105 protein-coding genes, 3 pseudogenes and 1 riboswitch (2 of these 109 cut by a window edge) are annotated in these 113031 nt (G+C 70.7%); of the genes and pseudogenes, 40 read left to right on the top strand and 68 right to left on the bottom strand.

From position 1 onward, the window contains the following. The 3 genes from JHW41_RS19315 to JHW41_RS19305 form a co-directional block, all read right to left on the bottom strand. Positions 1-613, bottom strand: the beginning of a protein-coding gene (locus JHW41_RS19315) for a TonB-dependent receptor (protein WP_250444783.1). It extends 2231 nt beyond the left edge of the window; 613 of the gene's 2844 nt are visible here — the first part of the coding sequence; the start codon lies at positions 611-613; its stop codon lies off the left edge, out of view. Positions 614-1058: 445 nt separating this feature from the next. Further along, complete coding sequence (locus JHW41_RS19310) at positions 1059-1901, bottom strand: hypothetical protein (protein WP_057946530.1); 843 nt, start codon at positions 1899-1901, stop codon at positions 1059-1061. A 182-nt stretch (positions 1902-2083) separates the two neighbouring features. Next, the gene (locus JHW41_RS19305) at positions 2084-3007 is read right to left on the bottom strand and encodes an Hsp33 family molecular chaperone HslO (protein WP_250444781.1); all 924 of its coding nucleotides are present in this window, start codon (positions 3005-3007) and stop codon (positions 2084-2086) included. Positions 3008-3216: 209 nt separating this feature from the next. On the opposite strand from JHW41_RS19305, the gene mtgA reads away from it, so the two are divergent. From mtgA to JHW41_RS19285, 4 genes are all read left to right on the top strand, one after another. Beyond that, complete coding sequence (gene mtgA, locus JHW41_RS19300; protein WP_250444779.1) at positions 3217-3975, top strand: monofunctional biosynthetic peptidoglycan transglycosylase; 759 nt, start codon at positions 3217-3219, stop codon at positions 3973-3975. A gap of 242 nt (positions 3976-4217) precedes the next feature. Beyond that, the gene (locus JHW41_RS19295) at positions 4218-5261 is read left to right on the top strand and encodes a glycosyltransferase family 2 protein (RefSeq protein ID WP_078995988.1); all 1044 of its coding nucleotides are present in this window, start codon (positions 4218-4220) and stop codon (positions 5259-5261) included. Then, the gene (locus tag JHW41_RS19290; protein WP_057949983.1) at positions 5221-5649 is read left to right on the top strand and encodes a CBS domain-containing protein; all 429 of its coding nucleotides are present in this window, start codon (positions 5221-5223) and stop codon (positions 5647-5649) included. Before JHW41_RS19295 ends, JHW41_RS19290 begins: the two co-directional genes overlap by 41 nt. Positions 5650-5974: 325 nt before the next feature. Beyond that, positions 5975-6523, top strand: a complete 549-nt coding sequence (locus JHW41_RS19285; protein ID WP_250444777.1) for a hypothetical protein — start codon at positions 5975-5977, stop codon at positions 6521-6523. A gap of 110 nt (positions 6524-6633) precedes the next feature. On the opposite strand, the gene JHW41_RS19280 is transcribed toward JHW41_RS19285, so the two are convergent. The 7 genes from JHW41_RS19280 to JHW41_RS19250 form a co-directional block, all read right to left on the bottom strand. Further along, on the bottom strand, positions 6634-8628 hold the full coding sequence (locus JHW41_RS19280; protein ID WP_250444776.1) for an AsmA family protein: 1995 nt from the start codon (positions 8626-8628) through the stop codon (positions 6634-6636). 180 nt (positions 8629-8808) lie between these two features. Continuing rightward, complete coding sequence (trhA, locus tag JHW41_RS19275) at positions 8809-9486, bottom strand: PAQR family membrane homeostasis protein TrhA (protein WP_057946534.1); 678 nt, start codon at positions 9484-9486, stop codon at positions 8809-8811. Between the two features lie 138 nt (positions 9487-9624). After that, on the bottom strand, positions 9625-9873 hold the full coding sequence (locus JHW41_RS19270) for a hypothetical protein (RefSeq protein ID WP_057946535.1): 249 nt from the start codon (positions 9871-9873) through the stop codon (positions 9625-9627). 298 nt (positions 9874-10171) lie between these two features. Beyond that, positions 10172-10660: a hypothetical protein gene (locus tag JHW41_RS19265; RefSeq protein ID WP_057946536.1), complete on the bottom strand. Its 489-nt coding sequence runs from the start codon at positions 10658-10660 to the stop codon at positions 10172-10174. Positions 10661-10663: 3 nt separating this feature from the next. Beyond that, complete coding sequence (locus JHW41_RS19260; protein WP_250444774.1) at positions 10664-12268, bottom strand: peptide chain release factor 3; 1605 nt, start codon at positions 12266-12268, stop codon at positions 10664-10666. 197 nt (positions 12269-12465) lie between these two features. Further along, entirely contained in the window at positions 12466-13410 is a 945-nt protein-coding gene (locus JHW41_RS19255) for a peptidoglycan DD-metalloendopeptidase family protein (RefSeq protein WP_250444772.1), read from the bottom strand. Between the two features lie 45 nt (positions 13411-13455). Beyond that, the gene (locus JHW41_RS19250) at positions 13456-14556 is read right to left on the bottom strand and encodes a phytase (protein WP_250444770.1); all 1101 of its coding nucleotides are present in this window, start codon (positions 14554-14556) and stop codon (positions 13456-13458) included. Between the two features lie 162 nt (positions 14557-14718). Further along, positions 14719-14853: riboswitch (SAM riboswitch) on the top strand. A gap of 69 nt (positions 14854-14922) precedes the next feature. Here JHW41_RS19250 and metX point away from each other — a divergent pair. The 5 genes from metX to JHW41_RS27410 all read left to right on the top strand — a co-directional run bounded on the left by metX (position 14923) and on the right by JHW41_RS27410 (position 19884). Then, a complete protein-coding gene (gene metX / locus JHW41_RS19245) occupies positions 14923-15990 on the top strand; it encodes a homoserine O-succinyltransferase MetX (RefSeq protein WP_250444767.1) in 1068 nt (355 codons plus the stop codon). Positions 15991-16017: 27 nt separating this feature from the next. After that, positions 16018-17229 carry an O-succinylhomoserine (thiol)-lyase gene (locus tag JHW41_RS19240; RefSeq protein WP_250444765.1) on the top strand — a complete coding sequence of 404 codons (1212 nt, stop codon included), beginning with the start codon at positions 16018-16020 and terminating at the stop codon, positions 17227-17229. Further along, positions 17226-18371 carry a homoserine dehydrogenase gene (locus JHW41_RS19235; RefSeq protein ID WP_250444762.1) on the top strand — a complete coding sequence of 382 codons (1146 nt, stop codon included), beginning with the start codon at positions 17226-17228 and terminating at the stop codon, positions 18369-18371. Before JHW41_RS19240 ends, JHW41_RS19235 begins: the two co-directional genes overlap by 4 nt. Before the next feature lie 248 nt (positions 18372-18619). After that, the gene (locus JHW41_RS19230; protein ID WP_250444760.1) at positions 18620-19804 is read left to right on the top strand and encodes a DUF3089 domain-containing protein; all 1185 of its coding nucleotides are present in this window, start codon (positions 18620-18622) and stop codon (positions 19802-19804) included. A 35-nt stretch (positions 19805-19839) separates the two neighbouring features. Then, positions 19840-19884, top strand: a complete 45-nt coding sequence (locus JHW41_RS27410; RefSeq protein ID WP_428995576.1) for a hypothetical protein — start codon at positions 19840-19842, stop codon at positions 19882-19884. Between the two features lie 5 nt (positions 19885-19889). Here the strand turns inward: JHW41_RS27410 and JHW41_RS27405 are convergent, their stop codons facing one another. The 3 genes from JHW41_RS27405 to JHW41_RS26075 all read right to left on the bottom strand — a co-directional run bounded on the left by JHW41_RS27405 (position 19890) and on the right by JHW41_RS26075 (position 22420). Further along, positions 19890-20003 (bottom strand): DUF6053 domain-containing protein, encoded by a 114-nt coding sequence (locus JHW41_RS27405; RefSeq protein ID WP_428995575.1) that lies wholly within the window; start codon positions 20001-20003, stop codon positions 19890-19892. Positions 20004-20035: 32 nt separating this feature from the next. After that, positions 20036-20095, bottom strand: a complete 60-nt coding sequence (locus JHW41_RS27400; protein WP_428995574.1) for a DUF6053 domain-containing protein — start codon at positions 20093-20095, stop codon at positions 20036-20038. 312 nt (positions 20096-20407) lie between these two features. After that, positions 20408-22420 (bottom strand): glycosyl hydrolase family 18 protein, encoded by a 2013-nt coding sequence (locus JHW41_RS26075; RefSeq protein ID WP_343226620.1) that lies wholly within the window; start codon positions 22418-22420, stop codon positions 20408-20410. Positions 22421-23045: 625 nt separating this feature from the next. On the opposite strand from JHW41_RS26075, the pseudogene JHW41_RS27395 reads away from it, so the two are divergent. Beyond that, a pseudogene (locus JHW41_RS27395) lies at positions 23046-23258 on the top strand (hypothetical protein); the annotation flags it as partial. 77 nt (positions 23259-23335) lie between these two features. Here JHW41_RS27395 and JHW41_RS19215 read toward each other — a convergent pair. The 7 genes from JHW41_RS19215 to JHW41_RS19185 all read right to left on the bottom strand — a co-directional run bounded on the left by JHW41_RS19215 (position 23336) and on the right by JHW41_RS19185 (position 32383). Then, positions 23336-24340 (bottom strand): alpha/beta fold hydrolase, encoded by a 1005-nt coding sequence (locus tag JHW41_RS19215; protein ID WP_428995573.1) that lies wholly within the window; start codon positions 24338-24340, stop codon positions 23336-23338. A 178-nt stretch (positions 24341-24518) separates the two neighbouring features. After that, entirely contained in the window at positions 24519-25808 is a 1290-nt protein-coding gene (locus JHW41_RS19210) for a cytochrome c (protein ID WP_250444756.1), read from the bottom strand. Then, positions 25805-26386, bottom strand: coding sequence for a (2Fe-2S)-binding protein (locus JHW41_RS19205; protein ID WP_250444754.1), 582 nt, complete (start codon positions 26384-26386; stop codon positions 25805-25807). The genes JHW41_RS19210 and JHW41_RS19205 overlap by 4 nt, the downstream gene beginning before the upstream one ends. Further along, the gene (locus JHW41_RS19200) at positions 26383-29241 is read right to left on the bottom strand and encodes a xanthine dehydrogenase family protein molybdopterin-binding subunit (RefSeq protein ID WP_250444752.1); all 2859 of its coding nucleotides are present in this window, start codon (positions 29239-29241) and stop codon (positions 26383-26385) included. The genes JHW41_RS19205 and JHW41_RS19200 overlap by 4 nt, the downstream gene beginning before the upstream one ends. 242 nt (positions 29242-29483) lie before the next feature. Then, positions 29484-30215: an alpha/beta fold hydrolase gene (locus JHW41_RS19195; protein ID WP_250444749.1), complete on the bottom strand. Its 732-nt coding sequence runs from the start codon at positions 30213-30215 to the stop codon at positions 29484-29486. Between the two features lies 1 nt (position 30216). Continuing rightward, positions 30217-30966: a hypothetical protein gene (locus JHW41_RS19190; protein WP_250444747.1), complete on the bottom strand. Its 750-nt coding sequence runs from the start codon at positions 30964-30966 to the stop codon at positions 30217-30219. Between the two features lie 13 nt (positions 30967-30979). Continuing rightward, complete coding sequence (locus JHW41_RS19185; protein ID WP_057946547.1) at positions 30980-32383, bottom strand: L-serine ammonia-lyase; 1404 nt, start codon at positions 32381-32383, stop codon at positions 30980-30982. 214 nt (positions 32384-32597) lie between these two features. On the opposite strand from JHW41_RS19185, the gene JHW41_RS19180 reads away from it, so the two are divergent. Then, on the top strand, positions 32598-32828 hold the full coding sequence (locus JHW41_RS19180; RefSeq protein ID WP_057946548.1) for a glutaredoxin family protein: 231 nt from the start codon (positions 32598-32600) through the stop codon (positions 32826-32828). Positions 32829-33079: 251 nt separating this feature from the next. Here the strand turns inward: JHW41_RS19180 and JHW41_RS19175 are convergent, their stop codons facing one another. The 3 genes and pseudogenes from JHW41_RS19175 to JHW41_RS19165 form a co-directional block, all read right to left on the bottom strand. Beyond that, positions 33080-33634: a YceI family protein gene (locus JHW41_RS19175; RefSeq protein WP_250444745.1), complete on the bottom strand. Its 555-nt coding sequence runs from the start codon at positions 33632-33634 to the stop codon at positions 33080-33082. A 127-nt stretch (positions 33635-33761) separates the two neighbouring features. After that, positions 33762-34304: pseudogene (locus tag JHW41_RS19170) on the bottom strand (cytochrome b); the annotation flags it as partial. After that, positions 34301-35041 (bottom strand): YceI family protein, encoded by a 741-nt coding sequence (locus tag JHW41_RS19165; RefSeq protein WP_250451107.1) that lies wholly within the window; start codon positions 35039-35041, stop codon positions 34301-34303. The pseudogene JHW41_RS19170 and the gene JHW41_RS19165, both read right to left, overlap by 4 nt. A gap of 505 nt (positions 35042-35546) precedes the next feature. On the opposite strand from JHW41_RS19165, the gene JHW41_RS19160 reads away from it, so the two are divergent. The 4 genes from JHW41_RS19160 (at position 35547) to JHW41_RS19145 (ending at position 47357) form a co-directional block, all read left to right on the top strand. Next, positions 35547-39116: a hybrid sensor histidine kinase/response regulator gene (locus JHW41_RS19160; protein WP_250444742.1), complete on the top strand. Its 3570-nt coding sequence runs from the start codon at positions 35547-35549 to the stop codon at positions 39114-39116. Positions 39117-39412: 296 nt separating this feature from the next. After that, positions 39413-42979 carry a hybrid sensor histidine kinase/response regulator gene (locus JHW41_RS19155; RefSeq protein ID WP_250444741.1) on the top strand — a complete coding sequence of 1189 codons (3567 nt, stop codon included), beginning with the start codon at positions 39413-39415 and terminating at the stop codon, positions 42977-42979. Beyond that, positions 42976-46638: a hybrid sensor histidine kinase/response regulator gene (locus tag JHW41_RS19150; RefSeq protein WP_250444739.1), complete on the top strand. Its 3663-nt coding sequence runs from the start codon at positions 42976-42978 to the stop codon at positions 46636-46638. Before JHW41_RS19155 ends, JHW41_RS19150 begins: the two co-directional genes overlap by 4 nt. Positions 46639-47051: 413 nt before the next feature. Next, positions 47052-47357 (top strand): cupin domain-containing protein, encoded by a 306-nt coding sequence (locus tag JHW41_RS19145; protein WP_078997824.1) that lies wholly within the window; start codon positions 47052-47054, stop codon positions 47355-47357. Between the two features lie 234 nt (positions 47358-47591). Here the strand turns inward: JHW41_RS19145 and hemE are convergent, their stop codons facing one another. The 6 genes from hemE to JHW41_RS19115 all read right to left on the bottom strand — a co-directional run bounded on the left by hemE (position 47592) and on the right by JHW41_RS19115 (position 52273). Beyond that, positions 47592-48668, bottom strand: a complete 1077-nt coding sequence (gene hemE, locus JHW41_RS19140) for a uroporphyrinogen decarboxylase (protein WP_057946552.1) — start codon at positions 48666-48668, stop codon at positions 47592-47594. A gap of 205 nt (positions 48669-48873) precedes the next feature. Further along, on the bottom strand, positions 48874-49128 hold the full coding sequence (locus JHW41_RS19135; protein WP_057946553.1) for a WGR domain-containing protein: 255 nt from the start codon (positions 49126-49128) through the stop codon (positions 48874-48876). Between the two features lie 178 nt (positions 49129-49306). After that, positions 49307-49876, bottom strand: coding sequence for a hypothetical protein (locus JHW41_RS19130; RefSeq protein ID WP_250444737.1), 570 nt, complete (start codon positions 49874-49876; stop codon positions 49307-49309). 303 nt (positions 49877-50179) lie between these two features. Beyond that, entirely contained in the window at positions 50180-50440 is a 261-nt protein-coding gene (locus tag JHW41_RS19125) for a hypothetical protein (protein WP_250444735.1), read from the bottom strand. 163 nt (positions 50441-50603) lie between these two features. Beyond that, positions 50604-51710 carry a 3-dehydroquinate synthase gene (gene aroB / locus JHW41_RS19120; RefSeq protein WP_250444734.1) on the bottom strand — a complete coding sequence of 369 codons (1107 nt, stop codon included), beginning with the start codon at positions 51708-51710 and terminating at the stop codon, positions 50604-50606. Beyond that, positions 51707-52273: a shikimate kinase gene (locus JHW41_RS19115; protein WP_057946556.1), complete on the bottom strand. Its 567-nt coding sequence runs from the start codon at positions 52271-52273 to the stop codon at positions 51707-51709. Before JHW41_RS19115 ends, aroB begins: the two co-directional genes overlap by 4 nt. A 155-nt stretch (positions 52274-52428) precedes the next feature. Here JHW41_RS19115 and JHW41_RS19110 point away from each other — a divergent pair, with 155 nt between their 5' ends. Next, entirely contained in the window at positions 52429-52632 is a 204-nt protein-coding gene (locus tag JHW41_RS19110) for a dodecin family protein (RefSeq protein ID WP_057946557.1), read from the top strand. A gap of 140 nt (positions 52633-52772) precedes the next feature. On the opposite strand, the gene JHW41_RS19105 is transcribed toward JHW41_RS19110, so the two are convergent. Continuing rightward, a complete protein-coding gene (locus JHW41_RS19105) occupies positions 52773-53651 on the bottom strand; it encodes a kinase (RefSeq protein WP_250444732.1) in 879 nt (292 codons plus the stop codon). Between the two features lie 17 nt (positions 53652-53668). Between JHW41_RS19105 and pdxH the strand changes: the two genes are divergently transcribed. After that, entirely contained in the window at positions 53669-54274 is a 606-nt protein-coding gene (gene pdxH / locus JHW41_RS19100; RefSeq protein WP_057946558.1) for a pyridoxamine 5'-phosphate oxidase, read from the top strand. Between the two features lie 10 nt (positions 54275-54284). Next, complete coding sequence (gene aac(6') / locus JHW41_RS19095; protein WP_250444729.1) at positions 54285-54743, top strand: aminoglycoside 6'-N-acetyltransferase; 459 nt, start codon at positions 54285-54287, stop codon at positions 54741-54743. 40 nt (positions 54744-54783) lie between these two features. Here the strand turns inward: aac(6') and JHW41_RS27390 are convergent, their stop codons facing one another. Next, positions 54784-54843 (bottom strand): DUF6053 domain-containing protein, encoded by a 60-nt coding sequence (locus JHW41_RS27390; RefSeq protein WP_428995572.1) that lies wholly within the window; start codon positions 54841-54843, stop codon positions 54784-54786. Positions 54844-54897: 54 nt separating this feature from the next. Continuing rightward, a complete protein-coding gene (locus JHW41_RS19090; protein WP_250444727.1) occupies positions 54898-55695 on the bottom strand; it encodes a cobalamin-binding protein in 798 nt (265 codons plus the stop codon). A 338-nt stretch (positions 55696-56033) separates the two neighbouring features. Between JHW41_RS19090 and JHW41_RS19085 the strand changes: the two genes are divergently transcribed. The 3 genes from JHW41_RS19085 to JHW41_RS27385 all read left to right on the top strand — a co-directional run bounded on the left by JHW41_RS19085 (position 56034) and on the right by JHW41_RS27385 (position 58390). Then, on the top strand, positions 56034-56978 hold the full coding sequence (locus JHW41_RS19085) for a lipase family alpha/beta hydrolase (RefSeq protein WP_250444725.1): 945 nt from the start codon (positions 56034-56036) through the stop codon (positions 56976-56978). A 2-nt stretch (positions 56979-56980) separates the two neighbouring features. Further along, the gene (locus tag JHW41_RS19080; protein WP_250444723.1) at positions 56981-58015 is read left to right on the top strand and encodes a lipase secretion chaperone; all 1035 of its coding nucleotides are present in this window, start codon (positions 56981-56983) and stop codon (positions 58013-58015) included. Between the two features lie 177 nt (positions 58016-58192). Then, positions 58193-58390, top strand: coding sequence for a DUF6053 domain-containing protein (locus JHW41_RS27385; protein WP_428995571.1), 198 nt, complete (start codon positions 58193-58195; stop codon positions 58388-58390). Here the strand turns inward: JHW41_RS27385 and JHW41_RS19075 are convergent. Further along, complete coding sequence (locus JHW41_RS19075) at positions 58357-58818, bottom strand: DUF4426 domain-containing protein (protein ID WP_138884742.1); 462 nt, start codon at positions 58816-58818, stop codon at positions 58357-58359. The two genes, JHW41_RS27385 and JHW41_RS19075, sit on opposite strands and share 34 nt — an antisense overlap. After that, positions 58815-59651, bottom strand: a complete 837-nt coding sequence (proC, locus tag JHW41_RS19070; protein ID WP_250444721.1) for a pyrroline-5-carboxylate reductase — start codon at positions 59649-59651, stop codon at positions 58815-58817. The genes JHW41_RS19075 and proC overlap by 4 nt, the downstream gene beginning before the upstream one ends. 119 nt (positions 59652-59770) lie before the next feature. Between proC and JHW41_RS19065 the strand changes: the two genes are divergently transcribed. Beyond that, the gene (locus JHW41_RS19065) at positions 59771-60400 is read left to right on the top strand and encodes an HAD family hydrolase (protein WP_250444719.1); all 630 of its coding nucleotides are present in this window, start codon (positions 59771-59773) and stop codon (positions 60398-60400) included. A 30-nt stretch (positions 60401-60430) separates the two neighbouring features. On the opposite strand, the gene JHW41_RS19060 is transcribed toward JHW41_RS19065, so the two are convergent. Continuing rightward, positions 60431-61123 carry a YggS family pyridoxal phosphate-dependent enzyme gene (locus JHW41_RS19060; RefSeq protein ID WP_250444718.1) on the bottom strand — a complete coding sequence of 231 codons (693 nt, stop codon included), beginning with the start codon at positions 61121-61123 and terminating at the stop codon, positions 60431-60433. A 178-nt stretch (positions 61124-61301) separates the two neighbouring features. Between JHW41_RS19060 and JHW41_RS19055 the strand changes: the two genes are divergently transcribed. From JHW41_RS19055 to JHW41_RS19045, 3 genes are all read left to right on the top strand, one after another. After that, entirely contained in the window at positions 61302-62339 is a 1038-nt protein-coding gene (locus tag JHW41_RS19055; protein WP_057946565.1) for a type IV pilus twitching motility protein PilT, read from the top strand. Between the two features lie 113 nt (positions 62340-62452). Beyond that, positions 62453-63619 carry a PilT/PilU family type 4a pilus ATPase gene (locus JHW41_RS19050; protein ID WP_057946566.1) on the top strand — a complete coding sequence of 389 codons (1167 nt, stop codon included), beginning with the start codon at positions 62453-62455 and terminating at the stop codon, positions 63617-63619. Between the two features lie 186 nt (positions 63620-63805). Further along, on the top strand, positions 63806-64288 hold the full coding sequence (locus JHW41_RS19045; RefSeq protein ID WP_250444716.1) for a hypothetical protein: 483 nt from the start codon (positions 63806-63808) through the stop codon (positions 64286-64288). Positions 64289-64412: 124 nt separating this feature from the next. Here the strand turns inward: JHW41_RS19045 and JHW41_RS19040 are convergent, their stop codons facing one another. Next, positions 64413-65318: a hypothetical protein gene (locus tag JHW41_RS19040; RefSeq protein ID WP_250444714.1), complete on the bottom strand. Its 906-nt coding sequence runs from the start codon at positions 65316-65318 to the stop codon at positions 64413-64415. 406 nt (positions 65319-65724) lie between these two features. Between JHW41_RS19040 and JHW41_RS19035 the strand changes: the two genes are divergently transcribed. The 3 genes from JHW41_RS19035 to JHW41_RS19025 are packed head-to-tail and all read left to right on the top strand — an operon-like array spanning position 65725 to position 69067. After that, a complete protein-coding gene (locus JHW41_RS19035) occupies positions 65725-66885 on the top strand; it encodes an ATP-grasp domain-containing protein (protein WP_250444712.1) in 1161 nt (386 codons plus the stop codon). Further along, on the top strand, positions 66882-67997 hold the full coding sequence (locus tag JHW41_RS19030) for a hypothetical protein (RefSeq protein WP_250444710.1): 1116 nt from the start codon (positions 66882-66884) through the stop codon (positions 67995-67997). The genes JHW41_RS19035 and JHW41_RS19030 overlap by 4 nt, the downstream gene beginning before the upstream one ends. Next, entirely contained in the window at positions 67994-69067 is a 1074-nt protein-coding gene (locus tag JHW41_RS19025; protein ID WP_250444708.1) for a Rieske 2Fe-2S domain-containing protein, read from the top strand. Before JHW41_RS19030 ends, JHW41_RS19025 begins: the two co-directional genes overlap by 4 nt. Before the next feature lie 166 nt (positions 69068-69233). Here JHW41_RS19025 and JHW41_RS19020 read toward each other — a convergent pair whose 3' ends face one another. Together JHW41_RS19020 and JHW41_RS19015 are read right to left on the bottom strand one after the other, a co-directional pair. Further along, positions 69234-71057, bottom strand: a complete 1824-nt coding sequence (locus JHW41_RS19020; RefSeq protein ID WP_250444706.1) for a DUF4153 domain-containing protein — start codon at positions 71055-71057, stop codon at positions 69234-69236. A gap of 665 nt (positions 71058-71722) precedes the next feature. Then, positions 71723-72227, bottom strand: a pseudogene (locus tag JHW41_RS19015) (DNA-3-methyladenine glycosylase I); the annotation flags it as partial. A gap of 180 nt (positions 72228-72407) precedes the next feature. On the opposite strand from JHW41_RS19015, the gene JHW41_RS19010 reads away from it, so the two are divergent. From JHW41_RS19010 to JHW41_RS18990, 5 genes are all read left to right on the top strand, one after another. Beyond that, the gene (locus tag JHW41_RS19010; RefSeq protein ID WP_057946572.1) at positions 72408-72974 is read left to right on the top strand and encodes a YqgE/AlgH family protein; all 567 of its coding nucleotides are present in this window, start codon (positions 72408-72410) and stop codon (positions 72972-72974) included. Continuing rightward, the gene (ruvX, locus tag JHW41_RS19005; protein ID WP_057946573.1) at positions 72971-73459 is read left to right on the top strand and encodes a Holliday junction resolvase RuvX; all 489 of its coding nucleotides are present in this window, start codon (positions 72971-72973) and stop codon (positions 73457-73459) included. Before JHW41_RS19010 ends, ruvX begins: the two co-directional genes overlap by 4 nt. 76 nt (positions 73460-73535) lie before the next feature. Next, entirely contained in the window at positions 73536-74471 is a 936-nt protein-coding gene (locus JHW41_RS19000; RefSeq protein ID WP_250444704.1) for an aspartate carbamoyltransferase catalytic subunit, read from the top strand. A gap of 117 nt (positions 74472-74588) precedes the next feature. After that, complete coding sequence (locus JHW41_RS18995; protein ID WP_250444702.1) at positions 74589-75152, top strand: hypothetical protein; 564 nt, start codon at positions 74589-74591, stop codon at positions 75150-75152. Beyond that, positions 75149-76288, top strand: coding sequence for an XVIPCD domain-containing protein (locus JHW41_RS18990; protein ID WP_250444700.1), 1140 nt, complete (start codon positions 75149-75151; stop codon positions 76286-76288). Before JHW41_RS18995 ends, JHW41_RS18990 begins: the two co-directional genes overlap by 4 nt. A 55-nt stretch (positions 76289-76343) precedes the next feature. Here JHW41_RS18990 and mgtE read toward each other — a convergent pair whose 3' ends face one another. The 16 genes from mgtE to JHW41_RS18910 form a co-directional block, all read right to left on the bottom strand. Next, positions 76344-77705: a magnesium transporter gene (mgtE, locus tag JHW41_RS18985; protein ID WP_057946577.1), complete on the bottom strand. Its 1362-nt coding sequence runs from the start codon at positions 77703-77705 to the stop codon at positions 76344-76346. 261 nt (positions 77706-77966) lie between these two features. Further along, entirely contained in the window at positions 77967-79676 is a 1710-nt protein-coding gene (gene ptsP / locus JHW41_RS18980; RefSeq protein WP_250444698.1) for a phosphoenolpyruvate--protein phosphotransferase, read from the bottom strand. 13 nt (positions 79677-79689) lie between these two features. Next, positions 79690-79959, bottom strand: coding sequence for an HPr family phosphocarrier protein (locus JHW41_RS18975; protein ID WP_057946579.1), 270 nt, complete (start codon positions 79957-79959; stop codon positions 79690-79692). 122 nt (positions 79960-80081) lie between these two features. Further along, on the bottom strand, positions 80082-80474 hold the full coding sequence (locus tag JHW41_RS18970; RefSeq protein ID WP_057946580.1) for a PTS sugar transporter subunit IIA: 393 nt from the start codon (positions 80472-80474) through the stop codon (positions 80082-80084). Positions 80475-80898: 424 nt separating this feature from the next. Further along, positions 80899-81207, bottom strand: a complete 309-nt coding sequence (locus JHW41_RS18965; RefSeq protein WP_057946581.1) for a hypothetical protein — start codon at positions 81205-81207, stop codon at positions 80899-80901. Positions 81208-81274: 67 nt separating this feature from the next. Then, a complete protein-coding gene (locus JHW41_RS18960; protein ID WP_078997844.1) occupies positions 81275-81673 on the bottom strand; it encodes a hypothetical protein in 399 nt (132 codons plus the stop codon). A gap of 631 nt (positions 81674-82304) precedes the next feature. Continuing rightward, positions 82305-83144: an RNase adapter RapZ gene (gene rapZ, locus JHW41_RS18955; RefSeq protein WP_083382409.1), complete on the bottom strand. Its 840-nt coding sequence runs from the start codon at positions 83142-83144 to the stop codon at positions 82305-82307. Between the two features lie 77 nt (positions 83145-83221). After that, positions 83222-84172, bottom strand: coding sequence for an HPr(Ser) kinase/phosphatase (hprK, locus tag JHW41_RS18950; protein WP_057946583.1), 951 nt, complete (start codon positions 84170-84172; stop codon positions 83222-83224). 152 nt (positions 84173-84324) lie between these two features. Further along, positions 84325-84789 carry a PTS sugar transporter subunit IIA gene (locus JHW41_RS18945; RefSeq protein WP_057946584.1) on the bottom strand — a complete coding sequence of 155 codons (465 nt, stop codon included), beginning with the start codon at positions 84787-84789 and terminating at the stop codon, positions 84325-84327. Positions 84790-84843: 54 nt separating this feature from the next. Then, positions 84844-85179, bottom strand: a complete 336-nt coding sequence (hpf, locus tag JHW41_RS18940) for a ribosome hibernation-promoting factor, HPF/YfiA family (protein ID WP_057946585.1) — start codon at positions 85177-85179, stop codon at positions 84844-84846. A gap of 324 nt (positions 85180-85503) precedes the next feature. Beyond that, on the bottom strand, positions 85504-86952 hold the full coding sequence (locus tag JHW41_RS18935; protein WP_250444696.1) for an RNA polymerase factor sigma-54: 1449 nt from the start codon (positions 86950-86952) through the stop codon (positions 85504-85506). 100 nt (positions 86953-87052) lie between these two features. Next, on the bottom strand, positions 87053-87772 hold the full coding sequence (gene lptB, locus JHW41_RS18930; protein ID WP_057946587.1) for an LPS export ABC transporter ATP-binding protein: 720 nt from the start codon (positions 87770-87772) through the stop codon (positions 87053-87055). Then, a complete protein-coding gene (gene lptA, locus JHW41_RS18925) occupies positions 87772-88365 on the bottom strand; it encodes a lipopolysaccharide transport periplasmic protein LptA (protein ID WP_250444694.1) in 594 nt (197 codons plus the stop codon). The genes lptB and lptA overlap by 1 nt, the downstream gene beginning before the upstream one ends. Further along, positions 88346-88912 carry an LPS export ABC transporter periplasmic protein LptC gene (gene lptC, locus JHW41_RS18920; RefSeq protein WP_057946589.1) on the bottom strand — a complete coding sequence of 189 codons (567 nt, stop codon included), beginning with the start codon at positions 88910-88912 and terminating at the stop codon, positions 88346-88348. The genes lptA and lptC overlap by 20 nt, the downstream gene beginning before the upstream one ends. Next, positions 88909-89457: a KdsC family phosphatase gene (locus JHW41_RS18915; protein ID WP_250444692.1), complete on the bottom strand. Its 549-nt coding sequence runs from the start codon at positions 89455-89457 to the stop codon at positions 88909-88911. Before JHW41_RS18915 ends, lptC begins: the two co-directional genes overlap by 4 nt. Before the next feature lie 148 nt (positions 89458-89605). Next, positions 89606-90628, bottom strand: coding sequence for a KpsF/GutQ family sugar-phosphate isomerase (locus JHW41_RS18910; protein WP_057946591.1), 1023 nt, complete (start codon positions 90626-90628; stop codon positions 89606-89608). 358 nt (positions 90629-90986) lie between these two features. Here JHW41_RS18910 and JHW41_RS18905 point away from each other — a divergent pair, with 358 nt between their 5' ends. Next, a complete protein-coding gene (locus JHW41_RS18905) occupies positions 90987-91223 on the top strand; it encodes a BolA family protein (RefSeq protein WP_057946592.1) in 237 nt (78 codons plus the stop codon). A 294-nt stretch (positions 91224-91517) separates the two neighbouring features. Then, complete coding sequence (murA, locus tag JHW41_RS18900; RefSeq protein ID WP_250444689.1) at positions 91518-92774, top strand: UDP-N-acetylglucosamine 1-carboxyvinyltransferase; 1257 nt, start codon at positions 91518-91520, stop codon at positions 92772-92774. A 175-nt stretch (positions 92775-92949) separates the two neighbouring features. Here the strand turns inward: murA and JHW41_RS18895 are convergent, their stop codons facing one another. The 4 genes from JHW41_RS18895 to JHW41_RS18880 all read right to left on the bottom strand — a co-directional run bounded on the left by JHW41_RS18895 (position 92950) and on the right by JHW41_RS18880 (position 97691). Then, positions 92950-93642 (bottom strand): DUF3108 domain-containing protein, encoded by a 693-nt coding sequence (locus tag JHW41_RS18895; protein ID WP_250444688.1) that lies wholly within the window; start codon positions 93640-93642, stop codon positions 92950-92952. Beyond that, positions 93639-94361 carry a DUF3108 domain-containing protein gene (locus JHW41_RS18890; protein ID WP_250444686.1) on the bottom strand — a complete coding sequence of 241 codons (723 nt, stop codon included), beginning with the start codon at positions 94359-94361 and terminating at the stop codon, positions 93639-93641. The genes JHW41_RS18895 and JHW41_RS18890 overlap by 4 nt, the downstream gene beginning before the upstream one ends. A 117-nt stretch (positions 94362-94478) precedes the next feature. Beyond that, a complete protein-coding gene (gene purN, locus JHW41_RS18885; RefSeq protein ID WP_250444684.1) occupies positions 94479-95162 on the bottom strand; it encodes a phosphoribosylglycinamide formyltransferase in 684 nt (227 codons plus the stop codon). 270 nt (positions 95163-95432) lie between these two features. Continuing rightward, positions 95433-97691 (bottom strand): TonB-dependent receptor, encoded by a 2259-nt coding sequence (locus JHW41_RS18880; protein WP_250444682.1) that lies wholly within the window; start codon positions 97689-97691, stop codon positions 95433-95435. Between the two features lie 425 nt (positions 97692-98116). On the opposite strand from JHW41_RS18880, the gene JHW41_RS18875 reads away from it, so the two are divergent. Continuing rightward, the gene (locus JHW41_RS18875) at positions 98117-99199 is read left to right on the top strand and encodes an IS30 family transposase (RefSeq protein WP_250444680.1); all 1083 of its coding nucleotides are present in this window, start codon (positions 98117-98119) and stop codon (positions 99197-99199) included. 698 nt (positions 99200-99897) lie between these two features. Here JHW41_RS18875 and JHW41_RS18870 read toward each other — a convergent pair. Then, entirely contained in the window at positions 99898-101040 is a 1143-nt protein-coding gene (locus tag JHW41_RS18870; protein ID WP_250444678.1) for an alpha-D-ribose 1-methylphosphonate 5-triphosphate diphosphatase, read from the bottom strand. Positions 101041-101157: 117 nt separating this feature from the next. Here JHW41_RS18870 and phnF point away from each other — a divergent pair, with 117 nt between their 5' ends. Together phnF and JHW41_RS18860 are read left to right on the top strand one after the other, a co-directional pair. Then, a complete protein-coding gene (phnF, locus tag JHW41_RS18865) occupies positions 101158-101988 on the top strand; it encodes a phosphonate metabolism transcriptional regulator PhnF (RefSeq protein ID WP_250444676.1) in 831 nt (276 codons plus the stop codon). Between the two features lie 316 nt (positions 101989-102304). Then, on the top strand, positions 102305-104470 hold the full coding sequence (locus JHW41_RS18860; protein WP_250444674.1) for a tetratricopeptide repeat protein: 2166 nt from the start codon (positions 102305-102307) through the stop codon (positions 104468-104470). 21 nt (positions 104471-104491) lie between these two features. Here JHW41_RS18860 and JHW41_RS18855 read toward each other — a convergent pair whose 3' ends face one another. After that, positions 104492-104983 (bottom strand): hypothetical protein, encoded by a 492-nt coding sequence (locus JHW41_RS18855; protein ID WP_250444672.1) that lies wholly within the window; start codon positions 104981-104983, stop codon positions 104492-104494. A gap of 357 nt (positions 104984-105340) precedes the next feature. Between JHW41_RS18855 and JHW41_RS18850 the strand changes: the two genes are divergently transcribed. Continuing rightward, the gene (locus JHW41_RS18850) at positions 105341-105865 is read left to right on the top strand and encodes a hypothetical protein (protein ID WP_250444670.1); all 525 of its coding nucleotides are present in this window, start codon (positions 105341-105343) and stop codon (positions 105863-105865) included. 296 nt (positions 105866-106161) lie between these two features. On the opposite strand, the gene JHW41_RS18845 is transcribed toward JHW41_RS18850, so the two are convergent. From JHW41_RS18845 to JHW41_RS18815, 7 genes are all read right to left on the bottom strand, one after another. After that, the gene (locus tag JHW41_RS18845; RefSeq protein ID WP_250444668.1) at positions 106162-107319 is read right to left on the bottom strand and encodes a TIGR03364 family FAD-dependent oxidoreductase; all 1158 of its coding nucleotides are present in this window, start codon (positions 107317-107319) and stop codon (positions 106162-106164) included. Positions 107320-107396: 77 nt separating this feature from the next. Then, positions 107397-108686: a DUF5690 family protein gene (locus JHW41_RS18840; RefSeq protein WP_250444666.1), complete on the bottom strand. Its 1290-nt coding sequence runs from the start codon at positions 108684-108686 to the stop codon at positions 107397-107399. Then, positions 108683-109372 carry an HAD family hydrolase gene (locus JHW41_RS18835; RefSeq protein ID WP_250444664.1) on the bottom strand — a complete coding sequence of 230 codons (690 nt, stop codon included), beginning with the start codon at positions 109370-109372 and terminating at the stop codon, positions 108683-108685. The genes JHW41_RS18840 and JHW41_RS18835 overlap by 4 nt, the downstream gene beginning before the upstream one ends. Positions 109373-109596: 224 nt before the next feature. Then, positions 109597-110019: a DUF4259 domain-containing protein gene (locus tag JHW41_RS18830; protein WP_250444663.1), complete on the bottom strand. Its 423-nt coding sequence runs from the start codon at positions 110017-110019 to the stop codon at positions 109597-109599. A 29-nt stretch (positions 110020-110048) separates the two neighbouring features. Further along, positions 110049-110471, bottom strand: a complete 423-nt coding sequence (locus tag JHW41_RS18825; RefSeq protein ID WP_250444661.1) for a hypothetical protein — start codon at positions 110469-110471, stop codon at positions 110049-110051. Positions 110472-110504: 33 nt separating this feature from the next. Then, positions 110505-110969 (bottom strand): hypothetical protein, encoded by a 465-nt coding sequence (locus JHW41_RS18820; RefSeq protein ID WP_057946606.1) that lies wholly within the window; start codon positions 110967-110969, stop codon positions 110505-110507. A 56-nt stretch (positions 110970-111025) separates the two neighbouring features. Next, the gene (locus JHW41_RS18815; RefSeq protein WP_057946607.1) at positions 111026-111631 is read right to left on the bottom strand and encodes a DUF2238 domain-containing protein; all 606 of its coding nucleotides are present in this window, start codon (positions 111629-111631) and stop codon (positions 111026-111028) included. Between the two features lie 425 nt (positions 111632-112056). Here JHW41_RS18815 and JHW41_RS18810 point away from each other — a divergent pair, with 425 nt between their 5' ends. Further along, positions 112057-112545, top strand: coding sequence for a hypothetical protein (locus JHW41_RS18810; RefSeq protein WP_250444660.1), 489 nt, complete (start codon positions 112057-112059; stop codon positions 112543-112545). A gap of 121 nt (positions 112546-112666) precedes the next feature. On the opposite strand, the gene purM is transcribed toward JHW41_RS18810, so the two are convergent. Beyond that, a protein-coding gene (gene purM / locus JHW41_RS18805) for a phosphoribosylformylglycinamidine cyclo-ligase (protein ID WP_175429129.1) crosses the window boundary here: on the bottom strand, positions 112667-113031 show its final stretch. 700 nt of this gene lie beyond the right edge of the window; 365 of the gene's 1065 nt are visible here — the last part of the coding sequence; the start codon falls outside the window, past its right edge; the stop codon is at positions 112667-112669.

Below are 113031 nucleotides of genomic sequence, written 5' to 3'. Positions count from 1 at the left end.
TGGAGCCGATGGTGAAGTCGTAGGCCTGACGTGTGCCGTCGCCCTTGTCGAACTGGCCGATGTAGGCGTTGGCTTCGGCGCCGTCGAAATTGCGGCGCAGGATGATGTTGACCACGCCGGCGATGGCGTCGGAGCCGTAGATCGTCGAGGCGCCGTCCTTCAGGACTTCGATGCGCTCGACCGCGGCGGTCGGGATGGTGTTCAGATCGACCGCGCCGCCCAGGCCGGTGCCGCCGACCCAACGACGGCCGTTGACCAGCACCAGGGTGCGGTCGGCGCCGAGGTTGCGCAGGTCGACGCGGGTCTCGCCGTTGCCGCCGTTGTTGTAGGTGCTGTTGAGCGCAGAACCGTTGGTGGAGATGTTCTGCAGGATGTCGCCGACCGAGGTCAGGCCCTGCTGCTCGATCTGCACGCGGGACATCGAGAAGACCGGCTGCGAGGTCTCGATGTCGGCGCGCTTGATGCGCGAGCCGGTGACTTCGACGCGGTCCAGCGTCGTCGCTTCCTTCTCGGCGTCCTGGGCGTACGCGACGCCGGTGCCGATCAAAGCGGTGCTACCCACTGCGAGCGCGAAGGTAATCGCGTCGCGGAGCTGGGTGGTCTTGAAGGTCATTTCTCTCTCTCCGAGTCTTGTCTGATGTACCCAGGGGCCTCGCCGGTGATGTCAAAAAAGACGCCAAATCCAGCAAGTTGTCCGGATCGTACCCGCACACTGGAGAAAATTAAAGTGTTGTTAATTGCCCCCGCGCGTTCATTTGTGACAGATCCGGGGGGCGGCGATCTCCCGACCAATCCGTTCCCGGGCGTATGTTCGAGAGGCAGAAATCCAACCGCAGCTTGCAGTTACGGGCGTAACCATGTGCGCCAGACGGCGCCGAGTGCGATGGAATGCCGCGCGAAGGCCAAACGCACTTCATTGTAGAAATGCGATTTTTGTCACAAAAATTTGGTAGTCAGGCCTGGGAAGCGCGCGCGGCCATGCGCCGGAGACGGCGGCAAGCGGCAGGGCGGGAGGGAATGCGGCGGGGATGCGACACGCGCGCGGCCGCGCGCGACGATCAGAGGTCTTGTTCGTAGCGGACGTAAGGCACGGTGCCTTCGTCCTTGTCGCCGTTGCCCGGCGCGAACGGGTTCTTGCCGCGGGTGACCACGTTCTCGGCGCCGACGGTGAGCTGGCCGCTCCACGGGGTGCGCCAGGTCAGGCCGACGCCCAGGCCTTCCCACTGGCCCGGCTGGCCGGGCGTGTCGACCACGCGGCCGATGATGTTGGCGCCGAAATTGCCGTAGGCGGCGCCGACGGTGATGCTCTTGCTGTTCCAGTGGTCGGCCAGGTTGGGCATCTCGCCGGCCGGAATCAGCTTGGCGCGGGCCCAGGTGCCGCCGATGGAGACCATCGCCTCGCGGCCGATGTTCTTCTGGCCGTAGACGGTGAGGGTGTTCTGGTCGACCCGGCTGGGCCGGTTGTTCGGGCTCATCCAGGCCGGCAGGGTCTCGCGGCCGTTGCCGAGGGCGACGCCGACCCGCCCGCCCGGACGGCTGAGGCTGGCCCCGGCCGAGAACTGGCGGTTGTTGCTGTGGTCGTCGTCGTCGAGCGCGGCCAGCAGGCAGTGGTTGGCGAGGTTGCCGATCGCTCCGGCCAGGCCGGACTTGCGGTCGCAGACCAGGCCCAGGCCGTCGTTGGCGTCGAGGCCGACGGTGGCGTCGAAGGTGTTGGCGCCGCTCTTCCAGCGCGCGCCGGCGCGATCGGCCGGCTCGAGCTGCAGCAGGTACTCCAGCTTGCCGTTGTTCTGGTTCCACACCGGCAAGTAAGTGGTGTCGCGCTTGGCCTGCGCATGCGCGCCCGCCGCCACGCCTAGGGCGAGGGTCAGGGCAAGCGGCAAATGGCGCAGGAGCTTGGACATCGCTGAGAAGTGTGCGGCGCGGACCGTCGTTGACCGTCGTTAAGACCGAATGAAGCCGGTCGAGTTCCCCGGAATTACGAATCGACTATAGAGGGTTTATGTTTATTTAACAATCAGAAAACGGTCCCAGATCGGTGCGGCCGGGACCGTTCAGGCGACCGCCGGTCGGGTGGCCGGGCGGGTCATTGGACCCGCTGCGGCGCCTCCAGTTCGGCCGCGGCGGCGGCGAACAGGCCGGCCACCTGGTCGGGGTCGAAACGGTAGCTCTGGCCGCAGAACTCGCAGCGGATCTGCGCTTCGCCGCCGGCCGCCTCGACCGCGGCCTCGGCTTCCTCGCGGCCCAGCGAGACCAGCATCGCCTCGACCCGCTCGCGCGAGCACGAGCAGGCGAACGACAGCGACTTGCCGCCGAGCGACTGCACGCCGTCTTCGTGGAACAGCCGGTGCAGCAGCGCGTCGGCGGGCAGTTCCAGCAGTTCGGCCTGGCCCAGGGTGTCGAACAAGGCGCCGACCCGGGTCCAGCCGTCCTCGTCGCCGCCGTCGCCGGGCAGCTTCTGCAGCATCAATCCGGCGGCGCGGTCGCCGTCGGCGGCCAGCAGCAGCCGCGTGGGCAGCTGTTCGGACTGGCGGAAATAGCCTTCGAAGGCGCCGGCCAGGGAGTCGGATTCCAGCGCCACCAGGCCCTGGTAGCGGATCGGGTCGCGGCCGCCGGCGCTGGGGTTCTCGATGGTGATCGCCAGCACCGCGTTGGCGCCGAGCTGGCGCAGGTCGCGCGAGACTTCGCCGCCTTCCTCGGCCAGTTGGACGATGCCACGCAGGGTGCCGGCGGCGGTGCATTCGGCGAACAGGGTGCGCAGCGCGCCTTCGCCGCGCAGCTGCACCGACAGCCGGCCGTCGACCTTGGCGTGGCCGGTGAACAAGGCCGCCGCCGCGGCGGCTTCGCCGAGCAGTTCGGCGGCGGCCTGCGGGTAGTGCGCGCGTTCGCGGATCTGCTGCCAGGCCTGGTCCAGGCGCACGTGCACGCCGCGCACGCCGGCGTCCTCGATCAGGAAGCGGGTGAGGCGGTCGTGGCCGTCGGGCCGGGCGGTGGAGGCGGAGTCGGTCATCGTCGTCGTACTCTGTGAAAGGCATGCGGCGCACGCCGCGAGCGCCGCGCCGGGGATGCGCCGGGCGCGGCTTGGCGGATAATGCGCACGTTCCTGTGAACGGGGGGATGCAAGGCAATGCGGTTGCGACCGGTGCGAGCGAGGCCGACACGGGCAGACCGTCCTGCGCCAAGAGTGGGGACGCGGATGCGCCGGTGCAAGGTTTGAACATGAAGGCTGCCGGCCCGGCCGCCGCCGCGTCGCCGTCCGCGGCCGTACCGCCGCCCCGGCGCGCGCGGCGCTGGCTGCGCTGGCTGATCGCGCTGCCGTTCCTGTTCGTGCTGGCCTCGGCGCTGCAGGTGGCGGTGCTGCGCTTCGTCGATCCGCCGTTCTCGGCGTTCATGCTGATCCGCCAGGGCCAGGCCTGGGGCGGCGGCGATTTCGGCTTCCGCCTGGCCTACGACTGGCGCGACCTGGACGAGATCTCGCCGAACCTGCCGGTGGCGGTGGTGGCCTCGGAGGACCAGCGCTTCGCCGAGCACTTCGGCTTCGACCTGCGCGCGATCGAGAAGGCGCGCAAGAACAACGAGCGCGGGCGCCGGGTCCGCGGCGGCAGCACGGTCAGCCAGCAGACCGCCAAGAACCTGTTCCTGTGGGCCGGACGCAGCTGGGTGCGCAAGGGCCTGGAGGCCTGGTACACGCTGCTGATCGAGACGATGTGGTCGAAGCGCCGGATCATCGAGGTCTACGTCAACGTCGCCGAATTCGGCGACGGCGTGTACGGCGCGCAGGCCGCGGCGCGCACCTACTACCGCAAGGACGCCGCCCGGCTCGCGCCGGCCGAGGCCGCGCGCATGGTCGCGGTGCTGCCCAATCCCAAGCGCTACAGCATCGTCAAGCCGGGGCCTTACGTGCAGCGGCGCACCAACGCGATCCAGCGGCAGATGCGCAACATCGGCGGCAGCGGCTACCTCAAGCAGATCGAATGAGCGCGGCGGCGCGAGTGCGCGCCGGCGAATCGAACGAACGGGAAACCGACGGGTCCGGCCTCGGGCGACTGCGTAATCCGGTGGCCGACTCGGGCCGACGACACCGGCCGATGCGAGCAGACACGGGGCGACACGGGCCGATGCGGGCCGACATGGCCTGAGGCGGGCCGACATGGCCTGAGGCGGGCCGACACGCGCCGGCGCCCGTGCCCGCGCCGGCCGCCGTCGTTACTATGCGCGGCATGAACCGCGAACGCGTCACCGTCGTCCTGGCCGCCTTCGACGAAGCGCAGAGCCTGCCCCTGCTGCAGCCGCGCATCGCCGCCGCGCTCGACGCGCTGGCCGCCGACGGCGTCGACGGCCAGGTGCTGTACGTCGACGACGGCAGCCGCGATGCCACCTGGGCGATCCTGCAGGGCTTCGCCGCGGCCGATCCGCGCGTGGGCCTGCTGCGGCTGTCGCGCAATTTCGGCAAGGAAGCGGCGCTGACCGCCGGGCTGGACCTGGTCGAGACCGGCGCGGCGCTGATCCTGGACGCCGACGGCCAGGACCCGCCGGAGTTGATCCCGCAGTTCGTGGCCAAGTGGCGCGAAGGCTACGACGACGTCTACGGCACCCGCCTGGAGCGCGAAGGCGAGGGCTGGTTCAAGCGCTCCAGCGCGCACGCTTTCTACCGGGTGATCGGGCGGCTCTCGCGCACCCCGATCCCGGCCGACACCGGCGACTTCCGCCTGCTCTCGCCGCGCGCGCTGGCGGCGCTGCGGCAGTTGCGCGAGCGCCATCGGTTCATGAAGGGCCTGTTCGGCTGGGTCGGCTACAACCGGATCGGCTTGCCGTATCACCGCGGCGCGCGCGCGGCCGGGCGCAGCAAGTTCAATTTCTGGCGGTTGTGGAACCTGGCCCTGGAGGGCATCACCAGCTTTTCCACCGCGCCGTTGCGGCTGGCGACCTACCTGGGCCTGGCCACGGCGGCGCTGGCGTTCGCCTTCGCGCTCAAGGTGGTGCTCAAGGCGCTGTTGTTCGGCGATCCGGTGCAGGGCTGGCCGACGATGATGGCGGTGATCCTGTTCCTGGGCGGGGTGCAGCTGATCGCGCTGGGGCTGATCGGCGAATACCTGGGGCGGCTGTACGAGGAATCCAAGCAGCGGCCTTTATATCTTGTCGACACCTTCCGGCCGGCTGCGGGAGTATCCTCGGGCCAGACCCCGCTTTCTACGTTCCCCACGCTCGCGCAAGGAGACGGCCGTGCGCACAGTAAGGCAGCTGTTGGAGACGAAAGCCCCTGAGGTCATCGCGATCGGCCCGGACGCGCCGGTGATCGACGCGATCCGGCTGATGGCGGAAAAACGCATCGGCGCGGTGCTGGTGATGGACGGCGCGCGGCTGGCCGGGATCCTGTCCGAGCGCGACTACGCGCGCAAGATCGTGCTGCAGGGACGCTCGTCGGCGGACACGCCGGTGCGCGACATCATGACCGCGCAGGTCATCAGCGTCGGGCTCGGCGACACCGCCGAGCGCTGCATGCAGTTGGTCACCGACAAGCGCATCCGCCACCTGCCGGTGCTGGAAGACGGCCAGGTGGTCGGCGTGGTGTCGATCGGCGATCTGGTCAAGGCGGTGATCGAGGACCAGCGGGTCGAGCTGGATCAGTTGCAGCGCTATATCGCCAGCTGATCGGCGTTGCCGGCAATGCCGCGCGCCGCCCGGCGCGGAATCGCGCGCGGCCGGGCGAGTTGATGGCGGTTCGCGTGGCGTGCGCGTCGATGCCGCGGGCGTCGGTGTCGCGTCTGGCGCATTGGACGATTCGACATCGCAGGTTCGACATCGCACGCGCCGATGAAGCCGGCGCGCTGGGCCGTCGTGCGGGCTGGGCGCACCGAATTTCCCGTGCCGGCCGCACGGCTGTTATCGTCGGGCCTCTTTCGTAGGGATACGCAGCTCGATGAATGGATTCCGTTCGCTCCGTCCGCATGGCGCCGTGGTTGCAGGCGCGCTGGCCTTGACGCTTTCGCTGGCCGCCTGCGACCGCGCCGCGCCGCCCGCCGAGGAAACAGCGCCCGTCGCCGCGGCGCCGGCCGCGCCGCCGGACCTGACCCAGGGCCCGGCCACGGCCACGATTTCGGCCGACGGCCGCACGCTCTCGGTCGGCGTTCCCGAGCGCAGCCTCGAGGAGACCGCAGCCAAATTCTTCAACCAGCGCGCGGACCGGTTCGACAGCGTCGCGATCCTCGCCCAGGGCAAGCGCGACGACGTCTACCAGGTGTTGGTGCGCGCCGAGGCGGCGAGCGATCCCAAGCGCGACGGCGGGCGTTGCCGCGACGGCCGCGAGGTGAAGCTGCGGCACCTGGAATTCGATCTGAGTTCGATGTCGATGACCTCCAGCCAGGACCTCGAATCCTGCCTGCGTCGGCTGCGCGTGGTCGCGCAGCGGCGCTTGGCCGACGGCGGTTTCGAGTACGACCTGGAAGAGGTCGACGCCGACGGCGATCCCAGTTCGATGTATCTGCGCTACGACGGCAAGGATTACGGCCGCCCCGCCGCGCACTGAGCGAACAGCGGCCGTTGCGCGCTCGCGGCGCGCTCGGTCGCGTCCGGCCTGTCGCATCGATCAGGGCGCGGTTCGCGGCCGCGCCTCCGCGTTTGGTTCGCGCCCCGCGCTCAATTCACCACGTGCCCGGCGCAGCCGGTGTCCTTGCCCGGGCCCAATTCCAGCGTCGCCAGCAGCGCCGCCGGCGGCGCGATCGCGCCGAGCGCCAGCGCGGCCGCGCCGCGCAGGCCCAGGCGCTTGTAGTCGGGCCGCGCGTTGGGATTCTTGAACGAGCCGGTCACCAGCAGCGGCGTGCGCAGCGCCAGCAGGCTGCGGTCCTTGGGGCGCGGGCGGATCGTCAGATCGAGCTTTTCCTGGTTCAGATCGATGGTGCCGCTGCCGACCAGCACGGTGTCGCTGGTGTCGAAGGCCAGCGACTTGGCCGTCATCACCCCGTCCTTGACCGCGAAGTCGCCGAAGCCGCAGCGGATCGGGATCTTGTGGTCGCCGGTGAGCTTGAACTTGAGGATCTCGGCCACGTCGATGCCGGTGAACTCCATCAGCAGATTGCTGATCTGGCCCTGGCCCATGCCGACGGCGACGCTGCCGTCGCTGCCGCCGAGCATCTTGGCGATCGAGTTGCCGCTGCCGGCCAGGGCGATGCGGCCGCCGACCTTGCCGATCGCGTCCTGGCCCAGCTTGACCCCCGGCATCAGCTTGGCCAAGTCGAGGCGGCGGGCCTGGATGTCGCCGCGGGTGCGCAAGGTGGCCGCGCGCGCGTCCATGGTGATGGTGGAGCGGATGTCGCCGCCGGCGACGCCGAAGTTCAGCGGATCGAGCTTGAGCACACCGTTTTCCAGCAGCAGGTGCGCCTGCATATCGTCGAGCGGCCAGCCCGGCGCTTCGATGCGCGCGGCCTTGAGCTTCACGTCGGCGTCCATCGAACGCAGCTTTTCCAGGTGGTAAGGCGTGTCGGGCAGCAGCCGCGCGCTGGCGTCCTGGCGCGCGTGCTGCGCGGCCAGTTCGGGGTTGGTGCTTTCGCCGCGGCCCTGCTCGGGCGCGGCGCCGACGAAGCCGGCCAGGTCGTCGAAATCCAGGCGCCTGGAGGTCAGGTCGGCGCGCAGATAGGGGCGTTGGCCGGCGGTGTCGACGCTGGCGTTGCCGGCGAGGTCGCTGTCGCCGACCTTGCCGGTGAAGCCGTCGTAGCGCCACAGCGCGCCGGCGCGGCGCAGGCGGCCGTCGAGCGCGTACGGCGGGGTCGGCGGGATCGCCACGCCGATCAGCGGATACAGGTCGGCGAGGTTCTTGCCGCTGAGCGCGAACTGCAGGTCGAAGTCGCGCAGGTGGAAGGGATCGACCAGTTCGCCGCGGGCGTGGGCGCGGGTGGCGCCGGCGGCGGCGCGCAGATTGATGCGGTAGGGATTGACCGTGTCGCGCAGTTCCAGCGGCGATTCGGCGCGGCCTTGCAGGGTGAAGGGATTGCCCTTCCAGCGGCCCTTGCCGGCGACGTCCACCGGCGGCGCGGCGTCTTCGCGCTTGGGTTCGCGGCTGGCGATGTCCAGGCGGATGTCGGTCTTGCCGGCGGGGTCGATGAACTCCAGGCGGCCGTCGTCGATCCAGATGCGGCGGAACTTCGGCAGCTCGCCGCCGCCGCTGCCGAACACCCAGTTGCCGCCGTGCTCGCGGTCGCTCTGCAGGTACACGCGCGGCTGGCTCAGGCGGATGTCGGGGATGCGGATCTCACCCTTGAGCAACGGCCAGAACTCGATCGCCAGTTCCAGCCGCTGGGCGCTGGCCATGCTCGGCGCTTTACCCCAGGGCGCGTTGGCGAAGCTCAGCGCGTCGGCGCGGATCACCGGCACCCGGCCCAGGTCGACGTCGAGATTGCCGCCGATCTGCAGCTTGCGCCCGGTGCGCGCCTCGACCTGGCGTTCGATCGGGCCCTTGAACCAGTTCCAGTCCCATAGCGCGATCAGGATCGCGACGGCCGCGGCCAGCAGGCCGAGCGCGCTGAGCCAGGGATGGCGGCGGGGCCAGGCGCGCGCCGGCGCGGGCGTGCCGGAATGGGGCGGGCCGGCGTCGGCTGCAGCGGTGGATTCGGGCGGTCGGAGGTCGGGAGAGTTCATCGCGGGAAGGCGCGAGCCGGCGGCGATGCAGGTCGGAGCTGGCGCCGCGGCCGGTGTCGGCCGGGTTTCGTCAGTCCGGGAGCCGGCCCATGCGTCGGGGCCTGTTCGCTACGTTGGCCCCACCATCGCCACGGGCCGGTAAAGCGAAGGTGAATGCGCGGTGGACGCGGCGTGCGGCGTTCAGGCCGTCAACGCTTGCGGCGAAGGCACGACCTGCGACAGCACCGCGATGTAGTGGCAGACGCTGCCGGCGACCACGAACAGGTGCCAGATCGCGTGCGAGTACTTCAGCGACGGGCGATGGTAGAACACCGTGCCCAGCGTGTAGCACAGGCCGCCGGCGAGCAGCCAGCCCAGGGCCCAGGCGTCGAGCGCGTCGAGCAGCGGCTTGATCGCCACCAGCACCAGCCAGCCCATGGCGATGTAGATCGCCGTGGACAGCAGCTTGAAGCGGCCGGTGTAGTACAGCTTGAACACGATCCCGGCCGCGGCCAGGCCCCAGATCGCCGCGAACAGGCCCCAGCCCCACGGTCCGCGCAGGCCGATCAGGGTGAACGGGGTGTAGGTGCCGGCGATCAGCAGGTAGATCGCGCAGTGGTCGAAGACCTTGAGCCGGCCCTTGGCCACCGGGTGCTGGATCGCGTGGTAGAGGGTCGAGGCGATGTACAGCAGCAACAGGCTGATGCCGAACACGATCGCGCTGCCCAGTTGCCAGCCGTCGCCGTAAAGCGCGGCCAGGGTGATCATCACCGCCCCGCCGGCCAGCGCGGCGGTGGCGCCGAGACCGTGGGTGAGGGCGTTGGCGAACTCCTCGCGGATCGAGTGGTCGCCGTGTGCGGGGGCGTGGGCGGCGGGCATGGTCCCCGCATCCTAGCGCGGTCCGCGGCAAATGCTAACGCCGGGGGCGAACCGACCGTTGGGGTTAAGTGCGCGGCGTCGCGAATCGGCGCTGCGCCGCGGTTGGGCCGTGCGCGGCCGCGGGGGAGCTGTCCCCAGTCATCCCGCCTCGCGCGTCGGCGCCGCGCCCATGAACACGCCGATCACCGCCAGCGCGAGCCCGGCCAGGTTGAGCAGCGCCGGCGTTCGCGCGCGATCCCAATGCAGGAACGCGAACAGCGCCAGCACCGGTACGAACAGCAGCGAGCCGAGGCCCCATCCCAGGTGTTCCTGGAAGGCCAGCGCCAGCAGCCACAGCGCGCCGACCAGGCCGATCGCGCAGCCGAGGATCGTCAGCGCCGTGCTCATGTCGGGTTTCTCATGCCGGCTCTCTCATGCGTGCTCTCTCATGCGTGCTCTCTCATGATTGTTCTCCGCGAGGCCGGCTGGGCGCCGGATCGGGCATGTTAGCCAGACGCGGGGCGCGACGCGCCGGCGTCAAGCCGGCGAGGCCGGGGCGATGGCGATGTGGGCCGCGGCAACGGCGCGGGTCGCGACCGTGGGGCTGCGGTTTCGGATGGGGCAGCGTCGTGGTTTTGTTGGCGCGGTCGCGGCTTGCGCCGCTCCTACAAGGGGATTGCGTGGCGGTGGGCACGGCGCCGCGCGCTCACTCCAGCGCGTTGAGCTTGCGGATGCGGCGCAGGCGGCGCTGGATCTTGTGCGGCTTGGGGAAGCGGTATTCCTCGACTTCCACCAGCAGTTCGCAGTCTTCGCCGAAGGCCTCGCGCATCGCGTAGAGGCGGCCGTTGCCTTCGAACGCCAGCCAGCGCGCGCCGTCGGCGACCACCTTGATCTGCGAGACGGACGGGATGATTTCGCTGAGCGCGGCCAAGTCGAGCCGGCCGCGCGCGAGCAGTTCCTCGCGCCGCGCGGCCAGCGCCTCGGCGCGGGCGCGGGTGGCCTGCAGCGCCGATTCGCGGTCGATGCGGTGGATCGGCTGCAGCGCGCGCAGCGGCACCAGCGCCTGCGCCTTGTCGCTGCGCAGGCGGTGGATGTCCATGATCACCTTGCCCATGTAGGCGTCCTTGTAGTCGAGCGCGGCGACTTCGCTGCGCTTGCTCAACAAGTACAGCCACCATTGGCGCAGGCGCGACACGGTTCAGTCGACCGCGATCGCGTGGGCGTGTTCGCGCGTGGCCAGGAACTGCACGCCCGGCGCGCGTTCTTGCGCCAGCTGCAGGTTGACCCGGGTCGGGGCGAGGTAGACCAGTTCGCCGGCCGCGTCGATGGCGAGGTTCATCGCGTTCTTCTCGCGGAATTCCTCGAGCTTCTTGGCGTCGTTGCAGCGGATCCAGCGCGCGGTCGCCACGCTGACCTGCTCGAAGCTGGCGTCGACGCCGTACTCGTCCTTCAGCCGGTAGGCGACCACGTCGAACTGCAGCACGCCGACCGCGCCGAGGATCAGGTCGTTGCTCATCAGCGGGCGGAAGAACTGGGTCGCGCCTTCCTCCGACAGCTGGGCCAGGCCCTTCTGCAACTGCTTGAGCTTGAGCGGATCGCGCAGGCGCGCGCGGCGGAACAGTTCCGGGGCGAAGTTGGGGATGCCGGTGAACGACAGGTTCTCTCCTTCGCTGAAGCTGTCGCCGATGGAGATCGTGCCGTGGTTGTGGATGCCGATCACGTCGCCCGGAAACGCGGTTTCGGCGATCTCGCGGTCGGAGGCCATGAAGGTCAGCGCGTTGGCGAGCTTGACCTCCTTGCCGCTGCGCGCCTGGAAGGCCTTCATGCCGGCGCTGAACTTGCCCGAGCAGATGCGCATGAACGCGACCCGGTCGCGGTGCTGCGGGTCCATGTTGGCCTGGATCTTGAAGACGAAGCCGGTCAGCTTGTCCTCGGCCGGCTGCACTTCGCGGCGGGTGGTCTCGCGCGGCTTCGGCGCGGGCGCGTGCTCGACGAAGAAGTCCAGCAGCAGCTGCACGCCGAAGTTGTTGACCGCCGAGCCGAAGAACACCGGGGTCTGTTCGCCGGCCAGGTACTTGGCCTTGTCGAACGGGTGCGAGGCGCCCTCGACCAGTTCGAGTTCCTCGCGCAGCTCGGCCAGCATGTTGTCGCCGATGCGCGCGGCCAGGGCCGGGTCGTCGATCGAGGCGAAGATGGTCGAGTCCTGGCGGGTGAAGTTGCGGCCCTGCTCGTACAGGTGGACCTCGCCGGTGAGCAGGTGGACCACGCCCTTGAGGCGCTGGCCCATGCCGATCGGCCAGGTGATCGGCGCGCACTGGATGCCGAGCACGCTCTCGACTTCGTCGAGCAGGTCGATCGGGTTCTTGCCTTCGCGGTCGAGCTTGTTGATGAAGGTCATGATCGGGGTGTCGCGCAGGCGGCACACCTCCATCAGCTTGATCGTGCGCTCCTCCACGCCCTTGGCCACGTCGATCACCATCAGCGCCGAGTCCACCGCGGTCAGCACGCGGTAGGTGTCCTCGCCGAAGTCGGCGTGGCCGGGAGTGTCGAGCAGGTTGACGATGCGGCCCTCGTAGGGGAACTGCATCACCGAGGACGTCACCGAGATGCCGCGCTCCTTTTCCAGCGCCATCCAGTCGGAGGTCGCATGGCGCGCGGCCTTGCGGCCCTTGACCGAGCCGGCCATCTGGATCGCGCCGCCGAACAGCAGCAGCTTTTCGGTCAGGGTGGTCTTGCCGGCGTCGGGGTGCGAGACGATCGCGAAGGTGCGGCGGCGCAGGGCTTGCTGGGTGACTTCGGACATGGGAACGGCGCGCCCGGGGCGCGTCGGGTAGGCAGGAGAGGGCAGAGATTATACCTGCCGGCCGGGCCGGCGCTCCGGGCGCTCCGGTTGCTTCCTGTAGGAGCGACGCGAGTCGCGACCGCGACCTCCGGCGGCCGGCGCGAGCTTGGAGCCCCGCGGTCGCGACTCGCGTCGCTCCTACAGCGGCCTCGGGCGGCTTAGCGGACGCTGCCGCCCAGCCGCAGCGGCCCCTGCGGGCCGGTCATGCGGAACGGGATCGATTCCAGGCGCATGCCGCGGTTGACCTGCACCGCGAAATGCAGGTGCGGCCCGGTGCTGAAGCCGGTGTTGCCGGACAGGCCGATCTGCTGGCCGGCGCGCACGCGCTGGCCGACCCGGACCATGACCCCGTCGTCGGCCTTGAGGTGGGCGTACAGGGCCATGGTGCCGTCGTCGTGGAGGATGCGCACGAAGTTGGCGCGGTCGCCGAACTTCTCCAGGTTCAGCCCGGCCTTGTCGAAGTCGGACTCGACCTGCATCACCGTGCCGTCGCGCGCGGCCAGCACCGGGGTGCCGATGTCGGCGGCGAAGTCGACCGCGTAGCGGTGCTCGGGTTCGCTGTGGCTGAAGTGGCCGCCGTAGCCCTGGTCGATGCGGAACTGCTGCTGGCGCAGCGGCAGCAGGTAGTCGGCGTTCTGCGGCCGCGCGCGCGGGTCGCCCGGCACGGAGCGCATGCTCAGTTCGAAATCGCCGCCGCGGCTGGGGTCCTGCGCGCTGAGCACGCTGACCACCGCGCTGGCGCGCGGGTCGAGGGTGGCGCTGGCCGGCAGCAGCGGGCTGCCGATGATGTTGTTGCTGTGGTTGAAGTCCAGCCGCACCTCGATCGGCCCGGCCAGGCTGTTGTCGGCCCAGGCCAGGTAGCGGTCGCCGTCCTGTTGCACGCGCAGGCGCGCGATCGATCCGGGCTCGGAGCGGTACGGGATCACCTTGACCTCGGCCGCGCCGATCGCGGTGGCGGCCGCCTCGCTGGGCGCGCGGTCGCCGTAGTGGGTGACGCCGTTGCGGTCGGTCCAGCGATACAGCTTGCCGGCCTGCGCCGCGGGCGCAGCGAGCGTGGCGGCCAGGATCAGGCTGGGGACGATGAGGGAAGTCGGACGCGGCATGGTTCGGCGGCGGCAAGGCCCGTCGGGGCTGGCGGGGAGGCGGGCTTAGTCGAGGCAATCCGATTGCAGTTGCAGCGCGCGGGCGACCTCGCCGAGGTCGAAGGCGGCGACCGAGCGGTCGTCGTCGACCGCGTACAGCGCGCCGTACGGAAACGCGCGGGTGGCGGCCGCGTGCACGGCGATGCCGTCGGTGTGCGCGGTGCGCTCGCCGCGGAAGCTGCCGACCGGGCGCAGGCTGTCGCGCTCGAAGACGTGGAACACGGTCTGCGGATCGAGCTGATCGACCGCGATCCAGTAGCCGCCGCCGCGCGCGCAGTCCCACAGCGCCACGCCCTCGGCCTGGGCGGCGAAGCTGCCGGCGGGCAGGGCGCGGCCGGTGGCGCGGCCGGCCAGGCTGTATTCGCGCAGGGTCGAGCCGTGGCCGAGGTCTTCGTCGGCGATCAGCAGGCGGTCGCCGGCGGCGTCGCCGGCGATGGATTCGACGATGCGCAGTGCGGCCTGCTCGCTGGTGTCGCCGAACGCGCCCAGGTACTCGCTGCCGACCCGGCCGTCGGCGTCGAAGCGCAGGCGGTAGCGGCGCACGCGCTGGTCGAGTTCGTTCAGCGGCGGCACCTGGTCGAACTTGGCGCCGTACATGAAGTTGTCGGTGACGTAGACCTCCAGCTCGTCCGGCGCGGTCTCGTTGAGCCACAGGCCGTACGGGCTGCGCAGCTGGGCCTCGCCGAAGCTGGCCAGCGGCGCGAACTCGGGCAGGCGCAGCACCTGCACGCGGTGGTTGTCGCGCTCGGCCACGAACAGATAGTCGCCGAACACGGCCACGCCGTTGGGGCGCTTGAACTGGCCGAGCGCCTCGCCCTTTTCGCCGAATTCGCGCAGGCGCTGGCCGCTGTCGGCGTCGTACACGGCCAGGCGGTGGGTCGATTTGGCGGTGGCGATCAGCCAGGTCGAGCCGTCGGCGGCGGGCCAGGTCGCCAGCGAGTCCAGTTCGTCGCGCGCCTGCGGCGTGGAGACGAAGCGCTCGGGCAGGCTGCGCGTGCCCGGCGGCGGCTCGGCGTTGCGGCGCGGTTCGGCCGGCCGCGGCGGGGCCGAGGCGCAGGCGGACAGCAGGGCGGTGGCGAGCAGGACGGCGACGAGGCGGCTGTTCATCGGCGCAAGTGTATGCGGCGGCGATGGCGAGCGGGTGTCGACGCGGCCCGCGCGGGCGCGATCCGGGCGGTCGCGCGGGCCGCGGGCCGGTCGGCTAAATAATAAATCGCTATATGCGGATGAAGCGATTGACACGCCTCCATACGCTCGGCAGACTGTGCCCATCCATCGAGACCGGCTGAGGGACAGGCCCTTAGAAGCCGGGGCAACCCAACGCAGCGCAAGCTGCGCGAAGGTGCCAATTCCTGCGGCCCGCCCCGTCATCGAGACGTAGAGGCGTCGGTCGGAAGATGGTTGCGAACACGCGCCCCGCAGCGCGTGCGCGACTTGCAAGCTCGGTGGTCCGTTCACTTCCGGATGCCCGCCATGAGCTTCGCCCCCAGCATCGACAGCCGCAGCGCCGCCAGCGTCGAACGCAGCGATTCCTACGCCTTTTATGCCGCTTCGGCCGCCGCCTTCGAGCGCGCGCCGACGCCGCGCGCCGTTCGCGGCGAGATCGCGGTCGAACTCCAGCTGCGCCACGCCGGCCGCCGCGCGCTGCGCCTGCGTTATGAAATCCAGGGCGACCGCGCGTTGCCGGCGGTGTTCGTCGCCGGCGGCATCTCCGCCCACCGCCACCTCGCGCCGAGCCGCGAATTCGCCGAGGCCGGCTGGTGGGAAAGCCAGGTCGGCGCGGGCCGTTCGCTGGATCCGGCGCAGCACTGCCTGGTCTCGTTCGACTGGGTCGGCGCCGACGGCGCGCTCGACGTCGCGATCGATCCGGCCGACCAGGCCGACGCCGTCGCCGCCTTGCTCGACGCGCTGAAGATCGCCCGCCTGCAGGCCTTCGTCGGCTATTCCTACGGCGCGATGGTCGGCCTGCAGTTCGCCGCGCGCCATCCGCAGCGGATCGAGTCGCTGGTTTCGATCAGCGGCACCCACCGCGCCCATCCCTATGCCGCCGCGTGGCGCGCGCTGCAGCGCCGCGCGGTCGCGCTCGGCGCGCTGCAATGCGACGAGGCCCAGGGCCTGGCGCTGGCGCGCGAACTGGCGGTGCTGAGCTACCGCACCCCGGAAGAGTTCGCCGAGCGTTTCGGCGCTGCGCAAGTGGTCGACGGCCGCGTGCGCGTCGACGCCGAGGACTATCTCGACCATTGCGGCAACAAGTACGTCGCCCGCACCTCGCCGACCGCGTTCCTGCGCCTGTCGGAATCCATCGACCTGCAGCAGGTCGATCCGGCGTCGATCCGCATCCCGGTCACCGTGGTCGCGGTCGGCGAAGACCGGCTGATCCCGCTGGGCGACAACTACGAGCTGGTCGAGCGCCTGCGCGGCGAAACCCGCCTGCGCGTGCTGCGCTCGATCTACGGCCACGACGCCTGCCTGAAAGAACAGTCCCAGATCGACACCATTCTTCGCGAAGCGTTGGCCGACTGTACGTCGGCGGCCGCCTGAGCATTCAACCCTAAAGGAACGGCCGACGTGAGCAACGACACCATCCAGACCCCGACCCGCAACGCCTGTACCGCCGCCGTGCGCGCCGGCATCGACCGCGACGCCGCCTACGGCGCGGTGACCCCGCCGATCGTGCTGTCGTCGAACTTCAGCTTCGCCGGCTTCAACGACAAGCGCCAGTACGACTACACCCGCAGCGGCAACCCGACCCGCGACCTGCTCGGCGAAGCGCTGGCCGAACTCGAGGGCGGCGCCGGCGGCGTGATCACCTCCACCGGCATGTCCGCGATCACCCTGGTGCTGCACGCCTTCCTCAAGCCCGGCGACCGCATCGTGGTGCCGCACGACGGCTACGGCGGCAGCTGGCGCCTGTTCAACGCGCTCGCGGCCAAGGGCGCGTTCGAGCTGATCACCGCCGACCTGACCGACCCGCGTTCGCTGACCGAGGCGCTGGCGACCAACCCGGCCGTGGTCTGGATCGAAACCCCGTCCAACCCGCTGCTGCGCATCACCGACCTGCGCTTCGTGATCGAGGCCGCGCAGGCCAAGGGCGCGCTGACCGTGGTCGACAACACCTTCCTGTCGCCGGCGCTGCAGCGCCCGATCGCGTTCGGCGCCGATCTGGTCGTGCATTCGACCACCAAGTACATCAACGGCCACAGCGACGTGGTCGGCGGCGCGGTCGTCGCCAAGAGCGAGGACCACCACCAGAAGCTGATCTGGTGGGCCAACGCGCTGGGCCTGACCGGCTCGCCGTTCGACGCCTTCCTGACCCTGCGCGGGCTGCGCACGCTCGACGCGCGCCTGCGCGTGCACCAGGAAAACACCCAGGCCATCGCCGAACTGCTCGACGCCCATCCGGCGGTGCGCGTGGTCCATTACCCGGGGCTGGCCTCGCACCCGGGCCACGCCCTGGCCGCGCGCCAGCAGAAGGGCTTCGGCGCGATGCTCAGCGTCGAGATCGACGGCGGCGTCGAGGCGGTGCGCGCGTTCGTCGACGGGCTGAGCTGCTTCACCCTGGCCGAATCGCTCGGCGGCGTGGAGAGCTTGGTCGCGCATCCGGCGACCATGACCCACGCGGCGATGTCGCCGGAAGCGCGCGCCGCCGCCGGCATCGGCGACGGCCTGCTGCGCCTGTCGGTGGGCATCGAGCATGTCGACGACCTCATCGCCGACCTGCAGGCCGCGCTCGACCGCGCCAGCGCGGCGGTGGCCACGGCGGCGCGCGCGAAACGATGAGCGCCGTCGCCGCCAGCGCCCTGCACGGAGCCGAAGCCCTCGCGCAGGCGCCGGCGCTGCGTCCCTCCCCAACGGTCGGCGCGGCGCCTGCGCGTGTGGCTTTGCTCGGCACCGGCACGGTCGGCGGCGCGGTGCTGGCGCGGCTCGGCGGTTGGCGCGGCGGTCCGCTGGACGGGCGGCTGCGCCTGGTGCACGTGGCCAATTCGCGCCGCGCCGCCGCCGATGCCGACGGCATCGTGCCCGAGCACGCCGCCAGCGCCCTGGCCGCGGCCGACCAGCGCAGCTCGCTCGACGACGTGGCCGATGCGCTGGCCGGCGGTTCCGGCGCGCGGGTGGTGATCGACGCCACCGCCAGCGAGGCGGTGGCCGAGCGCCACGCGCAGTGGCTGGCGCAGGGCATCCATGTGGTCACCGCGTGCAAGATCGGCCAGGGCACCACGCTGGCGCGCTGGCGCGCGATCCGCGAGGCCTGCGCGTCCGGCGGCGCCGGCTACGGCGACAGCGCCACGGTCGGCGCGGGCCTGCCGCTGCTGCGTTCGTTGCGCGAATTGCAGGCCGGCGGCGACCGCATCCACGCCGTCGCCGGGGTGTTGTCGGGTTCGCTGGCGTGGCTGTTCAACCACTACGACGGCATGCGTCCGTTCTCGGCGCTGGTGCGGCAGGCGCGCGACGCCGGCTACACCGAGCCGGACCCGCGCGACGACCTGTCCGGCGAGGACGTGCGGCGCAAGCTGCTGATCCTGGCGCGCGCAGCCGGCGTGGCGCTGGAGGCGGGCGAGGTCGAAGTCGCCTCCTTGGTGCCGCCGGAACTGGCGATCCTCAGCCGCGAAGGCGTCGACGCCGCGCTGCCCGCGCTCGACGCGCCGCTGCGCGAGCGCTATGCGCAGGCCTACAAGAACGGCGAGCGCTTGCGCTTCATCGCCCGCCTGGAGCGCGCCGCGGACGGCCGCGTGGTCGCCGAGGTCGGCCTGCAGTCCTTGCCCGGCGACCATCCGCTCGCCGGCGGCGCCGGCACCGACAACAAGGTCGCAATCTGGTCGGACCGCTACCGCGCCCAGCCGCTGGCGATCCAGGGCCCCGGCGCCGGCGCCGAGGTCACCGCCGCGGGCCTGCTCGACGACGTGCTGCGATTGGCAGGCTGAACGACGCCGCGGCGGCGGTGTTGCCGCGCGCATCGGGGCCCTGCGTAGTGGCGGCGCACGCAGCGGAAGCCGCCCACCGTCACCCTTTGTTACAAACCGCGAAAGCCTACGACGCGGCCGCTACATGCCGGCACCACATAATCCGTGCAAACCGGCCGACAAGCGCAGCGCGGCCGTCCTAGAATGCCGCGCGGCGCCGCCGGAATCGTTCCGGCCGCGCCGGCATTCCAGACTACGGGCAGGTGGGCATGAAGAGCGGCGCGGGTTGGCTGGTGGCGGTCGCGTTGGCGTGCAGCGCGGGCTGCGCCCCGATGCAGCGGGTGGTCACGCCGGTAAAGCGGATGGTGCTCGACCCCAAGCGCGAGTTCGACCGCACCCCCGAACCGGCCGCGCCGGACTACCGCGACGCCCGTTTCTGGGCGGCGCTGCCGGAAAAACGCGACGACGCCGACGCCACTCCCATCGGCATGCGCAACCGCCAGGCGGATGCGCCCGTGGACGTGTTCTTCATCCATCCCACCACCTATTTCAGCCGCGCCGGCTGGAACCAGCCGCTCGACGACGAGCAGGCCAACCGCGGCACCGAATTCGCCCTGCGCGCGCAGGCCAGCGCCTTCAACGAGGTCGGCCGGGTGTATGCGCCGCAGTACCGGCAGATGACCCTCAACGGTTACCTCTCGGCCTCCGACGCCGACCGCGACCGGGCCCTGGATCTGGCCTACCGCGACGTGCGCGCGGCGTTCGACACGTTCCTGAGCCAGTGGTCGCACGGGCGCCCCTTCATCATCGCCGCGCACAGCCAGGGCAGCGGCCACGGCTTGCGCCTGGTGTCGGAATTGATGTCCGACCTGTCCGCCGACCCGGCGCTGCGCAAGCGCCTCGTCGCGGCCTACCTGGTCGGCGCGGCGGTGCCCGAGGACGCGCTGCGGCGCACGATCCCGGGCGTGCCGCTGTGCGCGACGCCCGAGCAGACCGGTTGCGCGGTGTTCTTCAACGCGATCGAGGCCGACGCGTTCGAGCCGGGCGAGCGGCCCAAGCGTTTCGAGCAGGTGCGCGCGTGGTATCCCGGCGGTTTTCGCAGCGTCGAGCATCCGCGCCTGCTGTGCGTGAACCCGGTGACCTGGCGCGCGGACGGCGAGTCCAGTCCGCAATCGGCGCACCTGGGCGCGATCCACGCCGAGCGCAACCGCCCACTGCCGGAACCGCAGCCGCGGCGGGTGAGCGCGCGCTGCGACGGCGACGGCTTGCTGCAGACCACGTTGCCGGACGGCGAATGGCGGCAGTGGTGGTTCGGCGGCGACCAGCACGTCAACGACTACCAGCTGTTCTACATGGACATCCGCGCCAACGCGGCGCGGCGCGCGGCGGCGATGCGCGGCGCGACGGCGCCGGCCGCGGCGAAGGCGGCGGCGGGGCGCAAGCGCGGGCATTGAGCGCGGCGGATTGCGCGGCGGACTGAGCGAAAAGCATCGGGCCTGAAGGCCCTCCCACAAGAGCAAAGCGTCGAGCCTGAAGGCCCTACCACAAGAGCAAAGCATCGGGCCTGAAGGTCCTCAGCCACTGCTGCGGCCGGCGAGGCTGTGCTGTCGTGGGAGGGCTTTCAGGCCCGACGCTCTTTTCCCAGACTGCGATGAAGCCTGGCGCATCGCTTTGGCAGCAGCCCCTCAGCGCCGATGCTTCGCTCCTGTGGGAGGGCCTTCAGGCCCGACGCTCTTTTCCCGGATCGCGACGCGGCTTCCTGCATCGCTCGCGCTGGAGAGCAGCCAGCTTCGATGTCTGGCAACCGGACCGCACCTTCACGGCTACCGCAATCCCCAAACCGCAAAAACGAAATCGGAGCGCCGATCGGGGGGATGACCGGCGCTCCGCTGCAGATCGCCGCGACGTATCGCTCGCCGCGGCTTTGCAAAACTTGGACTTCGAAACGCCCCTGAAGCGCTTCAGACGAATACGAGAGGCGATGATGATCCTCGCCCCGACCCCTCTCCCGCGAGCGGGAGAGGGGCTTGCCGCTCGGGCGTCGACTCAGCCCGGACTCACTTCAGCCCGTCGTCGATCGCGGTCGCCAGACTGCCGGTGGCGTCGTCGCCGCTGAACTCCCAGAAGAACGCGCCGCCGAGGTTCTGCGCCTTGACGTACTGCATCTTCTCGTTGATCAGCTGCGGCGTGTCGTAGCTCCAGAAGGTGCTGCCGTCGTACTTCCAGGTGGCGCGGGCGGTGGCGTCGGTGTAGATCGTGCCCGGCTTGTTCTTGAGCACCTTGTAGTCCTCGATGCCGGCCTCGTACGTGCCCGGCGCCGCGGTACCGTTCTGGTACAGGCCGTTGGCGACGTTCTGCACGCCGGTCCAGCCGCGGCCGTAGAAGCCGATGCCGAGGTTGAGCTTGGACGCCGGCACGCCGCGGGTGATGAAGGCCTGGATCGCGTCGTTGGAGTTGTACAGCTTCTGATCGCCCGTGGACGGATCGTTCGGCGAGGCGTACAGCGCCGAGTGATGGCCGGTCTTCGGATCCCACGCGCCGTGGAAGTCGTAGGTCATCACGTTGATGAAGTCCAGGTACTGGTGGTACGCGCCCGGATCGGTCACGCGGATCTTGTCGACGCCGGCGCCGACCGCGACCGTGAGCAGCAGGCCCGGACGCACCGCGTTGAGCTGGCGGCGGAACTCGGCCATCAGCGCGGTGAAGTTGGCGTTGTCTTCCGGCTTGCCGCACTCGATGCCGCAGGCCACCGGGTATTCCCAGTCGATGTCGATGCCGTCGAACACGCCCGCCGCCGCGCCCGGGCCGCCGGCGCCGTCGGTGACCGGCAGGTTGCCCTTGATGTAGGCGTCGATGCACGAGGCGACGAAGGCCTGGCGGTTCTCCGGACGCGCCGCGCTGGAGAAGCCGCGCGACCAGGTCCAGCCGCCCAGCGAGATCAGCACCTTCAGACCCGGATGCTTGGCCTTGAGCTGCTTGAGCTGGTTCCAGTTGCCGCGCAGCGGCTGATCCCAGGTGTCGGCCGCGCCGCTGACGCTCTCGCCGGCCTGGAACGCCTTGCTGTAATCGGCGAACGCGTCGCCGCCGGCGCCGGTGTTCGGATCCGACGGGATGGTGACGCCGACTTCGCAACGGTTGTTGCGCACGTTGCCGAAGGCGTAGTTGATGTGGGTGATCTTCGCCGCCGAACCGGAGGTGTCGATGTTCTTGACCCGGTAATTGCGGCCGTAGATGCCCCACTGGGCGAAGTAGCCGATCTTGTACTTGCTGCCGCCCGGGCCGCCCGGCTTGGTGGTGGCGCTGATCGAGCCGCTCTGCGCCGAGGCGTTGCCGGCGTTGTCGCGCGCGCGCACGGTGAAGCTGTAGCTGGTGCTCGGGCTCAGGCCGGAGACGGTGTAGGTGGTGGTGGTCGGCGAGCCGGCGAGGCTGCCGTTGCGGTACACGTCGTAGCCGGCCACGCCGCTGCCGCCGCTGTTGTCGGTCGAGGCGTTCCAGCTCAGCGACACGCTGTTGGCGGTCTGCGAAGACGAAGCCAGGCCGCCCGGCACGCTCGGCGGGGTGGTGTCGCTGGAGCCGCCGCTGACGGTCACGGCGACCGCGGACGAGGTCGTGGTCGCGTTCTGGTTGTCCTTGGCCACGGCGGTGAAGCTGTGGCTGCCGGCGGTGGCGTTGTTCCAGGTCACGCCGTAGGGCGCGGAGGTGTCGACGCCGAGCGAGGTCGTGCCGCGGAAGAATTCGACGCTGGCGACGGAGCCGTCGCTGTCGGCGGCGTTGGCGCTGACGGCGATGTTGGCGCCGGCGTTGTAGGTGGCGCCGTTGCTCGGCGCGGTCAGGCTCACCGTCGGCGGCTGGTTGCCCGGGCCGGTGCCGCACACGCCCAGGTCGGTGTAGTAGTTGCAGCTCGGACAATGCGTCGGCGGCGTGTTCCAGATCGGGCCGTTGGCCTGATAGAGACGATTCTGGTACGTCAGCTTGTCGCCGGCGGCGTAGATGGTGGAGGCGTTCCAGGCAGGAACGCCGTTGCAGGCGGCTTGCGCCCACGCCGTCGACATCGACGACGCGGCGAGCATGCCCGACAGCAACAGCAGGTTGGCGGACCGTGCGTGTCTCATGGTGCTTCCTCTCTCCCGATGCATAGTCATGACTTCGCCGGCCGCGCGCGGCCGACGGCGATTCCCGCCCGTGTCGAAGGAAGGTCGTCGAACCTTCCAATTGCATGGGAGGCTCGGGCCTCCTCGTCGATCGGCGTCGTTGCGCCGTCGTGTGCGTTGCCGTGTTGCGGCGCACCGCCGCCCGAGGCGGCCGGGCCGGTGCGATAGGCCGGCCGTGCGCGAAATCGATTGCCCTGGCTTGCGACTGCGGCGTTGCCGCGTGGTCCTCCCTGCTGCCGCGGCGACGAACCGGTCGACTCGCCGTTCGGATCGGGAAACTGGCGCCGCGTGACAACGTTGTCAACCAAGCGTCCGAGTCTTTGCGGGCTGGTTCACAGAACCTCGTGACAACGTTTGCCGGAAATGGCGTCGATTGCTGCGGCGCAGCGAGTCGTGGCGCGAGATGATGTTGAAAAACAGTGACTTGGATCGATGTCCAATGGACAGTGAAGGCGGACTTCGAGTCAAACGACGTCACGGAAGTCGTTGGAGTTGAAGCCCCTCCCACAGGAGGAGGTTGGGAGTGGGAGGACCTTCAGGCCCGATGCTTTTGGCTCAGGTCGCTGCGTGGCGAGCGGATCGGAAAGCGTCGGGCCTGAAGGCCCTCCCACGGGCGCGCATAGCGGCGCCTCACTCGCGCAGCGCATCCGGCAAGGCCGCTTCGAACCGCTGCGGCGCTTGCACTTGCGGCGAATGGCCGGGGTCGTCGAACAGGCGCTCTTTGGCAGTGGGAGGGCCTTCAGGCCCGATGCTTTTGGCTCAGGTCGCTGCGTGGCGAGCGGATCGGAAAGCGTCGGGCCTGAAGGCCCTCCCACGGGCGCGCATAGCGGCGCCTCACTCGCGCAGCGCATCCAGCAAGGCCGCTTCGAACCGCTGCGGCGCTTCCACTTGCGGCGAATGGCCGAGATCGTCGAACTCCACCAGCTTCGCCCCGGCGATCGCCTTCGCCGCGGCGCGGCCGAGTTCGGGGTACAGGCCGAGCCTGGCCTTAAGCGCGTCGTCGGCGAGGTCGCGGTTGATCGCGGTGCGGTCGCGCTGGCCGATGAACAAGACGGTCGGCACGCGCAGGCGCGCGAATTCGTGCACGACCGGTTGGGTGAACACCATCTCCGAGGTCAGCGCCTGGTTCCAGGCCACGCGTTCGCGGCCGGGGCCGGCGTAGAGGCCGGCGAGCATGTCGACCCAGCGTTGGTACTCGGGCTTCCACTGGCCGCTGTAGTAGACCTCCTGCTGGTACTTGCGGATGCTCGCGGCGCTGGTCTTGAGTTCGCGCGCGTAGTTGTCGTCGACGCTGCGCCACGGCACGCCGAGCGCTTTCCAGTCTTCCAGGCCGATCGGATTGACCATCGCCAGGCGCGCGGTGGCCTGCGGATACATCAATGCGTAGCGCGCGGCGAGCATGCCGCCCATCGAGTGGCCGACGATGTCGGCGCGCTCGATGCCGAGCGAGGCGAGCAGGGCATGGGTGTTGGCGGCGAGTTCGTGCAGGCTGTACTGGTGGTGGGCGGGCTTGCTGGATTTGCAGAAGCCGAGTTGGTCGGGCGCGATCACCCGGTAGCCGGCGCCGCGCAGTGCGGCGATGGTCGATTCCCAGGTCGCGGTGCAGAAGTTCTTGCCGTGCAGCAGCACCACGGTGCGGCCGTTGGCGCGCTCGGGGCGTACGTCGAGGTAGGCCATCTGCACCGCTTCGCCTTGCGACTGGAAGCGATAGCGCTGCACCGGGTAGGGATAGTCGAAGCCTTCCAGTTCGGCGCCATAGGCGACTGGCTTGGGCGCGGGTTCGGCGTGCAGCGTGGGCGCGAGCAGGGTCAGCAGCGAAGCGAGGGCGAAGGTGCGCATGGCGGAGGCGGTGCGGTGGGGTGTCGGCATCGTACCGCGCCGCGGAAAGCAGGGGCTCCGGCGATCGGAGCGAAGAGCGTCGGGCCTGAAGGCCATCCCACAAAAGCCTGGGACTTGCCCTGCTGTTGTGGGAGGGCCTTCAGGCCCGACGCTTTTCTTTCCGGTCGGACACGCAGCTTCAATGCGAGCCAGCGCTCTCGCGCAATTTCTTCACCCGCTCGGCCGAAACCTGCGAGTTCTGCCCGCCGTACCGCGCGCGCAGCCACTGCGCCAGCTCGGCGACCTCCTGGTCGTTCAGTTGCGCGGCGAAGCCCGGCATGTCTTGCATGCGCTCCAATCCGGGCAGATCGTGCTCGGGCAGGCCGTCGAGGATCGCTACGATCAGGTTGTGCGGGTTCGGATCGCGCACGCCGGTATTGCCGGCCAGGGCCGGCGCCACGTGCGGCACGCCTTGGCCGTCGCGGCCGTGGCAGCCGGCGCACAAGGCGAAGTAGCGCGACTGCGCGGGTACGCCGTCGGCGCCGATGCTCGCACCTGCACCTGCATTCGCACCCGCGAACGCCAGCGGCGCCGGCGGCGCATCGCCGAGCAGGTAGGTCGCGATCGCGCCGACATCGTCCTGGCTCAGCCGGCTGGTCGACAGATTCACCACCTTGAGCATTTCGTCGGACGCGACCGCGTGCGCGGCGACGCCGCGGGCGAGGTAGTCCAGCAGGCCGGCGCGGTCCCAGCCGCGCTGCGCCAGCCCTTGCGGGGTCAGGTCGGGCGCGGCGAAGCGGCCGAGCGCGTCGTTGCCGGCCAGCGGCTTGGAGCGGTCGACCTGGCCGAGCCAACCGCGCGGGCTGTGGCATTCGCCGCAATGGCCGAGCGTTTCGACCAGGTACTCGCCGCGCTTCCACTGCGGCGACTGCCCCTGCGACGCCGGCCGCGCCTGCGCGCCGGCGAACAGCAGGTTCCAGGCGTGGATGCCGGTGCGGATGTTGAACGGAAAGCCGACGCCGTTGGCGCTGTTCTCGCGCTTCACCGCCGGCCGGGTCATCAGGTAGGCGTAGATCGCGTCGCTGTCGGCGCGGGCGATGGTCTTGTACGAGACGTAGGGCATGGCCGGATACAACTGGTGGCCGTCGCGCGCCTCGCCGCGGGTGATGGCGTGGAAGAAATCGTCGGCGCTGTAGCGGCCGATGCCGGTGTCGGCGTCGGGGGTGATGTTGGTGCCGTGGATGACGCCGAACGGCGAGGCCAGCGGCACCCCGCCGGCGAACGGCGCGCCGCCGTCGGCGGTGTGGCAGGCGGCGCAGTCGGCCGCGGCGACCAGATAACGGCCGCGCTCGATCTGCGCCGGCGTGGCGTCGACCCGCACCGCGGGGCCGCGGCGATACCACCAACCCGCCAGCCAATCCAGCGCGAACCACACCAGCGCGACCAACACGGCCCAGGCGATCAGGCGTTTCCAGCGGCGCTTGCTCATCGCGAACCCTCCGCCGGCGTGCGCAGTCGCACCGTCGGCAGCTTGAGCACGAGTTCCTCGACCGCCTGGTAATAGCGCACATAGCCGGTGCAGCGGCACAGGTGCGGATTGAGCGCGTCGAGAATCAGCGCGCGGACCTCATCGCGCTGGTAATCGCGCGCCGCCTGCTTGCCGAGGCGTTCGAGCAACACCGTTGCGGCATTGACGAACCCGGGCGTGCAATAGCCGCACTGGAAGCTGAAATGATCGAGGAAGGCCTGCTGCACCGCCGACAGTTCGAGCAGCGCGCCGTCGTCGCCGCGCTTGGCGTGGCCTTCGACGGTGCGGATCGCCTTGCCTTGGAAATAGTGCGCGCCGGTGATGCAGCTGCGCACCTCGCGCGGCCCCTGCTCGTCGTCGACGATGACCGTGCAGGCGCGGCACACGCCCTGGCCGCAGCCGAAGCGGGTGCCGGTGAGGCCGAGGTATTCGTGCAGCACGTCGACCAGCATCATGTCGTCGGGCACGTCGATGGGGCCGTGGTCGCGGCCGTTGATCCGCAGCGTCAGCGGTATCAGGCGCAGGCTGCCCTGGCTCATGCGCGGGCCTGCTGCGCGCGCGGCGCGGATTCGGCGGCGGCGAGCGCGGCCTGGACTTTGTCGGGCGTGATCGGCAGCTCGCGGAAGCGGTGGCCGATGGCGTGGGCGACCGCGTTGGCGATCGCCGGCACCACCGCGATCATCACCACCTCGGCCATGCCCTTGGGCGCGTCGGACGGCGACAGCGGCGGCAGGATCTCGCCGCTCTGCGCCCACACCGCCACGTCGCGCGCGCGCGGCAGCTGGTAGCGGTTGAAGTTCCAGCTGCCGTCGCCCGGCCCGTCCTCGTACAGCGGCAGGAATTCGTGCAGCGCGTGGCCGATGCCCATCGCCAAGCCGCCCTGCAACTGGCTCGACACCAGCTCGGGAACGATCGGCGTGCCGCATTCGAGGATCGAATGATGGTCGAGCAGTTCGACCTGGCCGGTGGCGGTGTCGACCGCGACCTCGGCGATAGTGCCGATCGCGGCGTAATAGGTGACGCCGGCGTTGTTGCGCTGGGTCGGCGGGTAATGCGCGCGGCTGCGCTCGATCATGCGATAGCCCTCGGCGGTGGGCGTGCCCGCGCCGGCGCCTTGGCCGTCGCCCCAGCGCAGCGCGACGCCGTCCAGCGGCAGCCGCGCGTCGTCGCCGGACAGCGGGAATTCGGCCTCGGCCCATTGCCAGCGGTTGAAGCTGTGCACGGTCGCGGCGGTGGCCAGACCCAGTTCGAACGCTTTGGCGGCGAGCTGTTGCAGCGTCAGCGGCGCCAGGCCGCCGGCGCTGAGCCGGCCCTCGACCCAGCGCGCGTCCTCGCGCCGCACCGACAGCGGCGCCAGCTGGCCGCCGCCGTAGCCCTGGCCCCACAGCGCCAGCGCCGCCGGCCACAGGCCCTGGGTGAACACCAGCCGCGCCGCCTCGCGGGTGGCGTGGCTGAAGAAATAGGCCGAGTTGCTGGCGCTGGACGGGCTGGCGTAGTTCGGCGTCCAGCGCGGATCGCCGACATGCGCGTCCTGGGTCGCCTGCGACATGGTCCAGGTGTCGTCGGTGGCGCGCATCGGCAGCGCGGCCCAGTCGGTTTCGCCGGTCAGCACTTCGTCGGCCGGGCGGCCGAGCCACTTCGCGCACACCGCGGCCTGGCTGGTGGCCATGCCGGTGCCCATCTCGATGCCGATGTGGCGCAGGCGGATGCGGCCTTGCGCGGTCAGCGCGACTTCGGCGAATGCGGCCTCGCCGCCGGTGCCGTAGTCCTTCTGCACGCAGCCGTAGCCGACGCCGTAGCGCTTGCCCGGATGCGCGGCCTCGTACTCGCGCTTGCGCGTTTCGCGCCGGGTCCACAGCGGATGCGCGCGCGACTTGCGCAGCACTTCGTCGGCGCGCTGCGCGCCGGCCGGGATCGCGCCCTGGGTGTTCTTCATGCCGGTGGCGAACACGTTGCGCAGGCGCAGTTCGATCGGATCGAGCCCCAGTTCGGCGGCGATCTCGTCGACCAGCATTTCGGTCGCGCCCATGCTCTGCAGGGTGCCGTAGCCGCGCGCCGAGCCGGCGTCGAGCGCGCGCGAGGCGATCACGGTGCTGCTGAGGTCGCTGCGCGGGAGGTAGTAGATCGACTGCGCCGCGGTCGCCGCGACCAGGCACACCGACGGCGAGAAGTTCATCCGCCCGCCGCCGTCGCCGGTCATGCGGCCTTGGAATATCTCGAACTTGCCGCTGGCGCGGTCGGCCTGCAGCCGGTAGCGCATGCGGAAGCTGTGGCGCTTGAGGCTGGACTGGAACTGCTCGTAGCGGTCGTTGGCCAGCCGCACCGGGCGGCCGCCGCCGTACAGCGCGGCCATCAACGCCACGAACGGGAACGGGTTGTGGTCCTTGGAGCCGTAGCCGACGGTGTAGCACGGGTGCAGCACCAGCCGCTTCACGCCGAAGCCGGTGGCGGCGAGCATGCGCGCGCCGTCTTCGGCGATCTCGTTCGGCGACTGGGTCGCGCTGACCAAATGGACGGTGCCGGTTTCGGCATCGAACCAACCGTTGGCGTTGTCGAGTTCCATCGCCGCGGTGTCGATGGACTGCGAGAAATACTCGCGTTCGATCACCAGCTTGCCCGGCGCCGGCGTATCGAGTTCGGCCGCCATCGCATCGGCATGCGCCACGCCCTGCGCGTCGAGCTTGCCGCCGGCGTCGCCCTGCACCCACTCGGGGTTCTGCTTGCGGTAGCCGGTGGGGAACAGCACCGTGTCCTTGTAGCTGGAATAGACGTCGTCGGCGTAGGCGTCCGTGCCGCCGACGCGGACGTAGCGAAAGGTCGCCCACGGCGGGCGCTCGACCGGGCCGGTCTGCGCGCCCCAGCGGATCAGCTCGGGACGGAACTTGAGCCGGCTCTTGGCCGCGCGGAAGCGGGCGAAGTCGTTCCAGATCAGCAGCGCGACCGCCTGGCCGAGGTAGGCCGGGGTCTTGCCCGGCGGCAGCAGCAGGTCTTCGCCGTAGAACGCGGGGAACGCGACGCGGTCGCGGGCGAGGTCGTCGGCGGTGACGACGCGGTCGGGCCGCAGGTCGGCCGGCAGCGAGGACAGGTCGAAGCCTTGGTAGGCGCGGTCGGCGAGGGTGGTGCGCAGCAGCATCGCGTGGGCTTGTTCGCGCGGCCAGCCGGGCAGGTCGCGCGAGCGCATGTCGAAGCTGAAGATTTTCTCGCCGCTGGCCTTGGCGGTGGCGTCGGTGCGGTAGCGGATGCGGCCGGTCGCCGGGTCCCAGGGTATCGGCCGCAGGCGCTCGCGTTCGAACAGGGCGGCGAGCGCGGCGCTGCCGGGCGCGGCGACGTAGACGCCGATGCCGGCGATGACGCTGCACTTGAGGAAGTCGCGGCGGCTTAGGCGGGCTGGCATGAGCGACGGGCTCCGGCTGGCTTCGGCCCATAGTAAGCGCATGCTGCGCGGCAAAACGCGGTGAAGTCCGCGCGCCTGTGCGTGGTGTGCGCCCGGCGTGGCGGCAGGGATGAAGGAGCGTGAGCGACGGTGCCGGCTGTGTCGCGTCGGAGCGTAGAGCGTCGGGCCTGAAGGCCCTCCCACAAGAGCGCGTCCCGCTGTTGTGGGAGGGCCTTCAGGCCCGATGCCTTCCGTTCCGATCGCTATGAAGCCTCGTCTCGAACCGTATCGCCGTCGCCGCGGCGATCCAGCCAGCCGCCGATCCGCGCCGCAGCTTCTTCGGCGCAGGCCTGCAGCACGAAGTGCGGCGCGTCCAGCGCGATGCATTCGGTCCGCGGCCGCGCGCGGCGGATGTCTTCCCAGCTTTCGCGCGAGACCAGCCGGTCGGCGGTCGCGCGCAGGTACAGCGTGGGCACCGCCACGCCGGCCAGCGCCGCGCGCGCATCGACGCGGGCGATCTCGCCCAGGCGCCGGCGCAGCACCGCCGGATCCAAAGCGTCGAGCGCGACGCGCAAGCGCTGGCGACGCTGCGGCGTCGACCATCGCCCCAAGGCCGCGCGCGCGACGGCGGCGAGCGGCGCGCGCTGCAGCGGCAGGCGGTGGGTCCACGCCGGCAGCGCGGCCAATCCCAGCGGCGACCACGGCGGCCGCGGCGCGCGCACGAACGATGCGCACAGCACCAGCGCCTTGAGCTGCGGCGGCCGCCGCGCGGCGAGCGCGACCGCGACCGGGCCGGAGAAGGACTCGCCGATCAACGCGAACGGTTCGTGCGCGGGCAGCCGCGGCCAGACCCAGTCGATCAGCTCCGCGTAGCCCAGCGCCGGGTCGCCGGGATAGGCCAGCGCATGCGCATCCCGGCGCGGCCGCATCGCGGCGAGGAAGTCGTCGAGCAAGGCGCCGCCGCCGTCGAGTCCGGGCAGGACCAGGCAGCGCATGTCAGCCGCGCCGGCGCCGCGCCACGCGAGCGCGTCGGGCGGCGGCTTCGTCGACGCGTACGCGCGACGCCGCGCGTGGAGGCGTCGCGACGGGCGCATCGGCACCGCCGTCCGCGCCCAATCGCGCTTGCAGACGGTCCAGCGCCTTGAGCATCGCGCCGCGATGCCGCGCCAGTTTCATCCACGCCGGCAGGCGCGAGACCATCGAGGCGTTGCCGGCGCTGCGCAGGCGCTCGCGCTGGGTCGCGGCCACATAGCGGCGCAGTTCGTCCAGGTGCTCGGTGTTGTAGGCCCACAGCAGGCCGTGGCGGGTGGGTTCGAGCAACAGCAGCGGCAGGCCCAGGTGCGGATCGCGCGGTTCATGGCCGCGGTGCGGTGTCGTCTGCACCTCGACTTCGCTCTCTCTCGCGCAGACCCGGCAGCGCACGCTCAGCCGCTGCGGCGGGTGCGCGGGCCGGCCGTCGTGGACCCGGTCGACGCAGATCCACTGGTGACCGCAATAGCCGCACGGCCGCCGGCCGTACAAGCGCACCGGCCCGTACCAGTCGCGCTGCGCCGCATGCAGGCCGCAGCACGAGACCGTCGCCGCGTCGAACCCGCAGCCGGCGCAGGCGAAGCGCACTTCGCCGTCCTGGCCGCGCGGCGCGCGCACCTGCCCGGCGCGCGCGCAACGCGGGCAGCGCACCTCGATCCGCTCGGCGTAGCGCCACAGCCCGCGGCCGTCGTCGATGTGTCGTTGCGGGGCGTCCATGCCGGTGTCGTCCTCAGCACTCGATGACGTTGACCGCGAGACCGCCGCGCGAGGTTTCCTTGTACTTGTCCTGCATGTCGCGGCCGGTGTCGCGCATGGTCTTGATCACCTTGTCCAGGCTGACCTTGTGCTTGCCGTCGCCGCGCATGGCCATGCGGTAGGCGTTGATCGCCTTGACCGCGCCCATCGCGTTGCGCTCGATGCAGGGAATCTGCACCAGCCCGCCGATCGGGTCGCAGGTCAGGCCGAGGTTGTGTTCCATGCCGATCTCGGCCGCGTTCTCGATCTGGCTCGCGCTGCCGCCGAGCGCGCCGACCAGGCCGGCGGCGGCCATCGAACAGGCCACGCCGACCTCGCCCTGGCAGCCGACTTCGGCGCCGCTGATCGAGGCGTTTTCCTTGTACAGGATGCCGACCGCGGCCGCGGTCAGCAGGAAGTTGCGCACGCCCTGCAGGTTGGCGCCGGGGCAGAAACGGTCGTAATAGTGCAGCACCGCAGGGATGATGCCGGCCGCGCCGTTGGTCGGCGCGGTCACCACGCGGCCGCCGGCGGCGTTCTCCTCGTTGACCGCGAGCGCGTACAGGTTGACCCAGTCGAGCACGGTCAGCGGATCGCGCATCGCCGCCTCGGGCTTAGCGGCGAGTTCGGCGTGCAGGCTCGGCGCGCGGCGCGAGACGTGCAGGCCGCCGGGCAGGGTGCCGGTCTCGCGGATGCCGCGGCTCACGCACGACTGCATCGCCGCCCAGATTTCGTCGAGGCCGGCGTTGATCTGCTCGTCGCTGCGCCAGACGCGCTCGTTGGCCATCATCAGCTGGGCGATCGACAGGCCGCTGCGCGCGCACTGCGCCAGCAGCTCGTCGCCGGAGTGGAATGGGTAGGGCAGGTCGGTGGTGTCGGCGACGATGCGGTCTTCGGCCGCCTCGTCCTGGTTGACCACGAAACCGCCGCCGACCGAGTAGTAATCGCGCGTGGCGATGACGTTGCCGTCGGCGTCGAACGCGGTAAAGCGCATGCCGTTGGTGTGGAACGGCAGCTTCTGCCGCTTGTTCATGATCAGATCGTGCTTCTCGTCGAAGCCGATCTCGTGGCGGCCGAACAGGTTGATGCGCTTGGTCTTGCGGATGCGTTCCAGCGCCGCCGGGATGATGTCCGGGTCGATCTGGTTCGGCCAGTGGCCTTCCAGCCCCATCAGCACTGCCTTGTCGGTGCCGTGGCCGCGACCGGTCAGCGCCAGCGAGCCGAACACCTCGGCGCGCACGCGCGCGGTGCGCGCCAGGTCGGCGCCGGGCTCGCCGGCGCCGCAGCCTTCCACCAGCCAGCGCTCGATGAAGCGCGCGGCGGCGCGCATCGGGCCGACGGTGTGCGAGGAACTCGGACCGATGCCGATCTTGAACAGGTCGAAACTACTGACGGCCACGTTTGGCTGCTCCAACTGGGGTCGGACGTTGCTGGCGGCCCGCGCGCGGCGCGTCGCGCCGGCACCGCGCGGGTGTGTATACCGCTTATTCTACGCGCGGCCGCGCGCGCTCCGCGGCGGGTTTTCGCCGCCTTGCGCGCGATTCGGCCATACCTGGGCGCATTGAGCCGCGCCGGCGCGAGCGTGCCGGCGCGCGAGCGATGAGGGAGCGACTGTGCTGACTTTGTTCCAACGCGACGATTGCCACCTGTGCGACCTGGCCCTGGCGGTGCTGGCGCAGGCGCGCGCGCCGGAGTTCGAGAGCGTCTTCATCGACGAGGATGCGGCGCTGGAAGAACGCTACGGTGCGCGGGTGCCGGTGCTGCGCGACGAGGCGCGCGGGGTCGAGCTGGATTGGCCGTTCGATGCCGGGCGGCTGGCGGCGTGGCTGCGGGCGGCGGATTGAAGTAGGAGGGCCTTCAGGCCCGATGCTTTTCGCTCCGGTCGCCATGTCGCGTCGGATCGGAAGGCATCGGGCCTGAAGGCCCTCCCACGAGCCCTGTGCAGGAGCGGCGAGAGCCGCGACCGCGACAACGCAGCTGCGCTGAAACTTGCGTCGTAGCTGTGTTGTCGCGGTCGCGGCTCGCGCCGCTCCTACAGGTGGATCGCGAAGAAAAACGGGGCCGCGAGGGCCCCGTTTCGGTCGCGCGGCAGCGCTCAGCTGCCCGGGGCGAAGGTGACCTTGGTGCTCACCGCCACTTCGTTGGGGATGATCGAAGTGTCGGCCCAGTCGCCGCCGCCGACGTTGAAGTCCAGGCGCTTGACCGTGGCCTTGCCGGCCAGCACCGGCTTGGCGCCCGCGGTCCAGGTGAAGTTCAAGGTCACCGGCTTGCTGACCCCGCGCAGGGTCAGGCTGCCGTCGGCGGCGTAGTTGTTGCCGCCCAGGCTGCGGAACTTGGTCGCGGTGTAGCGCGCCTGCGGGAACTTGGCGATGTCGAAGAATTCGTTGCCCTTGAGGGTGTCGTCGCGTTCGGCGTTCTTGGAATTGGCGCCGGCCAGCGGGATCACCACGTCGAGCTTGGAGCCTTCCAGCTTGGCCGGGTCGAAGCTCAGCCGGGCGGTGAAGCCGGGGAAGCTGCCGGCGAACACCTCGCCCTGGTACTTGGTGGCGAAGGTCAGGGTCGAGCCGGCCTGCTGCACGTAGTCGGCGGCGAAGGCCGGGGCGGCGGCGAGGGTCAGGGCGGCGGCCAGGGCCAGGGACTTAAGGCGCATTGCGGTTCTCCGGGGAAGCGGGGGCGGACGCGGTGGGTGGATGGGTGGGCGGAAGCTGGGATCGGTCGTCGGCGCTGGACGGGCCGTGGCCGTTGGCGGCGTCGGCGAGGGCGTCGTACGTGCGGCGCCCGCCCGGCAGCATCCGGGTCAGGGTGGCGTCGTTCTGGAACAGATGGTGGTAGAACGCGGCCGCCGCGTGCGCCAGCACCAGCGCCAGCAGCACCCAGAAGCCGGTTTCGTGCAGGGTGCGGGTCAGCTGGGCCAGTTCTTCGTTGCGCGCGGCGAGCTTGGGCAGGTTGAACAGGCCGAAGTACTGCAGCGGGTAGCCGGCGGTGGAATTGAACAGCCAGCCCGACAGCGGCAGCGCGAACATCAGCGCGTACAGCGCCCAATGGGTCAGCGAGGCGATGCGTTCCTGCCAGTGCGGGGTGCCGGCCACCGGCCCGGGCGCGCCTGCGTAGACGCGCCACAGCAGGCGCGCGACCACCAGCGCCAGCAGGGTCAGGCCGAGCGATTTGTGCAGGGCGTAGATCTTGATCTTCGACGGCCCGTTGCTCATGTCGGTCATGGTCAGGCCGATCACGGCGATGGCCGCGATCAACAGCACGATCAGCCAGTGCAGCGATTGGCTCACGGCGCCCCATCGGTCGGCGGTGTTCTTCAAGGTCATCGGCTGGGCTCCGGTTCGGGCTGAGCGTTGGCGGGAGTGGGCGGTGCGGGATCGGGTCGCACGGAATCGGAATTGGGGGCGGAATGGGCGGCGGCGTCCGCGCCGGCGGCGGCATCGGCCGCGCCCTGGGGCGAATCGCCTACGTATTTGTCGCGCACCGCTTCGGCCTCGATGCGCAGTTCCACTTCGTCGCCGATCACCGACTTCCATGCGTCGATGCCGAACGCGGCGCGGCTGAGCGTCCCGGTCGCGGAGAAGCCCGCGGTGCGGTGGAACGGCGGCAGCGGGTGGCGCTTGAGCTGGTTGAACCGGACCTGCAGGCACAGCGGGCCGTCGACGCCGTGCAGGCTCAAGGTGCCGCAGACCTGGAAGCGCTGCGGGTCGCCGGCGGCCGGTTCGATCCGCGCGGAGACGAAGCGCGCGTTTGGCCAGCGCTTGCCGTCGAGCAGGTTGCGCGCCAGCGCGGCCTTGTTCCATTTGCCGTCGCCCAGGTCGAGCCGGGTCAGCGGCACCTGCACGTCGAGGCGGGCGCCGCGCCAATCGGCCGGGTCGAAGCGCAGCGTGCCGGCCGCGCCGGAGACGGTGCCGATGGCCTGGGAGAAGCCGGCATGCGACAAGGCGAACATGACCCGGGTGTGGACCGGGTCGAAACCGTAGGTGCCGGGATCGGACTTGGCGGCGGGCGTCGTCTCGGTTTGCGCGTCCCTCGCCGCGGCGGTCGGCTGGGCAGCCGGTATGGCGACCGGCTGGCGCGCGTCCGCTGGCGCGGCGGCCGGCTGCTGCGCGCCCGCCGGTGCCGCGCTCGCGGCGCCCGCCAGCGCGGCGAGCGCGGCCAGCACGATGGCGCAGGGACGATTGAGAGACATGGCAGCTCCGGCAAGGTTCGGCAGGGATTCTAGGCACAGCGGCGCAAGGCCGTGTCCAGGCGCGCGCAACGATCCGTTTCGGCGCGGGGCGCCGATGCGCCGGGCCGGCGGCGCGCGCCAAGGCCGAAGTGTCGCGACTTGCCTGCCGATGCGGTTATCGCCGAGCCTTATGCCAGGGGAATATGTCGCAGCCGGACCAGCGAAACCGTAATCCGGATGCCAGAATGTGGTCAGCCGGGTGTCAGCGAGGCGTCAGTTTCGCTGATCCCGGCGCAGCCGGCGCGCTGCCAGGACGGCGTGTTTCATTGTGCGAGGGAACCGGATGCTGCAAGCGCTGATACGGGAAAGGCCGCGATGGCGCGCCTGCCTGGCCGTCGTGGCCGTGGCGGCGGCCGCGCTCGCGCCCGCCTGGGCTGCGGCCGGCGTGCCCGAGGCGCCGCGCGCGCGCATCATCGGCGTCGCCGACGGCCTGCCGTCGAGCAAGGTCAACGGCATGGCCTTCGACCATGCCGGCTACCTGTGGCTGGCCACCACCGACGGGCTGGCGCGCTACGACGGCGTCGGCATGAAGGTGTGGCGGCACGTGCCCGGCGATCCGGCCTCGCTGCCCGGCAACGACCTGGCCCTGGTGACCGTCGACGACCGCGACCGCATCTGGGTCGCCGCCGAGGGCCGCGGGCTGAGCATGATGGACGCGCGCCGCGAGGGCTTCGTCCAGTACAGCCGCGCCGCGCATCCGCAGATCGGCAGCGACGACACCTTCAGCGTGGCCAGCCGCAACGGCGAGGTCTGGTTCGGCACTTACGGCGGCGGCCTGCACCGGATCGACCGCCACGGCCGGATCGAACGCTTCATGCCCAAGGACGGCGACCCGCGCAGCCTGCCGTCCTCGACCGTGCTGTCGCTGGCTTTCGACGACCGCGGCGAGTTGTGGATCGGCACGTTCAAGGGCCTGGCGCGCTGGACCGGCAGCGATTTCGAGCGCCTGTCCTTGCCCGGCGAGGACCCGGCGCCGTGGGTGTTCACCGTGGCGCCGGTCGGCGAGGCGTTGTGGGTCGGCAGCAAGAGCGGCCTGCACCGGCGCGAGCGCGACGGGCGCTGGAGCGATCCGGACTATTCGGTGATGTTCGCCCAGCTCAACGCAGTGCTGAGCCTGGCGCCGGACCGCGACGGCAGTTTCTGGATCGGCACCCAGCGCAGCATCTGGCGGGCCACGCCGCAGACGGTGCCGGCGCCGATGGCGCTGGGCCCGGCGCGGCCGGCGCGGCCGGTGCAGCAGATCCTCGGCCAGGACGACGGCTCGTTCTGGTTCCCGCTGGCCGGCGTCGGCGTGGGCTACCTGCGCCCGGACTGGCGCCGCATCGCCCAGTACTCGCGCGAGCGCGGCACCCTCAGCAGCGAGCTGTACACCGCGCTGGCGCCGTCGGCGCGCGGCGGCTTCTGGCTGATCGGCGCGCGCGGCGAGATCGAGCGGCTCGGCCAGGACGGCGTGGTCGAACCGATCGCCGACGGCCCGCACGACGCGCTCGGCAAGGGCGGCATTCCCAACACCGCGGTCGAGGACCGCCGCGGCCGGCTGTGGATCGCCACCAGCCGCAACAACCTCGTGCGGATCGATCCCTCCGGCGCGTGGCGCGACTGGAGCGACGATTCGGCGCAGGACCCGGTGTTGCCCGGCGAACCCGACCGGGTCGCGATCGCGCCCGACGGCACGCTGTGGATCTCTTACCTGACCCAGGGCCTGCAACAGCGCGATCCCGACACCGGCAAGGTGCTGTCCACGGTCGCGGTCGGTCCGCAGCAGGGCATCGGCAACGGCGACTTCGACGCGATCGGCTTCGCTCCCGACGGCGCGCTGTGGATCGCCTCGGGCGAAGGCCTGCTGCGCCGCGACGGCGCGCGCAACGTCATGGTCGCGGTGCCGGGCCTGCCGCGCGACCGCGTGTTCGGCTTCGTGTTCGAAAACGCCGACAGCCTGTGGCTGCAACGCCTCAACGGCCTGGAGCACTACCGCCGCGAAGGCGGGCGCTGGCTGCTGCGCGAACGCGCCGGGGTCGAGCGCGGCATCCCGGCGGTCGAAGGCACGGGCCTGTTCCGCGATCGCGACGGGCGGCTGTGGCTGCCGACCGCGCGCGGCCTGTTCCGCTGGGACCCCGAGACCCAGCGCCTGCGCCGCTTCGGCGTGCAGGACGGCATGAGCAGCCAGGAATTCCTGCGCCGCACCAGCGTGCTGACCGCCGACGGCACCCTGGCCGCGTCGCTGTCGGACGGCAGCGTGGTGTTGATCGACACCGCCTGGCCGGACCCGGCCGCGCGCCAGCCGCGGCTGGTGTGGCACCAACTCGACGTGCGCCGCCACGGCCGCTGGGTGCCGCTGCCGCTGCACCGGCCGGTGCGGCCGTCGGGTTCCGAGCGCGCCTCGCGCTACGAAGCGCTGCCGACGCTGGCGCCGGACGACCGCGAGATGCGCGTGCAACTGCGCCTGTTGTCCTTCGACGATCCGCAGGCCAACCGCTACTACACCTGGCTGGAGGGCTACGACAGCGACTGGGTCGCGGTCGGCGAAAGCGGCGAGCGGGTGTTCGCCGGCCTGCCGCCGGGCAGCTACGTGCTGCGCGCGCGCGCGGTCGACGCCAACGGCAACGCCGCGCTGGAGCGGACCCTGGAATTCAACGTGCGGCCGCCGTGGTGGCGCACGCCGCCTGCGTTGGCGGCGCTGCTGGGCCTGATCGCGCTGGCGGCGTGGTGGGCGACGATGGCGTACCGGCGGCGGCTGGCGCGGCGGCTCAACTGGCAGCGCGCCGAGCACGAGCGCGAAGTGGCGAAGCAGGCCTCGCTGGCCAAGACCCGGTTCCTGGCGACGCTGGGACACGAGGTGCGCACGCCGATGACCGGCGTGCTCGGCATGAGCGAGTTGCTGCTGGACACGCCGCTGGATCAGAAGCAGCGCGGCTACACCGAATCGATCCGACGCGCCGGCGAACATCTGTTGCGGTTGGTCAACGACGCACTGGATCTGGCGCGGATCGAATCGGGCAAGCTCGAACTCGCGCACGAACCCTTCGACCTGCGCGCGCTGGTGGCGCAGGCGGCCGACCTGATGCGGCCGCTGGCGCAACAGCGCGGGCTGCGTTTCGAAGTCGAGGTCGACGCCGCCGCGCCGGCCGGCTTGCGCGGCGATCCCAGCCGGGTCTGCCAGATCCTGCTGAACTTGCTCGGCAACGCGATCAAGTTCACCGATGCCGGCACGGTCGGGTTGCGGGTGGAGCGGCTGAGCCCGCAGGGCGTGCGCTTCGAAGTCAGCGACACCGGCCCGGGCCTCAACGAGGAACAGAAGCAGCGCCTGTTCCGTCGCTTCGAGCAGGCCGAAGGCGCGCGCACCGCGGCGCGCTACGGCGGCAGCGGCCTGGGCCTGGCGATCAGCCAGGAACTGGCGGCGGCGATGGAAGGCCTGATCGCGGTGCACAGCGAGCCGGGGCAGGGCGCGCGTTTCGTGTTCGACCTGCCGCTGGCGCAGGCCGAGCCGCCGGCGCACAGCGCCGCGGCGAACGAACCGAAGCTGGCGCGGCCGCACGTCGGGCCGCGCGCGGTGCTGCTGGTGGAGGACGATCCGACCGTGGCCGAGGTGATCGCGGGGCTGCTGCGCACCCAGGGCCACCGCGTCACCCACGTCGCCAACGGCCTGGCCGCGCTGGCCGAAGTGGCGACCGCGCGCTTCGACCTGGCCCTGCTCGATCTCGACTTGCCGGGCATCAACGGCCTCGACCTCGCCCGGCAGTTGCGTGCGCAAGGCTTCGCCCAACCGCTGGTGGCGGTGACCGCGCGCGCCGACGCCGACGCCGAACCGCAGGCGGCGAAGGCCGGCTTCGACCGTTTCCTGCGCAAGCCGGTGACCGGCGCGATGCTGGCCGAGGCGTTGCGGGCCTTGTTCGAGCGCGAGGCGTGAGGGCGCGGGCGGGCTGAGCCGAAAGCGCCGGGCCTGAAGGCCCTCCCACAACAGCATCGGGCCTGAAACGATGCGGGGCCGGCGGCATTGCGGGCAGGGCCTGGCTCTAGTGGGAGGGCCTCTGCTCTTGTGGGAGGGCTTTCAGGCCCGACGCTTTGCGCTCAGCCCGCCGCGCGGTTGTGACCGCCACCGCATTCGGCGCCGAGGCCGCGCGCTTGCGCCCGCTTCCCCCCGTTGCGACGATACGCGCACCGGCCTTACCGGCACTCAATCGCTCGCGTTCCAGGAGGAGCCCCGTGCTGGGACGTTGTTGTGGCCTGCTCCTGTTGTTGGCGCTGTGCGCGGTGCAATGCGTCGAACAGGCCCAGGCGCGCTTGCCGGAAACGCCGCGCTTCCGCCGCTTCGGCCAGGAACAGGGCCTGCCCAAGTCGGTGGTCGCCGCCGAGCTCGACCACCAGGGCTATCTATGGATGGCCACCGAGGACGGCCTGGCGCGCTACGACGGTGTCGAGTTCACCCTGTGGCGCCACGTCATCGGCCTGTCCGGTTCGCTGCCGGACAACATGCTCGAAGACCTGTACATCGATTCGGGCGACCGCATCTGGGTCGCCAGCCGCGACGGCCTGAGCTGGCTCGGCGCCGACCGCAAGGAATTCGAGCGCATTTCCTTCGACGGCGCCAACGCCAACTGCAGCGACAACGTCACCTTCCTCACCGGCACGCCGGACGGCACCATCTGGACCGCGACCTCCGACGGCCTGCTGTGCCGCATCGCCCCCGACGGCCGCAGCGTCGAGCGCTTCGTGCCCGGCGCCGGCGCCGCCGCGCGGCTGCCGCGCGGGCCGGTCACCGCGTTGATGGCCGATCCGCGCGGTCGCCTGCTGGTCGGCACCGCCAACGGCCTGGCGCGCTACGACCAGGGCCGCTTCGAACGCATCGGCCGCGACGAGACCGCCGGCCTCGGCGTGGGCGAATTGTCGCAGGAAGCCGACGGTTCGATCTGGGTCGGCACCAGCGGCGGCCTGTTCCGGCTCAGCGCCGACGACCGCATGACCCGGCCGCCGTGGAAGCTCGGCGAGGACGCCGGCAACGCCATCGTGATCAGCGACCTGTCCGGCGGCCGCTGGATCGGCACCACCGCCGGCCTGTACCGGGTCGACGCCGACGACAACGTGCGCCTGCTCCAGGACGACGCCGGCGACGGCCTGTGGGACTACCGCAGCGGCGTGCTGCAGATGCTGCGCGACGAAGAAGGCGGCATCTGGCTGGTCACTTATTCGCAGGGCCTGGTCTACCTGCCGCCGGATTGGAACCGCTTCGCCTCGGTGACCTCGGTCGGCGGCCGCCAGATCGACCGGCTCGACGCGCGCGACGTCGCCCCCGACGGCGACGGCGGCTTCTGGATGCTCACCGCGACCGACCTGTACCGCCTGCGCGCCGGCAGCGGCACGCTGGAACCGGTGGCGTCCAGCCGCGAGCTCGGCCTGAAGTGGATGCACACGCTCTACGCGCGTCCGGACGGGCGGCTGTGGATCGGCCACTCCGGCGGCCTGGTCCTGTTCGACCCGGCCAGCGGCCAGGGCCGCAGCTGGCCGCTGGACCCCAAGCGCCCGCGCCTGCAGGGCACGGTGTGGTTCCTGCACGAGCAGCCCGACGGCGGGCTGTGGATCTGGCTGTCGGACGGCAGCGTGCACCGCTACAGCGCCGACGGCGAGGAACTGGCGCCCGGCCCGATCGAACGCACGCTCGCCACCGCCGGCTTCCTGACCAGCCCCGGCACCTTCCGCCCCGGCCCCGACGGCCAGCTCTGGTTCGCCGGCGGCACCGGCCTGCACCGCTGGGACGGCGACGGCTTCGTCGCGGTGCCCGGCGGCGAGTTCGGCGACATCCAGGCGATGACTTTCGCCGGCCCGCAACGGCTGTGGCTGGCGCGCACCGGCGCGCTCGAGGCGTATCGCTGGAAGGACGGCAAGCTCAGCCTCGAGCGCCGCATCGACAACACCAACGACTATCCCGACACCAACGTCTCCGGCCTGCTGGCCAGCCGCAACGGCACGGTCTGGGCGACCACCGCGCGGGGCCTGTTGATGGTCTCGCCCGACGCGCGCCGGCTGCGCCTGTTCGGCCTCGGCGACGGCATTCCCAACGTCGAGCTGACCCGGACCACGCCGCACCGCAACGCCGACGGCATCGCCGCGGCGCTGTCGCTGGACGGCATGGTCCTGTTCGACCTGGACACGCCGTTCCCCAGCGCGCGGCCGCCGCGGCTGTCGCTGGAAAGCCTCAGCGTGCGCCGCGAGGAAGACGACTGGGCGCTGTCGCCGGCCGGCGGCGGCGTGCAGTTGGAGTCCGACGACCGCGACTTCCGTGTGGTCGCGCGGCTGATGTCGTTCCTGGACCCGCGCTCGCACATCTACCGCTTCAAGCTGGAAGGCTACGATCCGGACTGGATCGAGCAGCGCGCCAACGGCGAGCGGGTGTTCTCGCGCCTGGACCCGGGCGAGTACCGGCTGCTGGTCAAGGCCGCCGGTGCCGACGGCATCTGGTCGGAGCCGGTCGCGTTCGAACTGTGGGTCAAGCCGCCGTGGTGGCGCTCGACCTGGGCGCAACTGGTGTTCACCGTGCTCGGCATCGTGTTGATCGGCGTCGTCGCGGTCGCCTACCGGCGTCGCCTGGGCCGGCGCAGCGCGTGGCAGCTGGCGGTGCACAAGCGCGAGGTGGCCGAGCAGGCCTCGCTGGCCAAGACCCGGTTCCTGGCGACGCTGGGGCACGAGGTGCGCACGCCGATGACCGGCGTGCTCGGCATGAGCGAGTTGCTGCTGGATACGCCGCTGGATCAAAAGCAGCGCGGATACACGGAGTCGATCAAGCGCGCGGGCGAGCACTTGCTACGCCTCGTCAACGACGCGCTCGACCTGGCCCGGATCGAATCGGGCCGGCTGGAACTGCAGGACCGCCCGTTCGACCTGCACGCGCTGGTCGAGGAAGCGGCCGGGCTGATGCAGCCGCTGGCGCGCCAGCGCGGGCTGGGGTTCGAGGTCGAGATCGCCGACGACGCGCCGCCGGGCCTGCGCGGCGATCCGCACCGGGTCAGCCAGATCCTGATGAACCTGCTCGGCAACGCGATCAAGTTCACCGAGCACGGCCGGGTCGGCCTACGGGTGCGGGCGCTGTCGCCGCAGGGCGTGCGCTTCGAAGTCAGCGACACCGGGCCGGGCCTCAACGACGAACAGAAGGCGCGATTGTTCCGCCGCTTCGAACAGGCCGAAGGCGCGCGCACCGCGGCGCGCTACGGCGGCAGCGGCCTGGGCCTGGCGATCTGCCAGGAACTGGCCGCGGCGATGGACGGACAGGTCAGCGTGGTCAGCCAGGCCGGGCAGGGCGCGCGCTTCGTGCTCGACCTGCCGCTGCCGGCGGCCGCGGCGCCGGCGCCGTCGCAACCGCGCGACCGTTACTCGCCGCGGGTGCCGGTGGCGCCCGAGCGCAGCGTGCCGCGCGCGATCTTGCTGGTCGAGGACGACGCCACCGTGGCCGAGGTGATCGCCGGCCTGTTGCGCGCGCAGGGCCATCGCGTCACCCATGTCGCCAACGGCCTGGCGGCGCTGGCGGAAACCGCGACGGCGCGCTTCGACCTGGCCCTGCTCGATCTCGACCTGCCCGGCATCAACGGCCTCGACCTCGCCCGGCAACTGCGCGTGCAGGGCTTCGCGCAGCCGCTGGTGGCGGTGACCGCGCGCGCCGACGCCGACGCCGAGCCGCAGGCGCGCCGCGCCGGGTTCGACCTGTTCCTGCGCAAGCCGGTGACCGGCGCGATGCTGGCCGAAGCCATCGAGCGCGTCGTCGACGCGGCGGACGCGCCATGAGCCGCGCCGGCGCCGGCCCGCGCATCCGCGCCGTCGCGCCCGCGCCGGCACGCGCGTGGCTTCGCGCCGCCGCCGGACTGCGCGCCGCCGTCGCCGCGCTCGCGCTGCTGGCCGCGCTGGCCGCGGCGCCGGCCGTCGCCGGGCTGCCGGAAACGCCGCGCCCGCGCCAGCTCACCGTCGCCGACGGCTTGCCGTCGAACACCATCAACCGCATCGCCGAGGACCGCCACGGCTACCTGTGGATCGCCACCAGCGAGGGCCTGGCGCGCTACGACGGCACCGGCTACCGGATCTGGCAGCGCGAACAGGGCCTGCGCGACAACTTCGTGTGGACCGTGCACGTGGACGCGCGCAACCGGGTCTGGGTCGGCACCGCCCAGGGCGGCATGGCCATGCTCGACGCGCAGCGCAAGCGCTGGACCTATTTCGACCGCAGCAACACCCCGATCCTCGACGACGACTGCGTGTGGTCGATCGTCTCCACCGCCGACGGCGCGCTGTGGTTCGGCACCGAGCGCGGCGGCCTGTACCGCATGGGCGAGGACGGCCAGATCCAGCGCTTCATGCCGCGCGCGGGCGATCCGCGCAGCCTGCCCGGCGAAGGCGTGGTCGCGCTCAGCGTCGCCCCCGACGGAGGGCTGTGGGTCGGCACCCGCGACGGCGCGGCGCGCTGGACCGGGCGCGATTTCGAACGCGTGCCGGCCGGCGCGCTGAAGTCCAACATCCTCAATTCGATCGGCTTCGAGCGCGACGGCGCGGTCTGGTTCGGCACCACCGGCGGCGTCGGCCTGCGCACGCCGGACGGACGCTACCGCGCCGACCCGTGGTCGGCGTTCGCGTCGAAGTACGCGGTCATGGACGTGCTGGCGCGCGACCGCGCCGGGCAGTACTGGTTCGACCTGCCGCAGGGCCTGGGCGTGGGCGGCGCGGACGGGATCGAAGTGGTGCCCTTGTTCAGCGCCACCAGCCAGGGCCTGGTGCGGCCGAACTGGTCGGGCGCCTACGAGGACCGCGAAGGCGGCCTGTGGTTCGGCAGCAACGGCCACGGCCTGTGGTACCTGCCGCCGAACTGGCGCCAGTTCTCGGTGCTGATCCGGCGCGTCGACGATCCGGCCTCGATGGCCAACGGCTACGTGCGCGGCATCGCCCCGGCCGGCGACGGCGACATGTGGCTGGTCGGCAGCGGCGGCGCGCTGGACAAGCTCGACCCGGAAACCGGCGCGATCGCGCACGTGGCCAAGGGCTTCAGCGGCGGCATCGTGCTCTACCACGTGCTCGCCGACCGCCGCGGCAAGGTGTGGACGACCTGGTACGGCGGACTGGCGCGGATCGACCCGGCGACCCGGGCGATCCGCACCTGGCACATGGACCGCGGCGAGGACCGCGCGATCACCGGTTCGGTCGACCTGATCGAAAGCGGCGAACTGGTCTGGCTGATCGGCAGCGCCGGCGAAGTGCAGGCGCGCGACGGCGAAGGCCGGGTGCGCGAGACCCTGCACGCCGGCGAACGCGGCCTGCCGGCCAACGTGGTCATCCCGTTCGGCGGCCACGGCCCCGACGGCTCGCTGTGGCTGTCCGCCGGTTCCGCGCTGCTGCGCTGGGACGATGCCGAGCGCCGGTTCGTGCCGGTGCCGGGGCTGGCGCCCGGCGGCGCGATCCAGAGCTTCGTCTTCGCCGACGGCCAGCGCATGTGGCTGGGCGGCTTCGGCACCCTCGACGCCTATCGCTGGGACGGCAAGCGCCTGCACCGCGATTTCGGCCTGGACGTGCGCGACGGCCTGCCGGCGACGGAAGTGCGCGGCCTGGCGGTGGACGCCAACGGCCTGGTGTGGATGACCAGCAAGCGCGGCCTGGTGCGGGTGGATCCGTATGCGCGCACGGCGCGGGTGTATGGGGTCAAGGACGGCCTGCCGAGCCAGGAATTCGCGCGCGCGCCGGTGGCGCGCCCGGGCGACGGCCGCCTGCTGATCGGCAGCCCCGAGGGCCTGGTGCTGTTCGATCCGGCGATGGTCAAGCCCAGCCGCGCCGCGCCGACGCTGATCGTGGAAAGCATCGAAGTGCGCCGCGGCAGCCGCAAGGTCGCCTTCGCGACCGAAGACGCCGACCCGCGCAAGGCGCTGCCGGGGCGGGTGCCTTCGGTGTTCGTCGCCGACGGCGACCGCGACCTGCGCATCGTCGCCCGCTTGCTGTCGTTCAACAATTCGCAGAACAACCGCTACCGCTTCCGCCTGAGCCGCTTCGACCCGGGCTGGGTCGATGTCGGCGCCAGCGGCGAGCGCGTGTTCTCGCAGCTTTCGCCCGGCGATTACCGCCTGCAGGTGATGGCCAAGACCGCCGACAACGTGTGGTCGCCGCCGCTGACGGTCCAGTTGCGGGTCGACTCGCCGTGGTGGTGGAGTTGGTGGGCGGTGGCCGCGGCGATGGCGCTGTTGGCGCTGCTGCTGGCGTGGATCCTGATGGCCCACCGCAACCGCCTGCAGCGCCGGCTGGCCTGGCAGCGCGCCGAGCACGAGCGCGAAGTGGCGAAGCAGGCGTCGCTGGCGAAGACCCGGTTCCTGGCCACGTTGGGACATGAGGTGCGCACGCCGATGACCGGCGTGCTCGGCATGAGCGAGCTGTTGCTGGACACGCCGCTGGATCAGAAGCAGCGCGGCTACACGGAGTCGATCCGACGCGCGGGCGAACATCTGTTGCGGTTGGTCAACGACGCGCTGGACCTAGCCCGGATCGAATCGGGCAAGCTCGAACTCGCGCACGAACCCTTCGACCTGCGCGCGCTGGTGGCGCAGGCGGCCGACCTGATGCGTCCGCTGGCGCAGCAGCGCGGGCTAGCGTTCGAGGTGGAGGTGGCGGCGAACGTGCCGCGCGGCCTGCGCGGCGATGCCAGCCGGGTCTGCCAGGTATTGCTGAACCTGCTCGGCAACGCGATCAAGTTCACCGACTCCGGCACGGTCGGCCTGCGCGTGGAACGGCTGACCCCGCAGGGCGTGCGCTTCGAAGTCAGCGACACCGGCCCGGGCCTCAACGAAGAACAGAAGCAGCGCCTGTTCCGTCGCTTCGAGCAGGCCGAGGGCGCGCGCACCGCCGCGCGCTACGGCGGCAGCGGCCTGGGCTTGGCGATCAGCCAGGAGCTGGCGGCGGCGATGGAAGGCGAGATCGCGGTCTACAGCGAACCCGGCCAAGGCGCGCGCTTCGTGTTCGACCTGCCGCTGTCCAACGCCGAACCGCCGGCCGGCGCCGGCGCCGATGGCGGCGCGCGCGCGGTCGCGCGGCCGCATGCCGGGCCGCTGGCGATCCTGCTGGTCGAGGACGACGCCACCGTGGCCGAAGTCATCGCCGGCCTGCTGCGCACCCACGGCCACCGCGTCACCCACGTCGGCAACGGCTTGGCGGCGCTGGCCGAAGTGGCGACCGCGCGTTTCGACATCGCCTTGCTCGACCTCGACCTGCCGGGCATCAACGGCCTGGACCTGGCGCGGCAACTGCGCACGCAGGGCTTCGCGCAACCGCTGGTGGCGGTGACCGCGCGCGCCGACGCCGACGCCGAACCGCAGGCGGCGCAGGCCGGCTTCGACCGTTTCCTGCGCAAGCCGGTGACCGGCGCGATGCTGGCCGACGCGATCGACGAGTTGATCGTCGCGCGCCGCGGCGAGGCGTAGCGGCGCGGCACAGCACAGCGCGGCGCCACGCAGCGCAGTGTGGCGCCGTGTGGCGTCGCTCCAGCACACCGTCATTCCGGCGAAAGCCGGAACCCATCTTGATTTTGTTTTTCCTCGGATCGCGAGCGAAAGGAACAGGAACGAAATGGATTCCGGCTTGCGCCGGAATGACGGGGGCAGGAGCGAGCGTCGCGTCACCGCACCATCGGCTCCCATCGCCGTCCCGTCCGCCCCCCTGTAGGAGCGGCGCAAGCCGCGACCGCGCCAACCCGATGGCGACGCAAGCGCCGCGCTCCGGCCTCCACGCCCCGCCTCGCGTTTGCTTGACCGCCGTCCGCCCCCGCGACATCGCGCCGTAGTTGAATGATCGCGGTCGCGGCTCGCGCCGCTGCTACCGGGAGCCATCCAGCATCATGCCGATCGGGAATCTGTTCGCCGGCGCCGACGCGCCGGCCGAAGGCGAGCGCTTCGAGGCGCTGCTCACGCACAAGAACCTGGTGGTCGAACGCATCGTCAGCTCGGCGCGGATCCAGCCGACGCCGTACGTGCAGCCGCAGGACGAATGGGTCGCGCTGCTGCGCGGCGAAGCCGAGCTCGACGTCGCCGGCGAAACGACGATCCTGCGCGCCGGCGATTATCTGTTCCTGCCGGCCGGCACGCCGCATACGGTGCGCAAGGTCGCCGAAGGCAGCGTCTGGCTGGCGGTGCACCTGCACTGAGGCAGCGGCCGCGGCGGCCGCGTCGCGGCCGACGAAGGTTCGGCCGCTGCGACGTTGTTGCGTACGCGCAAGGCTGCCGGATGCCTCGCTGCGCCGCTTGTTCGCTGCGCGCCGTCAGCGCAGCGTCGCTCGGCGCCTGCCTGGGCGCCGCGGCGGAGCCGAACGCAAACCCATCGCGGCAACGAAAAAACCGGCGCGGACGCCGGTTTTTCGAAGGCCGCGCTAACCGGCGCGTCAGCGCGCGCTCAACTCGTGCACCGCCGCCACCAGCGCGCCGACATGCTCCGGCGACATGTCCGGCGACAGCCCGTGGCCGAGGTTGAACACGTGCCCTTCGCGCGAGCCGCCGTTGCCGTCGCGATAGTCGTCGAGCGCGCGCCCGACTTCGCGGCGGATCGCCTCGGGCGAGGCGTACAGCGTCACCGGATCGAGATTGCCCTGCAGCGCGGTGCGCCCGCCGATGCGGCGCGCCGCGTCGCCCAGGCCGATGGTCCAGTCCACCCCGACCGCCTCGGCGCCGCTGGCGGCGAGTTCGTCCAGGTAAGGATCGTTGCCCTTGCCGAACAGGATCAGCGGCGCGCGCGTCTCGCCGTCGCCGCGCGGCAGTTCGGCGGCGATGCGCTGCAGATAGCGCAGCGAGAACTCGCGGTACATCGACGGCGACAGCACCCCGCCCCAGGTGTCGAACACCTGCAGCGCCTGCGCGCCGGCGGCGTGCTGGGCCTTGAGGTACGCGATCACCGCGTCGGTGACCGTGCCCAGCAGCTTGTGCATCGCCGCCGGGTCGTTGAGCGCGAGCGACTTGACCTTGGAATAGTTGTCGCTGCCGCCGCCCTCGACCATGTAGCAGGCGATGGTCCACGGGCTGCCGGAGAAACCGATCAGCGGTACCGAACCGTTCAATTCGCGGCGGATGGTGCGCACCGCGTCCATCACGTAGCGCAGGTCGGTCTCCATGTCGGGCACGCCGAGCTTGTCGATGTCGGCGGCGGAGCGGATCGGGCGCTCGAACTTCGGGCCCTCGCCGTCGGCGAAGTACAGGCCCAGGCCCATTGCGTCGGGCACGGTGAGGATGTCGGAGAACAGGATCGCCGCGTCCAGCGGGAACCGGCGCAGCGGCTGCAGGGTGACCTCGCAGGCCAGCTCCGGGTTCTTGGCCAGTTGCAGGAAGCTGCCGGCCTGGGCGCGGGTGGCGCGGTACTCGGGCAGGTAGCGGCCGGCCTGGCGCATCAGCCACACGGGCGTGCGGTCGACGGGTTGGCGGCGCAGGGCGCGCAGGAAGCGATCGTTGGCGAGGGGCTGGCTGGACATGGTCGGGCGTGGGCCGTGGGGTTCGTCGGGAAGTCGGGGGCGGATCAGCGTTCGCGCGCGTTGCGGCGGCGGGCGTGGTCGGCGGGGCGGGGGCGGCGTCGCGGGCGTGGCGGTGCGACCCGGTTCGGCGCGCAGTCTGGGCCGCGGCGGGCAGGGGCAGGAGTGGCGGTTTGTCCCACCCGCGCCGGCGGCGCCGCGCGCGCGCTCATCGCGGCGCTTCGGCGCCCTGGCTGAACATCAGCTGGAAACCGCGCTTGAGTTGTTGGTCGCGCGCCTGCTCCAGCGCCACGAACGCGCTGTCGCGGTCGAGGAATTGCTCGCGCCGGACGGTGCTGCGGCCGCCGATCTGGCCGCTTTCGCGCACCAGGGTCCAGCCGCCGAGCAGGTCGGGCTGCAGCATCAATTGCACGAAGCGCGGGGCTTCGTGGCCGTCGGGGCGTTGTTGGAGGAGGAGGCGCACCGGCCGATTGTAGCCGCAGGCGCTGGCCGCGGCAGCCGGCGGGGCCTGCCGGGCGCCGCGCCGCGGGGCGGCCGTGGCGGTTTCGCGGCCGCGGCCAGGAGCCCGGGCCAGGCGCGGCCGGCGGCCGCGCGGCGGCGGCGGGACGGGCCGGCGGCGCGCCGCCGCCGGCCGCGCGGACTCAGTACGTGGGCGGGTTCTTGAGTTCGACGTCCTGCACCCAGTCGCCGAAGCCATTGCCCAGGTGCACGATTTCGCCGAGCGCCTGCCCGCCCAGCGCCTGCGCGGTGAGGAAGATCGAGCCGTTGGCGTATTCGCTGACCGTGTACTGCGGGCGGCCGCCGACCATGGTCCGGGTGGCGTTCACGAAGCGCAGGCCGGTCAGGATGATCTGCCACTGGCTGGCGTCCTCGCTCAGCACCGCGGCGACCGGGGCGTCGTAGATGCCGCCGTTGTTGAAGTTGAGCACCGCGTGCTGGATCGAATCGGTCAGCGCCTGCCAGGCCACGCCGAAGATGACCGTGCTGGTGCGCGCGTTGGGGTAGTTGCCGAAACGTTCCAGCGCGGTCTGCGCGGCGATTTCGGGCAGGTCGGTGGGATCGTAATGCTTGTCGAGGAATTCGAACTCGTTGGCCACGGCGGGCTCCTGGTCGGTGGGAGGGGCGGGTTCGTCCGCGTCGGCGGGAGCCGGCGCGGGACGGGCGAGGGCGCGGCGCAACAGCAGCATTTCCAGCAACGACACGGCGGCCATGCGACGCGATCCGATGGGCGATGCGGGACAGAACGCGGCGCGGGCGGCGGTGTGAAGCGCCGCGCGCCGCTTTCCGCCGCTGCCCGAACCAGCCCAAGCCCCTGTAGGAGCGGCGCAAGCCGCGACCGCGACACCTCAGCCACGGCGACGCCCCAGCCACCGCAAAAGCCCCGCGCGTCCAAACGAACCCGCGTCGCTACGCTTTTTCGCTATCCGCCCGCCCACCCGCGTACCGCGGAACCCGCGCCGATACGCCGACGGCGACACCCAACGCGCGGTCGCGGCCTGAGGCCGCGGCGGCGCTCAAGCCCGTGCGACGGCGTAGACGCGCGGGCGGGCGTCGGCGCCGATGCGCTCGCTCGCGTCGTGGCGCGAGCGAGCATCGACGAGCGGGATCGCGTCGCTGTCCAGCAGGCGCAGGCGGTCGCCGAAAACAAGATACGTGCGCGTGTACACCACGCCGTGCAAATCCGCCGGCAGCAGGTAGCTGGCTTCGACCACGAACGGCGCGACGATCCGCGCCGACACGTGCTCGCGGCGCAAGGGCACCGGGCGCATTTTCATGTCGTAGCCCGCGCGCCCGCGCCCTCAACACCGCGGCGGGCAGGAACAGCGCGATCATGGCTTTGTGGCCGAAGGGCTTCATGCTCGATGCCCGGATCCATCCATCGCACGAGAGCGCCGCGTCCCGCCGCCGTCGGCGAAGACGGGGGCCGCGCTAGCGCGCTCAGCCCTCGCGCAACACCGCCAGCACTTGCTCGTCCGCCACTCCCGACACGATCCGCGCCGCGCCGGCGCGGTCCCACAGCACGAAGCGCAGGCCCGAGGCGTCGGCCTTCTTGTCCAGGCGCATGCGCGCCAGCAGCGCTTGCGGGTCGAGCCCGGCGGGGATGCGCACCGGCAGGCCCAGGCGTTCGAGCAGGCGTTGCAGGCGCTCGGCATCGGCCGCGCCGGCGCGGCCGAGCGCGGCCGACAAACGCGCTGCCAGGACCATGCCCACCGCCACCGCCTCGCCGTGGTTGAGGCCGTCGCCGGTGGTGCCGGCGTAGCCCTGCTCGGTCTCGATCGCGTGGCCGAAGGTGTGGCCGAAGTTGAGCATGGCGCGGTCGCCGCGCTCGTACGGGTCGCGCGCGACCACGTCAGCCTTGAACGCGCAGCTGCGCGCGATCGCCTCGGCCAGCGCGGCGTCGTCGCGCGCCAGCAGCGCATCGGCGTGGCCGTCCAGCCAGTCGAGGAAGCCGGCGTCGAAGATCGCGCCGTACTTCACCACCTCGGCCAGGCCGGCGCGCAGTTCGCGGTCGGGCAGGGTGCGCAGGGTCGAGGTGTCGGCGATCACCGCGCGCGGCGGATGGAACGCGCCGACCAGGTTCTTGCCGCTGGGCAGGTCGACCGCGGTCTTGCCGCCGACCGAGGAATCGACCATCGCCAGCAGCGTGGTCGGCAGCTGCACGCAGTCGATGCCGCGCATCCAGCAGGCCGCGGCGAAACCGGCGAGGTCGCCGACCACGCCGCCGCCGAGCGCGAGCACCGTCGCGTCGCGGGTCGCGCCGAGTTCGGACAGCGCGTGCAGGCACTCGGTGAAGCGCTCCAGGGTCTTTTCGTGTTCGCCGGGCGGGATCGTGAAGGTGGCGACGCTGAGGCCGGGCTTGGCTTCGGCCAGCGCGGCGAGCGCGCCGTCGAGGTACAGCGGGGCGACGTTGCCGTCGCTGACCACCAGCGCGTGGCGGCCGCGCAGCGCCCTGGCCAGGCGCGCGCCGTCGGCGAGCAGGCCGGGACCGATCTCGATGCTGTAGCCGGCTTCGCCGGACACTTCGACTTTGCGCGGCGCGTTCATGCGGTGGCTCCAAGGGGGGAAGACGTGGACGAAGGCGGGCGCCGCCACAGCGCGTCGAGCTGGCGCGCCAGGCCCAGCGCGGCCTCGCCGGCGCCGGCGGCGCCGGTGTCGAATGGCAGGTCGGCGACTTCGGCGTACAGCGGCGCGCGCACCCGGGCGAGATCGCGCAGCACCTGCTCGCGGTCGCCGCGCGCCAGCAGCGGGCGGCTGCGGTCCTGGGCCAGGCGTTCGAGCTGCTGTTCGACGCTGACCTGCAGGTATACGACGAAACCGCGCTCGCGCAGCAGCCGACGGTTGTCCGCCGCCAGCACCGCGCCGCCGCCGGTGGACAGCAGCAGGCCGTCGCCGGCCAGCAGTTCGGCCAGCGTCGCGGTTTCGCGCGCGCGAAAGCCCGCTTCGCCTTCGTGTTCGAAGATTTCGGCGATGCGCGCGCCGGCGCGCAGCTCGACCTCGCGGTCGGCGTCGACCGCGCGCAGGCCGAAGCGCTCGGCCAGGCGCTTGCCGATGCAGGTTTTGCCCGAGCCCATCGGCCCGACCAGGATCAGATTGCTCGCCGGATTCATGCCGCGATTGTAGGGCACGCCGCGCCCGCGCTTGCGCCGCCGCGACGCTTGCGCCGGCTTAACGAGCCCCGGCCTAGGCTCGGGGTTCCCGCCGCCGGCCCCGCGCGCGCCGCGGCGTGGGCGTTTCCCGTTCGCGCGCCACAGGAGAGACGCACATGTCGGTCGCCAAGGTCATCGAACTCAGCACTTCCTCCACCACCGGCATCGAGGACGCGGTCAAGTCCGGCCTGGCCAAGTGCGCCGAATCGGTCAAGGACATCCAGGGCGCCTGGGTCAACGAGATCAAGGTCACCACCGACGCGGCCGGCAACATCCAGGAGTGGCGGGTGAATCTGAAAATCAGCTTCGTGGTGAAGTGAGCGCGCGTCGCGGCTGAAAGGAAAGCGTCGGGCCTGAAGGCCCTCCCACGAAGGTCTACGGCTTCGGCTTGCGAGCGGCCTTAGCCCTTGTGGGAGGGCCTCCAGGCCCGACGCTCTCCGCTCCGGCGCGACCGATCCGGCTAAGCTCGCGGCCTGCGCTGCGCATCCAGCACGACCGTCCGGTCGGCGATTCCCGGCAGCGTCGCCAGCGCCTGCCGGCTGACCCGCTCGAACAGGCTCACGAAGCGCTGCACCTGCGCCGGGGTCATGCCCTGGCGGTGCGGATGGCGCGCCTGCAATGCCTGTTCCTGCTGCCAGCGCCAGCCCGCGACCACCTCGAACCCCGGCGGCTGCAGGAACAGCAGCCGGTCCAGCCGCGACCACAGCGGCGGATAGTCCGCGGCCAGGGCGCGATTGCAGTAAGCGCGCCAGACGCCGTGGGCGTCCTCGTCGCGTTCCAGCGCGTTGACCGGTTCGGCCAGTTGCGTCGGATCCTGCGCCGGCGCGCCGAGGAACCAGCCTTCGAACACCACCAGGTCGACGGCGTTCGCGCGCGGCCAGCGCGACGGCGGCAGGCGGGTGTCGGCGAGCTTGTCGAAGCGTGGCAGGCGCACCGCGGCGCGGTGGCGCAGTTCGTCGAGCAGGGCGCAAGCCAGCGCGACATCGTGGGTGCCCGGCGGCCCGCGCGTGGCCAGCAACGGATGCACCTGCCGGCCCAGGCGCTGGCGTTCGCGCCGGCCGAGATAGAAGTCGTCGATCGACAGCACCGCGGTGCGCAGCCCGTGCGCCTGCGCGGCTGCGGCCAGTTGCGCGGCCAGCGTCGATTTGCCGCTGCCCTGCAGGCCGCTGATGGCGAACACGCGTGCGCGGCCGGCCGGCGCGCGGATCGCCAGCGCCTGAGAGAGAACGTCGGCGACGAACGAAGCGTCGAAACCGTGCGCGTCGTCGCCGGCCGCGGCGGCGGCTTTGCCCGATGTGGCGGGCGCGCGGGCGACGGGCAGATGCGGACGCGGCGACATGCGCTCACAATAGCGCAATGAACCCGACCGCCGATTTGCTCAACGAAGCCCTCGCCACCTTCGACGCGCTGTTCGCACAAGCGCGCGCGGCCGGCGAGCCCGATCCGACCGCGATGAGCGTCGCCACCGCGTCGCTCGACGGCCGCCCGTCCGTGCGCACGGTGTTGCTGAAGGCGCACGATGCGCGCGGCTTCGTGTTCTACACCCACCTCGACGGGCGCAAGGGCCGCGAGCTGCAGGCCAATCCGCACGCCGCGCTGCTGTTCCACTGGCCGCGCGTGCGCCATGGCGTGCAGGTGCGGATCGAGGGCGCGGTGGAGATCGTCTCCGAGGCCGAAGCCGACGCGTATTTCGCCAGCCGCCCGCGCGGCAGCCAGCTCGGCGCGTGGGCGTCGAAGCAATCGGAAACCCTGGACGGCCGCGAGGAATTCGAGCAGCGCCTGGCCGAAGCCGAGCATTCCTTCGAGGGCCGCGAGGTGCCGCGCCCGCCACGCTGGACCGGCCTGCGCGTGCGCGCCGACAGGATCGAGTTCTGGTACGGCGCCGACTTCCGCCTGCACGAGCGCTGGCTGTACGAGAGCGACCGCGCCGGCAGCTACAGCAAGCGGATGCTGTATCCGTGAATCAGTCTCCGTGAATACGCCCTGGCGCGTGCGCGCGGCCGCGCCGGCCGACCGCGCCGCCTGGGCGACGCTGCGCGCGCAGCTGTGGCCGGAGCAGCCGTTGGCGGAACTGGCCGCGGATCTGGACGGTTGGTTCGAGGATGCGCGCCTGGCTGCGTTCATCGCCGAAGACGGCGAGGGCGTGTGCGGCTTCGCTGAGGCCAGCCTGCGCAGCGATTACGTCAATGGCACCGAGTCCTCGCCGGTGGCGTTCCTGGAAGGTTGGTACGTGGCGCCGTCGCGTCGCGGCCGGGGCGTCGGCCGCGCGCTGGTCGCGGCGGTGGAAGCGTGGGGACGCGAACGCGGCTGCCGCGAACTGGCCTCCGATGCCTTGCTCGACAACCTCGACTCGCACCGCGCGCATGCCGCCTGCGGCTTCGAGGAGACCGAGCGGGTGGTGTATTTCCGCCGCAGGCTGCGCGCGGAGTAGGCGCTCTTGTGGGAGGGCCTTCAGGCCCGATGCTTTTGTTTCAGGTCGCGGCGATCTGAGCGGAAAGCATCGGGCCTGAAGGGCCTCCCACAAGGCGCATCGGCCCTGAAGGGCCTCCCACAAGAGCAGCGGCCCGGCCTGCGCAAGAACGAACTCAGCCCGCCCGCCGCTGCGCCCAGCCGGCGATGATACGGCTCAGTTCGTCGACGCCCGCGGTCAGCGCCGCGGGCCCCGGTTGCAGGATGATCGGCGACTTCACCTCGTGCAGCTCGCCGTCGCGCACCGCCGGTACCTCGCTCCAACCCGCGCGCGCGGCCACCTGTTCGGGGCGGAATTTCTTGCCGCACCAACTGCCCAGGATCAGCTCCGGCGCGCGCCGCACGACCTCCAGCGGGTCGGCCAGGATGCGGTCGCGCGCCAGCGGCATCGCCGCGTGTTCGGGGAATACATCGTCGCCGCCGGCGATGCCGACCAGCTCGGACACCCAGGCGATGCCGGTGATCTGCGGGCTGTCCCATTCCTCAAAATACACCTTGGGTCGGCGCGGCAGGCGCGCGGCGCGCTCGCGCGCGGCGTCGAGGTTGCGCTCCAGTTCGCCGGCCAGCGCCGCGGCGCGCTCGCCCGCGCCGACCAGCGCGCCGAGCCGGCGCACGTAATCGACGATGCCGGCGACGCTGCGGTGATTGCTGATCCACACCTCGACACCGTGCTTGATCAGCTCGGCGGCGATCTCGGCCTGGATGTCGGAAAACCCGATCACGAAGTCGGGCTTGAGCTTGAGGATCTCGCCGATCTTGGCGCTGGTGAAGGCGCTGACCTTGGGCTTTTCCTTGCGCGCCTGCGGCGGGCGCACGGTGAAGCCGCTGATGCCGACGATGCGGTCCTGCTCGCCGAGCAGGTACAGGGTCTCGGTGGGTTCCTCGGTGAGGCAGACGATGCGTTGCGGGCCCATGGGTCCAGAGGTCGACAGCGGGGAAGGGCATTGTCGGCGATGCGGGCGGGTGGGGCGACTGCTGGGCGCGTCGTGGTTGGGTTGGCGCGGTCGCGGCTCGCGCCGCTCCTGCATGGGCTGCCTGTAGGAGCGGCGCGAGCCGCGACCGCGCCGCCACGGTTACCGCGCAAACTACGATGCGACGCAGCATTTACCGGCTTGCGCGCGCCCCGGTCGCCCCCGTTTCTCCCGTCCAGTTCACAGTTCCCCTCGGTATGGTGCAGCGCGGCGTGTCCCCGCCATACCCATTCGTACAGTCGACCCGTCGGCGCGCCGCCGTCGTGTCCCTGGGAGGGACCATGTCGCGACTCAACCTGCGCCGCCTGTTCGGCGCGCCCATGCTGTTCGCCCTGTTGTGCTGCGCCGCGGCGTTCCCGGCCAGCGCCGACGACTACACCAAGACCCGCTATCCGGTGGTGCTGGTGCACGGCTTGTTCGGTTTCGACGCCATCGGCGGCGTCTACGACTACTGGTTCGGCATCCCGCAGGCGCTGCGCTCCGGCGGCGCGCAGGTGTACGTGGCCCAGGTCGCGGCGGCCAACTCCAACGAAGTGCGCGGCGAGCAGCTGATCGACCAACTGGAAACCCTGCAAGCGCTGCACGGCTACACCAAGTTCAACCTGGTCGGCCACAGCCAGGGCGGGCCGACCGCGCGCTACGTCGCCGCGGTGCGGCCGGATCTGGTCGCGTCGATGACCTCGATCGGTTCGCCGCACGCCGGCAGCAAGGTCGCCGATTTCATCGGCACCACGGTACCGGACGGTTCGCCGCTGCGGCCGTTGATCGCCTCGTTCGTGAACGCGTTCTCCTCGCTGATCGGCGCGCTGTCCGGCGGCCAGTCGTCGCAGGATTCGCTGGCCGCGCTCAAGGCGCTCGACAGCGCCGGTTCGGCGCGCTTCAACGCGCGCTATCCGCAGGGCATGCCGACCAGCGCCTGCGGCAGCGGCGCGGCGACGGCCGGCGGGGTGCGCTATTACTCGTTCGGCGGCACTTCCAATTCGACCAATTGGTTCGACGCCTCCGACCCGGCGATGATCGCCGGCGGCCTGCTGTTCGCCGGCGAAGCCAACGACGGTCTGGTCGGTCGTTGCTCCAGCCACTGGGGCCAGGTGATCCGCGACGACTACGAGTGGAACCATCTCGACGAGGTCAACCAGATCGCCGGCCTGCGCGGGCTGTTCAGCGCCAATCCGACCAGCGTCTACCGCGCCCACCTCAACCGGCTCAAGAACGCGGGGCTGTAAGCATGCGCGCCACCGCGCTGGGCATCGCCATGGCGATCGTCGCGGTCCTGGCGATCGTCGCGGTGTTCGCGGTCGGCGGGCTGCTGGAGCGGCCGTTGCTGTCGTCGGCTACCGTGGTCAGCAGCGGCGACGGCGATCAACTCGCCGATCCCGATCCGCGCGCCGCGGACCTGCGCTCGGAATCGCGCGCGCCGGGGCCGATCGCGCCGGATCGCGCGGCCGCGGCCGATTCGCTGCGCGACACCGCGGTGGACGGCGCGGCCACGCTCGACGCGCTCGGCCGCCCGCGCGCGGATCGCGAACTGCGCCGCCTGTTCGACTATTTCCTGGCGCGCAGCGGCGAGCGCTCGCCCGAGACGATCCGCTCGGCCCTGGCCCTGCACCTGCACGCGCAGCTGGCGCCGCCGGCGCTGGCGACGGTGCTGGCCTGGTACGACGCCTATGTCGCGCTGGAGCGCGATTCGGTGGCCCTGGCGCAGGCCGCCGGCGGCGCCGAGGCCGGGTTCGCGCGGGTGCGCGCCTTGCGCCGCGAGCGCCTGGGCGAGGAACTCGCGCAGGCGTTCTACGCGCAGGAAGAAGCCGACTACGAACTGGCGCGTCAGCGCGGCGCGGCGCGCGGGGCGTTGCTGGCGCAGCAGGGACTCGATGCCCGGGCGCGTGCGGACGGCCTGGCCGAACTCGACCGCAGCGCGGCGGCCGAACCCGTGCTGCAAGCGAGCGCGCAGTTGAGCGATGCGCTGGCGCAGAACCAGCGTTTCGAGCGCGAGGGCACCGACGCGGCGACGCGCTATGCCCAGCGCGAAGCGCAGTACGGCGCGGCGGCGGCGCAGCGCCTGGCCGACCTCGACCAACGCCGCGCGCAATGGCAGTTGCGCCTGCGCAGCTATGCCGCGCAACGCCAGCGCGTGCTCGCCGACGGCGGCCTGAGCGAGACGCAGCGGCGCCAGCGGCTGGATGCGCTGCTCGCGGATTTCGACCCGAACGAACGGCGCCGGGTGGATGCGCTGGCGCGCAATGGCGGTTTGCCCGGACGGTGAGATGCGCCGTCAGTGGGAGCGGCTTCAGCCGCGATGTTTTTCGCTCAGCTGGCAGCGTCGCATCGGATAGAAAAGCGTCGGGCCTGAAGGCCCTCCCACAACAGCCTGCCGCGCATCGGCCTGCTCTTGTGGGAGGGACTTCAGCTCCGATGCCTTTCGCTCGGATAGCTATGTCGCATCGGACAGAAAAGCGTCGGGCCTGAAGGCCCTCCCACAACGGCCGGTCGCGCATCGGCCTGCTCTTGTGGGAGGGGCTTCAGCCCCGACGCTGTTCGCTCAGATCGCGGTGTCGCGCCGGATAAAAGAAAAGCCTCGGGCCCGCAGACCCTCCCACAACACGCTCAAAAGAAATCGCGGTTGAACTTGGCCGGATGAATGCCGTGCCCGGTGTCCATCGACACCTCGAAACGCAGCGTATCCGGCGGCGCCACCTGCGCGGTGCCGACGTAGTCCACCAACTCGCCGTCGCGCATCTCGCGCATCGCCAGGGTCTGCTTGCGGCCGAGCAGGTCGGTCGCGGTCGCCTGGACCCGCTGCGCGGTCAGTGCCTTGGCGTCCGCGCCGTCGCCCAGGCGCAGCGACATCACCACCAGCACCGTGCGCGCATCGCGCTGGGCGCCGTAGCGGCGCACCACCTGTTCGGGCAGTTTGTCGGTCTGCACCGCGGTGACGTGCAGATACACATCGCCCTGGCGCACGGTCTCGCTGCCGGCGGCGTTGCCCTGGCTCGGCGGTACCGAAGGATCGCGGCCGCAGCCGGCGAGCAACGCCAACGCCAGCGCCGCCAATACGCGGCGGCTCACTCGTTGGCCGCCGACAGTTGCCGGCCGCGCTCGGTCGCCGCAGCGATCGCGCGCGCGACCAGTTCGCGCAGGCCGCCGGCTTCGAACGTCTCCACCGCGGCCTGGGTGGTGCCGCCGGGCGAGGTCACCCGCGCGCGCAACGTCGCCGCGGATTCCTCGCTGTCCCGCAGCATGGTGGCCGCGCCGAGCAAGGTCTGCACGACCAGCGCGCGCGCGGCGTCGCTGTCCAGGCCCTGCGCCTCGCCGGCCTGCTGCATCGCCTCGGCCAGCAGGAACACATACGCCGGGCCGCTGCCGGAGACCGCGGTGACCGCGTCCATCTGCGCTTCGTCGTCGATGCGCACGGTCGGGCCGACCGCCGACAGCAGCTCGGCGGCCTGGTCGAAACGCAGCCGCGCCGCGTCGTTCGCATACAGGCCGGTGATGCCGGCGCCGAGCAGCGCCGGCGTGTTCGGCATCGCCCGCACCACCGCGGCTCCGCCGCCGAGCCAGCGGTCGAGCTGGCCGGCGGTGATGCCGGCGGCGATCGAGATCGCCAGCGGCGCTTGCGCGCGCGCCTGCGCGGCCAGCGATCCGCAGACCTCGCGCATCACCTGCGGCTTGACCGCCAGCAGCCACACCTGCGCGCCTTCGACCGCGTCCTCGCCGCGCTCGAACACCGGCACGCCGAAGTCGCGCGCCAGCGCGTCGCGCAGTGCCGGCACGGGTTCGGCGACGCGGATGCGGGCGGGATCGGCGCCGCGCGCGATCAAGCCGCCGATCAGGCTGCGGGCCATGTTGCCGCCGCCGACGAAGGCGATCGGCGCGGAGGAGGGGGGCGTGGCGTCGGACATGGCGGGTCGGGCAAGAGTGAATACCCGCGCAGGATAGCAATTCGGCCCCGGCCGGCCCGGCGCGTCGGCGCGTCGGCACGGATCGGCTAGGCTGCGGTTTTACCGCGAGGCGACGCAAGATGGCGATACGGGCCGTGGTGTTCGATGTGTTCGGCACGTTGGTGTACATGCGCGAACGCCGCCGTCCGTTCCGCCGCCTGGTCGGCTTGCTCGAAGCCCGCGGCCGGCACGGCCAGGCCGGGGACGCGGCGCGGATCATGAGCCGCGATGTCGGGCTGGCCGGCGCCGCGGCCTTGCTGGGCGCCGAACTCGGCGCGCAGGAACTGGCGTCGCTGGAACGCGACCTGCAGGCCGAGCTGGCGAGCGTGCGCCTGTTCGACGACACCGCCGCGACCTTGCAAGCGCTGAGGGCGCGCGGCCTGCGGCTGGGACTGTGCTCGAACCTGGCCGCGCCTTACGCGCCGCCGGTGCGCGCGCTGTTGCCGTTCGAACTCGATGCCTACGCCTGGAGCTTCGAAGTCGGCGCGGTCAAGCCCGATCCCGCCATCTACGCCCACGTCTGCGAACGCCTGGGATGCGCGCCGGCCGAGGTCCTGATGATCGGCGACACCCGCGCCGACGATTGGTTGGGGCCGCGCGACTTCGGCATGCACAGCCGATGGCTGCGGCGCGAGGGCGGCGACGCCCGGGAAGAGACGATCGCCGGTTTGGCCCAGGTGCTGGCCGAAGTGGAGCGGCTGGCGGACTGAGGCGCCCGCGCCGCCGTGCCGCCGCGCTGGTTATGCCGGCCGCGCGCGCGCGCCGAACAGGGCGGTGCCGATCCGCACCAGGGTCGCGCCCTCGGCGATGGCGATGGCGAAGTCGTCGCTCATCCCCATCGACAAGGTGTCCACGCCGGCACGGTCGGCGGCGAGGGCGTCGAACAGGGCCTTGGCGCGTCGGAACGACGGCCGGCGTTGTTCGGGCTCGGCGTGCGGGGTCGGGATCACCATCAGACCGCGCAGGCGCAGCGCCGGCTCGGCGGCGATCGCCGCGGCCAGCGCCGGCACCTCGTCGGGGCGGCAGCCGTGCTTGCTGGCCTCGTCGTCGATGTTGACCTGGATCAACACGTTCAGCGGCGCGTCCGCGCCGCGGTGGCGGGCCAGCGCCGCGACCAGCTTGGGCCGGTCCACGGTGTGCACCCAGTCGAACAGCGCCGCCGCCTCGGCGGCCTTGTTCGATTGCAGGTGGCCGATCAGGTGCCACTCCAGCGCCCGCCCGGCCACGGCGGTGGCGGCCATGGCCGCGCGCTTGCCGGCCGCCTCCTGAACGTAGTTCTCGCCGAAGGCGTCCTGGCCCTGCAGCGCCAGATTCGCGACCGCGGTCTCATCCTGGGTCTTACTGACCGCAAGCAATCGAGGAACCGGCCGGCCGACGTCGTGCGCCGCGTCGCGCAACTGTTGCAAGATGTCGTGAAGGACGTGCTCGTGCACGCGGGAAATCCTGTGAGAAAGGGTGGAACGGCGCAGCCGTTGCGGGGCTATACTGCCTCTTGGGGGTGGTTTGGTTCCAGCTTTACGGTTGCGATCGGGCCGTTCCACGGCAGCGGAACCAAGTGGCTGGTTTTTCCGGACCCGCGAGGCGGGTCCTAGAGCAGTGCGGGGAGCACGCATGGATATCGCCGAACTTCTGGCGTTTTCGGTAAAGAACAAAGCATCCGACTTGCATCTTTCGGCCGGCCTGCCGCCGATGATCCGGGTCGATGGCGACGTGCGCCGGATCAACATCCCGGCCCTGGACCACAAGCAGGTCCACGCCCTGGTGTACGACATCATGTCGGACAAGCAGCGGCGCGACTTCGAAGAGTTCCTGGAAGTCGACTTCTCGTTCGAGATCCCCGGCCTGGCGCGCTTCCGCGTCAACGCCTTCAACCAGAACCGCGGCGCCGGCGCGGTGTTCCGCACCATTCCCTCCGAGGTGCTGAGCCTGGAGGACCTGGGCTGCCCGCCGATCTTCCGCCAGCTGATCGAGCAGCCGCAGGGCCTGATCCTGGTGACCGGGCCGACCGGCTCGGGCAAGTCGACCACGCTCGCGGCGATGATCGACCACATCAACAAGAACGAGTACGCGCACATCCTCTCGGTCGAAGACCCGATCGAGTTCGTGCACACCTCGCAGAAGTGCCTGATCAACCAGCGCGAAGTCCATCGCGACACGCACGGCTTCAACGAGGCGCTGCGTTCGGCGCTGCGCGAAGACCCCGACTACATCCTCGTCGGCGAGTTGCGCGACCTGGAAACCATCCGCCTGGCGCTGACCGCGGCGGAAACCGGCCACCTGGTGTTCGGCACCCTGCACACCTCCTCGGCGGCCAAGACCGTGGACCGCATCATCGACGTGTTCCCCGCCGGCGAGAAGCCGATGGTGCGCTCGATGCTGTCCGAATCGCTGCGCGCGGTGATCTCGCAGGCGCTGCTGAAGAAGGTCGGCGGCGGCCGCACCGCGGCCTGGGAGATCATGGTCGGCATCCCGGCGATCCGTAACCTGATCCGCGAGGACAAGGTCGCGCAGATGTACTCGGCGATCCAGACCGGCCAGGCCTACGGCATGATGACCCTGGACCAGCACCTCCAGGACCTGGTCAAGCGCGGCCTGATCCTGCGCCCGCAGGCCAAGGAATACGCCAAGGACAAGCGCCTGTTCGAGTGACGCCGCATCCGGCGGCGCGGCCCCGCGCCGCCGCCTCGACGCCGCGCCCTGCCGCGAACCCATCCCCCCGGCGATCCACGCCGCCGTAATCGACCTCCCGAGGAGGTAGCCGCATGAACACGCCCGCCCCGTCCAACCCGACCACCGCCTCCGGCGCGATCGACTTCACCTCCTTCCTCAAGCTGATGGCGCACCAGCGCGCCTCGGACTTGTTCATCACCGCCGGCATGCCGCCGTCGATGAAGGTGCACGGCAAGATCACCCCGATCACCCAGAACCCGCTGACCCCGCAGCAGAGCCGCGACCTCGTGCTCAACGTGATGAGCCCGCAGCAGCGCGAGGAGTTCGAAAAGACCCACGAGTGCAACTTCGCCATCGGCGTCACCGGTGTCGGCCGCTTCCGCGTGAGCTGCTTCTACCAGCGCAATCAGGTCGGCATGGTGCTGCGCCGGATCGAGACCAAGATCCCCAGCGTCGACGAACTGAACCTGCCGCCGATCATCAAGACGCTGGCGATGACCAAGCGCGGCATCATCATCTTCGTCGGCGCCACCGGCACCGGCAAGTCGACCTCGCTGGCGGCGATGATCGGCTACCGCAACCAGAACTCGACCGGCCACATCATCACCATCGAAGACCCGATCGAATTCGTGCATCGGCACGAGGGCTGCATCATCACCCAGCGCGAAGTCGGCATCGACACCGACAGCTGGGAAGCCGCGCTCAAGAACACCCTGCGCCAGGCGCCGGACGTGATCATGATCGGCGAGGTGCGCACCCGCGAAGGCATGGACCACGCCATCGCCTTCGCCGAAACCGGCCACCTGGTGCTGTGCACCCTGCACGCCAACAACGCCAACCAGGCGATGGACCGCATCATCAACTTCTTCCCCGAAGACCGCCGCAACCAGCTGCTGATGGATCTGTCGCTGAACCTCAAGGGCGTGGTCGCCCAGCAGCTGATCCCGACCCCCGACGGCAAGGGCCGGCGCGTGGCGATGGAGATCCTGCTCGGCACCCCGCTGGCGCAGGACTACATCCGCGACGGCGAGATCCACAAGCTCAAGGAGCTGATGAAGGAATCCACCCAGTTGGGCATGAAGACCTTCGACCAGGCCCTGTTCGAGCTCTACCAGGGCGGCGAGATCAGCTACGAGGACGCGCTGCGCTACGCCGACTCGCAGAACGAAGTGCGCCTGCGGATCAAGCTGGCGCAGGGCGGCGACGCGCGGACCTTGTCGCAGGGGTTGGATGGGGTTGAGGTGGCGGAGGTGCGGTGAGGCTCGGCCGCATCCAGCTGATTTTCCGAAGACGCCAGCGAAAGCTGGCGTTTTTTTGTACCGGCTCGTCGGTTTGCAACGGCTAAGGAGGGACGCGTGAGGCTGCTGGCATCGATCATGGCGATAGGGCTGTCCGGCGGCACATAGGCGCCGAACCTGGATCGCATCGATTGGAGCAAGAATTCGTTGTTGTTGATCGGCGCGCATGCGAATGTCGAAAATGTCGCGATCTATGCTTTTCCTGGAAAGATGAAAGGCGGGGCTTTCGATTTCCACGGCTTCATCCCCGCGCGCATGAACTCGCAGCCGGTGGACGGCTACTTTCTGGGCGTATCGAAGGGCGAGGAAACCATCGGCCTGTCGTCGGTCGCGTGGTACGCCACAGGCAACCTGGTGCAAGGGGCCAGCTACGAACTGCGTTTCTGCAGGGATCGGACCATCCCGGTTTTTCGGGTCGAGCCCGGGCAGATCGTTTACGTCACGGATCTTTATCTCCATGCCGGAAGCGCTCAGGGCGGCCCGGGGAAATGGAGGGATTTCCGCTGGGTTTTTCGTCCCGACGTGGATGCTGCCAAGGCCTGGGTAGAGAAGCATCGCCCCGGCGACATTTCTCGCTTCGTAGTGGCTGATGTATCCGAGATGCCGTCGTCCGACAAATGTAAGGACTGAGGCGGATGCTTCACAGGCAGGACAGCGCACCTGCATCGTTTCATCGAGTGGATCAGATCCGCGTTCCAGTCATCGTAACGACAGACATATCGATTGATTCGGTTTGCCGCGATGGCGAGCAAACTCAAAACTTGATCCCCAGATTGAATTTCGCCCCACCGCTGACATCGCCGGTCCGCGTATCCACCCGCCCGCTCCCGGTCACCCCGAGCGAAGCGCCGCCGGAGTTGTAATGGGCGCCGATGGTGCCGTCGACGGCAGTCGGTCCGTTTCGATCTGCGCTGACGCTGATGGCGGCCGAGCCGGTCCAGTTCTCGGACAGTGGTGTGCTGTAGTTGGCGTTGAAACTGCCATTGGTGAATCCGTCGGCGTTCGCATTGACGTTGAGGCTGAGACCGAGCTTGCCAAAATCCAGTTCGGTCGCGGTGGTGGCGGTGATCCCGTAATTCGGGTCGGCGATGCCGCCGAACGGGCCGGCTACGCCGCTCAGGCCGTAGGTAGTGACGCCGTTGGTATAGCTCACGGCGCCGGCGAAGGTGACCTGCGCCGGGGCGATGCCCATGCGCGCTTCGAGGTTGGCGTTGATGTCGCCGACGTGATTCAACCCGACGTTGATCGAGACGGCGCTGAGCGGCGCGGTTTCCACCGTGGCCGGGTCGTTCGGGGTGATGCTGAAGCTCGCCGACCAGGCGTTGTATTCGGTGACCGCCGGCGTGGTCGGGGTGGCGGTCGCCTGGGCGATGTCGGCGTAGGTCGCGGCGGTGGGCACGCCGCCCAGCGTCTGTAGCGAGGACAGGCTGGGCACCGTGTCCACGGTCATGGCGCTGAGTTGCGAGATCGCCGCGGGCGAGATGCTGAGGTCGACCGGCGCTGCCTGCACGGAATTCAGCGCGGCGGCGGCCGCGGCTTCGGTGGCGGCTTTATCGGCTGCGGCCTGTTGCGCCGCTGCGGTTTCGGCGGCGCGGTCGGCGGCGTTCTGGGCGTTCTGGGAAGAGTCGGAGCCGGAGACTCCCGAGCTTGCGTCGGCCATGGGAAAACCCTCCTGGTGGGCGTCCGGCCGTGCCGGCGCGCAGGGAAAGCGTTTTCAGCGGTCCGACCCTAGCAGGCCGGCGTGGCGCGGGAGTACCTGGGGCGGACCCCAGCATGGTCGGTGCGGCAGGTGCGGCGCTGGTTAAGTCCTTGGTTTCGAAGACTAACTATCGCCGCTGACGGTGGCCGGCGCGGGCGTCTGCGGCGACGGGCGGCGATCCGGCGTTCGCCGTTGCGGTTCTTGAACGCGGCCGCTCGCAAAATACGCTGGCGGCGTGCGCGGCCGTGCAACGCAAGCCGTCGCAAGACTTGCCAACACGGTCACATGCTTCGATGCTTGCCGGCCGTCCGGTCGTTTCGCCGCTGTCGCGCGCGTCGTGTCCGCCTGTCCACTCCGCCGCGCTGCCATGCCCAACGTCCTCGTTCTCGGCGCCCGCGCGCCCGCCGCCCTCGAAATCGCCCGCCGCTTCCGCCGCGACGGGCGGGTTGGGGCGATGGTGGCCGACAGCGTGTCCTGCCGCCTGTCGGGCTGGTCGAACGCGGTGGGCGCGAGCGAGCCGATCGCCGGCCCGCGCTTCGACGCGGCGCGCTTCGCGGCCGACCTCGCCCGCATCGTCGCGCAGCGCCGCATCGACTTGGTCGTGCCGACCTGCGAGGAGGCATTCTGGCTGTCGCGCTATCGCGGCGCGCTGCCGGCCGGCGTGCGCGTGCTGGTGGACGAGTTCGACAAGCTGCGCGAGCTGCACAGCAAGCTGCGTTTCCTCGAACTGGCGCGCGGTTGCGGCGCGAACGTGCCCGACAGCGCCGAGGTAAGCGATCTCGAGCAGGCGCGCGCCTGGGCCGCGGGCCGGCCGTTGGTGCTCAAGCCCGAGTATTCGCGTTTCGGCGTGCATGTGCGCCTGTATCCGCAAGGCATGCCGGCCGATGCGGCGCCGCTGCCGCTGGCGCAGGCGTGGGTCGCGCAGCGTTTCCACGCCGGCACCGAGCTGTGCTCCTACAGCGTCGCCGATCGCGGCCGGTTGCTCGCGCATTCGGTTTACCGTCCGACATACCGGCTCAGCCGCAGTTCCAGTTTTTATTTCGAGCCCGCGCCGAACGCGACGATCCGCGGTTTCGTCGAACGCTTCGTCGCCAAGATCGGCTACACCGGACAGATCTCGTTCGACTGGATCGTCGGCGACGACGGCAGCGCGACGGTGCTGGAATGCAATCCGCGCGCGACCAGCGGCGTGCATCTGTTCGGCGCCGGCGACGACCTGCCGGCGGCGTTGCTCGGCGCGGACATCGCCTGCGTCGATGCGCGCCCGGCGCGGCCGCGCATGTTGGCGCCGGTGATGCTCGGCGCGGGACTGGCGCAGGCGTTGGCGCAGGGCCGCGCGCGCGCGTGGCTGCGCGACTGGCGCCGCGCCGACGACGTGCTGTCGGTAGCCGGCGACCGCCTGCCGCCATTGGGCGGGCTGGCCGACCTGGGCGCCTACGCCGCCAGCGCGCTGCGCCGCGGCGGCGGCCTGCGCGAGGCGGCCACGCGCGACATCGAATGGGACGGCGAGGAGTTGCCGGACCTGTGAACGCCGCCGCGCGCGTCGCCGACGAAACGTTCTCCCAGCGCGCGCACGCGTTCGCGCGCATCCACGTCGGCGCCGATTCGCGCGCACTGGTCGCCAATCTCGATACCCATGCGGAGTTGATCGACGACGGCGAGCGCAGTTATCCGGTCAGCATCGACGACGGCGAGGCGCAGGACAACGCCTGGGTCTGCTCGCCGCGCACCACCTACGGCGCCTACGCCACCGAGGAAGCGCTGCGCTACGCGCCGGCGCTGCTGGGCGCGCCGATCCGCGCCGCCGGCCGCGGCCTCGACCGCTGGCTGCGCGGCGCGCGCATCGACCGCGCGGTGGCGATCAACAACTGGTGGCTGTCGACCAATCTGTATCCGCGCTGGCGGATCGGTTGCGCGCAGCGCCTGCTGCAGGGCGCGCTGCAGCGCTGGCCCGGGCATGCGGTGTGGCTGCGCTCGCTCAATCGCGACGATCACGCCGACTGGCTGGAGGAATGCGAGCGCCTGGGCTTCCTGCTGATCCCGAGCCGGCAGGTGTATTTGTTCCGCGACGTCGCCGCGCTGGCGCAGCGCCGCCACAATCTGCAGATCGATCTGCGTCTGGCGCGGAAGCAGCCGCACCGCGCCGGCGATGGCGACATCGGCGGAGCCGACTACGCGCGCATCGCCTGGCTGTACGCGCGGCTGTACATGGATCGCTATTCGCGCTGCAATCCGCGCTACACCGAGGCCTTCGTGCGCAGCTGGCATCGCGCCGGGCTGTTGCAGCTGGACGGCTTCCGCGACGAGGCCGGGCAACTGATGTGCATCGCCGGGGTGTTCCGCCAGGGCCGCACGCTGACCACACCGATCGTCGGTTACGACACCGACCAGCCGCAGCGGCTGGGCCTGTACCGGCTGCTGACCGCGACCACGTTCGAACGCGCCATCGCCAGCGGCGATGCGATCAACTTCAGCGCCGGCGCGGCCGGCTTCAAGCGCCTGCGCGGCGGCCAGCCGAGCATCGAGTACAGCGCGGTCTACGCCCGCCACCTGCCGGCGCGCACGCAGCGCGCGCTGGGCTGGCTGTCGGCGCTGACCCGCCGGGCCGGGGTGCCGATCATGCGAAGATTCGAACTATGACGCCCGACGACCGCAACGATCCCGCTGAAGCCCGCGCGATGCGGGACGCGGTGCGCGCGGGCGGCTGGCACCCGTCGCACGCCGCGCGCTGGTTCCCGGTGTTGTGCGGCGAGCGCCTGCGTGCCGCGCCGGTGGCGGCGACCTTGCTCGACCGGCCGTACGCGCTGGCCCGCGACGGCGCCGGCCGCGCGTTCGCGCTGGAGGACCGCTGTCCGCACCGGCATGCGCCGCTGTCGCAGGGACGCTGTAGCGACGGCGGACTGTCGTGCCCGTACCACGGCTGGCGTTTCGATGCGCAAGGCCGGCTGTGCGAGATTCCCGGGATGCCGGCCGACGCGGCGCTGCCGCAGGTGCGCGTGCGCGCCGCGGCGGTGCGCGAGCACGACGGCCTGATCTGGCTGCGGCCCGACGGCCGCGACGAGGGCGAATTGCCGGCGATGGTCCGGCGCAATCCGCCCGGCTCGCGCCGCTTCCTGTGGCAGACGCAGTGGCGCGCGCACATCGTCGATGCGATCGAGAACTTCCTCGATCCGCTGCACACGCATTGGATCCATCCGGGCCTGGTCCGGCGCGGCGGCGCGCGCCGGCCGGCGACCGCGCGCTTCGTGCCGTCGCCGCAGGGGTTCGCGGTCGATTACCTCGGCCAGGCCCAGCAATCGGGCCTGCTGTACCGATTGTTCGAATCGCCGCGCGAAAGCGAGCGCGCGCTGTTCGATGCGCCCGGCAGCGCGCAGATCGAATACCGCTACGCCAACGGCGGCATCGTCCGCATCAGCCTGCACTTCGCGCCGGTCGACGCGGCGACGACCTCGGTGTTCGCGAGCCTGCACGTCGAAAACCGCTGGGCGCCGGCGTGGCTGGTGCGCGCGCTGGTGTGGCCGCTGCTCAAGCGGGTCAACGACCAGGACGCGCGCATGCTGGCGCTGCAATCCGACAATCTGCGCCGTTTCGGCGCGGTGCGCGGCGCTTCGACCCAGCTCGATCTGGTGCGGCCGTGGGTGGAGGCGTTCTGGAACCACGGCGCGCCACCCGCGGATGCGCAGGCGAAGGACGTGGCGTTGACGCTGTGAGTCGGGGCTGGGGCGGGCCCCGACCGACGTGAGGCGCTGATGCCGTGAATCGCCGGCGCCGCGCGAGGCGGGCGTCGCGAGCGGCGGATACTGCTCGTCCCGAAAGCCCCGCATATGCGCGACGCGGCCCCGCGCGAGCGCCCGGACGGCGCCCGCGCACGATCGCTCAGGGCTCGCAGTCCTTCTTGCCTTCGCAGTCCGTAACCGGGTCCAGGCGCATCAGCTTGCCCTGCGCGCCGATGCGGACGTCGCCCCAGCGCCGCGGCACCACCTGCACCGGCTCGCCGAGCAGCCGCTCCTTGAAGCCGTCCGCGGACTGCGACAGATAGCTCTCGCCGATGCGGCGCCAGCCGTCGGCGTCGCGCGCATAGGCGTAGCAGCGGTTGCCCCAGTCGCGCACGTTGCACAGCAGGTACTCGGGCTGGCCGTCGCGATCGAGATCCGGCGCGACCAGCGCGCAGGCGCCGTCGTCGTCGAGGCAGCCCGGCGTCTTCAATGTCTGCTTGACCACCGCGTCGAGCCAGGCAGGATCGATCGCACCGACGTCCTTGGCCGCGGCGATGCGCTGCAGCGCCTGCGCGGGCGTGTCGGTCTTCGGCGCTTCGCGCCTTTCGATGCGGTACTCCCAGCGCGTGGTCGCGGCGAGCGCGCGTTCGAGATTGGCGTGCGCCGCCGGCGCGGTCGCGGCGAAGCGCGGGTCGCGCTTCAGCGCATTGAGCGCCTGGTAGCCGCGGCGGCCGCTGTCGAAGCGCAGGTAGCCCAGGTCGAACTTGGCCGGTTCGGCCTTGCCGCGCGCCAGTTGCGCGAGCTGCGAGCCGACGCCGAGGCGATGCGGATCGAGGATCCAGGAATTGGCCGCCGCGACCAGCGCCAGCAGCACCAGCGACACCGCGACGTTGACCCGGCGCAATCCGCCCAGCCATTGCCCGCCGCCGCGGCGCAGCGTCGCCGCGGCATAACCCAGCGCGTACAGGCTCAGCGCCACCGACGCCAGCGCGGCCCAGAAGCGCTCGCCGGTCCAGCCGTACTGGCCGATGCGCAGGCTCAGCGCGTACAGGCCGAGCGCGGCGAACACCGGCAGGGTCAGCAGCGCCGCGTCGACCACGCCGCGCAGCCAGCGCGGATACGGCGGCTCGCCTTCGCCGTCCTGGTAGACGGCATTGACGAACAGCACCACCGTCGCGATCAGACACATCAGGATCAAGGTCGCCGAGCGCGTCTTCCACAGCGCCTCCAGGCCGGTGAACGGCAGGCTGGCGACGAACAGCAGCGCGATCAGCGCCACCAGCGGCAGCAGGCCCTTGAAGATCGCGAACAGGATCTGCCGCGCGATCTGCACCGGACGGTGCTGGGTGCGGCCGACCAGCACGCCCAGGCCGACCATGGTGCCGGTGGCGAGGTGGACGAAGCTGCGGGTGGTGAACAGGTCGGCGAAGAATTCGATGCCGATCAGCTTGAACAGCACCGCGCACAGCCCCAGCACCGCCCAGCAGATGCCGACGAAGGCGGCGGTGAGGATCAGGGTCAGCGCGTTCTGCCAGCCGTGCTCGAACAGTTCGCGATACGGCGCGCGCCAGCGGCCGTGGCTGAGCCGGCATTGCAGGTAGGGCAGGGCGACGAACAGGCCGATCGCCAGGCTGACCGCGAACGGCCCCAGCACCGTGGCCTCGCTCAGGTCCGGCGCGCCGGTGGCGCTCCAGCCGGCCCACAGCGACAGCGGCAGGTAGACGGCGGCGAGCAGGCCGGCGTTGCTCCAGAAACGGCGGTCGTCCAGGCGCTGCACCGACAGCAGCATCGCCGTGGGCACCGACAGCACCATCGCGTACCAGCTCACTTCCAGTTCCAGCCCGAAGCCGGTGCCGATCCGCGCCAGGTACAGCAGCAGGCCTTGCAGCAGGGCGACGGCGACGATGAAGCCGCGGGTGTTGCGGTCGAGTTCGGCGGCGGGCGCGGGAACGGAATCGGATTTGGCGTTGGCGTCGGGCGTCATGCGGGTCCTTTGCATCGGTTCGGGCCGGCGCTCGGGCGCGGCCGGTGGTGCGGGTTGGTGCGGATAGGGGCGTCGAGGATGGCGCGGTTGAGCGAGCGGAGGATGTGGCGGTTGGGTGAGCGGGCGATGAAGTCGGGGTGGTGCGATCGGGGCGGTGCGATTGGGAGCCAGTTCGTCGTTCCGGCGAAAGCCCCGGCCCGTCATTCCGGCGAAAGCTCCGGCCCGTCATTCCGGCGAAAGCCGGAATCCATTTTGCTGTTGCTGTTGCGTTGACCAAGCCGAAGCGTTGCGAAGCAAGATCAAAATGGGTTCCGGCTTTCGCCGGAACGACGGATCGGGGGTGCTGTCAGTTGAGCGTCGAAGCCGCGCCGCCGAGCCTTCGGATCGCCGCCGCGCAGACCCGCATCCGCAGACCTATAGCGATCAGCGCGGACGGACCTTGCCTGGCGCGGCTTTCTTCGCCTTCGTCGCAGCCCGCTTCGCCACCGCCTTCGCAGGCGGGGCCACACCCACCGTAGCGGCCTGCTTCTTCGCCGACTTCGCCGCCGGCGCCTGTTGCGCATTCGCCGCGGCAACGCCCGCCGCCGTGCGCTTCGCGCCCGCCTTGGCCGCGGCCTGCTGCGTGCGCTTCCAGTACGGCCCGATCCGCTCGATCCGCCGATACGCCGGGCAGCTCTCGCGATGCGCTCCCGGCAGATAGCTCAGGCTCATCAGGAACTCGTTGGTGATCTCGCCGCCGGTGAAGCGGAAGGTCTGCTTGAACAGCTTGACCCAGCCGGCCTTGTCGCGCGGCTCGCCTTCGTGCAGCACGTGCGCGTCGAGCCATTGCGCGAAGCCGCCGTGGCTGGCGCGCAGGCGCTGCACGACCTGGGCGTTGTGGATGGCCGCGTCGACCTTGAGCCGGTTGCGGATGATGCCGGCGTCCTCGAGCAGGCGCAGGCGGTCGGCTTCGCCGTAGGCGGCCACGGTGTCCACGTCGAAACCGCCGTAGGCGCGGCGGAAGCCTTCGCGCTTGCGCAGGATGGTTTCCCAGCTCAGGCCGGCCTGGTTGATTTCCAGGATCAGGCGCTCGAACAGGTCGGATTCCTCGCGTTGCGGGAAACCGTACTCGCGGTCGTGGTAGTCGCCGTGGACCGGGTGGCCGGGGGCGAGGTCGCAGTAGCCGGACATGGAAAGCCTCGTGGCGCGCCGCGCTGCGGCATGGCCTGGGATTGTCGAGGCGCGCGGGCGGCGAATCCAGGCCCGGGCCGTTTCCGCGCTCATCGTCCCGAACCGGCCGCAAGTCGCGTTCTGGCGGCCCCGGTCCGCCCGTGGACCCCGCTTAACGGCCGGGCAGGCTAGAATGGCCCCATGACCGTGATGCCCACGCCCCTCGCCAATCAGGTCCTGATCGCGCTGCCCGCGCTGGCCGATACCAATTTCTCGCGCAGCGTCGCGCTGATCTGTCAGCACGACGACGACGGCGCGATGGGCATCGTGGTGAACCGCCCGTCGGAGTACACCCTGGGCGAAGTGTTCGGGCAGATGGGCGTGGAAGGCGGCGACGAGGCCCTGCGCGCGCAGATCGTGCTCGCCGGCGGCCCGGTCCACCCCGAGCGCGGCTTCGTCCTGCACGACGGCGGCACGCGCTGGGATTCGACCCTGGCGATCGCCGACGACCTGTTCCTGACCACCTCGCGCGACATTCTCGAGGCGATGGCCAAGGGCGAAGGCCCCGACCACGCCATCGTCGCGCTGGGTTGCGCCGGTTGGGGCTCGGGCCAGCTCGAACACGAGATCACCGAGAACGACTGGCTGACCGCGCCGGCCGACGCCGAGTTGCTGTTCCAGTTGCCGCTGGACGCGCGCTGGCATGCCGCGGCCGGCCGCATCGGCGTGGATTTCGCCCACTTGGCCGACTACGCCGGACACGCATGAGCGCAGGCGCCTCCGACGAGATCCGACGCGACGGCACCGTCCTCGGATTCGATGTCGGTTCGCGCCGCATCGGCGTGGCCGTGGCCAGCGCGTTCGGCCACGGCGCGCGCGCGCTGGCGGTGATCGACGTGCACGGCGCCAGCCCCGATTGGGGCGCGATCGACCGCCTGCAGAAGGAATGGCGCCCCGACGGCCTGATCGTCGGCGACCCGATGACCCTGGACGGCGGCGACCAGCCCGCGCGCCAACGCGCGCTCGCCTTCGCCCGCCAGCTGCGCGTGCGCTACAAGCTGCCGGTGGTGCTGGTCGACGAGCGTTCCAGCTCGGTCGAGGCCGCGCACCGCTTCGCCGCCGACCGCGCCGAAGGCCGCAAGCGCCGGCGCGACGCCGAGGCGCTGGACGCGGTGGCCGCGGCGGTGATCGTCGAACGCTGGCTGGCCGCGCCGGACGATGCCACCGACATCGACCAGGTCCCGCACTCCTGACTTCGGCGCCGCCCGCACGAGCCGCGCCGACTTCGGCCCTTTTTCCCCGCACGTTCCCCGCACGCCCGCACCGCCCATGACCACCTACGTTTCCGCCGACGGCGGCTCGCGCCACCTGCTCAGCCTGCGCGATGCCTCGCGCGATTCGCTCGACGCCCTGCTGATCCGCGCCCAGGCCTTCGCCGAGGGCCATTACGACAGCCGCGCGCTGGCCGGCATCGCGGTGTGCACGCTGTTCTTCGAGCCGTCCACGCGCACCCGCCTGAGCTTCCAGCTGGCCGCGCAGCAGCTCGGCGCGCACATCCTCAACTTCGACGCCTCGACCTCGTCGACCAGCAAGGGCGAGACCGCGCTGGACACGCTCAAGAACATCGAGGCGATGGGCGTGCGCGGCTTCGTCATCCGCCACCGCGAGGACGGCGCGGTCGCCGGACTGGCCGCGCACGCGCGCCCGGGCACCTGCCTGGTCAACGCCGGCGACGGCCGCAGCTCGCATCCGACCCAGGGCCTGCTCGACATGCTGACCCTGCGCCAGGCCAAGGGCAGCGACTTCTCGCGCCTGCGCGTGGCGATGGTCGGCGACATCAAGCACTCGCGCGTCGCGCGCTCGGACCTGCAGGCGCTCAAGGCGCTCGGCGCGGCCGAGATCCGCGCGGTCGGCCCGGCCTCGCTGCTGCCCGACGACGGCACCCTGGACGGCTGCAGCGTCGGCCACGACCTCGACGCGGCGCTGGAGGGCGTGGACGCGGTGATGATGCTGCGCCTGCAGCGCGAGCGCATGGAAGAAGGCCTGGTGGCCTCGCTCGACGACTACCACCGCGACTACGGCCTGACCGCGGGGCGGCTCAAGCGCGCCGCGCCCGACGCGGTGGTGATGCACCCCGGCCCGATGAACCGCGGCGTGGAGATCACCGACGAAGTCGCCGACGGCCCGCAATCGCTGATCCTGACCCAGGTCGCCAACGGCGTGGCGGCGCGGATGGCGGTGTTGGAGGCGTTGCTCAAGGGGTGAGCGCGCGGCGCGAGGGCGCTTGCGCGGATCGGCACTCGTACTGCGGAGGCGATGCGCGTTGCATCCTGGCTCTTTTGGGTTTTGTGCTAGCGTGAAACTGCACAGGACAGGAAGGGCTTGAAATATATGGCTTTTATGTGCGCAAGCTTTGTGCCGCAGCGCTGGGCTTTTGCCTTTGTCGCGATTGCGGGCGTCTGCGGCCCGACATCCTGCGGCACGGCTGTAACGGCCGCTTCCACGCGCCCGCTCGCGGCCGGGTCCGCCGGCGTCACGACCCTCGAAAACCTGTTGCGTTGGCCGCTCGAGGGCGAGGCCGGCAAGCAGAAGGTGGCGGCCGCATTGCGCCGGTCTTTCTTCATGAAGCCGCTCCAGGCGCGGCAGTTCTCGGGCGAGGGCCCGGTGAAGCTCGCGGATGGCAACGTTCTGAGCTCCGCCTGGATAGGCGAGCTGAGCGGTCAGATCGATATCGGCGTTGCGGCCGAACCTTGCGTATCGCCGGAACTGGCCGCCGGATGGATCGGGGCGCGGGGCGAGGCGACGCTGGATGCGCACGGCGTGGATCGCGGAAAGACATACCAGGCGCAAGGCGCGGGAGTGCGGGTCGAATTCACGACGACCCCGTCCACGTATCGGTGCATCGACTCGATCAACATTTATCCGTTCGACGATCCCCGGCAATGAACGGGGACGATCCGCGTCGGCGTTTGCAGGACGAGCCGCGGTTTCAGCAGCTGCCGGCGGCGATGCAGGGATGGATACTCGAGTCGCCGACCGCCGCCGCGGGATTCGCCGGGTTTTTCGCCCGGGGCGGCATGATCGACCAGAGGCCGGGGAGCGGTCTTCCGTTTTATTCCCCGCAGAGCCCGCCCAGGATCATCGTCGATCGCGACGTCTGGACGGGAATGCTCGCTCCGGATGCGTCGCAGTGGCCGCAACGCCATATGTTCGGCACGCTCGCGCACGAAATCGGTCACGACCGATACAACACCGGCTCCATTCCCTTTATCGGGCGCAGCGCCGACGAATACGTCGAGTATCGCGCCGCACTCGAGGCGAAAGCGATTTTCAACGCATTCCCCATCTTCAAGGAATTGGAGAATGTCGAAGCGTTCAAGGGCGGCAAGCCGTTCGGCTCCATCGGCTATCTCAACGAAGTCGAATTGGGCGCGCGCTACGGAGATTGGAGAGCGGGGAGGCTCGATGAAACCGCAGTGGTCGAGCGGATTGCGGCAAAAGTGGCGGACGCGCCGTATAGCCTGAACAACCCGCCTGCGGATATGAATCGCGACGGCTTCATCACCCATCGCGACGCTTATTTGAGGGACTACGCGGCATATATCGAGCCCAAGCTGGCGCGCGCGCATTCCGGTCCTGGGGGCGATCCGCGCGATCCGGGACATCCGGACAGCGGCTTGCTCGAACACCTTCGCGGGCGAGTACGCGCGTTGGACCGGCAGTCCGGAAAAACCTGGGACGACCGGAGCGAACGATTAACCGCCAGCGCCTTGGCGATGGCCAAGGAAAAGGGATTCACCCTGGAGGACGCTCCGCTGCTCGCGTTCAACAAGGCGAGCGGTCCGCTTGGCGAGGGCGAGATCCTGCATCTTTTCCGCGCGGGCCCCAACGCATCGCCGGACCCGTATGCGAATCGCGCGCACATGCCTACGGCGCAAGCGCTTTCGGTTCCTGCGGAGCAGCGCTATCAACAAGTGGGCGCGATTAGTGCTGCTCAGTCCGAGCAAGTGCCGATCATGCATCCGGAGCCTGCGCGCGATCCTGGCGACCCTGGCAAGAACGGGCCCAAATTCGCCCCGTGAACCGCGGCGACGCGGCGGCAAGCGGCCGGCCCGCGCCAGTGGTTCGCGCTACCGCTCAGCGCAGCAAAATCAACGTCGCCAACCCCAGGAAGCTCAAGAACCCCATCACGTCGGTCAGCGTGGTCAGGATCACGCCGCCGGCCAGGGCCGGGTCGAAGCCCAGGCGCTTGAGGGTGATCGGCACCAGCACGCCGCCGGTGGCGGCGGTCAGCAGGTTGATGGTCAGCGCGCTGCCGATCACGAACGACAGGCCCGGCTGGCGGAACCAGATCAGCACGATCAAGCCCAGGCCGATGCCGAGCACCAGGCCGTTGATCAGCGCCACCGAGAGTTCCTTGCGCAGCAGCACGCCGACGTTGGACGCGCCGATCTGGCCCAGGGCCAGGCCGCGGATCATCAGCGCCAGCACCTGGGTGCCGGCGTTGCCGCCCATGCCGGCGACGATCGGCATCAGCGCGGCCAGCGCGACCAGTTTGGCGATGGAGTCTTCGAACTGGCCGACCACGCTGGCGGCGAGGAAGGCGGTGCACAGGTTGACGCTGAGCCAGATCAGGCGGCGCCGGAACGCGCGCCGGACCGGGCTGAACAGGTCTTCGTCCTCGTCCAGGCCGGCCGCGCTCAAGGCCTGGTGTTCGGCCTCTTCGCGGATGATGTCGACCACATCGTCGATGGTGATGCGGCCGAGCAGGATGTTGTTGTCGTCCACCACCGGCGCGCTGATCCAGTCGTGGTCGGAGAACTGGCGCGCGACTTCGCCGGCGGTCTCGCCGACGTCGATCGCCGGTTGCTCGTCGTCGATCAGCTTGTTGATCGCGGTGCCGGGCTCGTGGGTCAGCAGCGCGGCCAGGGCGATGCGGCCCAGGTATTGGTGGCGGCGGCTGACCACGTACAGGTGGTCGGTGTGCTCGGGCAGTTCGCCGCGCAGGCGCAGGTAGCGCAGGACCACATCGATGGTGGTGTCGGCGCGCACCGTCACCACGTCGGGATTCATCAGACGGCCGGCGGTGTCCTCGGGATAGGACAGCACCTGCTCCAGGCGCTCGCGGTTCTCGCGGTCCATCGACTTGAGCACTTCGTCGATGACCGTATCGGGCAAATCCTCGACCAGGTCGGCCAGATCGTCGATGTCGAGGTCCTCGACCGCGGCGACGATCTCGTCGGTGTCCATGTCCGCGAGCAGGCTTTCGCGCACTTCCTCGCCGACGTGGACCAACACCTCGCCGTCGTCTTCCGGATCGACCAGGCCCCACACCACCTGGCGCTTGCCCGGCGGCAGCGATTCGAGCAGGTTGCCGATCTCGGCGGGGGACAAGGTGTTGACCAGGCGGCGAACCGGCCCCAGACGGCCGCTGTCGAGCGCATCGGAAAGCAGGCGCAATTGACGTGCGGTCTTGTCGTGGCGGACGGCTTCGGCCATGCGGTACTTCCTGGCAGGGGGACGGGCGCGGCCACGAAGCCGGCGAGGGGAGCGAAAGCGCGGGCATTATCGCCCGCGCCCCTGGCAAAGCCCAGTGACGATGCGTGGCGGCGCGGCTGGCGTGACTCGCCGCCGGCGGGACTCGCAGCGGTCGGGATTTGCGGTCGGCGCGGGAACGCCGCGCCGCGATGCGAACCGAAGACGCGCGATGCCATCCGCCGCATGCGCCCGCGCGTCGGCCGCGCGCGGGGCGGCCGGCGCTCAGGCGCGCAGCCAGGCCTCGATGCCGGCGCGGTCGCGCGCGCGCAGCAGCGCCGGCGCGCGCTTGCGCAAGCGTTCCAGGCTGAGCCCGCGGATCGCCCGGCGCAGTTCCAGCAGCGTGGCCGGGTGCAGGCTGAATTCCTCCAGCCCCAGCGCCAGCAGCAGCGGCGCGAACGCCGGGTCGCCGGCCATCTCGCCGCACACCGCCACCGGCTTGCCGCGCGTCTTGGCCAGCTTGATCACGTCGCGGATCACCCGCAGCACCGCCGGATGCAGCGGCGTGTACATGTCGCCGAGCGCTTCGTTGTTGCGGTCCACCGCCAGCAGGTACTGGACCAGGTCGTTGGTGCCGATCGACAGGAAATCGACCGCGCCGATGAACGCCGGCAGCGCCAGCGCCGCGGCCGGCACCTCGATCATCGCGCCCAGCGGCACCCGCTCGGCGATCTCGTGGCCTTCGCGGCGCAGGTCGGCGGCGACCTTGTCGAGCAGGGCGCGCACCGCGCGCATCTCTTCGGTCGCGCTGACCATCGGCACCAGCACCCGCAGCGGGCCGTAGCCCGACGCGCGCAGGATCGCGCGCAACTGGGTCTCCAGCAGGCCGTCGCGCGCCATCGACAAGCGCACGCCGCGCACGCCCAGCGCCGGATTGGGTTCGTCGCGCAGGGCCAGGCCGGTCTTGTCGGCCTTGTCCGCGCCCAGGTCGAGGGTGCGGATGGTGACGACGCGGCCGGTCATGCCCAGCACCACGTCGCGGTAGGCGCGGAACTGTTCGTCCTCGTCGGGCAGCTCGTGGCGCTGCAGGAACAGGAACTCGGTGCGGTACAGGCCGACGCCGGCGGCGCCGAGGGCGTGCGCCTCGGCCACGTCCTCGCGCGATTCGGCGTTGGCGTAGAGCTTGATGTCGACGCCGTCGAGGGTGATGGTCGGCTCGCGCCGCAACCGGTGCAGCTGCTTGCGCTCGCGCGCCAGCTCGCGCACCCGCGCGCGGTGCGCGCGCAGGTCGTCGGCGTTGGGTTCCAGGATCACCGTGCCGGTGCCGCCGTCGACCACCACCGCGTCGCCGTCGTTGATCTTCAGCAGCGCCTGCGCGGTGCCCACCACCAGCGGCAGGTGCAGGCTGCGCGCCAGGATCGCGCTGTGCGACAGCGCGCTGCCGGCGGAGGTGACGATCGCCATCACCCCTTGCGTCTGCAGCTGCGCCAGTTCGGCCGGGGCGACGTTGTCGGCGATCAGGATCTCGCCGGCCACGCCCTGGGTGTCGTGGTCGCGCCGGTGCAGGGCGGCGTGGATGCGGCCGATGACCTGGTCGATGTCGTCCACGCGGCTGCGGAAATACGCGTCGTCCATCGCCTCGAACACCGAGGCGATGCGGTCGCGCTGCAGGCGCAGGGCGTAATCGGCGGCGTAGTGGCCGGTGCGGATCAGCGCGTCCAGGCCCTGCAGCAGCTCCGGGTCGTCGAGCAGCAGGGTGTGCAGGTCGAGGAACTCGCCGACCTCGTGCGCGAGCGCGCCGTGCAGGCGCTCGCGCAGGACGTGGATCTCGCCGCGGACGGTGTCGATGGCCGCGTGCAGCCGCGCCAGTTCGCTCTCGACCTGGTCGCGGCCGATGCGTTCCTCGGCGACTTCCAGCGCATGCGGCAGCCGTACCCGGGCGCGCCCCAGCGCGCTGCCCCGCGATGCGCCGACTCCATGGAATTCCTGCCGCATCCGCGCCTCCGGCTCAGCTGTCTTCGTCGAAACGGCGTTCGAACAGGGCGACCACGGCCTCGGCCGCGTTGGCCTCGTCCTCGCCGTCGACGCGCAGTTTGACGTGGGTGCCCTGGCCGGCGGCGAGCAGCATCACGCCCATGATGCTCTTGGCGTTGACCTCGCGGCCCTTGGCGGTGAGCGTGGCGTTGCTGCGGAAGGCCGACAGCACCTGCACCAGCTTGGCGGTGGCGCGGGCGTGCAGGCCCAGTCGGTTGGAAACGGTGAGTTCGCGTTCGATCATGTCGGGGTCCTCAGGCAATGGTCAAACGCAGCGTGCGCGGACGGCAGTGATGTATTGCGGCTTGCTTCATGCGTTCAAGGGGCTTCCTGTCGAGACGGCGGCGTCGCGGCGACGCCGCCGCATCATGCGTCGTCGTGCAGCACGCCGTTGCGGGCGCCGGCCGCGGCGACCGCGGGCAATTGGTCGAGGTCCAGTTCCGCGTAGTTCATCACCCGCAGCAGCATCGGCAGGTTCAGCGCCGAGACCCGCCGCACCGGCGTGCCGAGCCGGGCCACGCGCGCGGCGAGGTTGCTCGGCGAGGCGCCGTACAGGTCGGTCAGCAGCAGCACGCCGTCGCCGCCGTCGACCCGGCGCAGCGCCGCGCTGGCCTGCGGCAGCAACTGGTCGAGGTCGGCGTCGAAGGGCACTTCGAACGCTTCGGCGCGCAGCGGCAGCGGATTCAACAGACGGCCGGCGACCTGCAGCATCGCGCTGCCGACTCCGGTGTGGGTGATGAGAAGGACGCCTACGGACATGCCTCCAACTTAACAGAGCACGGTGACAGGCCGGAAGCGCCCGAACGGTCGATCCGCGGCCGCGGAGGGGAGGGCGCGCGGGACGGTGCGTGCCGGATGCGCGCCGAACGCGGCGGCGTGGGCGCCAAACGGCGCGAACGCGCCGGCAATGGGCCGGTTGCGATGGGCGGGTTTGCGCTGATGCGGGGCGCCGGCCTGGAGCGGTGCGATGAGCGCAGCGAGGGAAGATCTCCGCGGCGGAGCGGGTATGAGGCCGCGTCCGGAGCGGGGTAGCGCCAAGCGCGGCGGAGCTGGGCGGCCGTAGCGTCCGCGCCGACCCGACGCGGCGCGCCCGTCCGGCGGGCTGCGAACGCCGGTTCGCTCGCCCGCCGCCGGCAAAAAAAGGCCGCCCGAAGGCGGCCCTTGCCATGAAACCTCGCGTCGCCTACTGCTTCGGCGGGGTCTCGGTCTGTCCCTTGTTGCGGCCTTCGTCCGGCGGCGGCGCGGTCGCCGCCGGGTCGGCCGGCGGCGCATCGGCGGGCGGGGTGTCCGCCGGCGGCGGCATATCGGCCGGCGGCGCGCCGGCGTCCGCAGGCGGGGTGGTATCGGCCGGCGCGACCGGACCGGCCGCCGGGTCCGGCGGCGGCGCTTGCTCGGGCTGCTTGCAGGCGCCCAGCAGGACGGCGGCGAATGCGGCGCTGAGCGCCAGGGCCAGCGAACGCGGACGCAGGGTGCGGGTGTCGTGCTTGCTCATCTCGATCCTTTGTGCTGACCGGGTCAGCGCGTTGGGGGGGAGGGCGGCCGGCGGACCGAGGCGGCGGTCAGCGGTCGCCGCTGCCCTTGTTCTGGCCGGCCTGGTATTCCGACAGCGACAGATACCCGTCGCGGTCGAGGTCGTGGACGGAGAAGTTGGCGGCCAGGCGCGCGTCCATCGCGGCTTCGTCGCGGCTGATCTTCTGGTCGCCGTTGGCGTCGAGTTCGGTGAACGCGGCCGGACCGATGGCGTCGCTGGGCGGAGGCGGCGTGCGCGCGTCGGCGCCGCTGACGTCGTTGACCGGCGGCTCGGTGCGCTGCATCGGCGCGGTGTGGTCGCCGTGGTCGGCCGCGCGCGGCGGGGTCTGGCTTTGGGCGAAGGCGGCCGGCAGCGCGAGCGCGACGGCCAAGGTCAGCGCCAGCGTGGAACACCGGCGCGATGCGAGCGTGCGGATCATGGGGGACATGTCGCGGCTCCGTGTGAGGGGACGCCGGCGCATCGAATGCGCGGTGCGCAGCTCCGGCGTGCGTCCGACATTAGGGCGCCGCGCGCAAGCGCAGCGGCACAGAGATGGGAAAATTTCGTAATTTTCAGGCGTTTTCGCCGTGCGCCGGTCGGTGGCGATTCATTCGCGGCGAAGGGCAGCTTGGCGAAGCGACTGTAGGAGCGACGCAAGTCGCGACCGCGGCAACGGGCCTACGTCGAAAGCGGCGTCGCAATTGCGGATTCGCGGTCGCGGCTCGCGTCGCTCCTACAGGGAGGAACGCAGCTAGGCGAAGCGCCTGTAGGAGCGACGCAAGTCGCGACCGCGGCAACGGACCTACGTCGAAAGCGGCGTCGCAATTGCGGATTCGCGGTCGCGGCTCGCGCCGCTCCTACAGGGCGGAACGCAGCTCGGCGAAGCGCCTGTAGGAGCGACGCAAGTCGCGACCGCGGCAACGCGCCTACGTCGAAAGCGGCGTCGCAGCTGCGGATTCGCGGTCGCGGCTCGCGCCGCTCCTACAGGGAGGCACGCAGCTTGGCGGAGCGACTGTAGGAGCGACGCAAGTCGCGACCGCGCCAATGCGCCTACGACGAAAGCAGCGACTCGCCCGCGTTCAGTCCAGTTCGCGGTGATGCACCGCCACTTCGTTCCAGCCGCGCAGCCGCGCGTGTTCGGCCATGCGCTCGGCCAGGTACACCGAGCGGTGGCGGCCGCCGGTGCAGCCGAAGGCGATGGTGGCGTAGCTGCGGGTGCTGTCGCCTTGCAAGCGCGGCAGCCAGGTGTCGAGGAACTGGCCGACCTGCTCGACATACAACTGCACGTCGGCCTGGGTCTCCAGATAGTCGCGCACGCCGGCGTCGCGTCCGGACAGCGGCCGCAGCGCCGGGTTCCAGTGCGGGTTCGGCAGCGCGCGCGCGTCGAACACGAAGTCGGCGTCGGCCGGCACGCCGCGGCGGTAGGCGAAGGATTCGAACAGCAGCGACATGCCCGCTTCCACGCCCAGACCGAATTCGGTGATGACGTGGCGGCGCAGCTGGTGGATGTTGAATTCGCTGGTGTCGACGATGGCGTCGGCGATCTGGCGCAGCGGCTTGAGCACCTGCCGCTCCAGCGAGATCGCATCGGCCAGGGCCAGCCCGAACTGGCTCAGCGGATGGCGCCGGCGGGTGTCGGCGTAGCGCTTGAGCAGCACCGCGTCGCTGGATTCGAAGAACACCAGGCGCGGATCGGCGCCGAGCGCGCCGACCGCCGACAGCCACTCGGGGATGTTGGCCAGGTCGCTGTGGCGGTTGCGCACGTCGATGCCGACCGCGAGCTTGGTCGGCATGCCGTCCTCGGCCTTGATCACGTTCTGCACGAACTGCGGCAGCAACTCGGCCGGCAGGTTGTCGACGCAGTAGAAACCCAGGTCTTCGAAGGTGTTCAGCGCCACCGACTTGCCCGAGCCGGACATGCCGCTGACGATCACCAGGGTGAAACCGCTGGCCTCGGCCGCGTGCTGGGCCCCGGCCGGGCTGGACTCGACGCCGCTCACGATTCTCCGCGCTCCAGAAAGTTGCTGTGCCGGGCGATGAACGCCGCGGCGGGGTCGAGGCCCTTCATGCGCAGGCTGTGCAGGCGCGTGGCCGCTTCGGTCAGCACCGCGAGGTTGCGGCCCGGCATGACCGGCAGGGTGATCATCGGCACGTCGAGGTCGAGCACCCGGCGCAGGCTGGTGTCGCCGGTCAGGCGCTCGATGCCGGTGGCCTTGGGTTCGCTCATCGGCTTGGTCAGGTGCACGATCAGGCGCAGGTACTTGTTGTTCTTGACCGCGGTGTCGCCGAACATCTGGCGGATGTTGAGCACGCCCAGGCCGCGCACTTCCAGCAGGTCCTGCAGCATGTCAGGGCAGGTGCCGTCGAGCACGTCGGGAGCGATCTGGGTGAATTCGGGCGCATCGTCGGCGACCAGCCGATGCCCGCGCGTGACCAGCTCCAGCGCCAGTTCGCTCTTGCCCGATCCGGATTCGCCGGTGATCAGCACGCCGATCGAGTAGATCTCCATGAACACCCCGTGCAGGGTGATCTGCGGCGCCAGCGCGCGGGCGAGGTGGTATTGCAGGTGATTGAGCAGTTCATGCCCGCGCCGCGGCGACGCCCACAACGGAGTGTCGCTTTCCTCCGCGGCGATGCGCAGGTCCTCGGGGCAGGGCTGGTCCTTGCTGATGACCAGCGCCAGCGGCCGGTACTGGATGATCTTCTCGATGGTTTCCCAGCGCAGGCGCGAGTCCAGGCCGTCGAGCCAGGTCAGCTCCTCGGTGCCGAGGATCTGCACCTTGTTGGGATAGATCGCATTGAGATAGCCGGCCAGCGACGGCCGGCGCGCGACCGTGTTGACCGCCTCGACCAGGCGGCCGTCGCCGCGCTGGCCCGCGATCCAGCGCAGCGCCAGCTTCTCGCGCTGCTGTTCGAACAGTTCGCCTGCGCGGATGCTTTTGCTCATGGGGGGAGTTTACGTGATTGAGCTGCGGGGGCCGGGACCGGGGACCCGGGACCGGGGACCGGGATACGAGGCCGGGAATGCGCGCAGCGTACCGACGACATAAGGCTTTTTCCCGGTCCCGGGTCCCGGGTTCCCGGTCCCCGGTCCCGGCTTCACGCCGCGCTGCGGCGACAGCAGTCGAGCAGGCGATGGCTCAGTTCGGCCGCATCCGGCGCGCTGCGCAGGCAGTCGCGGAAGTCCGGATCGGCGAAACGCTCGGCCAGTTCGGCCAGCAGTTGCAGGTGCTGCTGCACGTGGTGCTCGGGCACGGCCATGGCCAGGACCAGATCCACCGGCTCGCCGTCGGCGGCGCCGAAGTCGACCGGCTGGGCCAGGCGCAGGAACGCGCCGCAACTGGTTTCCAGCAGCGGCGTGCGGCCGTGGGGAATGGCCACGCCGTGGCCGATGGCGGTGCTGGCCAGGCGCTCGCGCTCGCGCAGGCCCAGGTCCAGCGCGGCCGCGGTGCGCGGGTCGCCGCCGGACAGCAGGCGGGCGGCGGTTTCGAGCACCGCGTTGCGATCGCCGGGGCTTCCGAGGATCGCAACGCGCTCCGCGCTCAACAGGTCGTAAAGCGGCATGACGGCTTGGGTGTGGCTTGCGTTGCTTGGCTGGCGCGGAGTTTACGCCTGAACTCAGCCGATTTCGCCGATTTCGCCATTGCGGGCGAGGCTTTCGCCGCGATGGTGGTCGACCAGCTTGCTCTTGTGCTTCATCAGCAGGCGGTCGAGCTTGTCGGCGAGCAGGTCGATGGCGGCATACATGTCTACTGCCGCGGCGTCGCAATGCAGGGTGCGGCCGGCGAGATTGAGGGTAGCTTCGGCGCGGTGGTCGGGCTTGTCGAGACTGAGCTGGGTGCGGACGTCGAAAGGCTGGTCGTAGTGGCGTTGCAGACGGGCCAGCTTGGATTCCACGTAGTCGCGCAGGGCGGGCGTGACTTCGATCTGCTGGCCGTGGGTTTCGATACGCATCGGGGACCTCCTTCACGTCGCGGATGAATGCAGAACTTCAGAGCGTTCCAACCTGAACGTCGGAGTTCCGTCCGGCCCATCCGGACCGAAACGGAACCGGGTGACGCCCTGGCCGTGACCAGGGAGTCCAGCATCGCACGATGGGACGCGGGCGCAAGGGGCCGGCCTCGTGCTTTGGTCTTAGGCGCGCGCGAAGGCCTTGATCGGGCGGGGTTTTTTCGCCGTCGTAAAGTTTTTGCAATGACAATGGGCGCAATCGGCATAAGCCGCGGCCCGGTCGCGGCGGGTGCTGAGAAGCTTCGGAACGGGCCGCGACGGCGCCGCTCAGCCCATGCGCACGCGGTCCTGCGACGACGGGATGCTCATCGCCTCGCGGTACTTGGCCACGGTGCGCCGCGCCACCGGCACGCCGGTGGCCTTGAGGGTCTCGGCCAGGCGCGCGTCGGACAGCGGCTTGCGCGGGTTCTCGGCCTCGATCAGGCGCCGGATCATGGCCTGGATCGCGGTGCTGGAGGCCTCGCCGCCGGCGCCGGTGTCGATGCCGGAGGCGAAGAACGCGCGCAGCGGCACGGTGCCGCGCGGGGTGCGCGCGTACTTGCGCGCGATCGCGCGCGAGACGGTGGATTCGTGCAGGCCGATTTCGTTGGCGACCTCGCGCAGGGTCAGCGGCCGCAGCGCGCTGTCGCCGAATTCCAGGAACGCGGCCTGTTGCTTGAGCAGGCAGCGGGCGACCTTGAGCAAGGTATCGCCGCGCGCTTCCAGGCTCTTGAGCAGCCAGCGCGCTTCCTGCAGGTGGCCGCGCAGGTAGCTGGCGTCGGCGGCGCTGGCGTGGCGGATCATGCCTTCGTAGCCGCGATGGATGCTGATGCGCGGACGCATCGCCTCCGACAGGGCGACCCGCCACAGGCCGTGCTGGCGCCAGATCACCACGTCCGGGGTGACATAGGTGTCGGTGGAGATCGCGCCCATCTGCGCGCCGGGGCGCGGATCGAGCGAGCGCAGCAACTGCACCGCGGTCTCGACCTGGGCCGGGTCGAGCTTGAGTTCGGCGGCCAGGCCCGCCACGCCGACGCGCGGCAGCCGTTCCAGCGGGCCGGAGGCGATCTGCTGCGCCAGCGCCTTGCCGGGGGTGTCGTCGGACAGCGTGCCCAACTGCAGGCCCAGGCATTCGGCCAGCGAGCGCGCGCCGGTGCCGACCGGATCGAAGCGCTGCACCTGGTGCAGCACGGTCATGACCTCGTCCTCGCCGACGCTCAGCTCCGGCGCCAGCGAATCGGCGATGGCCTGCAGCGGCTCGCGCAGGTAGCCGTCGTCGTCGATGGCTTCGATGATCGCCACGCCGATGCTGCGGTCGCGCGGCGACAGCGGGCTCAGGTGCAACTGCCACAGCAGGTGGTCGAGCAGGGTCTCGGCGTCGGCGACCTGCTCGGCCGCGGACGAGTCGTCGTCGTGGTCGGACGGGCCGACCCGCTCGTACCAGGTCTCGCCGTCGTCCATGGTCCATTCCGGCTCGGGCGTGGATTCAGGCCCGGGGCCTTCGCCGCCGGTGCTGTCCTCGGTGCTGGAAGAGGATGTGACGGTCGACGCGTGGACCGGCTCGCCGGGCTCGGGCGCGGCCGGCTCGGTCCAGTCCAGCAGCGGATTGCTTTCCACCGCGCTCGCCAATTCGGCTTCCAGCTCGACCGCCGACAGTTGCAGCAGGCGGATCGCCTGCCGCAATTGCGGCGTCATCACCAACTGTTGTCCGAGGGAGGCTTGGAGGCGGGGCTTCATGTTCGATGGATGACGCGACCGGTTGGGACGGCCGCCCGCACGGCGCAGGCAGCCGGGTCGCGCATCGCGGGCGTCGCCTCACGCCCGGCAACCGCAGAGGTCACAGACGGAAGGAGTCGCCCAGGTACACGCGACGGACATCGGGATTGGCCAGCAGCGCGTCCGGAGCCCCCTGCGCGAGCACGCCGCCGTCGTTCAGGATATACGCACGGTCGCAAATGCCCAAGGTTTCGCGCACGTTGTGGTCGGTGATCAGCACCCCGATGCCGCGATTCTTGAGATGGCGCACGATTCGCTGGATCTCGCCGACCGAAATCGGATCGACGCCGGCGAAGGGTTCGTCCAGCAGCATCAGCCGCGGCCGCGCGGCCAGGGCGCGGGCGATCTCCACGCGCCGGCGCTCGCCGCCGGACAGGCTGGCGCCGAGCTGGTCGGCGACGTGGGTGATCTGCAGTTCTTCCATCAGGCTGGCCTGCTCGCGCTCGATCCCGGCCTTGTCCAGGTCCTCGCGCAGTTCCAGCACCAGGCGCAGGTTGTCGGCGACGCTGAGCTTGCGGAACACCGAGGGTTCCTGCGGCAGGTAGCCCACGCCGTACTTGGCGCGCGCGTACATCGGTTCGGAGGTGATGTCCTTGCCGTCGAGCACGATCGTGCCGGCGTCGGCCGGCACCAGGCCGACGATCATGTAGAAGCAGGTGGTCTTGCCGGCGCCGTTGGGGCCGAGCAAGCCGACCACCTCGCCGGCGTCGAGGGTGAGGCCGAAATCGCGCACCACCTCGCGCTGGCGGTACGCCTTGCGCAGGCCCTGGGCGACCAGCATCAGCCGCCTCCCTTCTTGGCCGGGGCGGGCTTGGCCGGCGCCGGCTTGGCCGGTGCGGGCGCGGGCTTGGACGCCGGCGAAGCCGAGGCGTCCTTGTTCTTGGGCTGCAGCTGCATCGACACGCGGCTGCCGGTGCCGCCGCTCTCGACCTGGCCGGTCTTCATGTTGTAGACGATGCGCTCGCTCTTGATCGTGTCGCCGGCCTTGTCGACGAAGGCGTTGCCGGTGAGGATCACGATGTCCTTGGGCATGTCGTAGTCGACCTTGTTGGCGCGGCCGTTGAACGGCGAGCCGTCGTCGAGCTCCTGCTTCAAGGTGACCTGCGAGCCGGTCAGGGTGACGTAGCTGATGTCGCCGTTGGCGCGCTTGATGTCGGCCTTGGCGGACTTGATCTGCAGCGTGCCTTGCACGATCACCACGTTGCCGGTGAGCACGCAGGGGCCGGTGTCGCTGGCGACCGAGCAGTCGCTGCGGTCGGCGTCCACGTTCATCGGCTGGTTGCGGTCGGAGGAGCGCGCGTACGCGCTCGCGGCCGGCACCAGCAACAGGGCGGCCAGGCACAGGGCCGGCAGGTTAGCGGGCTTTCGCTTCATAGCGCGCCTTGACGTTGGATTTGAGGATGATGTTCTTGGTTTCGAGGTCGGCGTCCAGACCCAGACCGGTCAGTATAGTGCCCGGCTGGGTCATGTTGACCGCGACGTCCGAGGTCGCCTTGTTGGCGTCCGGGAAGACGTTCAGTTCCTCGGTCGCGATGTTGATCGGCTTGCCGGCGGCGTTGGTGCTGTCGGCCTTGACCTGCCCGCGCAGGCGCACTTCGTCGCCCTCGGCGTTGACCCAGCCGCGCTGCGAGCGCACTTCCCACGGGCCGCCGTTGCTGCCGGGCTTGGCCGGGATCAGGAACAGCGGGGTGGCGATGTCCATGGTCTTGTCGCTGGGATCGCGGGTCAGCTTCGGCGCGCGCAGGGTGAAGGATTCGCGGCCTTCCTTGTTGAGCACGACCACGTCGAAGTCGGTCAGCACGTAATCCGGGCGCGATGCCGCCTTGGCCGCGGCGGGCTTGTCGCGCTGCGACCACCACGCCCAGCCGGTGAGCGCGGCGGCGGCGAGCAGGACCAGGGTCGAAAGCAGGCGCCAGTTCATCCCAGGGCTCCGGCGAGGATCGCGTCGGCGTGGCCCTGCGCGCCCAGCAGCAGATCGCACAGTTCGCGCGCCGCGCCTTCGCCGCCGCGCGTGTGGGTGCGCCAGTGCACGCGCTCGCGCACCCACGGGTGCGCGTTGGCCGGCGCCACCGCCAGGCCGACGTGCGGCAGGATGCGCAGGTCGGCGAGGTCGTCGCCCATGAAGCAGACCTGTTCCAGCGTCAGCGACAGGCTTTCGGCGATCCGCTTGACGCACACCAGCTTGTCCTTGATGTCGCCGTGCGAACTCGCGCCCAGCTCGGCGGCGCGGTGCGCGGCGATCGCGCCGCCGCGCGCGGTGACGAAATGCACCGCGATGCCGTGCTTGCGCAGCAGCGCCAGGCCCTGGCCGTCCTGGACGTGGAAGCTCTTGTACTCGCGCCCGCCCTCGTCGTAGGTCAGCCGCCCGTCGGTCAGCGTGCCGTCGACGTCGAAGCAGGCCAGGCGGATGCGCGCGGCGCGCTCGCGGATGTCGGCGGGGTAGTCGTTGAGATGGCTGTAGGGCATGGAGCGAGGAGTGAGCGAAGAGGAGTGAGGAGTGAGAGGGATGCGGGTGGCGAGGCGGTCGTGGAGTCGAAGGTCTTGGCGGAAGCGAGGAATCGACGGCAGCGATCGAACCCGCTCACTCCTCGCTCCTCTCCGCTATCTCCTGGCCTTAAACCACCCGCGCTCGCAACAGGTCGTGAATGTTCAAGGCCCCGACCACGCGGCGTTCAGTATCCACGACCAGCAGGCCGCTGATCTTGTGCGTTTCCATGAGCTGCGCGGCTTCGACCGCGAGCGCGTCGGCGCCGATGGTCTTAGGCGCGCGGGTCATGACCTCGGCGATCCGGGTCGAGCGCAGGTCGACGCCGCGGTCGTCGAGGGTGCGGCGCAGGTCGCCGTCGGTGTACAGGCCGATCAGGCGGCCGTCGTCGTCGACCACCGCGGTCATGCCCAGGCGCTTGTGGCTCATCTCCACCAGCGCCTGGCTGACGCTGGCGTCGGCGCCGACCCGCGGCACGTCGTCGCCGGCGTGCATGATGTCGGTGATGTGCAGCAGCAGGCGGCGGCCGAGCGCGCCGGCCGGGTGCGAGCGGGCGAAGTCGTCGGCGGTGAAGCCGCGCGCTTCCAGCAGCGCCACCGCCAGCGCATCGCCCATCGCCAGCGAGGCGGTGGTGCTGGAGGTCGGCGCCAGGTCGAGCGGGCAGGCCTCGGCCGGCACGCTGACGTCCAGGTGCACGTCGGATTCGCGCGCCAGGGTCGACTGCGGCCGGCCGGTCATCGCGATCACCGTGTTGCCCTGGCGCTTGAGCACCGGCAGCAGCATCAGCACTTCGTCGCTCTCGCCGGAGTAGGACAGGGCCAGGACCACGTCGGCGTCGGTGATCATGCCCAGGTCGCCGTGGCCGGCTTCGCCGGGGTGGACGTAGAAGGCCGGGGTGCCGGTCGAGGCCAGGGTCGCGGCGATCTTGCGCGCGATGTGGCCGGACTTGCCCATGCCGGTGCAGACCACCCGGCCGCTGGCGGCGAGGATGCGCTTGCACGCGGCGGTGAAGTCGCCGTCGATGCGCGCGGCCACCGCGGCCAGCGCCTGGGCCTCGATCGCGAACACGCGCCGGCCGCTGTCGGCCAGCCCGGCCTCGGAGCCGGCAGGGATCGTGGTGCGCGGGTCGCGGGCGGGGGCGGGCTGGGTCATGGGGCGGGGCGATCCTGGGAACGTCGGGGGCGGACGGCGGCGGCGAAGGCGGAAACGCTCGACCGTGTCCGCGCTCGGACGCGGTCGATGGAATCGGCCGTTGCGGCCACCGGCATTCCGGTAGCGGGGGCTTTCCGCTAGGCTAAGCCGCCAATTCTAAGCGGTTAGCCGGCCCCGCGCCGGTTCCGCAGGCACATCCCGGGTTGCCGGGCTCCCCACATTCAGCCGGCCTGCGGCTGCGGCCGGGCCCGGCTTGCGCCCCCGACGCGTCGCCGGCGGCCCGCCGGCCGGGCGGCGTCCGCCCAGCCCCTGACAATTCCAGCTCCCGACAATTCCAGCTCCCGCCAGAGGTCCCGCCGTGAACGCCGACACCATCCGCTCCCTGATCGAACAAGGCCTGCCGGGCGCGCAAGCGCAGGTGCGCGGCGACGACGGCGTGCATTTCGAAGCCACCGTGGTCGCCGAGGCCTTCCGCGGCAAGCTGCCGCTGGCCCGCCATCGCCTGGTCTATGCGACCCTGGGCGAGCGCATGGGCGGCGAGATCCACGCCCTGGCGCTGAAGACCCTGACCCCGGAAGAGGCCGGCCAGGCCTGACCGGCGCGCGGCCGGGCGTCTCGCGGTCCCCGCCGCGCGCGGCCGCATCGGGTCGCCGACGCCGGTCGCGCCCGAACCGCCGAGGCCCGCATCGCGCCGGCCCGGTACTTCACCGTCGCCTCACTCAATCGGCCGCGCCAGCTTCTACCATGGGCGTCCCGCGATCCGCTTAGGCCGTCGCGCTGCCGCGGCGACGCCGCGCACGTTATCTTCGCCAGGCGCCGGCCGCGCGGCCGCCGCCTCGCGCTTGCCCTTTCGACTCCACTTCTCCTTTCGACTTCAGCGAATCCGTCAATGCAAAAAATCGTGGTGCAAGGCGGCCAGCCGCTCAACGGCGAGGTCCAGATTTCCGGCGCCAAGAACGCCGTCCTGCCGATCCTGTGCGCGACCTTGCTGGCCGATGCGCCGGTGACGATCCGCAACGTGCCGCGCCTGCACGACGTGCTGACCACGGCCAAGCTGCTGGGTGAACTCGGCGCCGGCGTGAGCAGCGAAGGCGCGTCGATCACGGTCGACCCGACCACGGTCAACAGCCACGTCGCGCCGTACGAACTGGTCAAGACCATGCGCGCCTCCGTGCTGGTGCTCGGCCCGCTGCTGGCCAAGTACGGCCAGGCCGAAGTGTCGCTGCCGGGCGGCTGCGCGATCGGCTCGCGTCCGGTCGACCAGCACATCAAGGGCCTGCAGGCGCTGGGCGCGGAGATCGTGGTCGAGAACGGCTACATCAAGGCGCACAGCAACGGCCGGCTCAAGGGCGCGCGCTTCGTTTTCGACGTGGTGAGCGTGACCGGCACCGAGAACGTGCTCATGGCCGCAGCCCTGGCCGAGGGCACCAGCGTGCTGGAGAACGCGGCGATGGAGCCGGAGGTGGTCGACCTGGCCGACTGCCTCAACGCCCTGGGCGCGCGCATCGAAAATGCCGGCAGCGGCCGGATCGTGGTCCACGGCGTCGAAAGACTGCACGGCGGCAGCCACGACGTGCTGCCCGACCGGATCGAGACAGGCACCTTCCTGGTCGCCGCGGCGATGACCGGCGGCCGCGTCACCGTCACCGGCAGCCGCGCCGACACGCTGGATTCGGTGCTCGACAAGCTGCGCGACGCCGGCGCCAAGATCGATGTCGACGGCGACCGCATCACCCTGGACATGGGCGGCCGCCGCGCGCGCGCCGTGGACCTGGTGACCGCGCCGTACCCGGCGTTCCCGACCGACATGCAGGCGCAGTTCATGGCCCTCAACTGCACCGCCGAGGGCGCCGGCGTGATCAACGAAACCATCTTCGAAAACCGCTTCATGCACGTCAACGAACTGCTGCGCCTGGGCGCGGACATCCGTGTCGACGGCCACACCGCGGTGGTGCGCGGCGTCGCCAAGCTCAGCGGCGCGCCGGTGATGGCGACCGACCTGCGCGCCTCGGCCTGCCTGATCCTGGCCGGCCTGGTGGCGCAAGGCGAGACCACCATCGACCGCATCTACCACCTCGACCGCGGCTACGAGAACATCGAGCAGAAGCTGTCGGGGCTCGGCGCGAAGATCCGTCGGGTCGATTGATCAGGCCCGACCGAGCCCGCTCTTGTGGGAGGGCCTTCAGGCCCGATGCCTTCCGCTCAGATCGCCGCGACCTGAGACAACAGCGTCGGGCCTGAAGGCCCTCCCACGGAAGACTCCACAGAAACAAAAAAGCCCCGCGAATGCGGGGCTTTTTTGTTGTCGACTTCGAGGCGCCTCAGCGCACCGCCTGCACCCGCAGGTCGATCGCGTCGCTGCCGTTCTCGCGCTGCAGGATGCGCACCGGCACCGGCACGTCGGCGACGACCCAGGCGATGGTTTCCTTGTCGCCGTTCTTGCTCGAGACCTTGGTCGCCTGCTGCGACTTGCCGCCGACCGTGATCGCTTCCTTGCCGACCACCGAGTAGCTCAGCTCCTTGATCCGGCCGTCCTCGACCATGCGATAGCTCATCGGCTTGCCGGCGGCGGCGTCGCGCACGATCGCCAGGTTCACCAGCAGGCCGTCGAGGTCGCCGCTCTGCAGCTTGATCGGGCCGGAGCGGTCGGGCTTGATGTCGCCGGTCCAGGTGGCCACGCCGCGCGACCAGTCGTAGCTGGCGTTGACGCTCTTCTTCTTGGTCAGCACCTTGCTCGAATCGCTGCCGCTGAGCGGGCGCAGCTTGCCGCCGGCCTCGTCGAAGGTGGTGGTCTGGCGCAGCTCGGCCAGCGGACTGGTGATCGACAGTTCGTACTTCCAGCGGTTGCCGTCGGCCTGCGACACGGTCATGCGACCGGCGCCCTGCATGCCCATGTAGCTGGCCGAATAGTCGGCGCTGAACGGCTTGACCGCGAGCGCCGGCGCGCTGAACGCGGCCAGGGCGCCGGCCAGGGCGGCCATGCGGAAAAAGTGCGTGGACTTCGTGGTCATCATTGTTCGTTGACTCCTTTGTATTCGACCAGGCGCAGATCGTAGGTGTCCTGGCCGTCTTCGCGTTGCAGGATGCGGACCGGCGTGGGCACGCCGTCCACCACCCAGATCGAGGTTTCCTCGCTGCCGCTCTGCACGCGGTTCACGCGCATCGCGTTGAAGCTCATGTCGTCGATCTTGACCCCTTCCAGCTCCTGCTGCACCACATATTGGTGCGGGCGGGCGCGGCCGGAATCGACGAATCGGTAACTCAGCGTCTTGCCGGGCTGGGCGTCGCGGACCACGGCGAGGTTGATCAGCAGCCCGCTCATGTCGCCGTCCTGCAGCGGGATCGGCTTGCGCCGGTGTTCCTTGACGTCGCCGGTCCATTGCGCGCTGCGCTGGTTCCAGTCGTAGTTGCCGTCGATCACGCGCTTGGAGAACAGCACCTTGCGCACCATCTTCTGGCTCAACGGCCGGTAGGCGTCGCCGACCACGTCGAACACCGTGGTCTGCTGCGCGGCGGCGCCGGCCAGGCTCATCATGCCGTGCTCGGCGCGGATGTCCAGGTCGATGCGCCAGCGGCCGCCGCCCTCGGGCTTGACCTGCATGGTGGCGTCGCCGAGCGCCTTGCCGCCGTTGAACACCTCGTAGTTGGCCACGAACGGTTCCAGCGCCAGCGCGCTGGTGGGCGCGGCCGCGCCGGTCAGCGCGGCCAGCAGCAGGGGCAGGAGGGGCTTCATGGCGACGCGGGCGGGTCCTGGTGCGCTGGGCGCGAAAGGGGAGGTGCGGCGTAGCGGTCGGTGGGACGGGTAGGACGTGCGGGCCGGACTCGTCGCGCCGGGCGCGCGGCTGCGGTGTCAGGCCGTCGCGTCGCCGGCGGGATCGGTCAGGCGGCCGGCGCAATCTAAACGCAGCGGCGTAAATAGCGGATGACCATCGACCTGCACGGTTGCGCCGTGTTCAGCCAGCCGGCCCGAGGTGGCCAGGCGCATGACCGCCAGCAGCAGCGGGTGCTCCACGCCGAGGACTCGTTCGGCCAGGAGTTCCGGTGTATCGCCGGTGTGCACCGGCACCACGGCTTGTGCGATCACGGTGCCGGCGTCGAGCTCCGGAATGACGAAATGCACGCTGGCGCCGTGCTCGCCGTCGCCAGCCTCGAGCGCCCGCGCGTGGGTGTGCAGGCCGCGGTACTTGGGCAGCAGCGAGGGGTGGATGTTGATCGTGCGGCCGCGGAAACGCTCGACGAAGGCGTCGCCGAGGATGCGCAGATAGCCGGCGCAGAGGATCCAGTCCGGGCGCGCGGCGGCGACGGCTTCGGCCAGGTCGGCGTCGAACGCCTCGCGGCTGGGATAGGCCTTGGCCGCGGCCGACCAGCGCAGCGGCGGCGCGACCCGTTGCAGTGCCGCCGCGCCGGGCTTGTCGGAAAACACCCCGACCACCTCGCCGGCGAGGGTGCCGGCGGCGATCGCGTCGAGCACGGCCTGCAGGTTGCTGCCGCGGCCCGATGCGAGGACGGCGATGCGGGGGAGCGGCTGGGGCATTGCGGGCGGGGCTGTGGGAGCGGTGGGACATTTTAGGCGATCCGGGGGATCGCGGTGGGGGCGGGGCGAGTTGGGGGAGCGGTGAAGCGAAATCGAAATGGGTTCCGGCTTTCGCCGGAATGACGGAGATGGGAGGGCGGCGCGATCTGCCGCCGCCGAGGACGTCCGTCCTCTCCCCCACGTCGTCATTCCGGCGAAAGCCGGAACCCATTTTGACTTTGCGCTATCCGCCCAAGGCCGCGCCACCTGCAGGCGGCGCGGCCCACGTCTTCAGAACTGCGCGTCCACCGACACGAACCACTGCCGCGGCGCGCCGGTCAGCAGGGTCTGGAACGTCCCCTGCGGGTCGTAGTCGCGAAAGCCGTTGCTGCCGAGGGTGGCGATGTAGGTCTTGTCGAACAGGTTGTAGACGTTGAGGCCGACCCGCAGCGACTTGACCTGGCCGATATCGCGCTTGCGCCAGCTCACTCCCGCATCCCACAGCCAGAACGCGTCGGTGCCGGCGTCGTTGCTGTAGGTGTAGTAGCGCTGGCCGGTGTACTTGCCGCCCAGGCGCAGTTCGACATCGCCGATGCCGTAGCTCAGTTCGGTCGCGAACAGCTGCTTGGGCGTGTCGACCATCTGTTTGCCGCGGACCTGTACGAGCTGGCCGCCGCTGACGTAGTCGGAGCGGTACTGCGAATCGTTGTAGGCGGCGCTGGCCAGCCAGCGCAGGCGCTCGACCGGCGTCCACACGAACGCGACCTCGCCGCCGAGGGTGCGCGCCTTGCCGACGTTGGCGAACTGGTTCGGGCAACTGACCACGCCCGGACAGGGCACGATCACCAACTGGCGGTCGTCGAAGTTCACGCCGTACACGGTGGTGGAGAGCTGGTAGCGGTCGTCGCCGTAGCGCCAGCCCAGTTCCAGGGTCTTGGACTGCTCGGGCCTGGCGCCGTCGCGGCTCAGGTCGAAGGACGCCTGGGTCAGCGACCAGGCGCCGTTGACGCCGGGGCGGAACGCGGCCTGGTTCTCGGCGTAGTTGGCGAACACGTCGCTGCGTTCGTTCAACTGCCAGGCGAGGCCCAACTGTGGCAGGAAGCTGTCGCGCGCGCTCAGGCGGCCGCCGGCGCGGCCGGGCACCACCACCTTGCCGTCGGTGACCACGTCCTGGCCCTTGAAACCGGCGTTGACGGTCAGGCGCTCGTCGAACAGCCGCATCGTGTCCTGCAGGTACCACTGGCGGGTGCGGGTGTCGAAGCGTTGGCGGAACAGGCGCTGGGCGAATTCGCCCGGGTCGAAGAAGCGCTGGTCGTCGATCGGGCCGTCGATGTCGACGAAACTGCGGCCGGCGCCGTGCACGCTGTCTTCGAACCAGAACCCGCCTTCCAGGGTGTGGCTGCCGACGGTATAGCTCAGGCGCGCGTTGAGGCCGCTGCGTTCGATGTCGTAGCTGGTGATGCGCAACGCGATCGGGATCGTCGGCGAACTGATGTACGGGGTGAACCAGTGGCCCTGGCCTTCGTTGCGGTGGTAGTAGCCGGTCGCGTTCAGGCGCAGCGCGTCGCTGAGGTCGAATTCGCCCGACAGCGCGGCGAGGTCGTCGTCGCGCAGGCCGCGGGCGAGGTAGTAGGCGTCGTCCTTGGTCTTCGCGCAGCCGCTGAAACGGCCGTTGGCGGCGGCGAGCGCGCGTTGCCAGTCGGGCGCGTAGTTGTCCCAGCCGTGGCCGCAGCGGCGGATCAGGTCGAGCGAGAGATCCGGATCGTCGGTTTCGTTGCGGCGCGAGGTCGACAGCCACAGCGCGATGCGGCCCTGATCCCACTGATACACGGCCTTGCCGTTGAACTGCTGCTGCTCCTGCACGCCGGCGCCCTTCCAGCGGTCGGCTTCGTTGCGCATGCCCGAGACGTAGGCGCTGAAGCCGCGCAGGTCGCCGGTGTCCGCGCGCGCGAAACCGCGCAGGGTGGCGTTGTCGCCGAACGCCAGGCCGGCGCGCGCGCCGAACTCGGCGGCCGGATCGGAGGAGTGCAGCAACAGCGCGCCGCCGAGGTTGCTGGTGGAGGGAATGCGCAGCGCGCCGGCGCCTTGGGCGAGTTCGAGCTCGGCCACGTTCTCCGGCAGGATCGCGCGATTGGGCGAGAGCCCGTTGTTGTTGGCGTAGCTGTTGTCGCCCAACGGAATGTCGTCGAGCGCATAGCCGAGTTGGTTCTGGGCGAAACCGCGGATCGCGATGCGGTTCGACCACTCGTAGCTGCCCCACGGATCGGAGCTGACGAAATGCACGCCGGGCAGCTTTTCCAGCGCCTTGACCGGATTGGTGCCGGGGGCGACGGCCTGCAGTTCGACCTGGCCGATGCGCTGGACCTGGCGGGTTTCGCGATGGCCGATCACCGAGATCGTGTCGAGCGTGGCGGTGTCGTCGCGATCCAGCGGCGCGCCCGCGGCGGCGGCCGTCGCGTCGGCGTCCGGCGACGCAACGGCGGCGTGGCCGGCCAGGGGCAGCACGGCGAGCAGGGCCAGCGCCAGGGGAGTACGGATGGGGACGTTCATGGGGTCTCGTGGAATGCGCGCCGCGGTGGCGATGGGGCGGCATTACAGCGAGGCGATATGAAGGCGCGGGCGCGCGATGCGGACTGCGTGGGGGACCTGTCTAGTGCTTTGGGGGGTGGGATAGGTGGAAGGGAGGGATGAATAGGCGTTGGCGGTGGACGCTGGGTGTCGTCAGCAATCGCTGTTGCCGTTGCCGTTGCTGCGCTTTGCTCTTGGCTTGGACGCAACCTCGCACGAGGCCCATGTTCCGCAGCCCCGGAGGGCGTGCGCATGGATGCGCACGCGCGCCATGGGGCAGGATGCCCCTTATGGCGCGGCCCCGCGCCTCTTTCGAGCCATAGTGGCTCTTGATCCGAAAAAGAAGAGGCCTTTTCTTTGGCTGGCACTGTCTAACCTCAAGTGCATCACCCACCTCGAGTCCACCCATGGGCACTCGTTACAGTCACTTCAGCGCCGAAGAACGCGGCGTGATCATGGTCATGAAGCAGCAGGGGCACAGCGGTCGGGCCATCGCCCGGGTGCTGGGACGCGCCGGCAGCAGCGTCACGCGGGAGTTGGCTCGCAACGGGCATGAGCCGCCGTCGGACACGCCCAAGCGTGGCCGTCCACGACGCGGCTATGATGCCGTTCGCGCCGGTCAACGCGCCAAGAAACTGCGTTGCGTCCCGCGACGGTTGCGCAAGCTCGCCCATCCGCTGCTGTGGATGCAGGTCAAGGCGCGATTGATGCGGTATTGGTCGCCTCGCCAGATCAGCCGGGGCCTGCGCGAACAATTCCCCGATCGGCCGGAGTGGCACGTGTCGCACGAGACCCTCTACACCGCGATTTACGCCATCCCGCGCGGTCCGATTCGTCGCGAGCTGACGCGACTGCTCAAACAGCATCGGGCGTCGCGCCGCTCGCCTCGCAAAGGCGCGGAGCGACGAGGCCGGATGCTGGACATACAAAGCATCCGCTCACGTCCGTCCGAAGCCGAAGAACGCCTGGTTCCCGGACATTGGGAGGGAGATTTTCTGGTCGGCGCCGGCAACGCGTCGGCCATTGGCGTGCTGGTGGACCGCAAGACGCTGTTCACGGTGCTGGCCCGCATGCGCGGCTGCACGGCGGCCGACGCGCTGGAGGGGTTCAGCCGGGTGTTGCGTCGCCTGCCCGCTTCGGGACGAAAGACCCTGACCTACGACCAGGGCAAGGAGATGGCCTTGCATCGCGTGCTGTCCGAGCGCAACGACCTGTCGATCTACTTCGCCGATCCGCACAGGCCATGGCAACGAGGGGTGTGCGAAAACACCAATGGACTGCTGCGGCAGTACTTCCCCAAAGGAACGGATCTGTCCCGCTACACCCAGCGACAGTTGGATCGAATCGCCTACGAATTCAATACGCGGCCGCGTGCGTCGCTGGGCTATCAGTACCCGGCCGTCCTGTTCATGCACGAAGTGGGGCGGCACGATATGGCGGAAAAAGTGCGGCAGGAGATCTACCATTCGTTTGATGCACTTAGAGGTTGACAGTGCCGTTACTTTCTTTGTGGCTTCAGACAAAGAAAGTGACCCGGCCGCTTGCGGACGGAAGCTTTGGATCTTCGCTTGTCGTCACCCGTTGCAACGACAGAGGCCGACCTTACTGCGGCACGCCCCCTGTAGGAGCGGCGCGAGCCGCGACCGCGCCATCGCGGCGATTGCGAAGGTTTCGTCGTAGGTGCGTTGTCGCGGTCGCGGCTCGCGCCGCTCCTACAGTCGGGCACCCAGCCTCACGATCGTCATTCCGGCGAAAGCCGGAACCCATGTTGACGTTGCTGCTGCTTTCGCCGTTATCGATGTGTCGCGCGACGACAAGCCACCATCAAAAGCTTTCGTCCGCAAGCGGCCGAGCTACTTTCTTTTGTCAGCGCGACAAAAGAAAGTAGCCAAAGAAAAACGCTTGTTTTAAGTCAAAAGCCACTAAGTCCAGCACCTTGCGCGGGGCTGCGCCATAAGGGACATCCTGTCCCATGGCGCACGCGCGCATCCATGCGCGCGCCCTCCGGGGCTGCGGAACGTGGGCCTCGGGCGAGGTTGCGTCCAAGCCAAGGGCAAGAGCAACCGCACGAGCAACGGCCACAGCCACAGCCACGGTCACTGCCGTGATCGACAGGGCTACATTCGCAAACCGAACGTAGCTTGCTCAGCCCTGAGCAAGCGACCGCCCCGTATCAGCGACCGGCTCGTCAATAACGCCGCTCGCCGCCGATCCACACCGCTTCCAGGTGCGGAAACCCGCGCACCACCCGTACCCGCAGCAAATCCGCGCGCTGTCCGGCCGCCAGCGCGCCGCGGTCGTCGTAGCCGGCGGCGCGCGCGGGGGTGTGGGTCACCATCGCCACCGCGCGCGGCAGGCCGATGCTGTCCCATGCGCCGAGTTGGAAGGCCGCCAGCAGCAGGCTGCCGGGCACGTAGTCCGAGGACAGCGCATCCAATGCGCCGGCGCGCGCCAGTTCGCTCGCCGCGACGTTGCCGCTGTGCGAGCCGCCGCGTACCAGGTTCGGCGCGCCGGCCAGCACGCTCAGGCCGGCCGCGCGCGCGGCCAGGGCGGTGGCGAGATTGACCGGGAATTCGGCGATGCGCGCGCCGGCGTCGACCGCTTCGGCGATGTGGCTCAGTTCGGAATCGTCGTGGCTGGCCAGCGGCAGGCCGCGTTCGCGCGCCATCGCCAGCACGATGCGGCGGTGGCCGGCGGCGTGGCGGTGCTGCAGGTCCTGCAGATGGCGGACGTGCGCGCCGAAGCCGGCGTCGTCGCGGGCGGTGCCGTGGCGCGCGCTGTAGGCGCGGTAGCGTTCGAGGTCGTGGAACTGGCGCTGGCCCGGGGTGTGGTCCATCAGCGACAGCAGCCGCAGTTGCGGCGCGTCGAGCAGGGGCTGCAGGCGCTGCGGAAGGTCGGGGCAGGGCAGTTCGCAGCGCAGGTGCACGGCGTGTTCGATGCGCAGGCCGCCGTCCTCGCGCGCCTGCGCGAGCGCGGCCAGCACCGTCTGCGGCTCGACCGCCTGCTCGGCTTCTTCTTCGCCGACCGAGATCGCGTTGAGCGCGGTGGCGATGCCGGCGGCGAGCAGTTGCGCGTCGTGCGCGCGCACCGCCGCGGCCGCCGGCCAATGCGCGCCGGGACGCGGCAGCAGGTGTTTTTCCAGGTTGTCGGTGTGCAGTTCGACCAGGCCCGGCAGCAGGTAGTCGCCGTCGCAATCGCGCGCCGACGGCGTGCGCAGGCGGCCTTCGCCGAGTTCCCGGATGCGGCCGCCGACCACGCGCAGATGGCCGTGGACGATGCGGTCGGGCAGCACCAGGCGGGCGTTGTCGAGCAGCAGTTCGCGCGGGGACATGTCGGGCGAGGGGCAGCGAACGAGGAGAGGTTGTCACCGTCATGCAACGCCGGCGGGTTCTGATGAAGGCGGGCGCGATGCGACCTGTCTAGTGAATCAAGCGCAGATGGAGGTTGTATGACATCCCCCGCCGCGGCGAAGCGAGCCGTTGCCGAACAGGCCGCCGGCGAGCGGCCGAACCCCGTGCCGACCCCGGAGCCGAACCCGGAGCCGACCCCGGAGCCGACCCAGCGCGACGCCGCGATGCCGCTGTGGCAGCAGATCGAGACCGCGCTGCTCAAGGACATCCGCGCCGGCCTGCTCAGCGAAGGCGACAAGCTGCCGTCCGCGTTCGACCTGGCCAAGCGTTTCGGCGTCAACCGCCACACCGTGCGCCGCGCGATCGAGGCCTTGGAGGAACGCGGCTTCCTGCGCACCGAAACCGGCCGCGGCAGCTTCGTGCAGGAGCATCCGTATCACTATCCGATCGGCCGGCGCACGCGCTTCGGCAAGGCCATGCACGATCTCAACGTGGAAAGCCGGTATCGCCTGATCGAGTCCGGTACCCAGGCGCCGCCGCGGCTGGTGGCGCGTTCGCTGGGCTTGCTGGCCGGCGAGCGCGTGCACCGCGTGGTGTATTCCAGCGAGGTCGAGGGCCGCACGGTCGACCACAGCGAGGCCTGGTTTCCGGCCGCGCGCTTTCCGGGGCTGGACAAGGTGTTCGCCGACAAGCTCTCGGTGACCCGCACCCTGGCCGAGTTCGGCGTGCGCGACTACCTGCGCAAGCACACCGCGGTGATGGCGCGGCTGCCCGCGGCCGAGGTCGCGCGCGTGCTCGGCCAGTCGACGCGGCGGCCGGTGCTGTGCGTGCATTCGCTCAATGTCGATACGCAGGGCGCGCCGGTGCAGTTCGGGGTGACGTCGTTCGCCGGGGACTGGGTGCAGTTGATGGTGACCAACGAAGCTTAAGCGCGGCGGGTCCGTGTCCGGGCTCGTTGCATCCCGACTGAATCGCAACGCGGGCCAGCGGTCCCGCACGACGTCGAGCCGGCGTTGCGCTACGAGGGTTCGGGCCGTGCGCGGCGGCCAGGCTGCGCGCCACTGAACAGCGGTTTGCGGATCGTGCGCTGTTGCGCCGGATATCTCCGATTGCGATTGAAGTCCGCAGCGAATGTGATCGCTCGCGCGCTGGTTCATGTTCGCGCGCGATTTGCGCCCGCCTGCGTCGCTTCCGCTTCGGGCCCGGATCGGCAAAGCTTCCGGCAGGGGGAACAGGGAGCGGGCCGTGTCCAAGGAATCGTTCGCGCGTGGGGTGGCGCTGGCCGCGTTGCTGGCGACGCTGTGCGGCATGGCCGACGCCGGTGTAGCGGCGCCGACGGGCGCGCCGGCCTGCGCCGAGGCGGCGGCGAGCGTGCTGCCCGAGCCGGCGCAATGCCTGCGCGGATACGAACTGGATCCCGGCGGCGAAACCCCGTCGCTGCTGGCCGCGCTGTATGAGCGCAACGGCACGCTGGTGGAAAATCACCATTACGCGGAGGCCTCGCGGGTGATGGACTGCGCCGAAGCGGTGGCCGGCGCCGACCCCGCGCCGGCGGTGGCGCAGGAGCTTGCGCGCCGTCGCGGCGTGATCGAGTTCCGCCGCGAATGCCCGTTGCAGGCGCTGGACTGGTTCAAGCGCGCCCTGGCCGCGGCCGAGCGTTCGGAGAACCGCCTGGCCCAGGGCAAGAACTGGAACAACCTCGGCGCCGCGTTGCTGCGGTTGGGCGACGTGCGCGGCGCGGTGCAGGCGCAGACGCAGAGCCTGGCGCTGCTGCGCAACGTTCCCGGCGAATCCGCGCGGCCGCTGAACAACCTCGCCGAGATCTACCGCGACCAGGGCGACCTCGCCGCCGCGGTGCGCTATTACCGCCAGGCGCGCGATGCCCACCTCGCCGCCGGCAATGCGGGCGAGGCCGCGCACACGATGGAGTCGTGGGGCGCGGCGCTGCTCGACAGCGGCGACGTCGCCGGCGGCGAGGCGCTGTTGCTGCAGGCGCGCGCGCAGATGGTCCGCGACGGCAACCGCAAGTACCAGCAGCGCACCGATGCGGAACTGGCGCGCGCGGCGCTGCTGCGCGGCGATGTCGCCGCGGCTTCGCGCTGGGTCGACAGCGGCCTGGCCGCGGTCGCCGTCGCCGAGGGCGAAACCGCGCCGGCGCCGTTGCAGCTGCAGGCCGCGCGGGTGGCGCGCCTGCGCGGCCAGCCGGAAGTGGCGCGCGAGCGCGCTGGCGCCGCGTTGCGCGCGCTGGCCGCGCACGACAGCGACCGTCCGGCGCTGCTGGCGGAACTGGCCGCCGCGCACGAGGCGCTGGGCCAATGGCCGCAGGCGATGGCGGCGCTGCGCGAATCCGAGCGCGCCGCGCAGGCGCTGCGCGAGGCCCAGTACGACCGCGAGACCCGCTGGCTGCAGGTGCGTTTCGAGACCGCCGAACGCGACCGCACCATCGCCGCGCTGGCTTCGGGCAATCAGGTGCGCACGCTCGCGCTGTGGCTGACCGTGGTGTCGGCGCTGGCCGCGTTGCTGGGACTGACCGTGTTCTTCCTGCGCCGCCAGCAGCGCGCGCGGGTCGCCGAGGCGGCGCGGCGCGCGCGCCTGGACGAGGAGATCGACTACTACCGCCGCGCCGCGGCCGAGCTGGGCGTGGACCGCGCGCGCCTGCAGGCCGCGCTGGACAGCCGCGAAGACGCGGTGCTGGTGCTCGACGGCGCCGGCCAAGTGCTCGCCGCGAACCGCGCCGCCGGCGAATTGCTGCGGCCCGGCGCCGCGGAGGCTCCGGTCGGCCGCGGGTTCGGCGAGTTGCTCGGCGCCGACGACGCGCGTGGCTTCGCCCTGGCGCTGGAGCGCCTGGAGGAATCCTCGGCGCCGCAGCGGCTGGCGTTCGTCCTCGGCGGCGAACGGCTGCAAGGACAGTTGAGCGAGAGCGGTCAGGGCGAGGGCTCGCTGGTGCTCGGCCTGCAACGGGCGGCGGTCGAGCCGGCGGCGGACGCCGCGCACGACGGCGCGCACGATGGCGCGCACGACGGCGCCGGGCCGGCCGAGCCGTTGGCGCTCGAAGTCGAGCCGGCCGCTTCCGGCGACGAAGCGCTACGCCAGTCGTTCCGCCGCGCCCTGGTCGAACTCATGCTGGCGGTGGTCGAGGCGTGGGAGCGCAGCACCGGCCAGGGTCGGTTGGAGCTGGCCGAGAAGAGCCGCATCTGGCGGGTCACCGTCGACGACGGCCGGCTGCGCGCGCGCGCCATGGAGCGCTACCTGAGCCTGTCCAAGCTGCCGCGCCAGCCGCGCTGGCGCGACGTGTTGCGTTCGGGCTACTACGTGCTGGCCGAGTGCGCGCTGGAGGAACCGGTGCGCGGCGAACTGCAGCGGCACGTCGACGCGGTGCTGGCCTACACCCGCCGCAACGCGCTGGTATGAGCGGCGGCGCGGCCGGCGGCGTCATTTCGACGGCGGCGCCTCGACCGTAATGCAGATCACGCACAGGCCGCGCAGCACGACGGCGTCGGGATCCGCGGCGCGGTAGGTGTACAGCTGGTGGTGCTCGGTCTTGAGATAGGACAGCGGCGCGGTCACCTCGGCGACCGGGCGCGCGCCGCTGGCGCGCGCGTTGCCCTGCAGGCCGGCGCAGTACTCGTCGGACATGATCCGGGCGACGTGCCAGTGATCGACCTGGCCGCACGATTTGGCCGCGCTCCCGCCCAAGCCGGCCGGACACGAGCCGGGCGGCCGGCGCATCAGATCGGCGTGGAATTTGGCGACCTGGCGCGATGTGAAGGTGAATTCCGCCACCGGCTGCGTCTGCACGCCGTCGAGGTAGCACTGCGGATTGGTCTGGTGGGCGAACGCGCTGCCGGCGGTCAGGGCGGCGGCGAAGGCGATCGCGGCGAAGCCGCTGCCATGGCGGAGCATTCCTTTGGAAGTCAGGCGCATCGGTGGTTCTCCTGGGCCCATCGCGGGGAGCGCGATGTGGACCCAGCCTAGGAGCCGCGACCAACCCCGTCCAAGCAATTCGCGGGTACAAAACGGGTCGTTTTACCGCGAAGTTTGATCCCCGCCGCGCTCGCGCCGTGACCGCGAACGCACTATGCCCGCGGGTCGCGCGCGCGAGGGCCGAATCGTTCCCGCCGTGTCCCGGTTCGCACCCGGCTTGTTCCTCGCCTGCGGCGGTGCCGCGGCGCTAAATGGAGATCGCGGGCTGGTACAGACGCTGCGCAAGGCGGCAGGGACCGCCGATCCGCGCCGCGCCATCGCCGCCGTCTGCCACTCAACTCAGGGGAGGAGTTTCCGATGATTCGCCATTGGCTGGCACCGGCCGCGTTGATCGCCGCCGTCGGCCTGGGCAGCGCCGCGCCGGCCTCGGCGCGCATGCTCGGCGGCACCACCGTCATCCAGACGACCAACCCGGTGCCGTCGCCGGGCCCGTGGGGCGGCTACTACGCCTACACCGTGCACGTGCGGCGCTGGAACAACAGCACCGGGCGCTGGGATTTCCACTTCATCGCCGCCTACGAGTACGCCGATTGCCTGGCCCAGTACAACGCCATGGCCGGCCAGGGCTGGACGTACAACCCCAACCCGGGCGTGGGCCTGTGCCAGCGCCATGCCGGCTTCAGCGGCATGGCCGTGGCCAGCCCCGACGGCAACGGCCCGATCGACCGCGGCAACTGGAGCGCCGAAGCGGTGCGCCACTACGACGAAGGCGTGCGCGAACTGCGCGAGAAGTACCGCATCGGCGAGTTCATGCGCCAGCACGAACTGCTGATCGAGACGATCGAATCGATGCCCGGTTCGGTCGTGGAAGGAGGCAAGTAAGCCTCCGCGCAAGGCTCCGCGCCGCCGCGCCGTTCCGGGCCCCGCACGGGGCCGCACGGACGGAACGCGGGCGCGGCGGACGGAGCAACAGGCACAGGGAGGTGCCGCCCGCCCCGCGCCGGCCACGGATGGTCCGGCGCGGCGGTCGCCGACGCGCAGCGCGCGCGGCGTCGTGGGTGCGGACGGTTCGACGGGGGAGCCAGCGAACCGGACGGCGCGGGCCATGGCGGGTCAGGCCGCCATGGCCCGCGCATGGACTTGCCGGCGCGGCGGGGCGCCGCACCGGCGCGGGCCGCTCAGGCCGCGCGGCGCACCGCGGCGTAGCGGCCGTCGACGATTTCCTCGGCCAGGCCGAAGCTCAGGGTCATGCCGAGCCCGCCGCCGCCGACCGCGTTGACGATGGTCACGCCCGGCAGAGGTTCGGCGACGAACTCGCTGCTGCCGTCGGTGAGCTTGGGATAGATGCCGTGCCAGGTCTGCAGCGGCCGCGGCTCGCGCAGGCGCAGGAAGCCGCCGAGGTAGTCGAGCACGCGCGCATTGATCGCTTGTTCGTCGAAGGGATCGTGGGTGTGGGCGTAGGCGTGCGAATCGCCGACGGTGATCTCGCCGCGGCCGTTCTGCGCGGCCATCACGTGGATGCCCAGTTCGATCAGCTCGCCGTACTGGGCCTGGTAGCGCGCGCGCAACGGCGCCACATCGGCGGCCTGCTGGAAGCCGGCGTAATGCACCAGCGACAGCCCGCCGCACAGCGCCGCGCCCAGGCGCAGGCCGTCGTCCGGCGCCGCCAGCCGCAGCATCTGCAGCTTGCAGCGGGTCAGCGGCGCGGCGGCGTAGAGCTGCGGGAACAGTTGCTCGAATTCGGGGCCGCTGCACACGAACACGCGGTCGGCCTCGAACCGGCGCGTGCCCGAATGCGCGCGGCCGCTCTCGACCGCGGTGACCGGCGTGCGCCAGTGGAACTCGACGCCGTAGCGCTCGTGCAGATAGCCCGGCAGCGCGGCGAGGGCCTCGCGCGGATCGACCAGCAACTCGTCGCGGTTGAACAGCGCGCCGCGCAGGCCGTCGGCGACCAGCGCCGGCGACTTCGCCAGCGCCTGGTCGCGGCCGAGCAGCGCGCACGGCCGCAGCGCGCGGTTGGCCTCGGCGTACTGCGCCAACACTTCGAATTCGTCCTGCGCGTAGGCCACGTGCAGCGAGCCGCAGGGGTCGTGCCACAGCTGGGCGCCGTCGATCACCTCCTGCCAGATCGCGCGCGAGCGCAGCGCGCGCTCGTAGGCGGCGCCGTTGGTCACGCCGATCGGCCAGATCATGCCGAAGTTGCGCACCGAGGCGCCGACCGCGCGGTCGTAGCGCTCCAGCACGGTAACGCGATGGCCGCGCACGGCGAGCGCGCGGGCGATGGCCAGGCCGACGATGCCGGCGCCGACGACCAGGGCGGAATCACTGTTCTTCATTCGAGGGTGTTCTTCATGCGGGTGTTGTTCACGCGGGGCCTTGGAAGCGGTTGCCAACGGTGCGCGCGAGCGTTCGCTCAGGCGGGCGCCAGCGCCGGCGTGCGGGCATGGCGGCCGGCGCGATGGTGGAAGTACGCGGCCGACGCCAGCAGGCAGGCGCCGCCGACCACGCTCAGGGCGAGCACGATGTGGGCGAAGAACTGGGTCCACGACAGGGTCAGGCCGGAGAACTCCTTGGCCAGCAGCACCGCGACGCTGCCCAGGTAGCCGAAGGCATCGGACAGGTACATCAGGAAGCCGACGTTGCCGGCGACGCGGAAGGTCGCGATCAAACGCTCGTAGAACACGCAGTTGAACGGCACGTAGGCCAGGTACAGGCCGAAGCCGACCAGGGCCAGCCACCACAGCGGCGGCAGCGCGCCGGCGCGGAAGGCGAGGGTGGCGATGCCGGCGACCAGCAGGCCGCCGAACATCAGCGCGTGCAGCGCCATCAGCCCGCGCAGGTTGTCGCGGAACCACGTCAGCCCGGCGGTCAGCGCGAGCACGGCCAGCGCCACCGGCGTCTCGATCAACGCGAACACGCCGGCGTTGTTGCCATAACCCAGATCCGCGAACAGCTCCGCCTCGAAGTTGTCGCGGAAATCGCGCACCACGGTCAGCGCCACATAGCAGCCGATCATCAGCGCCAGCCCCGGCAGGAACCGGCGCACGAACGCGCGCCGCTCGGCGCGGGTCATCGGCAGGCGCTGGCTGCGCGCGGCGCGGTCGGCGGCGTCGGGTTCGGGCACGCGTTCGAGTAGGCGCAGCGCGATCAGCAGCGGCGGCAGGAACAGCAGGCCGGTCAGGAACGGCATCCAGAATTCGCTGACGCCCGACAGCAGCAGCCACTTGCCGACGCTCTTCACTACGCCCGAGGCCATGATGAAGCTCGAGGCCAGGATCGCGCCCATCGCCTCGGTGGTGCGGCGGCCTTCCAGGTAGCTGAAGACTAGGCCCCAAACCATGCCCAGCGGCAGGCCGTTGAGGAACAGGCAGGCGATGTTCCAGGGCGCCGGCACCAGCGCGAAGCCCAGCAGCGCCAGCCACGCGGTGCCGATCAGCGCGAGCATCAGCGGCGCGCGGCGTTCGCGGCGCAGCCCGCCGATCACGCCGATGCCGAGGAACTTGCTGCACATGTAGCCCAGGATCTGCGCCACCACCAGCCAGACCTTGTAGTCCACCTCGAGCCAGTGCTGGCCGTGGAACGACGCCGCCGCGAACGGTTTGCGGAAGGCGTACATGCTGGCGTAGGCCAGCAGCGCCGCGCCGCCGGCGAGCAGGGTCAGCTGCCACTGGCGCAGCGGCGGCGTCGCGGCGGCAGCGTTCATGCGGCGTCGTCGCGGGCGACGGCGTCGATGCCGAGCAAGGCCGGCAGTTCGAACAGCGAGTCGACGATGGCGTCGGGCGCGTAGGGTTCCAGTTCGGCGCGGGCGAAGGCGCCGGTGGTCACCGCCACCACCAGCCCGGCGCCGGCGTTGCGGCCTTCGCCGATGTCGACTTCGGTGTCGCCGATCTTGACCAGCTGGCGCGCGTCGTTCAGGCCGAAGCGGCGCAGCAGCGCCTGCACCATGTGCGGCGCGGGCCGGCCTTCGGGCACTTCGTCGCTGGCGATCAGCGCGTCGACGCGCTCGTTCCAGCCGAGCCGGGTCAGGATCGCCTCGGCGATGTCGCGCGAGAAGCCGGTGTTCAGCGCGACCTTGATGCCGTGCGCGCGCAACAGGGCGAAGGTCGATTCCGCGCCCGGCAGCGGCGCCACCCCGGGCTGTTCGCGGTAGCAGCGCAGCATGCGCTGGACGAAATCGTCGTGGATGGCCTCGATCTTGGCCGGCGTGGCCGCCGCGCCGAGCAGGCGCGCGATGGCTTCGGGCTTGCGGTAGCCCATCAGCGCCCGGCACTGCTCCGGATCGATGGGATGGCCGGCCGCGCCCATGGCGCCGACGAAGGCCTGGGCGACGAAGCCCGGGTCCGACACGGTGGTGCCGGCGATATCGAACAGGGCGAGGCGGTAGTCCATGGAAACCGGAGGCGCTGCGGAACAGGCCTCCAGCTTGGGCGCGCGGCGCAACCCGGTGATGACACGGCGGGGACAGGCGGGTGGACCTGTCTAGTGCGGCTTGACGCTGGCGCCGCGTCGCGTCGGCGTGTTTCGCGCCGGCGCCGGCTTTCCGCTACGCGACTTCTCAGCGCGGCGTCCGCGGCCCGGCGGTCGCGACGCGGCCCGCGGCCGCCGCCGCGGTTTCAGCGCGAAGCGGCGAGCTTGGCGACCAGCGCCGAGCGCAACGCGGCGACAACGGCGCGCCAGTCGTCGGCGTCGTCGGTTTCGTCCCACAACTCGCGCAGTTCCGACTCCTCGCCCAGGACGCGATCGATCGCGGCCACCGCGGCCGCGCCCAGGCCCGCGTCGGCCACGGCGGCGTGCCGCGGCAGCCAGGCGGCGAATTCCTCGTGCCAGGCCAGCGCCGGCGTCGCCGCGTCCAGCATCGACAGCACCGTTTCCGCCGCCGCCAGCGCGGTGGTGGCGTCCGGCGCGTCGAGGCAGTCGCTGGCCAGCGCTTGCGCCAGCAGCGCGCGCACCGCCGCGCTGTCGTCGGTGTCGGTCAGGTCGCCGAGCCAATCCAGGGCATCGTCGTTTTCGAACGTGCCCACGCCCCATGCGCCCATCGGTTCGCTCCTTGTGCCGGTGTGGCGGGTCAGTCGCCGAACGCCGCCCGCACCTGCGGACGCGCCAGCACGATGAAAGTGAACACGCCCAGCAGGGTGCCGAGCGGAAACGACAGGCAGGTGATCGCCGCGGTGAACTGGCACAGGCCGCGGCCGCGCCGCTGGCTCAGCCGCCGCGCGGTCATGAACTGCAAGATGCCGCTGGCCAGACTGAGCGCGACCGACAGCGCCATGACCACCATCAGCACGGTCAGGTCGCCGGCGGCGACCGAGCCGTCGTGACCGGCGCCACCGGCGCCGAGGTAGCCGAACAGCAGCACCGTGATCCCGACCGCCATCAGCAAGGCCAAGGCGCCGAGCGCGGCGAGCACGTAGTAGAAGATCGACAACAGCTTGAGATGCGATTCGTCTTCGGCGCCGAAGGCGACAGCGGGCGGGGCGGGATGGGACATGGCTCGGTCCTTGAGGAGGGTTGGGGCAGGGCGTCAGTTCGCGCCGAACAGGGCCTTGGTTTCCGGCTTGAGCAGCAGCACCAGGGCGAACACGCCCAGGATGGTGCCGAACGGCATGAACATGCAGCTCACTCCGGCGACGACCGCGCACAGCGTGTGGCTGCGGCGCTGGCGCATGCGCCGGCCGCCGAGCACCAGCAACGCGGCGAAGGCCAGGCCGCAAAGGATGAAGCCCGCGCCGAAGATCACGAACACCCAGCCGACCGCGGCCGGCGGCGGATTCGGATTGCCGGGCTGGTCGAAGGCGCCGGTGAGCATGGCGATGCCCATGCCGACATGCAGCAGCGGAAACAGCGAAAACAGCGCGGCGAACGCGGCCAGCACGTAGTAGAGGATGCCGATCAGGTCGAGCTGGTCGGCGTCCTTCGACGCGGACGCGGACGCGGGCGCGGCGTTCGGCGCGGGGGTGGGCGCGGCGGTGGGCAGGGGATCGTTCATGACGGGCGGCTCCTGTGGATGGCCGGCGGCCGGCGCGGGACCGGGCGGTCGTGCGCTCAACCGGCGCGCTTGCGCGGCCACGCCGCCAGCGATCCCAGTGTCGCAAGAAACATATCGGTGTGCGCGTCCCACACGTCGCCCTGCTGGCCGTTGTAGGACTCCGCGTCCTGCGGCGACATGGTCAGGGCGATGGCCCATTCGAACCACTCGTAGACCAGGCTGGTGCACATGATCGCCGCCACCGCCAGGACGAAGGCCTGGCCCGCGCCCAGCGCCGGCCAGCGCTGGCGGAAGTACTCGCGCAGCGGCGGCGCGAAGCAGGCGCCGTAGAGGAAGTGGATCAGGCGGTCGAAATGATTGCGCTGGAAACCCAGCGCGCGGTCCAGCGACCAGCCGCCGCTGAGCCATTGGATCCACTGGTCGTAAGGCACGTAGGAATACAGCCAGCGCGCGGCGATGCAGTGCGCGGTCATGAAGCCGCAGATGGCGAGAAAGTGCGCGTCGCGCAGCGGCCAGCGGCGGTCGTGGCGCCACAGCCAGAACAGGCCGAGCACGGTCAGCACGCTGTGCATGGCCTGTTCGAACGGGCTCTTCGGCGCGATCCAGGTGATCGCGAACACGGCCAGGACGAAGCCCAGGGCGGCTTTCTTCGGGGCGCTCATGCGTCCTTGCGCAACGGGCATGCGGACTGTTTCCTGTGATCAAGCCGGCACGCTACCGGAGTGCGGTGGGGAAGGGAACAGGCGTCGGTTGCGCGCCGCTGCGTGCGCTTCGCCGCATCGCTCGTCGCCCGCGGCGGCGCGAGCCGCGACGAGCCCGGTGCGGCACCGATGGGCCTCGCCACTGCGCCGTGGCGACAATTCTCGCCGCTGTGCGCGCGCCGAAGTCGCTCGATCAAGATCCTCGATCTCTGCGGACGCACGACCCAACCCGGCGGGTCGTCGCGCGCGTGCCGCGTGCCGGCGTGGTTTCAACTGATACCCTTCGTCCGCGACAGCCCACTGTCCGCGGTGTTCCGGGCGGACAGTCATCGAGCCGACGCTTCATCGCCGCCGCCGACGGCCGGCGTTCTCTTTATTGGAGTTCCATGGAAAACGCCCCGCCCGATGCTGTCCCCGCCTCTCACGCCGGCAAGCGGCTCGGCATCCTTGCGACCCTGTCGATCGCGACGATCTTTCCGGGCCTGCTTTTCGCCCTGCTTCGGGTCGGGCGCAACTGCGCCATCCAGGACATCTTCGCCGGCGACAACGATGCCGCCGCGCTCAAACTCTTCAGCGTGACGCTGATCTACGCCGGGGCGGCGTTGGCGTTGAGCCGCCTCAACCGGCGCCTGGGGTTCTATCCCGTGCTCGGCGCGATCCCGGTGTTGATCGGCGTGGCGGCGGTGTACGGGTTCCCGCTGGCGCTGGTGCCGGCGGGCTTACTGGCGATCGTGTCGTTTCTGATGTGGAAGGGCCGGTACCACTGCGCGCCGATCCAGAAATGGCTCGCTATCGCCCTGCTGGTTCCGGGCGCGTTCGCGGTCCTGATCATCGTTTTGAACATCCGGATGGAGCTGCTGTACCGGTTCGGATAAGGCGCTGTCCGGGAGCTTGCGCGGCGTTTGCGGATTGCGGGCGCGTGGCAACGACCGCCACGGCGCAAACGAAAAACGGCGGGCCAGGCCCGCCGTTTTTCGTATCGAAAGCGCGTCGCGCTCAGCCGATATGCACGCGCTCGCCGCCGCTGTGGCCGACCACTTCGCCGATGCGCCAGTGCGCCAGCCCGAGGCGGCGCAGGTCGGCCTCGGTCGCCGCGGCCGCTTCGTCGGGCACCACCAGCACGAAGCCGATGCCGCAGTTGAAGGTGCGCCACATCTCCTCGCGCGGCACCGCGCCTTCGCGCTGCAGCCAGTCGAACACCGGCGGCAGGGTCCAGGTGGCGGTGCGGATGTCCAGGCCCAGGCCGTCGGGGATGACGCGGATGATGTTTTCGGTCAGGCCGCCGCCGGTGATGTGGGCCATGGCGTGGATCGTGTGCTCGCCGCCGTTGCCGCGCAGCAGTTCCAGCACCGGCTTGACGT

The sequence above is a fragment of the Lysobacter enzymogenes genome, assembly GCF_023617245.1.
Classification (GTDB): domain Bacteria; phylum Pseudomonadota; class Gammaproteobacteria; order Xanthomonadales; family Xanthomonadaceae; genus Lysobacter; species Lysobacter yananisis.
The sequence above is the reverse complement of the archived record's forward strand: the minus strand, read 5'-3'. Positions and strand labels throughout refer to the sequence as shown.

Bases quoted from the DNA above. Each gene is read 5' to 3' on its own strand.
- JHW41_RS19310 (WP_057946530.1), bottom strand. From the start codon at position 1,901: ATGTCCAAGCTCCTGCGCCATTTGCCGCTTGCCCTGACCCTCGCCCTA.
- JHW41_RS19305 (WP_250444781.1), bottom strand. From the start codon at position 3,007: ATGACCGACTCCGCCTCCACCGCCCGGCCCGACGGCCACGACCGCCTC.
- mtgA (WP_250444779.1), top strand. From the start codon at position 3,217: ATGAAGGCTGCCGGCCCGGCCGCCGCCGCGTCGCCGTCCGCGGCCGTA.
- JHW41_RS19295 (WP_078995988.1), top strand. From the start codon at position 4,218: ATGAACCGCGAACGCGTCACCGTCGTCCTGGCCGCCTTCGACGAAGCG.
- JHW41_RS19280 (WP_250444776.1), bottom strand. From the start codon at position 8,628: ATGAACTCTCCCGACCTCCGACCGCCCGAATCCACCGCTGCAGCCGAC.
- trhA (WP_057946534.1), bottom strand. From the start codon at position 9,486: ATGCCCGCCGCCCACGCCCCCGCACACGGCGACCACTCGATCCGCGAG.
- JHW41_RS19270 (WP_057946535.1), bottom strand. From the start codon at position 9,873: ATGAGCACGGCGCTGACGATCCTCGGCTGCGCGATCGGCCTGGTCGGC.
- JHW41_RS19260 (WP_250444774.1), bottom strand. From the start codon at position 12,268: ATGTCCGAAGTCACCCAGCAAGCCCTGCGCCGCCGCACCTTCGCGATC.
- JHW41_RS19255 (WP_250444772.1), bottom strand. From the start codon at position 13,410: ATGCCGCGTCCGACTTCCCTCATCGTCCCCAGCCTGATCCTGGCCGCC.
- JHW41_RS19250 (WP_250444770.1), bottom strand. From the start codon at position 14,556: ATGAACAGCCGCCTCGTCGCCGTCCTGCTCGCCACCGCCCTGCTGTCC.
- metX (WP_250444767.1), top strand. From the start codon at position 14,923: ATGAGCTTCGCCCCCAGCATCGACAGCCGCAGCGCCGCCAGCGTCGAA.
- JHW41_RS19235 (WP_250444762.1), top strand. From the start codon at position 17,226: ATGAGCGCCGTCGCCGCCAGCGCCCTGCACGGAGCCGAAGCCCTCGCG.
- JHW41_RS19230 (WP_250444760.1), top strand. From the start codon at position 18,620: ATGAAGAGCGGCGCGGGTTGGCTGGTGGCGGTCGCGTTGGCGTGCAGC.
- JHW41_RS26075 (WP_343226620.1), bottom strand. From the start codon at position 22,420: ATGCTCGCCGCGTCGTCGATGTCGACGGCGTGGGCGCAAGCCGCCTGC.
- JHW41_RS19215 (WP_428995573.1), bottom strand. From the start codon at position 24,340: ATGCGCACCTTCGCCCTCGCTTCGCTGCTGACCCTGCTCGCGCCCACG.
- JHW41_RS19210 (WP_250444756.1), bottom strand. From the start codon at position 25,808: ATGAGCAAGCGCCGCTGGAAACGCCTGATCGCCTGGGCCGTGTTGGTC.
- JHW41_RS19205 (WP_250444754.1), bottom strand. From the start codon at position 26,386: ATGAGCCAGGGCAGCCTGCGCCTGATACCGCTGACGCTGCGGATCAAC.
- JHW41_RS19200 (WP_250444752.1), bottom strand. From the start codon at position 29,241: ATGCCAGCCCGCCTAAGCCGCCGCGACTTCCTCAAGTGCAGCGTCATC.
- JHW41_RS19195 (WP_250444749.1), bottom strand. From the start codon at position 30,215: ATGCGCTGCCTGGTCCTGCCCGGACTCGACGGCGGCGGCGCCTTGCTC.
- JHW41_RS19190 (WP_250444747.1), bottom strand. From the start codon at position 30,966: ATGGACGCCCCGCAACGACACATCGACGACGGCCGCGGGCTGTGGCGC.
- JHW41_RS19175 (WP_250444745.1), bottom strand. From the start codon at position 33,634: ATGCGCCTTAAGTCCCTGGCCCTGGCCGCCGCCCTGACCCTCGCCGCC.
- JHW41_RS19150 (WP_250444739.1), top strand. From the start codon at position 42,976: ATGAGCCGCGCCGGCGCCGGCCCGCGCATCCGCGCCGTCGCGCCCGCG.
- JHW41_RS19145 (WP_078997824.1), top strand. From the start codon at position 47,052: ATGCCGATCGGGAATCTGTTCGCCGGCGCCGACGCGCCGGCCGAAGGC.
- hemE (WP_057946552.1), bottom strand. From the start codon at position 48,668: ATGTCCAGCCAGCCCCTCGCCAACGATCGCTTCCTGCGCGCCCTGCGC.
- JHW41_RS19130 (WP_250444737.1), bottom strand. From the start codon at position 49,876: ATGGCCGCCGTGTCGTTGCTGGAAATGCTGCTGTTGCGCCGCGCCCTC.
- JHW41_RS19125 (WP_250444735.1), bottom strand. From the start codon at position 50,440: ATGAAAATGCGCCCGGTGCCCTTGCGCCGCGAGCACGTGTCGGCGCGG.
- aroB (WP_250444734.1), bottom strand. From the start codon at position 51,710: ATGAACGCGCCGCGCAAAGTCGAAGTGTCCGGCGAAGCCGGCTACAGC.
- JHW41_RS19115 (WP_057946556.1), bottom strand. From the start codon at position 52,273: ATGAATCCGGCGAGCAATCTGATCCTGGTCGGGCCGATGGGCTCGGGC.
- JHW41_RS19110 (WP_057946557.1), top strand. From the start codon at position 52,429: ATGTCGGTCGCCAAGGTCATCGAACTCAGCACTTCCTCCACCACCGGC.
- JHW41_RS19105 (WP_250444732.1), bottom strand. From the start codon at position 53,651: ATGTCGCCGCGTCCGCATCTGCCCGTCGCCCGCGCGCCCGCCACATCG.
- pdxH (WP_057946558.1), top strand. From the start codon at position 53,669: ATGAACCCGACCGCCGATTTGCTCAACGAAGCCCTCGCCACCTTCGAC.
- JHW41_RS19090 (WP_250444727.1), bottom strand. From the start codon at position 55,695: ATGGGCCCGCAACGCATCGTCTGCCTCACCGAGGAACCCACCGAGACC.
- JHW41_RS19085 (WP_250444725.1), top strand. From the start codon at position 56,034: ATGTCGCGACTCAACCTGCGCCGCCTGTTCGGCGCGCCCATGCTGTTC.
- JHW41_RS19080 (WP_250444723.1), top strand. From the start codon at position 56,981: ATGCGCGCCACCGCGCTGGGCATCGCCATGGCGATCGTCGCGGTCCTG.
- proC (WP_250444721.1), bottom strand. From the start codon at position 59,651: ATGTCCGACGCCACGCCCCCCTCCTCCGCGCCGATCGCCTTCGTCGGC.
- JHW41_RS19065 (WP_250444719.1), top strand. From the start codon at position 59,771: ATGGCGATACGGGCCGTGGTGTTCGATGTGTTCGGCACGTTGGTGTAC.
- JHW41_RS19055 (WP_057946565.1), top strand. From the start codon at position 61,302: ATGGATATCGCCGAACTTCTGGCGTTTTCGGTAAAGAACAAAGCATCC.
- JHW41_RS19050 (WP_057946566.1), top strand. From the start codon at position 62,453: ATGAACACGCCCGCCCCGTCCAACCCGACCACCGCCTCCGGCGCGATC.
- JHW41_RS19040 (WP_250444714.1), bottom strand. From the start codon at position 65,318: ATGGCCGACGCAAGCTCGGGAGTCTCCGGCTCCGACTCTTCCCAGAAC.
- JHW41_RS19035 (WP_250444712.1), top strand. From the start codon at position 65,725: ATGCCCAACGTCCTCGTTCTCGGCGCCCGCGCGCCCGCCGCCCTCGAA.
- JHW41_RS19025 (WP_250444708.1), top strand. From the start codon at position 67,994: ATGACGCCCGACGACCGCAACGATCCCGCTGAAGCCCGCGCGATGCGG.
- JHW41_RS19020 (WP_250444706.1), bottom strand. From the start codon at position 71,057: ATGACGCCCGACGCCAACGCCAAATCCGATTCCGTTCCCGCGCCCGCC.
- JHW41_RS19010 (WP_057946572.1), top strand. From the start codon at position 72,408: ATGACCGTGATGCCCACGCCCCTCGCCAATCAGGTCCTGATCGCGCTG.
- ruvX (WP_057946573.1), top strand. From the start codon at position 72,971: ATGAGCGCAGGCGCCTCCGACGAGATCCGACGCGACGGCACCGTCCTC.
- JHW41_RS19000 (WP_250444704.1), top strand. From the start codon at position 73,536: ATGACCACCTACGTTTCCGCCGACGGCGGCTCGCGCCACCTGCTCAGC.
- JHW41_RS18990 (WP_250444700.1), top strand. From the start codon at position 75,149: ATGAACGGGGACGATCCGCGTCGGCGTTTGCAGGACGAGCCGCGGTTT.
- mgtE (WP_057946577.1), bottom strand. From the start codon at position 77,705: ATGGCCGAAGCCGTCCGCCACGACAAGACCGCACGTCAATTGCGCCTG.
- ptsP (WP_250444698.1), bottom strand. From the start codon at position 79,676: ATGCGGCAGGAATTCCATGGAGTCGGCGCATCGCGGGGCAGCGCGCTG.
- JHW41_RS18975 (WP_057946579.1), bottom strand. From the start codon at position 79,959: ATGATCGAACGCGAACTCACCGTTTCCAACCGACTGGGCCTGCACGCC.
- JHW41_RS18970 (WP_057946580.1), bottom strand. From the start codon at position 80,474: ATGTCCGTAGGCGTCCTTCTCATCACCCACACCGGAGTCGGCAGCGCG.
- JHW41_RS18965 (WP_057946581.1), bottom strand. From the start codon at position 81,207: ATGAGCAAGCACGACACCCGCACCCTGCGTCCGCGTTCGCTGGCCCTG.
- JHW41_RS18960 (WP_078997844.1), bottom strand. From the start codon at position 81,673: ATGTCCCCCATGATCCGCACGCTCGCATCGCGCCGGTGTTCCACGCTG.
- rapZ (WP_083382409.1), bottom strand. From the start codon at position 83,144: ATGTCCGGCTCGGGCAAGTCGGTGGCGCTGAACACCTTCGAAGACCTG.
- hprK (WP_057946583.1), bottom strand. From the start codon at position 84,172: ATGAGCAAAAGCATCCGCGCAGGCGAACTGTTCGAACAGCAGCGCGAG.
- JHW41_RS18945 (WP_057946584.1), bottom strand. From the start codon at position 84,789: ATGCCGCTTTACGACCTGTTGAGCGCGGAGCGCGTTGCGATCCTCGGA.
- hpf (WP_057946585.1), bottom strand. From the start codon at position 85,179: ATGCGTATCGAAACCCACGGCCAGCAGATCGAAGTCACGCCCGCCCTG.
- JHW41_RS18935 (WP_250444696.1), bottom strand. From the start codon at position 86,952: ATGAAGCCCCGCCTCCAAGCCTCCCTCGGACAACAGTTGGTGATGACG.
- lptB (WP_057946587.1), bottom strand. From the start codon at position 87,772: ATGCTGGTCGCCCAGGGCCTGCGCAAGGCGTACCGCCAGCGCGAGGTG.
- lptA (WP_250444694.1), bottom strand. From the start codon at position 88,365: ATGAAGCGAAAGCCCGCTAACCTGCCGGCCCTGTGCCTGGCCGCCCTG.
- lptC (WP_057946589.1), bottom strand. From the start codon at position 88,912: ATGAACTGGCGCCTGCTTTCGACCCTGGTCCTGCTCGCCGCCGCCGCG.
- JHW41_RS18915 (WP_250444692.1), bottom strand. From the start codon at position 89,457: ATGCCCTACAGCCATCTCAACGACTACCCCGCCGACATCCGCGAGCGC.
- JHW41_RS18910 (WP_057946591.1), bottom strand. From the start codon at position 90,628: ATGACCCAGCCCGCCCCCGCCCGCGACCCGCGCACCACGATCCCTGCC.
- murA (WP_250444689.1), top strand. From the start codon at position 91,518: ATGCAAAAAATCGTGGTGCAAGGCGGCCAGCCGCTCAACGGCGAGGTC.
- JHW41_RS18895 (WP_250444688.1), bottom strand. From the start codon at position 93,642: ATGATGACCACGAAGTCCACGCACTTTTTCCGCATGGCCGCCCTGGCC.
- JHW41_RS18890 (WP_250444686.1), bottom strand. From the start codon at position 94,361: ATGAAGCCCCTCCTGCCCCTGCTGCTGGCCGCGCTGACCGGCGCGGCC.
- purN (WP_250444684.1), bottom strand. From the start codon at position 95,162: ATGCCCCAGCCGCTCCCCCGCATCGCCGTCCTCGCATCGGGCCGCGGC.
- JHW41_RS18880 (WP_250444682.1), bottom strand. From the start codon at position 97,691: ATGAACGTCCCCATCCGTACTCCCCTGGCGCTGGCCCTGCTCGCCGTG.
- JHW41_RS18875 (WP_250444680.1), top strand. From the start codon at position 98,117: ATGGGCACTCGTTACAGTCACTTCAGCGCCGAAGAACGCGGCGTGATC.
- JHW41_RS18870 (WP_250444678.1), bottom strand. From the start codon at position 101,040: ATGTCCCCGCGCGAACTGCTGCTCGACAACGCCCGCCTGGTGCTGCCC.
- phnF (WP_250444676.1), top strand. From the start codon at position 101,158: ATGACATCCCCCGCCGCGGCGAAGCGAGCCGTTGCCGAACAGGCCGCC.
- JHW41_RS18855 (WP_250444672.1), bottom strand. From the start codon at position 104,983: ATGCGCCTGACTTCCAAAGGAATGCTCCGCCATGGCAGCGGCTTCGCC.
- JHW41_RS18850 (WP_250444670.1), top strand. From the start codon at position 105,341: ATGATTCGCCATTGGCTGGCACCGGCCGCGTTGATCGCCGCCGTCGGC.
- JHW41_RS18845 (WP_250444668.1), bottom strand. From the start codon at position 107,319: ATGAAGAACAGTGATTCCGCCCTGGTCGTCGGCGCCGGCATCGTCGGC.
- JHW41_RS18840 (WP_250444666.1), bottom strand. From the start codon at position 108,686: ATGAACGCTGCCGCCGCGACGCCGCCGCTGCGCCAGTGGCAGCTGACC.
- JHW41_RS18835 (WP_250444664.1), bottom strand. From the start codon at position 109,372: ATGGACTACCGCCTCGCCCTGTTCGATATCGCCGGCACCACCGTGTCG.
- JHW41_RS18830 (WP_250444663.1), bottom strand. From the start codon at position 110,019: ATGGGCGCATGGGGCGTGGGCACGTTCGAAAACGACGATGCCCTGGAT.
- JHW41_RS18825 (WP_250444661.1), bottom strand. From the start codon at position 110,471: ATGTCCCATCCCGCCCCGCCCGCTGTCGCCTTCGGCGCCGAAGACGAA.
- JHW41_RS18820 (WP_057946606.1), bottom strand. From the start codon at position 110,969: ATGAACGATCCCCTGCCCACCGCCGCGCCCACCCCCGCGCCGAACGCC.
- JHW41_RS18815 (WP_057946607.1), bottom strand. From the start codon at position 111,631: ATGAGCGCCCCGAAGAAAGCCGCCCTGGGCTTCGTCCTGGCCGTGTTC.
- JHW41_RS18810 (WP_250444660.1), top strand. From the start codon at position 112,057: ATGGAAAACGCCCCGCCCGATGCTGTCCCCGCCTCTCACGCCGGCAAG.